This is a genomic window from Pseudomonas sp. JAI115, assembly GCF_014200835.1.
Lineage (GTDB): Bacteria > Pseudomonadota > Gammaproteobacteria > Pseudomonadales > Pseudomonadaceae > Aquipseudomonas > Aquipseudomonas putida_A.
This window is the reverse complement of sequence record NZ_JACHCY010000004.1, coordinates 443,006-558,348: the sequence shown is the minus strand read 5'-3', so window position 1 is coordinate 558,348 and position 115,343 is coordinate 443,006. Positions and strand designations below refer to the sequence as shown.

102 protein-coding genes and 3 pseudogenes (2 of these 105 running past the window's edge) are annotated in these 115,343 nt (G+C 58.7%); 62 read left to right on the top strand and 43 right to left on the bottom strand.

Annotated features, from left to right (window positions below; all coding sequences use genetic code 11):
- From HDC30_RS13305 to HDC30_RS13280, 7 genes and pseudogenes are all read left to right on the top strand, one after another.
- Window positions 1-1,014, top strand: the 3' portion of a protein-coding gene (locus tag HDC30_RS13305; protein ID WP_183783403.1) for a chemotaxis protein CheA. The gene continues 1,161 nt to the left of window position 1, outside the view; only the last 1,014 of its 2,175 coding nucleotides appear in the window; its start codon lies beyond the left edge, outside the window; it ends in the stop codon at window positions 1,012-1,014.
- 163 nt (window positions 1,015-1,177) lie between these two features.
- Window positions 1,178-1,702 carry a chemotaxis protein CheW gene (locus HDC30_RS13300; RefSeq protein WP_145318270.1) on the top strand — a complete coding sequence of 175 codons (525 nt, stop codon included), beginning with the start codon at window positions 1,178-1,180 and terminating at the stop codon, window positions 1,700-1,702.
- Entirely contained in the window at window positions 1,699-2,580 is an 882-nt protein-coding gene (locus HDC30_RS13295; RefSeq protein ID WP_183783401.1) for a chemotaxis protein CheW, read from the top strand. The genes HDC30_RS13300 and HDC30_RS13295 overlap by 4 nt, the downstream gene beginning before the upstream one ends.
- A 93-nt stretch (window positions 2,581-2,673) precedes the next feature.
- Window positions 2,674-3,822: pseudogene (locus HDC30_RS29495) on the top strand (nitrate- and nitrite sensing domain-containing protein); the annotation flags it as partial.
- Entirely contained in the window at window positions 3,817-4,680 is an 864-nt protein-coding gene (locus HDC30_RS29490; protein ID WP_371927874.1) for a methyl-accepting chemotaxis protein, read from the top strand. The pseudogene HDC30_RS29495 and the gene HDC30_RS29490, both read left to right, overlap by 6 nt.
- A 14-nt stretch (window positions 4,681-4,694) precedes the next feature.
- The gene (locus tag HDC30_RS13285) at window positions 4,695-4,970 is read left to right on the top strand and encodes a hypothetical protein (protein ID WP_145318279.1); all 276 of its coding nucleotides are present in this window, start codon (window positions 4,695-4,697) and stop codon (window positions 4,968-4,970) included.
- Entirely contained in the window at window positions 4,967-7,039 is a 2,073-nt protein-coding gene (locus tag HDC30_RS13280) for a bifunctional diguanylate cyclase/phosphodiesterase (RefSeq protein WP_183783397.1), read from the top strand. The genes HDC30_RS13285 and HDC30_RS13280 overlap by 4 nt, the downstream gene beginning before the upstream one ends.
- 505 nt (window positions 7,040-7,544) lie before the next feature.
- On the opposite strand, the pseudogene HDC30_RS13275 reads toward HDC30_RS13280, so the two are convergent.
- Together HDC30_RS13275 and HDC30_RS29485 are read right to left on the bottom strand one after the other, a co-directional pair.
- Window positions 7,545-8,265 (bottom strand): annotated as a pseudogene (locus tag HDC30_RS13275) (site-specific integrase); the annotation flags it as partial.
- Window positions 8,240-8,368, bottom strand: a complete 129-nt coding sequence (locus HDC30_RS29485; protein WP_409347908.1) for a hypothetical protein — start codon at window positions 8,366-8,368, stop codon at window positions 8,240-8,242. The pseudogene HDC30_RS13275 and the gene HDC30_RS29485, both read right to left, overlap by 26 nt.
- Between HDC30_RS29485 and HDC30_RS13265 the strand changes: the two genes are divergently transcribed.
- From HDC30_RS13265 to HDC30_RS13255, 4 genes and pseudogenes are all read left to right on the top strand, one after another.
- Entirely contained in the window at window positions 8,348-8,593 is a 246-nt protein-coding gene (locus tag HDC30_RS13265; RefSeq protein ID WP_183783547.1) for a hypothetical protein, read from the top strand. The genes HDC30_RS29485 and HDC30_RS13265 overlap by 21 nt on opposite strands.
- Before the next feature lie 293 nt (window positions 8,594-8,886).
- Window positions 8,887-9,174 (top strand): YciI family protein, encoded by a 288-nt coding sequence (locus HDC30_RS13260; RefSeq protein ID WP_183783395.1) that lies wholly within the window; start codon window positions 8,887-8,889, stop codon window positions 9,172-9,174.
- A gap of 286 nt (window positions 9,175-9,460) precedes the next feature.
- Window positions 9,461-9,682: a hypothetical protein gene (locus HDC30_RS29185; protein ID WP_260319916.1), complete on the top strand. Its 222-nt coding sequence runs from the start codon at window positions 9,461-9,463 to the stop codon at window positions 9,680-9,682.
- 258 nt (window positions 9,683-9,940) lie between these two features.
- Window positions 9,941-10,347, top strand: a pseudogene (locus HDC30_RS13255) (IS21 family transposase); the annotation flags it as partial.
- Between the two features lie 168 nt (window positions 10,348-10,515).
- Here HDC30_RS13255 and istB read toward each other — a convergent pair.
- The 12 genes from istB to dnaA form a co-directional block, all read right to left on the bottom strand.
- Entirely contained in the window at window positions 10,516-11,319 is an 804-nt protein-coding gene (gene istB / locus HDC30_RS13250) for an IS21-like element helper ATPase IstB (RefSeq protein ID WP_183783393.1), read from the bottom strand.
- Window positions 11,312-12,811 (bottom strand): IS21 family transposase, encoded by a 1,500-nt coding sequence (istA, locus tag HDC30_RS13245; protein WP_183783542.1) that lies wholly within the window; start codon window positions 12,809-12,811, stop codon window positions 11,312-11,314. Before istA ends, istB begins: the two co-directional genes overlap by 8 nt.
- A gap of 230 nt (window positions 12,812-13,041) precedes the next feature.
- Window positions 13,042-13,293, bottom strand: a complete 252-nt coding sequence (locus tag HDC30_RS29180) for a hypothetical protein (RefSeq protein WP_260319915.1) — start codon at window positions 13,291-13,293, stop codon at window positions 13,042-13,044.
- Between the two features lie 1,078 nt (window positions 13,294-14,371).
- The gene (locus HDC30_RS13235) at window positions 14,372-16,132 is read right to left on the bottom strand and encodes a TniQ family protein (protein ID WP_183783391.1); all 1,761 of its coding nucleotides are present in this window, start codon (window positions 16,130-16,132) and stop codon (window positions 14,372-14,374) included.
- Window positions 16,132-17,229, bottom strand: coding sequence for a TniQ family protein (locus tag HDC30_RS13230; protein WP_183783389.1), 1,098 nt, complete (start codon window positions 17,227-17,229; stop codon window positions 16,132-16,134). Before HDC30_RS13230 ends, HDC30_RS13235 begins: the two co-directional genes overlap by 1 nt.
- Before the next feature lie 36 nt (window positions 17,230-17,265).
- Entirely contained in the window at window positions 17,266-18,201 is a 936-nt protein-coding gene (locus tag HDC30_RS13225) for a TniB family NTP-binding protein (RefSeq protein ID WP_183783387.1), read from the bottom strand.
- Entirely contained in the window at window positions 18,198-20,159 is a 1,962-nt protein-coding gene (locus tag HDC30_RS13220) for a DDE-type integrase/transposase/recombinase (protein ID WP_183783385.1), read from the bottom strand. Before HDC30_RS13220 ends, HDC30_RS13225 begins: the two co-directional genes overlap by 4 nt.
- Window positions 20,140-20,778 carry a transposase gene (locus tag HDC30_RS13215; protein ID WP_183783383.1) on the bottom strand — a complete coding sequence of 213 codons (639 nt, stop codon included), beginning with the start codon at window positions 20,776-20,778 and terminating at the stop codon, window positions 20,140-20,142. Before HDC30_RS13215 ends, HDC30_RS13220 begins: the two co-directional genes overlap by 20 nt.
- Before the next feature lie 660 nt (window positions 20,779-21,438).
- Entirely contained in the window at window positions 21,439-23,856 is a 2,418-nt protein-coding gene (gyrB, locus tag HDC30_RS13210) for a DNA topoisomerase (ATP-hydrolyzing) subunit B (protein WP_007960764.1), read from the bottom strand.
- Window positions 23,857-23,861: 5 nt separating this feature from the next.
- Window positions 23,862-24,965: a DNA replication/repair protein RecF gene (gene recF, locus HDC30_RS13205; RefSeq protein ID WP_003220208.1), complete on the bottom strand. Its 1,104-nt coding sequence runs from the start codon at window positions 24,963-24,965 to the stop codon at window positions 23,862-23,864.
- A gap of 14 nt (window positions 24,966-24,979) precedes the next feature.
- Window positions 24,980-26,083, bottom strand: a complete 1,104-nt coding sequence (gene dnaN, locus HDC30_RS13200; RefSeq protein ID WP_003220202.1) for a DNA polymerase III subunit beta — start codon at window positions 26,081-26,083, stop codon at window positions 24,980-24,982.
- Window positions 26,084-26,122: 39 nt separating this feature from the next.
- Window positions 26,123-27,646: a chromosomal replication initiator protein DnaA gene (gene dnaA / locus HDC30_RS13195; protein WP_095139791.1), complete on the bottom strand. Its 1,524-nt coding sequence runs from the start codon at window positions 27,644-27,646 to the stop codon at window positions 26,123-26,125.
- 566 nt (window positions 27,647-28,212) lie between these two features.
- Here dnaA and rpmH point away from each other — a divergent pair.
- The 5 genes from rpmH to mnmE all read left to right on the top strand — a co-directional run bounded on the left by rpmH (window position 28,213) and on the right by mnmE (window position 32,139).
- Window positions 28,213-28,347 carry a 50S ribosomal protein L34 gene (gene rpmH, locus HDC30_RS13190; protein WP_003213577.1) on the top strand — a complete coding sequence of 45 codons (135 nt, stop codon included), beginning with the start codon at window positions 28,213-28,215 and terminating at the stop codon, window positions 28,345-28,347.
- Window positions 28,348-28,363: 16 nt separating this feature from the next.
- Complete coding sequence (rnpA, locus tag HDC30_RS13185) at window positions 28,364-28,765, top strand: ribonuclease P protein component (RefSeq protein WP_311660784.1); 402 nt, start codon at window positions 28,364-28,366, stop codon at window positions 28,763-28,765.
- Window positions 28,758-29,003 (top strand): membrane protein insertion efficiency factor YidD, encoded by a 246-nt coding sequence (gene yidD, locus HDC30_RS13180; protein ID WP_080761984.1) that lies wholly within the window; start codon window positions 28,758-28,760, stop codon window positions 29,001-29,003. The genes rnpA and yidD overlap by 8 nt, the downstream gene beginning before the upstream one ends.
- A gap of 2 nt (window positions 29,004-29,005) precedes the next feature.
- Window positions 29,006-30,688 carry a membrane protein insertase YidC gene (gene yidC, locus HDC30_RS13175; protein WP_183783381.1) on the top strand — a complete coding sequence of 561 codons (1,683 nt, stop codon included), beginning with the start codon at window positions 29,006-29,008 and terminating at the stop codon, window positions 30,686-30,688.
- A gap of 80 nt (window positions 30,689-30,768) precedes the next feature.
- Window positions 30,769-32,139 carry a tRNA uridine-5-carboxymethylaminomethyl(34) synthesis GTPase MnmE gene (gene mnmE / locus HDC30_RS13170; protein ID WP_183783379.1) on the top strand — a complete coding sequence of 457 codons (1,371 nt, stop codon included), beginning with the start codon at window positions 30,769-30,771 and terminating at the stop codon, window positions 32,137-32,139.
- Window positions 32,140-32,181: 42 nt separating this feature from the next.
- Here the strand turns inward: mnmE and HDC30_RS13165 are convergent, their stop codons facing one another.
- From HDC30_RS13165 to HDC30_RS13155, 3 genes are all read right to left on the bottom strand, one after another.
- Window positions 32,182-34,617 (bottom strand): TonB-dependent siderophore receptor, encoded by a 2,436-nt coding sequence (locus HDC30_RS13165; RefSeq protein ID WP_183783377.1) that lies wholly within the window; start codon window positions 34,615-34,617, stop codon window positions 32,182-32,184.
- Window positions 34,618-34,734: 117 nt separating this feature from the next.
- Window positions 34,735-35,682, bottom strand: coding sequence for a FecR domain-containing protein (locus tag HDC30_RS13160; protein ID WP_183783375.1), 948 nt, complete (start codon window positions 35,680-35,682; stop codon window positions 34,735-34,737).
- Window positions 35,682-36,188, bottom strand: a complete 507-nt coding sequence (locus HDC30_RS13155) for a sigma-70 family RNA polymerase sigma factor (protein ID WP_007960774.1) — start codon at window positions 36,186-36,188, stop codon at window positions 35,682-35,684. The genes HDC30_RS13160 and HDC30_RS13155 overlap by 1 nt, the downstream gene beginning before the upstream one ends.
- A 568-nt stretch (window positions 36,189-36,756) precedes the next feature.
- Between HDC30_RS13155 and mnmG the strand changes: the two genes are divergently transcribed.
- From mnmG to HDC30_RS13045, 22 genes are all read left to right on the top strand, one after another.
- Window positions 36,757-38,655 (top strand): tRNA uridine-5-carboxymethylaminomethyl(34) synthesis enzyme MnmG, encoded by a 1,899-nt coding sequence (gene mnmG, locus HDC30_RS13150; RefSeq protein WP_183783373.1) that lies wholly within the window; start codon window positions 36,757-36,759, stop codon window positions 38,653-38,655.
- Complete coding sequence (gene rsmG, locus HDC30_RS13145) at window positions 38,652-39,296, top strand: 16S rRNA (guanine(527)-N(7))-methyltransferase RsmG (protein ID WP_003229789.1); 645 nt, start codon at window positions 38,652-38,654, stop codon at window positions 39,294-39,296. Before mnmG ends, rsmG begins: the two co-directional genes overlap by 4 nt.
- 18 nt (window positions 39,297-39,314) lie before the next feature.
- A complete protein-coding gene (locus HDC30_RS13140; protein WP_003229787.1) occupies window positions 39,315-40,112 on the top strand; it encodes a ParA family protein in 798 nt (265 codons plus the stop codon).
- A gap of 9 nt (window positions 40,113-40,121) precedes the next feature.
- A complete protein-coding gene (locus HDC30_RS13135) occupies window positions 40,122-40,994 on the top strand; it encodes a ParB/RepB/Spo0J family partition protein (protein ID WP_007960777.1) in 873 nt (290 codons plus the stop codon).
- 148 nt (window positions 40,995-41,142) lie between these two features.
- Window positions 41,143-41,550 carry a F0F1 ATP synthase subunit I gene (locus HDC30_RS13130; protein ID WP_003229783.1) on the top strand — a complete coding sequence of 136 codons (408 nt, stop codon included), beginning with the start codon at window positions 41,143-41,145 and terminating at the stop codon, window positions 41,548-41,550.
- 16 nt (window positions 41,551-41,566) lie between these two features.
- Window positions 41,567-42,436 (top strand): F0F1 ATP synthase subunit A, encoded by an 870-nt coding sequence (gene atpB / locus HDC30_RS13125; protein ID WP_007960779.1) that lies wholly within the window; start codon window positions 41,567-41,569, stop codon window positions 42,434-42,436.
- A 133-nt stretch (window positions 42,437-42,569) separates the two neighbouring features.
- Window positions 42,570-42,827, top strand: coding sequence for a F0F1 ATP synthase subunit C (atpE, locus tag HDC30_RS13120; protein ID WP_003097235.1), 258 nt, complete (start codon window positions 42,570-42,572; stop codon window positions 42,825-42,827).
- A 59-nt stretch (window positions 42,828-42,886) separates the two neighbouring features.
- Window positions 42,887-43,357, top strand: a complete 471-nt coding sequence (locus HDC30_RS13115; RefSeq protein ID WP_011336718.1) for a F0F1 ATP synthase subunit B — start codon at window positions 42,887-42,889, stop codon at window positions 43,355-43,357.
- Window positions 43,358-43,369: 12 nt separating this feature from the next.
- Complete coding sequence (locus HDC30_RS13110; RefSeq protein ID WP_007911956.1) at window positions 43,370-43,906, top strand: F0F1 ATP synthase subunit delta; 537 nt, start codon at window positions 43,370-43,372, stop codon at window positions 43,904-43,906.
- A 21-nt stretch (window positions 43,907-43,927) separates the two neighbouring features.
- The gene (gene atpA, locus HDC30_RS13105; RefSeq protein ID WP_047596971.1) at window positions 43,928-45,472 is read left to right on the top strand and encodes a F0F1 ATP synthase subunit alpha; all 1,545 of its coding nucleotides are present in this window, start codon (window positions 43,928-43,930) and stop codon (window positions 45,470-45,472) included.
- 50 nt (window positions 45,473-45,522) lie between these two features.
- Window positions 45,523-46,383: a F0F1 ATP synthase subunit gamma gene (atpG, locus tag HDC30_RS13100; RefSeq protein ID WP_010565870.1), complete on the top strand. Its 861-nt coding sequence runs from the start codon at window positions 45,523-45,525 to the stop codon at window positions 46,381-46,383.
- 27 nt (window positions 46,384-46,410) lie between these two features.
- On the top strand, window positions 46,411-47,790 hold the full coding sequence (gene atpD, locus HDC30_RS13095) for a F0F1 ATP synthase subunit beta (RefSeq protein ID WP_027610292.1): 1,380 nt from the start codon (window positions 46,411-46,413) through the stop codon (window positions 47,788-47,790).
- Between the two features lie 45 nt (window positions 47,791-47,835).
- Entirely contained in the window at window positions 47,836-48,261 is a 426-nt protein-coding gene (locus HDC30_RS13090; RefSeq protein ID WP_007954164.1) for a F0F1 ATP synthase subunit epsilon, read from the top strand.
- A gap of 116 nt (window positions 48,262-48,377) precedes the next feature.
- Window positions 48,378-49,745: a bifunctional UDP-N-acetylglucosamine diphosphorylase/glucosamine-1-phosphate N-acetyltransferase GlmU gene (glmU, locus tag HDC30_RS13085; protein WP_183783371.1), complete on the top strand. Its 1,368-nt coding sequence runs from the start codon at window positions 48,378-48,380 to the stop codon at window positions 49,743-49,745.
- Between the two features lie 223 nt (window positions 49,746-49,968).
- On the top strand, window positions 49,969-50,748 hold the full coding sequence (locus tag HDC30_RS13080; protein ID WP_183783536.1) for a DeoR family transcriptional regulator: 780 nt from the start codon (window positions 49,969-49,971) through the stop codon (window positions 50,746-50,748).
- A 2-nt stretch (window positions 50,749-50,750) separates the two neighbouring features.
- Window positions 50,751-52,583, top strand: coding sequence for a glutamine--fructose-6-phosphate transaminase (isomerizing) (gene glmS, locus HDC30_RS13075; protein ID WP_183783369.1), 1,833 nt, complete (start codon window positions 50,751-50,753; stop codon window positions 52,581-52,583).
- 287 nt (window positions 52,584-52,870) lie between these two features.
- Entirely contained in the window at window positions 52,871-53,131 is a 261-nt protein-coding gene (locus tag HDC30_RS13070; protein ID WP_027610296.1) for a hypothetical protein, read from the top strand.
- A gap of 384 nt (window positions 53,132-53,515) precedes the next feature.
- Entirely contained in the window at window positions 53,516-53,743 is a 228-nt protein-coding gene (locus HDC30_RS13065) for a hypothetical protein (RefSeq protein WP_081730173.1), read from the top strand.
- A 15-nt stretch (window positions 53,744-53,758) separates the two neighbouring features.
- Window positions 53,759-54,745 carry a hypothetical protein gene (locus HDC30_RS13060; protein ID WP_183783367.1) on the top strand — a complete coding sequence of 329 codons (987 nt, stop codon included), beginning with the start codon at window positions 53,759-53,761 and terminating at the stop codon, window positions 54,743-54,745.
- A 683-nt stretch (window positions 54,746-55,428) separates the two neighbouring features.
- The gene (locus tag HDC30_RS13055) at window positions 55,429-56,355 is read left to right on the top strand and encodes a LysR family transcriptional regulator (protein ID WP_183783365.1); all 927 of its coding nucleotides are present in this window, start codon (window positions 55,429-55,431) and stop codon (window positions 56,353-56,355) included.
- 102 nt (window positions 56,356-56,457) lie between these two features.
- The gene (locus HDC30_RS13050; RefSeq protein WP_183783362.1) at window positions 56,458-57,084 is read left to right on the top strand and encodes a glutathione S-transferase family protein; all 627 of its coding nucleotides are present in this window, start codon (window positions 56,458-56,460) and stop codon (window positions 57,082-57,084) included.
- A gap of 60 nt (window positions 57,085-57,144) precedes the next feature.
- Window positions 57,145-59,175 carry a pyridoxamine 5'-phosphate oxidase family protein gene (locus HDC30_RS13045; protein ID WP_183783360.1) on the top strand — a complete coding sequence of 677 codons (2,031 nt, stop codon included), beginning with the start codon at window positions 57,145-57,147 and terminating at the stop codon, window positions 59,173-59,175.
- A gap of 130 nt (window positions 59,176-59,305) precedes the next feature.
- Here the strand turns inward: HDC30_RS13045 and HDC30_RS13040 are convergent, their stop codons facing one another.
- The 8 genes from HDC30_RS13040 to HDC30_RS13005 are packed head-to-tail and all read right to left on the bottom strand — an operon-like array spanning window position 59,306 to window position 68,290.
- On the bottom strand, window positions 59,306-60,436 hold the full coding sequence (locus HDC30_RS13040) for a glycosyltransferase family 4 protein (protein WP_027610301.1): 1,131 nt from the start codon (window positions 60,434-60,436) through the stop codon (window positions 59,306-59,308).
- Complete coding sequence (locus tag HDC30_RS13035) at window positions 60,437-61,567, bottom strand: glycosyltransferase family 1 protein (RefSeq protein WP_027610302.1); 1,131 nt, start codon at window positions 61,565-61,567, stop codon at window positions 60,437-60,439. It abuts the gene before it with no gap.
- Entirely contained in the window at window positions 61,551-62,918 is a 1,368-nt protein-coding gene (locus HDC30_RS13030; RefSeq protein ID WP_183783358.1) for a glycosyltransferase family 1 protein, read from the bottom strand. Before HDC30_RS13030 ends, HDC30_RS13035 begins: the two co-directional genes overlap by 17 nt.
- Window positions 62,915-64,168 (bottom strand): ABC transporter ATP-binding protein, encoded by a 1,254-nt coding sequence (locus HDC30_RS13025; RefSeq protein WP_139055047.1) that lies wholly within the window; start codon window positions 64,166-64,168, stop codon window positions 62,915-62,917. Before HDC30_RS13025 ends, HDC30_RS13030 begins: the two co-directional genes overlap by 4 nt.
- Window positions 64,168-64,965 (bottom strand): ABC transporter permease, encoded by a 798-nt coding sequence (locus tag HDC30_RS13020; RefSeq protein ID WP_027610305.1) that lies wholly within the window; start codon window positions 64,963-64,965, stop codon window positions 64,168-64,170. The genes HDC30_RS13025 and HDC30_RS13020 overlap by 1 nt, the downstream gene beginning before the upstream one ends.
- Entirely contained in the window at window positions 64,965-66,407 is a 1,443-nt protein-coding gene (locus tag HDC30_RS13015) for a mannose-1-phosphate guanylyltransferase/mannose-6-phosphate isomerase (RefSeq protein WP_183783356.1), read from the bottom strand. Before HDC30_RS13015 ends, HDC30_RS13020 begins: the two co-directional genes overlap by 1 nt.
- 3 nt (window positions 66,408-66,410) lie before the next feature.
- A complete protein-coding gene (gene gmd / locus HDC30_RS13010; RefSeq protein WP_027610307.1) occupies window positions 66,411-67,379 on the bottom strand; it encodes a GDP-mannose 4,6-dehydratase in 969 nt (322 codons plus the stop codon).
- The gene (locus tag HDC30_RS13005; RefSeq protein WP_183783354.1) at window positions 67,376-68,290 is read right to left on the bottom strand and encodes a GDP-mannose 4,6-dehydratase; all 915 of its coding nucleotides are present in this window, start codon (window positions 68,288-68,290) and stop codon (window positions 67,376-67,378) included. Before HDC30_RS13005 ends, gmd begins: the two co-directional genes overlap by 4 nt.
- 416 nt (window positions 68,291-68,706) lie before the next feature.
- On the opposite strand from HDC30_RS13005, the gene HDC30_RS13000 reads away from it, so the two are divergent.
- Genes HDC30_RS13000 through HDC30_RS12975 form a run of 6 tightly spaced genes read left to right on the top strand, consistent with a single transcriptional unit; the run spans window position 68,707 to window position 76,888 of the window.
- Window positions 68,707-70,266 (top strand): glycosyltransferase, encoded by a 1,560-nt coding sequence (locus HDC30_RS13000; protein WP_260319914.1) that lies wholly within the window; start codon window positions 68,707-68,709, stop codon window positions 70,264-70,266.
- Entirely contained in the window at window positions 70,260-71,564 is a 1,305-nt protein-coding gene (locus HDC30_RS12995; RefSeq protein ID WP_139055051.1) for a glycosyltransferase, read from the top strand. The genes HDC30_RS13000 and HDC30_RS12995 overlap by 7 nt, the downstream gene beginning before the upstream one ends.
- Complete coding sequence (locus tag HDC30_RS12990; protein WP_183783352.1) at window positions 71,561-72,715, top strand: acyltransferase; 1,155 nt, start codon at window positions 71,561-71,563, stop codon at window positions 72,713-72,715. The genes HDC30_RS12995 and HDC30_RS12990 overlap by 4 nt, the downstream gene beginning before the upstream one ends.
- A complete protein-coding gene (locus tag HDC30_RS12985) occupies window positions 72,709-73,527 on the top strand; it encodes a class I SAM-dependent methyltransferase (RefSeq protein ID WP_027610312.1) in 819 nt (272 codons plus the stop codon). The genes HDC30_RS12990 and HDC30_RS12985 overlap by 7 nt, the downstream gene beginning before the upstream one ends.
- A 48-nt stretch (window positions 73,528-73,575) precedes the next feature.
- Window positions 73,576-74,769 (top strand): DUF3142 domain-containing protein, encoded by a 1,194-nt coding sequence (locus HDC30_RS12980; protein ID WP_183783350.1) that lies wholly within the window; start codon window positions 73,576-73,578, stop codon window positions 74,767-74,769.
- The gene (locus HDC30_RS12975) at window positions 74,756-76,888 is read left to right on the top strand and encodes a hypothetical protein (RefSeq protein ID WP_183783348.1); all 2,133 of its coding nucleotides are present in this window, start codon (window positions 74,756-74,758) and stop codon (window positions 76,886-76,888) included. Before HDC30_RS12980 ends, HDC30_RS12975 begins: the two co-directional genes overlap by 14 nt.
- On the opposite strand, the gene HDC30_RS12970 is transcribed toward HDC30_RS12975, so the two are convergent.
- The gene (locus HDC30_RS12970) at window positions 76,885-77,514 is read right to left on the bottom strand and encodes a LysE family translocator (protein WP_041073815.1); all 630 of its coding nucleotides are present in this window, start codon (window positions 77,512-77,514) and stop codon (window positions 76,885-76,887) included. The two genes, HDC30_RS12975 and HDC30_RS12970, sit on opposite strands and share 4 nt — an antisense overlap.
- 144 nt (window positions 77,515-77,658) lie before the next feature.
- Between HDC30_RS12970 and HDC30_RS12965 the strand changes: the two genes are divergently transcribed.
- On the top strand, window positions 77,659-78,132 hold the full coding sequence (locus HDC30_RS12965) for an Lrp/AsnC family transcriptional regulator (protein WP_007960832.1): 474 nt from the start codon (window positions 77,659-77,661) through the stop codon (window positions 78,130-78,132).
- A 96-nt stretch (window positions 78,133-78,228) separates the two neighbouring features.
- Here the strand turns inward: HDC30_RS12965 and lpdA are convergent, their stop codons facing one another.
- On the bottom strand, window positions 78,229-79,629 hold the full coding sequence (gene lpdA / locus HDC30_RS12960) for a dihydrolipoyl dehydrogenase (RefSeq protein WP_183783346.1): 1,401 nt from the start codon (window positions 79,627-79,629) through the stop codon (window positions 78,229-78,231).
- A 210-nt stretch (window positions 79,630-79,839) separates the two neighbouring features.
- Between lpdA and hflK (HDC30_RS12955) the strand changes: the two genes are divergently transcribed.
- The 5 genes from hflK (HDC30_RS12955) (at window position 79,840) to cfaB (ending at window position 87,208) form a co-directional block, all read left to right on the top strand.
- Complete coding sequence (hflK, locus tag HDC30_RS12955) at window positions 79,840-81,804, top strand: protease modulator HflK (RefSeq protein WP_183783534.1); 1,965 nt, start codon at window positions 79,840-79,842, stop codon at window positions 81,802-81,804.
- Window positions 81,801-82,847, top strand: a complete 1,047-nt coding sequence (gene hflC / locus HDC30_RS12950) for a protease modulator HflC (RefSeq protein WP_027610319.1) — start codon at window positions 81,801-81,803, stop codon at window positions 82,845-82,847. The genes hflK (HDC30_RS12955) and hflC overlap by 4 nt, the downstream gene beginning before the upstream one ends.
- Entirely contained in the window at window positions 82,844-83,905 is a 1,062-nt protein-coding gene (gene hflK / locus HDC30_RS12945; RefSeq protein ID WP_027610320.1) for a protease modulator HflK, read from the top strand. The genes hflC and hflK (HDC30_RS12945) overlap by 4 nt, the downstream gene beginning before the upstream one ends.
- On the top strand, window positions 83,902-85,809 hold the full coding sequence (locus HDC30_RS12940) for a heavy metal translocating P-type ATPase (RefSeq protein WP_183783344.1): 1,908 nt from the start codon (window positions 83,902-83,904) through the stop codon (window positions 85,807-85,809). Before hflK (HDC30_RS12945) ends, HDC30_RS12940 begins: the two co-directional genes overlap by 4 nt.
- Window positions 85,810-86,020: 211 nt before the next feature.
- Window positions 86,021-87,208: a C17 cyclopropane fatty acid synthase CfaB gene (cfaB, locus tag HDC30_RS12935; RefSeq protein ID WP_183783342.1), complete on the top strand. Its 1,188-nt coding sequence runs from the start codon at window positions 86,021-86,023 to the stop codon at window positions 87,206-87,208.
- Between the two features lie 38 nt (window positions 87,209-87,246).
- Here the strand turns inward: cfaB and cls are convergent, their stop codons facing one another.
- Complete coding sequence (gene cls, locus HDC30_RS12930; RefSeq protein ID WP_183783340.1) at window positions 87,247-88,686, bottom strand: cardiolipin synthase; 1,440 nt, start codon at window positions 88,684-88,686, stop codon at window positions 87,247-87,249.
- A 131-nt stretch (window positions 88,687-88,817) separates the two neighbouring features.
- Here cls and HDC30_RS12925 point away from each other — a divergent pair, with 131 nt between their 5' ends.
- A complete protein-coding gene (locus HDC30_RS12925; protein WP_027610324.1) occupies window positions 88,818-89,336 on the top strand; it encodes a DUF3617 domain-containing protein in 519 nt (172 codons plus the stop codon).
- An 82-nt stretch (window positions 89,337-89,418) separates the two neighbouring features.
- Here HDC30_RS12925 and HDC30_RS12920 read toward each other — a convergent pair whose 3' ends face one another.
- The 6 genes from HDC30_RS12920 to folE2 are packed head-to-tail and all read right to left on the bottom strand — an operon-like array spanning window position 89,419 to window position 94,625.
- Window positions 89,419-90,750: a dihydroorotase gene (locus tag HDC30_RS12920; RefSeq protein ID WP_183783338.1), complete on the bottom strand. Its 1,332-nt coding sequence runs from the start codon at window positions 90,748-90,750 to the stop codon at window positions 89,419-89,421.
- Between the two features lie 3 nt (window positions 90,751-90,753).
- The gene (locus tag HDC30_RS12915; protein ID WP_183783336.1) at window positions 90,754-91,314 is read right to left on the bottom strand and encodes a DapH/DapD/GlmU-related protein; all 561 of its coding nucleotides are present in this window, start codon (window positions 91,312-91,314) and stop codon (window positions 90,754-90,756) included.
- Window positions 91,311-92,186 (bottom strand): metal ABC transporter substrate-binding protein, encoded by an 876-nt coding sequence (locus tag HDC30_RS12910; protein WP_183783334.1) that lies wholly within the window; start codon window positions 92,184-92,186, stop codon window positions 91,311-91,313. Before HDC30_RS12910 ends, HDC30_RS12915 begins: the two co-directional genes overlap by 4 nt.
- Before the next feature lie 11 nt (window positions 92,187-92,197).
- Entirely contained in the window at window positions 92,198-93,064 is an 867-nt protein-coding gene (locus HDC30_RS12905) for a metal ABC transporter permease (protein ID WP_183783332.1), read from the bottom strand.
- The gene (locus HDC30_RS12900) at window positions 93,064-93,732 is read right to left on the bottom strand and encodes a metal ABC transporter ATP-binding protein (protein WP_183783330.1); all 669 of its coding nucleotides are present in this window, start codon (window positions 93,730-93,732) and stop codon (window positions 93,064-93,066) included. The genes HDC30_RS12905 and HDC30_RS12900 overlap by 1 nt, the downstream gene beginning before the upstream one ends.
- Window positions 93,729-94,625 (bottom strand): GTP cyclohydrolase FolE2, encoded by an 897-nt coding sequence (gene folE2, locus HDC30_RS12895; RefSeq protein ID WP_183783321.1) that lies wholly within the window; start codon window positions 94,623-94,625, stop codon window positions 93,729-93,731. Before folE2 ends, HDC30_RS12900 begins: the two co-directional genes overlap by 4 nt.
- Window positions 94,626-94,709: 84 nt before the next feature.
- On the opposite strand from folE2, the gene HDC30_RS12890 reads away from it, so the two are divergent.
- Window positions 94,710-95,912, top strand: coding sequence for an N-acetylmuramoyl-L-alanine amidase (locus HDC30_RS12890; RefSeq protein ID WP_183783319.1), 1,203 nt, complete (start codon window positions 94,710-94,712; stop codon window positions 95,910-95,912).
- Here the strand turns inward: HDC30_RS12890 and HDC30_RS12885 are convergent.
- Window positions 95,909-96,286, bottom strand: a complete 378-nt coding sequence (locus HDC30_RS12885) for a hypothetical protein (protein WP_027610332.1) — start codon at window positions 96,284-96,286, stop codon at window positions 95,909-95,911. The genes HDC30_RS12890 and HDC30_RS12885 overlap by 4 nt on opposite strands.
- Before the next feature lie 244 nt (window positions 96,287-96,530).
- Here HDC30_RS12885 and zigA point away from each other — a divergent pair, with 244 nt between their 5' ends.
- Together zigA and HDC30_RS12875 are read left to right on the top strand one after the other, a co-directional pair.
- The gene (gene zigA / locus HDC30_RS12880) at window positions 96,531-97,736 is read left to right on the top strand and encodes a zinc metallochaperone GTPase ZigA (RefSeq protein ID WP_097090259.1); all 1,206 of its coding nucleotides are present in this window, start codon (window positions 96,531-96,533) and stop codon (window positions 97,734-97,736) included.
- Window positions 97,736-98,386 (top strand): DUF1826 domain-containing protein, encoded by a 651-nt coding sequence (locus tag HDC30_RS12875; protein WP_183783317.1) that lies wholly within the window; start codon window positions 97,736-97,738, stop codon window positions 98,384-98,386. Before zigA ends, HDC30_RS12875 begins: the two co-directional genes overlap by 1 nt.
- A gap of 4 nt (window positions 98,387-98,390) precedes the next feature.
- Here the strand turns inward: HDC30_RS12875 and HDC30_RS12870 are convergent, their stop codons facing one another.
- Window positions 98,391-98,747 (bottom strand): NADH:ubiquinone oxidoreductase, encoded by a 357-nt coding sequence (locus HDC30_RS12870; RefSeq protein WP_096795431.1) that lies wholly within the window; start codon window positions 98,745-98,747, stop codon window positions 98,391-98,393.
- A gap of 28 nt (window positions 98,748-98,775) precedes the next feature.
- On the opposite strand from HDC30_RS12870, the gene HDC30_RS12865 reads away from it, so the two are divergent.
- Window positions 98,776-99,747 (top strand): GTP-binding protein, encoded by a 972-nt coding sequence (locus tag HDC30_RS12865; protein WP_183783315.1) that lies wholly within the window; start codon window positions 98,776-98,778, stop codon window positions 99,745-99,747.
- 1 nt (window position 99,748) lies between these two features.
- On the opposite strand, the gene HDC30_RS12860 is transcribed toward HDC30_RS12865, so the two are convergent.
- Window positions 99,749-100,162, bottom strand: a complete 414-nt coding sequence (locus HDC30_RS12860) for a DUF3301 domain-containing protein (RefSeq protein WP_025112628.1) — start codon at window positions 100,160-100,162, stop codon at window positions 99,749-99,751.
- Window positions 100,163-100,279: 117 nt separating this feature from the next.
- On the opposite strand from HDC30_RS12860, the gene pdxY reads away from it, so the two are divergent.
- Entirely contained in the window at window positions 100,280-101,152 is an 873-nt protein-coding gene (gene pdxY, locus HDC30_RS12855; RefSeq protein WP_027610337.1) for a pyridoxal kinase PdxY, read from the top strand.
- A gap of 135 nt (window positions 101,153-101,287) precedes the next feature.
- On the opposite strand, the gene HDC30_RS12850 is transcribed toward pdxY, so the two are convergent.
- A complete protein-coding gene (locus HDC30_RS12850; RefSeq protein WP_003229693.1) occupies window positions 101,288-101,770 on the bottom strand; it encodes an acyl-CoA thioesterase in 483 nt (160 codons plus the stop codon).
- Window positions 101,771-102,052: 282 nt separating this feature from the next.
- Here HDC30_RS12850 and HDC30_RS12845 point away from each other — a divergent pair, with 282 nt between their 5' ends.
- Window positions 102,053-103,816 carry a cation:proton antiporter gene (locus tag HDC30_RS12845; protein WP_183783313.1) on the top strand — a complete coding sequence of 588 codons (1,764 nt, stop codon included), beginning with the start codon at window positions 102,053-102,055 and terminating at the stop codon, window positions 103,814-103,816.
- A 21-nt stretch (window positions 103,817-103,837) separates the two neighbouring features.
- Here HDC30_RS12845 and HDC30_RS12840 read toward each other — a convergent pair whose 3' ends face one another.
- The 4 genes from HDC30_RS12840 to uvrD all read right to left on the bottom strand — a co-directional run bounded on the left by HDC30_RS12840 (window position 103,838) and on the right by uvrD (window position 108,200).
- A complete protein-coding gene (locus tag HDC30_RS12840) occupies window positions 103,838-104,245 on the bottom strand; it encodes an SMI1/KNR4 family protein (RefSeq protein WP_024164487.1) in 408 nt (135 codons plus the stop codon).
- Window positions 104,246-104,382: 137 nt separating this feature from the next.
- Entirely contained in the window at window positions 104,383-105,258 is an 876-nt protein-coding gene (locus tag HDC30_RS12835) for a Tim44 domain-containing protein (protein ID WP_183783311.1), read from the bottom strand.
- Between the two features lie 176 nt (window positions 105,259-105,434).
- On the bottom strand, window positions 105,435-105,875 hold the full coding sequence (locus HDC30_RS12830; protein WP_027610340.1) for an EamA family transporter: 441 nt from the start codon (window positions 105,873-105,875) through the stop codon (window positions 105,435-105,437).
- Between the two features lie 141 nt (window positions 105,876-106,016).
- Window positions 106,017-108,200, bottom strand: a complete 2,184-nt coding sequence (uvrD, locus tag HDC30_RS12825) for a DNA helicase II (protein ID WP_095137765.1) — start codon at window positions 108,198-108,200, stop codon at window positions 106,017-106,019.
- Window positions 108,201-108,401: 201 nt separating this feature from the next.
- Here uvrD and HDC30_RS12820 point away from each other — a divergent pair, with 201 nt between their 5' ends.
- From HDC30_RS12820 to HDC30_RS12810, 3 genes are all read left to right on the top strand, one after another.
- The gene (locus tag HDC30_RS12820) at window positions 108,402-111,332 is read left to right on the top strand and encodes a GGDEF domain-containing phosphodiesterase (RefSeq protein ID WP_183783309.1); all 2,931 of its coding nucleotides are present in this window, start codon (window positions 108,402-108,404) and stop codon (window positions 111,330-111,332) included.
- A gap of 127 nt (window positions 111,333-111,459) precedes the next feature.
- The gene (gene hexR, locus HDC30_RS12815) at window positions 111,460-112,326 is read left to right on the top strand and encodes a transcriptional regulator HexR (protein WP_007962240.1); all 867 of its coding nucleotides are present in this window, start codon (window positions 111,460-111,462) and stop codon (window positions 112,324-112,326) included.
- Window positions 112,327-112,564: 238 nt separating this feature from the next.
- Window positions 112,565-112,777 (top strand): PA3496 family putative envelope integrity protein, encoded by a 213-nt coding sequence (locus HDC30_RS12810; RefSeq protein WP_027610343.1) that lies wholly within the window; start codon window positions 112,565-112,567, stop codon window positions 112,775-112,777.
- Here the strand turns inward: HDC30_RS12810 and HDC30_RS12805 are convergent.
- Window positions 112,719-113,681, bottom strand: a complete 963-nt coding sequence (locus HDC30_RS12805; RefSeq protein WP_027610344.1) for a LysR family transcriptional regulator — start codon at window positions 113,679-113,681, stop codon at window positions 112,719-112,721. The two genes, HDC30_RS12810 and HDC30_RS12805, sit on opposite strands and share 59 nt — an antisense overlap.
- Before the next feature lie 190 nt (window positions 113,682-113,871).
- Here HDC30_RS12805 and HDC30_RS12800 point away from each other — a divergent pair, with 190 nt between their 5' ends.
- Window positions 113,872-115,287: an acetyl-CoA carboxylase biotin carboxylase subunit gene (locus HDC30_RS12800; RefSeq protein WP_027610345.1), complete on the top strand. Its 1,416-nt coding sequence runs from the start codon at window positions 113,872-113,874 to the stop codon at window positions 115,285-115,287.
- Window positions 115,288-115,298: 11 nt separating this feature from the next.
- A protein-coding gene (gene oadA / locus HDC30_RS12795; RefSeq protein WP_097089427.1) for a sodium-extruding oxaloacetate decarboxylase subunit alpha crosses the window boundary here: on the top strand, window positions 115,299-115,343 show its 5' portion. 1,764 nt of this gene lie beyond the right edge of the window; only the first 45 of its 1,809 coding nucleotides appear in the window; it begins with the start codon at window positions 115,299-115,301; the stop codon falls past the right edge of the window.

Genomic DNA, 115,343 nt, shown 5'->3' with positions numbered 1-115,343 from the left:
CTGGTGGAAGAAGTACGCGATTCGGCACTGACACTGCGCATGGTGCAGATCGGCTCGACCTTCAACCGTTTCCAACGGGTGGTCCGCGATGTATCCAGAGAGATGGGCAAGGATATTCGCCTGGAAATCAGCGGCGGCGAGACTGAACTGGACAAGACCCTGGTGGAGCGAATCGGCGATCCCCTCACTCATCTGGTGCGCAATGCCATGGACCATGGCATCGAGCCTGCCGATGTGCGCTTGGCCCAGGGCAAGCTGGCCCATGGCACGTTGCGCCTCAACGCCTATCACGATGCCGGAAGTATCGTCATTGAGGTCGCCGACGACGGTGGTGGCTTGCACAAGGAAAAAATCCTACGCAAGGCCATCGAGCGCGGGCTGGTAGGCGAAGGGCAACATCTGGCGGAAAACGACATCTTCAACCTGATTTTCGAGCCGGGCTTTTCCACCGCCGAGCAGATCAGCAACCTCTCCGGGCGCGGCGTCGGCATGGACGTGGTCAAGCGCAACATCACCGCGTTGCGCGGTAGCCTCGAGCTTGACAGCGTCGAGGGACAGGGCACCACGCTGCGGATTCGCCTGCCACTGACGCTGGCGATCATCGACGGTTTCATGGTCGGCGTCGGCAGCGCCAGCTATGTGATCCCACAGGACATGGTTGTGGAGTGCATCGAGCTGCCGGCGAATGACGGGCTCCACTATCTCAATCTGCGCGGGGAGGTGTTGCCTTTCATCCGTCTACGCGAGCTTTTCGATGTCGAGGGCAAGCCCCCGCGCAGGGAAAACGTGGTGGTGGTGCAATTCGCCGGGCAGCGTGCGGGGTTCGTGGTGGATCGTCTATTGGGCGAGTTCCAGACCGTGATCAAACCGCTGGGCAAGCTCTTTGGCCAACTGGATGGCATGGGCGGCTTCACCATCCTGGGCAACGGCGAAGTGGCGTTGATTCTGGACGTTTCTGGGTTGATCAAGCGAATCGCGGGGACGAAACAACGCGCACAGGCCGCGCAGAGATGATAGCGACTCATCCTCCGTGCCCAAATCCATCTCAACCTGAAAGAAGAAAAATCCAATGATCGGTATTTTTTCAACATGGTGATGCCACTGGCGTTCAACGGGCAGACTCGCCCTCATGGCCAGGCCGTGCCCGCCGGCTTCGCGCGTTTTGAGGAATGATGGCATGGGCCAGTCGATAAAAATTCAAAACCCTGACGCCGCGCCGCAGGCCCGGCAGTACCTGACGTTCACCCTCGGCGATGAGCAGTTTGCCGTTGGCACCCTCAGCGTCATGGAAATCATCGAGCATGGCCGGCTCACCGGCGTTCCGATGATGCCACCCAGTATCCGCGGGGTCATCAATCTGCGAGGGGCGGTGGTGCCGGTCATCGACCTGGGCGCTCGCTTCGGTGGGCAGCAAACCGAGGTTGGCCGACGTACCTGCATCGTCATTCTCGAAGTGGTCCATGTCGGTGAACACCAAGTGATCGGTGTACTGGTCGACGCGGTGAATGAGGTGCTGGAAATCGCCTCGGCGGACATCGAACCGCCGCCGGCCTTCGGCGCGCATATTCGCTCCGACTTCATCCAGGGGATGGGCAACGTCGGTGGGCGGTTTGTCATTCTCCTGGACATTGGGCGAGTGCTGTCGGTGGAAGAACTCGCGGTGCTCCACGGTACGGACGATGATCGAGCGGTCAATACATGACTGGCCGTGACTTGATTCTCTGGCTGTGCCTGGCCATGGTCCCGGTGGGGCTGATGCTTGTCGCCCTGATTATTTACTACCGAGGCTACCCGCGCCCCGCCCCGCAGACTCATACGCCGATCGAACCGTTTGCCGGAAGTGGGCTCGATGAACTGGCGCGGCTCCCGGGGAACGCCGAACTACGGGGCGACCTCAGTACGCGGGGCAATGCCAGGCTGACGGTGATGGGCAAGGACCCGATCGGCGATCAAGCGAGTCGCGCCGTCACGCAGCAGACGCCGCCATTGGCGACGAGAGGGATGAGTGCTGCTCAACTCGCGGACAAATTGCTTTATCTGGCGGATTTGACCGAACACATGCTTGAAAAGCGAGAAACGCTCAGCCGATCGGCCGTTGCGCCCCGTCGGGTTGCCGATCAGGTTCCCCCCAACAGGCTTTATCTCTCTTTCATGCTCGGCGGCGCAGCGTTCGCGGTGTGCATGAGCAATGTCCATTCCGTGATCCAGGGCGCTCGTCTCATTGGCGGGGCTGGCATGTCGGGGCCGGTTCGCAGGGCAATCGTAATGGACGGTGCCCTGGTGCCGGTGGTCGACCTGGGTAGCCAGGTGCATGGACAGCCCACCATGATCGGGGAGTTTACGAAAATTGCCATCCTGGAAGTGCCCGTAGGCGATCAGTTGCAAAGAGTCGGGGTACTGGCCGATGGGGTCGGCGCAATACTGCAGATCCCTTCGATCCAGATCGACCCGACCACAAGCTTCGACAGCCGGGTTGGCGTTGACTTCGCCTTCGCCCCCGTCACGGTCAGTGACCAGAGGACGATGTTACTGGTCGTACGGCCTGGGGCCGCGACGAGCCAATCCAACGCCGTACGTTAGCTGAGCTGATCCGTAGTACAGGACTGCTTGCCGACATGATGTTACGCCCATGGACTGGGTTGCCGATTTTTCCTGACCCCCGAGAGCCCGTACATGAACATGCTTGATCGATTGTCCTTGCCGGGCAAGTTTTCATTCTTGGCAGTGCTGTGCCTGGCGCTGGTCGCCGCGCCTACCTCGCTATTCGTCCTTGGCGCCATGGGTCAGAGTCGCCAAGCTGTGCAAGAGTCTCTCGGCATGCAACCGGTGCAGGAACTGCTGCACCTGATTCAACTGACGCAACAACACAGCAGCCTTTCATCCGCGGTGCTGGGCGGCAGTCGGGCATTGGTTGAAACAAGGCAGAAAAAGCATGCCGAAGTTGAGCAGGCTTTTGCATTGACCGAACGTGAATTGAGTGAATCTCAGGTTCCTTCCGGCCTGCTGGATGCCCTGCGCAAGGCTCACCGGCAATGGAGTGAATTGGCCAGCCAGATATCCCAAGGTGCGATCAACGGTGCTCAAAGCCAGACCTTGCATGCCCAGTTGGTCGCGACCTGCCTCCAACTGGAGGACTCGCTGCTCGACCACTTCGAGCTATCACTGGATCCGATCTTCGAAACCTATTACCTGATCACCGGTGCTTTGGTCGAACTGCCACAGACCAGCGAACTGCTCGGACAACTGAGCACGACAGGGGCGGGGCTTCTCTCGCAAGGGCAAATCCAGCCCGAGCAACGTGCCACCCTCAGCAGCTTGACGACCCAGGCAGCGAACAGCTTCGACAAGCTGACAAGGGCATTCACCAAGGTCAATGGCGCCAGCCCGTCATTCAGCGCATTGCTCGGGGGGCCTTTGGCGGCACTGGGGCCGCAGGTCGAGCAGGCCCTCAAACTGACCGACACCCAACTGATTTCGGCCAATGAACCCAACTATCCGGTCGCCGACTACCTGGCGACCTACACACGGACCATCGACGCGTTGTTTGCCTTCAACCGGCCGGCGTTGGACGCTCTCGCGCAGGCGCTTGAAGCCCGAAGTGACAGCGCCCGAAACGACATCATGCTGATGTCCGGCGGTTTGTTGGTGATGTTGTTGGTCGGCGCTGCGCTGGCGACATCCATGGTACTTCGGCTTCTGCGGCAGCTGACCGTCGCCTTGACGGCCGCGGAGCGCATTACCGCAGGAGACCTGAGCCATCCGATCGATTCGCCCGGTGCGGATGAGCCGGCACGCTTGCTGGCTGCATTGAATCAGATGCAGCAAGGATTGCGCAGCACCGTCCAGCACATCGTGGGTTGCGCCGGACGTCTTGCTTCGACGGCCGGCGAACTGAATTCGGTATCCGATGAGGCCAGCCGGGGCCTGACGCGACAGAACAACGAGCTGGATCAAGCCGTGACGGCCGTCACTGAACTGACCGTGGCGATTGAGGAAGTAGCGCGCAATGCCGTCTCGGCTTCCGAGGTGGCCCAATCAGCTGACCAAAGTTCCCGCCAGGGCCAGGATAGTGTCGGTCGGGCAGTCGATGCCATGACATCGCTGACCGGTGACATTGAACACACCACCGACGCCCTCCAGGTGCTGGACGGACAGATAGGCGGCATCACCTCTGTACTGGATGTCATTCGAGGCATCGCCGAGCAAACCAACATGTTAGCCCTGAACGCGGCGATCGAAGCGGCGAGGGCCGGTGAAAGCGGCCGCGGCTTCGCCGTGGTCGCGGATGAAGTGCGGGCGTTGGCACAGCGGACCCAGGAGTCGACGCAGCAGATTGAAAGCATCATCGGCGCGGTGCGCAAGGGCAGCCAGGACGCCCTCGGCGCCATGCACGAAAGCAATGGCAGGACCCGGGACACGCTGGGAGTGACTCGCCAGGCGGGCGCCGCACTCGGCGCGATTGCAGTCGCCATCGCTCAAATCAACGAGCGCAATGTGAGCATCGCCAGCTCGACCCAGGAGCAGTCCCATGTAGCCCGCGAGGTGGACAGCAATCTGCTTGACATTCGGAATGTCTCGGCACAGACGTCAAGTGCGGCGAACCAGACCCACGCTTCCAGTCGGGAACTCGCGATGCTCGCCGACGAGCTCAACGCCGTGGTCAAAAATTTCATCGTTTGAAGGGACATCGCGTCATGGGACTGCTCGGTAAACGCTCCAGTGCAATGAAATATCTGCCGCTGTATGTCGGCCCCCGAAGCTATCGAGTTGAGGGCTTGGAGCCCTCTGCAGCTGATTTTCGTCCCGTTCAGTGGTCACGTTTCGCTCAAACACATAATCCCAGCGGACACACCCGCGGGCAGACGGGCATGAAGCCGTTCAAGGTGATGATCGTCGATCACCGGATGCCGAAGGTCATGAACCATGCAACAAACGATTTCTTCCACTCGTTCCAAGCCGTCCGCCGATGACTGACCATTCAGAATGGCAATTGCCAAGCGACGAGCAGACACTGCGAACTCTGGTCGAAAACACCCCGGATACCATTGCGCGGTACGACCACAATGGCCTACGAACCTACCTCAACCCGGCGTTCGCACGCATGGCCGGGGCACCTGCCGTGAAGCTGCTCGGCAAGAGCCCCAGCCATGGAAGGGAAACGCCCGAAATGCTCGCCTATGAGGCTAAATTATTCGGGGTTTTACACAGCGGCCAGCCAGACGAGTATGAGCTGACCTGGTTCGGCGCGGACGGCGCACAGATCGCCAGCCATATTCGTATCTTGCCGGAGAAAGATGCTTGCGCCGCCGTGGTCAGTGTCCTGGCCGTGGGCCGGGACATCTCAATTCTAAAAGCCGCCGAGCAGCGACTCGAACAGGCCGAGGCCCTGGCCCGCTTTGGTCATTGGCACCAGGATTTCCGGCGAGGTGGCTTGCAGCTGTCAGCGGAGCTCTGTCGCATGGTCGATAAACCGCGGCATTGGGCGCCGACCCAACAAGAACTCCTGGACATGCTCATACTTAAGGACCGTGCCCGTGTTCTGGAGAGCGTGTACCACGCCTTCTCAAAGCGCAGCGCATTTCTGGCGCTGGAATATTGCATAGCGGTGGGTGATCGAGAGCTGCACTTGCAGACCTGCCTGACAATCGAATATGGCTCCGATGGCGTGCCCTTGCGGATGTTCGGGACTGCTCAGGACATCAGCAAGCTGAAGAGCTATCAGCAACGGCTGCACATGCTCGCGTTCTATGACGCACTGACGGGGCTACCCAACCGCGAACGATTCAAAGAGTGTCTGCAGGAGGCCTTGCTGAAAGCCGAACGCAACGGGCGTCAGGTCGCGGTCGCGATTCTTGACCTCGACAATTTCAAGGTTGTCAACGATACCTTGGGTCATGGCGCGGGCGATGAGCTGCTGTGTGAAGCCGCCAGGCGTTTGCGGCGCTCGGTGTGCGGGCATGACAGCGTGGCACGTCTGGGCGGCGACGAGTTCGCCCTGATTCTGTCTTCCCAGCTCAATACCCCCTTCGAGCTTGAAAACATTGGGCGGGGGATTCTTAAGTCCATTACAGGTGTTTATCAGATTCAGGGCAGGGAAATCTTTGTATCCGGCAGCCTTGGCATTGCCTATGGTACGACGGGCGCCGACAATATCGATGAGCTGGTGCAGTTCGCCGACTCGGCTATGTACAGTGCCAAGTCCCATGGGCGTAACAACGTGCAACTGTATTCGCCGAACATGACCCAAAAAACCACGGAGCGGCTGGCCCTGGCGACCAGTTTGCGCCATGCGCAGAGCAATGGTGAGTTGGTATTGCATTACCAGCCGCAGATCAATCTGATCAGTGGCCGCGTGATCGGTGCCGAAGCCTTGCTGCGCTGGCAACATCCGCAACACGGGCTGATTGCTCCGGACACCTTTATTCCTATTGCCGAGGAAACCGGATTGATCGTCGGCATCGGCGAATGGGTATTGGAAAATGCCTGCCGCCGTGCTGTCGACTGGAACCGTGATAATCGTAGTCCACCGCTTAGAATCGCCGTCAATCTATCGCCGCGACAATTCCAGATGAACGACTTGCTTACCTCTATTTGCGCAATCCTACGGGACACCGGCTGCGAGCCGGGCTGGCTGGAGTTGGAGATTACCGAAGGTTTATTGCTGGATAACAATGTCGCCGTGCGCGAGACACTCGAGCAGCTCAACGCGTTGGGACTGACGATCGCCATCGACGATTTCGGTACCGGCTATTCGGCGCTCAGCTACCTGAGTCGCCTACCCATCGAAACGCTTAAAATCGACCGCTCTTTTATCAACGACATCGAACACAATCGCGATAGCGCCGAACTGGTCAAGGCCATCATCTCCATGGCGCACAGCCTGCGGTTGACGCTGGTTGCCGAAGGTGTCGAAGAAGCCTCTCAACAAGCGTTCCTGCGGCGTTATGGATGTCAGAGCGCACAGGGTTGGTTATATGGTAAGCCCATGCCGCAGGTGGCGTTTGAAAACTTGTTGAGGACCCAGGTCGACAGTCAATGATCCTTTGGTTCGGGCAAGGTACGCTCGCTGATGGAATAGCTCGGCTCGGAATCACGCCTTCTTGCCCTTGATACTTCCCCAAAAAAAAGTCCAGAATTAGGTCTTTTCCTGCTCCGGCAAGAAAAGAAACCCCTTAGATTTCAATGGGTCGGACGCTAGATACGAGTCTCGGTTCCCTCTCCAAATACACAAAAAACCGCTTACTAAGCGGCGTTTTTGTTTGTGTAATTTGTTGGGCTGCGTCGATGGGAATTCGCGATCCCTACATCCATTCCGGCGCTCTCTACGAGAACCACTTCGGAGCCCGTGTCTCAGGAGTGTAGGTACGGGCAATAGGCCTTCAAAAAACAAGCCACCGGTAGAAAAGCAAGACTTCATACAAGGTGTGGGCTGGAGTGTGGGCTGTGAGGTTTTTGCCAAAAGCCAGAAACGACAAAGCCCTGAAAAATGGGCTTTGTCGTATAAAGATGGCGGAGGCGATGATCTTCTATTGTGTCTCAAGTCCCTACAAACCATCCTGGTCGATCATGATCTCAGTGAGCTTCTCGCTCAGCAGGCGCCAGGCTTCTTTTTTCTCTTCGGGCATAATCATGGTGTAAGTAGTGACGACGGACCCGAGAACCTGCCAGCACGTGGTTCTGGCACCGGTCTATCACGTCAAGGCTTATGCCCCAGGCTTGCATCATGGTTGCTCCTGTTCGTCTCAAGTCATGGGGTGTCCATTCCCCATTCGCACCGCCGGACAGCACCAGGGTGTCATCATGTCGGCGACGGGAAAGCGGCTTGCGATTTTTGAAGCGTGATTGGCGGTCTCTCACCTGTTTGCTGACGACCTTGAGATCGACATGCCCATCATGATGCTTTGCGGGAAAGCAACATTGAGAGTGTTCTGTAAGCAGCCGAAGGTTGCTGAAATAATGGATCGCAAACGCTGATAGGAACACGTGGTGGTCCTGCTTCTTTCCCCTGCTGCTTTTGACGTTTGCCACGGGAATAAACCAGACGCCATTTTCCAGATCTACGTTTTTCCATTCGGCCTGAAGCAGTTCACTGATCCTGCATAACGTTCCCAAACAGATCCAAAGTGCAAGTTGGAACTCTGGTTTGAGTGGGCGAATCCCATCGTACTTTTCGCCAGCAGGTAGTGCTGCATAGTTCGCAGTCATTTTTTGAAAGCGTTGGTGTAGTTCTTGAAGTTCGCTAGAGGAGAGGATCCGGGTTCGCTCCTGGCTTGAGCGCGTTATCGGTGGTATAGCTCTTAGGAATATAGACTCTCGTGTCAACTAGGTCACGGATGCGCGGCGCGAAATGGAAACCCCGCAGGCCCATCCGCGAAAAAATGTGATCGGTAAAGCTTGGCACGTTGGTATTGAAGAGTTCTATACTCATTATTTAATGGGTAAAAAGGCAGACAGCCTGATCCAAGAGTACGGTATCGCTACCAGCTCCTCCAATCTGATCGGGTTGTACCCTCCCATAGCTCGAGAGGATGAGCTTTGTCCAATATTGCGCTATCGCCATGCTTCACAAACGCCGCTCAAAATTTGCTCGTGAAGTGAGTCCCATCAAATGCGCACAATGCGGTCATAGGATAGAAATCTACTTTGGAAGGACGTACTCACGCGTCTGCCGACGCAGCGCGTTATTGAAATTGCCGAGTTACTGCCGCATAAGTGGACGCCTGCTTTATGATGCAAGGTGTTATGGGCATAATGGGGCGGCATCTGCGGTTCCCGGCCGCAGGCGTTGGTCTATCCACTGTGCAAGGCTGCACTCAATGTGCTTAGTGCAACAGCTGAGTACGATCAAAGGTGACTTTCTAATTGCCCTAGAGGCCGTGATAAGCAATGTACATCGTAGACCTAACATATCTGAAAACCATTGATGTAATTGAAGTTTATCTTGAGTCACATCGTCAGTTTCTTGACGAGCAATACACTCAAGGGTTGTTTCTAGCGTCCGGCCCCAAAAATCCACGCAGCGGTGGAGTGATCATTGTAAGCGGCAGGGTCAGCCGCTCAGAATTGGACGCGATACTTGCAAGAGATCCGTTCCATCAGAACGGTATAGCCGCTTATGGCGTCACTGATTTCGTTCCGGTTAAATCTCATCCCGCATTGAGCGGGATTTTGTAGCAGCTTCGGCACCAATTCGCGACCCATTGACCTGGCAAGCCGCTAGAGTGATCGATCCTTGGTCGCCATCGTCGATAATTTCGATATTTCGTAGCGCGTGCGTTGGGTCGAATCTAACACGACTTCACAACCTGCTATATTTCGCGCACGTTCTCATCCCATCAGGGTGACAGTGAGAAAATAGAAACCTTGGCCGGCGGCGCACCGCCGAGGCTTTGCTGAAGGATACGACCATCACTCCCTCCAGCAGAGAGTTGAATTGTTCTTGGATTTGCAGGAATGCGTTATGGAGCTCAGCAAACCTAGGCAAGGTCTGAAGCGTGACCTTCAGGGCATGGCCTCGGACCTTAAATGGCCTGCAGTAGAACTGACGCGAATTGCCGAACGATTGAGCTCGGCCGGTAATGACTCTGATGCTCAGGCCATTTATCGCATGATTACAGTCTTTCAAAGTGATGAAGCCCGACTTCAATCTCATGCCGCTGAGATCGCAAGGGCTCCTACATAGATCCCTGTGCGAGGTCGTTAGGGGGCTCAACAAGCCGACGCAAGCCTTGCAACAAAACCTAAAAAATCTCACTCCGCTGCGGATTCCACGGCCATCCGGCCACTTACTCCATGAACATCCGGCCACTGATTCCACGGTGATCCGGCCACCCATTCCACAGCCATCCGGCCACCCTTAAGGCATGCAGCAGCGCAGAATTAATTCACTACCATCGACCTCTTTTATCGAAGCAGAGAGGTCGTCGTGGAGCGGTTATCCATGCGTAAGATTCGAGAAGTGCTACGTCTCAAATTCGAGGTCTATCTGCCCGCCAGGTCGCTATCAGCTTGCAAGTAGGTCGAGCTAGCGTCGGTGAGTACCTCAATCGCTTTGCTGCCAGCGGTCTTACCTGGCCCTCTACGTTGACTGACGCCGAGTTGCAACGGCATCTTTTTCCGCTGCCGCCCGCTGTCCCCAGTGATCAACGTCCGGTACCGGACTGGGTTCATGTCCACGCCGAGTTGCGCCGCCCCGGCGTAACGCTGGCTTTGCTTTGGCAGGAATATCGGCTCGCTCACCCGCAAGGCTTCCAATACAGCTGGTTCTGCGAGCACTACCGCCTCTGGGCGGCCAAGATCGACGTAGTCATGCGTCAAGGGCACCGCGTCGGCGAAAAGCTGTTCGTTGTCGGCGCTGATTGAAAACTGACCCACCCTGCCGATTGAAAATTGACCCAGGGCGGATTGCTGATTTTGGCATCAGCAATTGTGGATAAGCTTAGCAGTCGTGTCCCGATGGAAGGGGCATTTAGCCCCACCGCATGTGGGCATGCGGCAGGGTATTTTCGGTGCAGTTCAAAACAGCTCATCGTCCTCGGCACCATCATCGTCTTTGCGCTTTCGTTCACGTGATTTGATCTTGGTCTGGGCGACCAGGCTGCTGTGTTGCAGACGGTAGGACTCGTTGCCCGTTTCGACGATGTGGCAGTGATGTGTCAGCCGATCCAGCAACGCCGTGGTCATCTTGGCGTCGCCAAACACACTCGACCATTCCGAGAAGCTGAGGTTGGTGGTGATCACCACGCTGGTGTGTTCGTACAGCTTGGATAGCAGGTGAAATAACAGGGCGCCACCGCTCTGGCTGAAGGGCAAATACCCCAGCTCATCGAGTATCACCAGGTCTGTTCGTAGCAGACCTTGAGCGATTCGGCCTGTCTTGCCGTCGTACTTTTCGCGCTCCAGTAAATTGACCAGATCCACCGTGGAGTAGAAGCGCACGCGTTTGTGATGCGTCGTGATCCCGGACACAGCCAAGGCGGTGGCGAGATGTGTTTTTCCTGTGCCAGGCCCGCTGATGAACACGACATTTTGTGCGGTATCGGTGAACTCGAGGTTGGACAGATCCTTGATCAGGCGGGCGTCTGCGCTGGAAGCGCTGAAGTCGAAGCCGGCCAAATCACGATGCATGGGCAGTTTGGCCATGTTCATCTGGTGGTTCACTGAGCGCACCGCGCGATCCGCATGTTCTTGTTGGAGCAGATGCTCAAGCAGCCATTTCGACGAGGTCGTTGAGGACTCGCCTTGCGAGGCCAATTCTTCCCAGGCGCTGGCCATGCCATGCAGACGCAGTTCTTTGAGTTCCGCCATAAGATCACGCATTGCGAGTCTCCTCATCGGTGGTACGAAGCCGGTCGTAGCGCGCCGTATTGGCGACAGGCGCTATCTTGAGTTGCAGGCTGGTTTCGGCGGACGGAGGGGCTGCTGTCGATGTCAGTCGAGCCAGGACATTCAGGATGTGATCAGCACTCAAGCTGCCTGATTCAAGTACCAACTCCACCGCCAGCAATACGGCGTCGAGCCCGGCGATGGGAACCGCCGCCAGTACCTGCGTCATGACTCGATCACCATTGGTGTGACGCCTTAGACCGCGTTTTAGTAGTTGCAACGGCTTCGGCAGATCGGCAAACGGAGCGCCATTGCGCAGCGCACCGGGCTTGCGTTCGATGAGCGGGATGTAATGCTGCCAGTCAAAACCGACCTGATCTCGATCAAACAGGCGCTCGTGACAGGCAATCATCGTTTCTTCGGCGATCACCACCACCCGCGTGGGATACAAGCGGCTGCTGACCCACTGACCGACCCGCTCACACGGCACCGAGTAGCGATTTCGCGCCACGCTGATCAGGCAGGTGCTGGAGACCCGTACGGTGCGCTCAACGTAGCCATCAAAGGCGGTGGGCATCGGCATCAATTCGGCGCGTTCCAGCTCCAGGACGTCCGCCACTGTCAGCCCGTTGTACTGCGGGTGCACCAGTTCGTCCCAGAGCGCACGGCAGCGTTGGCCGAGCCAGGCATTCAGTTCCTCGAAGGTATGGAACATGCAGTTTTGAGCATCGAGCCAGATGCGCCGTCGGCTGTCTTGGACGTTCTTTTCAACGATGCCTTTTTCCCAGCCGGAGGCCACGTTGCAGAAGTCCGGATCAAATAAATAGTGCGCGCACATCACGGAAAACCGGGCATTGACCGTGCGGCCTTTGCCCTTGTTGACCTTGTCGACAGCGGTCTTCATGTTGTCGTAGATGCCGCGACGCGGCACCCCACCTAACGCGCCAAACGAGCGGGTATGGGCATCGAACAACATCTCGTGGCCTTGGCTGGGATACGCAACCAACCAAAATGCGCGACTGGCGCACAGCTTCGTATGGGAGACCTGGATGCGTCGGAATAGGCCGCCGATCAGCAGACCTTCTTCGCTCCAGTCGAATTGAAAGGCCTCCCCGAGTGCAAAGGTCAGCGGCACAAAGGCCCGTAAAGACTTGCCTTGCTCGCCGCGCCACGAGCGTATGAAGGCGGTGAGCTGACTGTAGCCGCCGTCGTAGCCCTCGGCCTTGATCTGTTCGAAGAGTGCTTTGGCACTTCTGCGGTTGTGCTTTGCCCGAAACGAATCGGCCTTGAGCGCCTGCTCCAGCGTCTCGTGAAATGGACTGAGTTTGTTGAAGGTTGCGCACCGTTGGTACGCTGGCTGGGTGGCTTCGGGTGCTCTGACCCATTTTCGAATGGTATTTCTCGACAGTCCGGTACGCTTGGCTATCTGATGCAGCGAGAGCTTGTCGCGGAAGTACATCCGCCGGATTTTTCCCAACATTTCCATGCTGATCACCCTGTGTTCTCCTGCTCGAAAAGTGAGCAGAAGCAGTTGAACACCTGGGTCAGTTTTCAGTCGGCAGAACAGCCTTTACTGGGTCAGTTTTCGCTCAGCGGCAACACCCCAAAAGCCTGAGCTGCCAAAGAGCTGCGACGGAAAGCGTTCATGCCCGAGGAGGCTGACAGAGACAGTCTTGAACGCTTTACCGGTGCAACTTTGAAGAAGGCTAAATCGCCTTAATCCTGTTGGCAGACGCTCCGGTCTGGGAGGATTTCACCAGGAGCCAGTTTTTGGGCGCACAAAGCCACTTCCACACCGTAATGAAGCGGCACACCTACAACCTTTCCATAAGCCAACTCGATATGCTTCGAGATGACCTGGCTGTCCTGCAATGCCTTAACGTCTGGTGAGAGCTCATGCTTTAACTGCTGGCCGTTCGCGCTGAATGAGTAGCTGCGCCCCACTTGGTACTTGAGGTTGAGCGCCACAACCGCGCCTGTTTCGCTCGTGGAGACGACCTCAGCAGTGCCATTGATAGCCCCATACCCGAGTGCACACGCGGTGTTGGAAGAGTTACACTCTCGGAGATCCATCGGAGGGTAGGCCAGCGGTGTCTCACCTCCGCCTTCACGGACATCGAACCGTGCCCCGACCCCATGCTTATGTTGGCCAGAATTATCAGGCCCAAATGCCGACACACTCACTAACACAGAGTCCTTCGGTGCAGTGTGTTGACTTGCACAACCAGCTACTGCGGCGAAAGCCAAGACCGCAGCGAAACGAAAAGCCTTCTGCATATTTGCAATATCCCTATTTGATTGATCACGCCTACCGTTGTGGAGGGCGATCCAATTACGATACAGAGCCGCATTTACGAATGCACTCGAACTGCATGCATTTTCAAACATTTTCGGTGCAGCGGCTGCCATGCTGGGAGGGACGTCGCCGTCGTGATAACCGTTATTTAGTGCAAGCAGCGGAATTTGTGATCTAAGAAAAAGATTTTCACAGTGCCCAGCGTAGTCCGGGCCCCGTGAGTCATTACGAAGCTGGCTCCATAAAAAATAAAGATTGTCACAAAACTCAAGATCTCCAAAAAAAAAGGTACCCCTGCAAACAATAAAGATCGCAAGACCTTTTATTGGGGGCCTGTGAAGCGACCTTCGAGATCACTGGCTTGCGAGGTGACGATTGAAGCTGGATCATTAAGCTATCCGGACTATCTAGATTGGCAGCGTCTCCCGCCCCCCGAAAAGCATTGGTGATAAGGGAAGGGAGATCCCACGCTCAGCAGCCGCAGCACTGGTTCGCTTCCCCGACGCAGGGAAGAGATAGCAGGTTGACGACGTATATCTGGCTGTGAAAACGTTTTTCCACTGCGGACAAACGCCGTACGCGTGATTCCCGGTTTGCTGTAAGCCACTTTTTCTCTCTGTTAACTTCGTTAACTTACAGATCAAAAAAGCAGTTTACATTCCCTTCTAAATCTTGCTTCCAAATGCCAGCCCTGCAATGCGCTGCTTGACAATCTGGCCGCTGGGACGACGTTGGCCCATTTGCATCAGCTTACCTACGCCAAACATATTGCCGGCAGTTGCCTCCCACAACTCCCGGACCAGCAACGGGCAGAACTCCTTGCTCACGCATAAGGGAGGGGATCAATTTCAAGGATGTCTTATTGATTTTCGCCAACTCAGGACTGAGAACAAACGATTGGTTGAACGCCTTAATCGCTTCTTGAGGAACACAATGTGCTGTTCTACGACCAGTCCGAATCGGGCAACTCGTAAGTAGCCCGCTGCGAATAAGGGCGTAGGCGACCTCCTGTTTGACCCCGAGTAAAAAAGCAGCCTCCACGACGCTGAGGTTCGGGCCACTGCGATGTATCGAGGTAATGCGGCACCGAGGAACAAGCCATTTTCCAAGCGCAATATCGTCATCAGGATTTACTATGTATGCAGGAATCTCACCTCTCTGAATAGAAGCGATAAGTTCGACGAAACTTCCTTTGGTCGGCAGTTCAAGCTTAGCAAGCTGCGTGATTGAGATCAGCCCATCTTTTATGGGAGGGCAAGGAATGGCCGTTCCCAAGTGACTCAGCGACGAGCCGTCTATCCACCATCGCTCCCCCGGCGATGGTTTTCCGCCTAAAGGTCGCAGCAAGCCCGCACCTAGCAACTGACGGACACGTGGCTTGGTGATACTTAAACAACTAGCAGCTTCCTCTAGGCTTACCGCATGTTTGAGCTGTTCCACACGCACCGTAAGTTCTAAATAATCCACCACCAAGCCGGTGCGACCGGATGGATACTTCATTTCACGATGAGGTAGTTCACCATTGGCAACCATGCGATGTAGTAAAGCGGATGGGACATTTACCTTTTTGGCAGCCGCCTGACTTGAAACCCAGCGATGACTCGTGATGGTGTCCAAGCAAAGATAGCGATTTCGCCGCGCCAACGGGCCCTCCCACCGACGTTCGACGTAGCGTCCAAACGCATCTCGGACGAATTGAAAAGCGGCCCCCTTCAAGCCGCCGTGAATATCTTTATACGTTTGCCCAAATACACTTCCAAGCTTCCAGGCTGGCACTGCTTGCCGGGTGATAGCGAGCTTATCCAGAAAAGCCCAGAAACCATGTGGCCAGTCTTTTAGAATCTGGCCGGCAGCGGTCGCCAGGGGAATGGCAACCGCCAAAGCGCCGGCTCCAGCCAGTTTCAATGGTTTATCTAATACCGAATGAGATTCACGAACCCCAAAACGCTTAGCAAGCTCGTGAAATTCGGTAATCGTCAGATGTGACAGAGGATCTGAATTTGTCGGCGCGTGTCTTAAGCGGCGTTCAAATTCGCAAGTTACCCACAAGGCCATGGGATCTGCTCTGATGGATCTGGCACCAAACGAAAGCGATGTGCCGCACTCGGTACACTCGAACGTCGCCATGACCCCGGGCTTGAATTGCGCTCCACACACGGAGCAATGATCATGAAGGCTGTTTTTATGGACCGGGCAACACGTCACCAAGGTGAGGTCCCATAAATCACGCCAATGCTGCGACTCCTCCAAGCATTGTGAGCAGCATTTCCTGTGCTGCGTGGACCATGCTTTGATGGCTTCGGTAGCTGGATGCAAAAGCTCCCCAACGGATAAAAGCCAGCTCAAAGAAGAATGGATTTTTACCCATTCTTTCTGGTCCGCCGCCATGCAAGATCGATGCATGGCGACTACCTCCAGGCCGGCCAAACCATTGGCATGAGCTAAGCGATACAGATAACCGTAAAAACTTTCATCCATTAACGGCTTGGGGGTGACCAGCAGTCCAAACATTATCGCTGCGGCTCCTCAAACTCATCTTCGCGCCATGCCTGGGGAGTACTGAGGAATGAGCTGAATCCCTCAGAGATCAGTTTGAATGAGCAATGGTCCAGCTTGTCCATAGCTAGGTCGTGCACGTGAACCAAACTGCCGTAGACCGAATTATGCGTCTCTTGCCATGAGGTAAAAACCCTGGCCCGTCGCAGAATTGCGAACATTCCGTTTGGCCAGTCAGATAATGCAGTAGCTGCCCGCTCAAATTGTTGACGCACCAGTCCCATCGAAACGACACGGCGATTCAAACTCAGACTCATGCCCTTTCGATCACTGGAAATCGCCCCCAGAAACATAATCAACTTCAGCAGGTCATTGAGCCCGAGAGAGGCTAAGCGATCAATATCAAGCCCACCGTCAGATCGCACTGAAAGGGTCTCGTGGCGCTTATACAAGCTGGCAATAAGGGAAGCAAGGGCGGTAGCCAGGGCACTCGCAGCCATAGATGGAAAATCGTCAAATCGAGTACCACAGCGACACCTGCCCAACTCGGGTCTGTTGTCGCCAAGCGAGGCATAGCATGTTGGACACTGATCCCACAAATAGCAGCCATGCTCTTCACACACCGCTAGCGGAGCAAATGCCCAATAAACACGTGCGTATCCATACGCCCTTATACACAAGGGGCAAATACGTTGAGTTTTGAGCGATACGGTGCGTGCTGTGAATTCATGGCCTCCGAGTCTCACCATGCCAGCATCATCTTGAACCGGCATCGACTCAAGAAGAGCTTCGGCAGTGCTGCCAGTGCACTTTTGTAGCTGGCTATTTCTGTTTTCTATCTGCCCATAGAACGAACCATTAGGCATATCCAATGCGATTTTAAGCTGCGATATACCTAGTAAGTGATTGAGCTTCGCGACGCGGAACAAAAGGCTATCTAGCCCCTCCCAAGGCTGAAGATTGCTCTTCAATAGTAAATCCACCTGCGGCACAGCCAGATGATCAAACGCACGCTGCATCCGTGACTTAGCTTTGATCCGCGACTCAGCTGCACGAGCCTCCATTACAGATGCTTCCAAGGCTAAAAGATCGGCGTAAATATCGTTTTGCATATTTTTATCAATGCCGGGGTTACCCCCGGCAGCCTCTCAAGCAGAAGGATGGTCAAAGTTCTCGAAAGGCTCGCGACCGCCTATTAGCGGCCGGAAATCGAAAGACGTACTGAATGGATTCCTCTCACTTGGGACCTGACTCCACACCTCATCCTTGAACGCTTGGGAAAGTACATCAAGATCGATACCTTCAGTGCCGTTGTGCTGAACCAGCCACACGGCGCGATCCAAAACTTTAATCAAATAATCAATCAGTCCAAAGGACGCCAAATGGAAACGCTGCAGCATGTCTTTGGAAAGGAAGTTAATGCTCTGAACAGGCAACAAGCCTTGAATGGCCTTCAACAAAGATGCGAATTGCTTCCATTTTTCCTCAGTGAGCTCATACCTTCCATAATCGATGCTGGCTGAGAACCTTCGGCGAAGCTGTTCATTAGCCCAAAGCAGCCCCTCTGTTCGTTTCAGCCCGACCAGCACTACAGTGATGTCGGTTTCGTTCATCAAACTTTTGATCCAATCTGCTGCCTCGTAAGCACCAACCTTTTTGTAATCCACAAGATGTTGTGCTTCATCCAGGATGATCATTGCGGTCCCCTGATTCTTCAGCAACGTAATTATCCGAGTGAATTTATGCTCGGCAGAATGGCCGCGAGCTGTGGCAAACGGGTCCTTCATTGCGACCAACACAGCCGTCGCGAGGTTCTTTTTTGATGGGGAGGAAGGCATTTCCACAACCAGAACCGACCGAATCCGATCCGAATTTCCAGCTGTTTCATTGCGTATGTACTCCCTAACCAGCGAGCTCTTGCCGACACCACTCGGCCCCTGGATAACAAGGCCTTTGCTGTTTTGAGTTCTGACAGTGTCCTGGTGGACCTCTTCCAAGCGCATGATCGCGTGATCACTTTGCGGGCTGCGAATGAAATGGTGACGTAGCGAAAATGCACTCTCTTGTCGTGTATTGGCGTTCATTTTTTCCCCCTCATGTAAGGAGCGCGCAAGACAACTGGGTATGCAGAGATGGACTCCAGGACTACCTCGGCGTCAAGAAAGTCCACAGAGTCTCCCATGCCTAGTGGGGGTTGAGCCTGTTGAACACCGCTGCGATCAAGTTTCACTTTTGCCGCTTCACGGCGTTTACGAGCCTTCTGAGATCGTTTCAGATCTGCAATATCAGCCATGATGGCTCGGTACGCTTGATGAATCGCGTCAAAGGTAGGTGACGACTTTCCTGAGTGACGCAACTGCGCACGTGCAAGATCAAAGGTTTCCCGACTCATACCTATGAGCCGTTTGTCTTTAGCTGGAACCAGGATAAACAGGTTCCTGAAACGGTCATGAACCCATACATGTCCGAGCTCGTCGCGGTATCGGACTTGTATTTTCTCACCCTCCGCGAGCTTCATTTTTAACTCTGCAAGCTCTGGCGAGTGATAGACATGCGTCCCGACTTCAACCCCATAATGATGAACGGGGCTGTCCTTACGTTTGGCCAGTACCGACTCCAACGCATCCAGATCAGTTGGCAGGCAGATGTGACGCTCTGCCTCTCCAGCAAGCCAAGCCTGTGCAGGAGTCATCTGAGAAGGGAGGCCGCGGTGTGGCCGTTGGTGATAAACATCCACGATCCACTTGACCAGTTTGGTTTCCAGCTCAGCAAGGTTTATGCATGCGAGTTCTTCAGCCGGATAATTGCCGCGCTCTCTGGTGTTGGAGAACGTAGTACCTGGAAGTCGATGAATCAGACCGTCGTTTAAAGTACGAAAAAAACGTTCCACTGCACCTTTCTTTTGAGGTGCACGGGCGGCGGGATACATAATTTCAATGCCTAGCTCGTTAAATGCGCTAACTAGGTCACCTGCGTGAAATTCCGCCGCGTTGTCAGGAACAATACGTGAAGGAAGCCCATGGGCTCTCCATTCGTTAAGCACTGCAGAAAATCGAGACAACCAATCCCCTTTCGGCCTAATCGCGCGCTCAATTACCCGAAGCACGCTTTCGGTATTTGGAGCTGAAAAATGGATAAGGTATGCCATGACCATTCGAGAATGGCGATCAAGCACTATCGTCAGAAATGGTCTGCCGATGTGCTTCCCTGTTTCATCGTCCACCACCAAAATGTCTAGCGGCGTGTGATCAATTTCCCAGCGATCGAGAATTTTCCTGACAACCAGTTTGCCTATCGCAGTCCGATGGAGTTGGTTTGCCGCATGTTTGCCCAAACGACCTTTGTCGACCTCATACGGGTCCAGACTGTCAACGTATCGCCTAAAAGTCATTTCAGACGGGACCACAAGCATTTGAGAGGGCAGCCGTCCCGCATTTATGTTGTCGATACGTGCCTTCAGCTCCGCATACACGGTAGATAGCAGCGGTCGCTCCAAAGTCAGATAGTCCGTATCGACTAGATCCGACACCACCTCCTCTAACTCCCCGACAATGATTCGCGATCGGCCTTTATCTCTGTGACGGGGGACCAATTTAACGACACTGCCAGTTCCGAATAGAAGGATCCATCGCCTAACAGTCGACACTGACGGCGGTGTAATCGGATCACCCAACTCAATGGCTGTTTTTTGAATCAGTCCTTTCAGATCGTTGTTAGGAGGCAGCTTATGACTAATGCAATCAATGAGACGTGTTAGATAGGATCGCCGCCGGTATGCCGCGGCAGAGTGCTTCTCGGGGAAGCACGTGATGTCAGGTGCTGCGTTTCGAACTATAGGAATCACGCCGAGATATGGTTGCTCCTCATCTACGAACAACTCTCTGGTGTCATAAAGTCTATAAAACTCTGCCTCCGTCATTTTAACGGGCTCGCCAAGCTCATCTACCCAAAGCAACTGACGATTCTTGAGTCGTTTTACAAGTGTTAACTTGGCACCGTTAAATATCACCACTAATTTCAGCTTAAGCGAAAAAGTTTCCATGACGGTGACCTCCTTGGAGATAGATTGGAGCACAAGGTGCTATAGGCATTTCGAGGTTCACCCCTACGTAACCTAGTCCAAGCAGTTGCCATGCTTTTTTACAACCTAACAACTCACAGAGTTCCTTAATCGTGTCGGGTTGATAGGTCTTTAAAAGCTCAACAGACGTTTCCGGATCGCAATCAATGAGCATCATGCTCCGCCGGTAATACATCAAATCACGGAGATTATTGGAGAACGGCTCAGCCAAGAGGTGTTCGTCGCTAACAACCGTGAACACCCGATTGGTCCGCCTGAAGTGGTCTTCAATAGCCTCCATGCGCGAACTGGTATGCCGGGTTAGGAGCCTTGCAGCGGGCTTAACTTCGAACCATCGCTCTGTTCCGTCGTGCAGCACCGCACGGACGTCAGGGTAGTAGATGGTGGTGTGCCTATCCATTTCGAAGGTTTCTTTGCTCGGCTGAACGTCGTATCGAAGCACCTGAGGCGACAACTCGAGAAAACTCAGAAAATATCCCTCAAGCTGGGATTCCCAAGGAATGGATTTGCCATTTTTCAGTGAGGGAAAAAAACCCCGGAAGTGGCTGGATCTGCGAGTTACAACATTTCTTGCGGTCATGACATTTCTCCAGGTCGAACGAGTCCTTGACGCAGAAAAATGCTTACGTCAGCGGACTCATGGAGGCGATTCAACAGGCAACGCTGTGCCCTCGAGACGTCTCGATAAGATCGAAAAATTGGGGGAGAGTTGACATGCGCCGAAAAAAGGCAGAAATTACAAGCACCACACGAGTAATTTCTGCTTCATCCCGGCGCGGTCATCCTCCCAAGGTTGATCGCGTTTTTACATTTTGGCTTCCTCTTTCTGCATTTAGAATTCTCATACGCCAGCTCTGGCGCACATTACGTCAAACACTGAATTAGCCTCACATCATGCATTCATAGCTAATTTGGGACTAACGATATTAAGCCACACTTTGACTACTGACAATTCCTTTATAGCTACATGAGCAAATAAAGTTAAATCTTATAGTTACGTGTTATATGTGAAAAACTTCTATAAATTTTCATTCATATCGAGTTAACGAATAACATTTTCAATGACGCTGCTTATCTATTTTTCTTATAAAAATCTTAATCACTTATAAGCTGAAACGCTTATGTAAAACTCATCAAATAAGAGACAAAAAAGCCAACGCTATATAGCGTTGGCTTTTTTGTATTGCACGGTTCAACTATTTGTGAGAATTCTCATTTAATTTGAGAACCTACAAATGGATCAGAAATCCAGGTTCGAAACCGCCAGCGCATTGCTCTCGATGAAGTCACGGCGAGGTTCGACCGCATCACCCATCAGGGTGTTGAAGATCTGGTCTGCGCCAATGGCGTCTTCGATGGTGACTTTCAGCATGCGGCGCACGCTTGGGTCCATGGTGGTTTCCCACAGCTGATCCGGGTTCATTTCACCCAGACCTTTGTAGCGCTGGATGGTGTGGCGCTTGGTGCTTTCGGCCATCAGCCAGTCGAGGGCTTCCTTGAACTCGGTGACCGCTTTCTTGCGCTCGCCACGCTGGATGTACGCGCCTTCGTCGAGCAGAGTGCTCAGTTGAGCGCCGAGGGTGACGACGGTCTTGTAGTCGTTGCTGCCGAAGAAGTCGCGGTTGAAGGTGACGTAGTTCGACAGGCCGTGGGAGATCAGCTCGACCTCTGGCAACCAAACGCCACGTTCACGATCTTCACGCAGGCTGGCCTTGTAGACCAGGCCCGACTTCTCGACGGTGCGCAGACGCACTTCGTACTGAGCCAGCCAGTCCTGCATCTTGGCGTGGTCGCCGAGCATTTCCAGGCTCACGGCCGGCAGGTAGATGAAGTGTTCGGTCAGCTCCTGCGGGTACAGGCGCGACAGACGCTTGAGGGTCTTCATCACCATGCGGAAGTCGTTCACCAGACGCTCGAGTGCTTCACCGGAAATGCCCGGGGCCTCTTCGTTCAGGTGCAGGCTCGCATCTTCCAGAGCCGACTGCGTCATGTACTCTTCCATGGCGTCGTCGTCTTTGATGTATTGCTCTTGCTTGCCTTTCTTGACCTTGTACAGCGGCGGCTGGGCGATGTAGATGTAGCCGCGCTCGATCAGCTCCGGCAACTGACGGAAGAAGAAGGTCAGCAGCAGGGTACGGATGTGCGAACCGTCGACGTCAGCATCGGTCATGATGATGATGTTGTGATAGCGCAGCTTGTCGATGTTGTACTCTTCGCGACCGATACCGCAGCCGAGTGCAGTGATCAGCGTGCCCACTTCCTGGGACGAGATCATCTTGTCGAAGCGTGCTTTCTCGACGTTGAGGATCTTGCCCTTCAGCGGCAGGATCGCCTGGGTCTTGCGGTTACGTCCCTGCTTGGCAGAGCCGCCCGCGGAGTCACCTTCCACGAGATACAGTTCGGACAGCGCCGGGTCTTTTTCCTGGCAGTCAGCGAGCTTGCCCGGCAGGCCGGCGATGTCCAGCGCGCCTTTGCGGCGGGTCATCTCACGGGCCTTGCGCGCCGCTTCACGGGCACGCGCCGCGTCGATCATCTTGCCGACGACCAGCTTGGCTTCGTTCGGGTTTTCCAGCAGGAAGTCGGAGAAGTACTTGCCCATCTCCTGCTCGACCGCGGTCTTCACTTCGGAAGACACCAGCTTGTCTTTGGTCTGCGAGCTGAACTTCGGATCCGGCACTTTCACCGAGATGATCGCGGTCAGACCTTCGCGGGCATCGTCACCGGTGGTCGCGACTTTGTGCTTCTTCGCCAGACCTTCCTGCTCGATATAGTTGTTCAGGTTACGCGTCAGTGCGGAACGGAAACCCACCAGGTGGGTACCGCCGTCGCGCTGCGGAATGTTGTTGGTGAAGCACAACAGGTTCTCGTTGAAGCTGTCGTTCCATTGCAGGGCGATTTCCACGCCGATGCCGTCTTCACGCTGGATGTTGAAGTGGAACACCTGGTTGACCGCAGTCTTGTTGGTGTTCAGATATTCAACGAACGCACGCAGGCCGCCTTCGTACTTGAACAGCTCTTCCTTGCCGCTGCGCTCATCCTTGAGGACGATGCCGACACCGGAGTTGAGGAAGGACAGTTCACGAATGCGTTTGGCCAGGATGTCCCAGCTGAAGTGAATGTTCTTGAAGGTTTCGCTGGAAGCCTTGAAATGGATCTGGGTGCCAGTGGTTTCGCTGTCGCCAACGATCGCCATCGGTGCCTGAGGTACACCGTGGACGTAGGTCTGTTCCCAGATCTTGCCGCTGCGGCGTACGGTCAGTACCAGCTCTTCGGACAGGGCGTTCACGACCGACACACCTACACCGTGCAGACCGCCGGATACCTTGTAGGAGTTATCGTCGAACTTACCGCCAGCGTGGAGGACGGTCATGATGACCTCGGCGGCGGAAACGCCTTCCTCTTTGTGCACGTCTACCGGGATGCCACGGCCGTTGTCTTTGACGGTGATGGACTCATCCGGGTGGATGATGATGCTGATGTCGTCGCAGTGGCCGGCGAGGGCTTCGTCGATCGAGTTGTCGACCACCTCGAACACCATGTGGTGCAGACCGCTACCATCGTCGGTGTCACCAATGTACATACCGGGACGTTTGCGTACGGCATCCAGGCCTTTCAGCACTTTAATGCTCGTTGAGTCGTACGTATTTTCTTCGCTCAATGCCTTCACTCCCGATGGTCGTGGGTCTGGGTGATACGGCCCTGTTCCACGTGGAACAGAGCGACTGGCGTTTCCGTCTGCCAGCCTTCCCTCAATAATTCGTGATCTACACAGGTGATGAAAACCTGGCAGCGTAAGTCTTCCAGCAAGCGGCACAGCGCGCGACGGTGGCTCTCGTCCAGTTCGGACGGCAAGTCATCCACCAGATAAATACACTGGCCGCGTCGGGCCTGGCTCACCAGATGCCCCTGGGCAATTCGCAAGGCACAAACCACCAGCTTCTGCTGACCCCGGGACAAGATGTCCGCGGCGTTGTGTGCGCCCAATCTAAGGCGCAAGTCAGCGCGTTGCGGTCCGGCCTGGGTATGACCCATTTGCTGGTCCCGTTGCACGGAGCCAGCCAGTACGGCACTCAATTCCCGGTCCTTGTCCCAGCCTCGGTAATAGCTGAGCGTCAAACCTTCAAGCTCAACCAGTTCGCTCAAGGTTTGTTCAAAGACTGGTTTCAAGGCTTTGATGTAAGCGCGGCGGTATTCATCGATTTCAGCGCTGGCCTGGCACAGCTCCCTGTCCCAAACCGCTTGCGAAACGGCGTCAAGTGTACCATGCCGCAGCCAGGAGTTTCTCTGGCGCAAGGCCTTCTGCAAACGCTGCCAGGTCGCCATGAAACGCGGTTCGACGTGGAACACGCCCCAATCGAGAAACTGCCGGCGAATCTTCGGCGCACCTTCGAGCAGGCGGAAGCTGTCAGGGTTGATCAGTTGCAATGGCAGGATCTCGGCCAGTTGCGCGGCACTGCGAGCGTTCTGCCCGTCGATGCGGATCTGGAACTCGCCCTGACGGTCGCGAGATATCCCCAACGCACTGTGGCCACCCTCGGCCAGTTCGACCTGACCGAACACCGTGCAGGCGAGTTGCTCGTACTGGATGACCGGTAACAGCCGCGTGCTACGAAACGAACGGGCAAGCCCCAGCAGATGAATGGCTTCCAGAACACTGGTTTTGCCGCTGCCGTTGGCGCCGTAAAGAATGTTGATGCGGGGGGAGGGGGAGAAGGTCACCGGGTGCAGATTGCGCACCGCGGTGACCGAAACACGACTTAAGGACATCCAGGATCAGCTGATTACAGACGCATCGGCATGACAACATAAGCCGAGTCGTCATTGTCGGACTCTTGCACCAGCGCACTGCTGTTGGAGTCGGACAGGATCAGGCGAACCTGTTCGGTGGTCATCACGCCCAGCACGTCGAGCAGGTAGCTCACGTTGAAGCCGATTTCCAGCGAACCGCCGTTGTATTCAACGCCCACTTCTTCTTCCGCTTCTTCCTGCTCCGGGTTGTTGGCCTGGATCTTCAACTGACCATTGGCCAGTTGCAGACGGATGCCGCGGTACTTCTCGTTGGACAGAATTGCGGTACGGCTGAACGCTTCACGCAGGGCCTGACGATCGCCCAGTACCAGCTTGTCGCCGCCCTTCGGAAGAACGCGCTCGTAATCCGGGAACTTGCCGTCGACCAACTTCGAAGTGAAGGTGAATTCGCCGGTGGTGGCGCGGATGTGGTGCTGACCCAGAACGATGCTGACGTTGCCGTCCGGCTCGGTGAGCAGACGCGCCAGTTCGAGGATACCTTTACGCGGCACGATCACCTGGTGGCGATCCGGCTGACCGATATCGGCCTGCATCGAGCACATCGCCAGACGGTGACCGTCGGTGGCCACGGCGCGGATCACACCGGCCGAGACTTCCAGCAGCATGCCGTTGAGGTAGTAGCGCACGTCTTGCTGGGCCATGGCGAAGCTGGTGCGTTCGATCAGTCGACGCAGTTTGCTCTGCTCCAGACTGCAGGTCAGCGAACCCGGGCCTTCTTCAACCGTCGGGAAATCGTTGGCCGGCAGGGTCGACAGGGTGAAACGGCTACGACCGGCCTTCACGACCAGCTTCTGCTCGTCGACCTTGATGTCGATCAGCGCGTCGTTGGGCAGGCTCTTGCAGATGTCCATCAGCTTGCGCGCAGGCACGGTGATGGAGCCGGTTTCAGCCGGCTCTTCGAGTTGCACGCGACCGACCAGCTCGACCTCCAGATCGGTACCGGTCAGCGACAGTTGCTGGCCATCGACGACCAACAGCACGTTGGACAGTACCGGCAAGGTCTGTCGGCGCTCGACGACGCCTGCGACCAGTTGCAGGGGTTTCAACAGGGCTTCGCGTTGAATGGTGAAATGCATGGTCTAGTCCCTTGCCTTAATAAGCTGCGCTGGAGTTCATCAAGTGGTCAGTGTACGCAGCAGGTTCTTGTAGTCCTCGCGGATGTCCGCGTCGGATTCCTTAAGTTCGTTGATCTTGCGGCAGGCGTGCAACACCGTCGTGTGGTCGCGACCACCAAACACATCGCCGATTTCCGGCAGGCTGTGGTTGGTCAGCTCCTTGGACAGCGCCATGGCCACCTGACGCGGACGTGCCACCGAGCGCGAACGGCGCTTGGACAGCAGGTCGGAAATCTTGATCTTGTAGTACTCGGCGACAGTGCGCTGAATGTTATCCACAGAGACCAGTTTGTCCTGCAGTGCCAACAAGTCTTTCAGGGATTCGCGGATCAACTCGATGGTGATGTCGCGGCCCATGAAGTGCGAGTGGGCGATCACGCGTTTCAGCGCGCCTTCCAGCTCACGGACGTTGGAACGAATTCGTTGGGCGATGAAGAAAGCCGCATCGTGAGGCAACTCGACTTTGGCCTGGTCGGCCTTCTTCATCAAGATCGCCACGCGGGTTTCCAGCTCCGGCGGCTCGACGGCAACCGTCAGGCCCCAACCGAAGCGGGATTTGAGGCGCTCTTCAAGGCCTTCGATTTCTTTCGGGTAGCGGTCACTGGTGAGAATGACCTGCTGGCCACCTTCAAGCAGGGCGTTGAAGGTGTGGAAAAACTCTTCCTGGGACCGCTCTTTACGGGCGAAGAACTGAATATCGTCGATCAGCAGAGCGTCCACCGAACGGTAGAAACGCTTGAACTCGTTGATCGCGTTCAGTTGCAGCGCCTTGACCATGTCGGCCACGAAGCGCTCGGAATGCAGGTACACGACCTTGGCATTCGGGTTCTTCTTTAATAGATGGTTACCCACTGCGTGCATCAAGTGGGTTTTACCCAGGCCGACGCCGCCATAAAGGAACAGCGGGTTGTAACCGTGTTTGGGATTGTCCGCCACCTGCCAGGCCGCCGCGCGGGCGAGCTGGTTGGACTTGCCTTCGACGAAGTTCTCGAAGGTGAAGGTGCGGTTCAGGTAACTGGTGTGCTTGAGCGCGCCTTCGACCTGAACGGTGCGCTGTTCGGCGCGAACCGGGGCCTGTTGCGAGGCCGCACCGGCCATCGGGTCAAAGCTGTCGCGGGACGGCTCTTCACTGACTTCCTCGGTTTTCTGCGTCGAGCGCTTGGCCGGAGCTGCACTTGGAGCGGGTGCTGGCGCACTGGCCGGCACGGTATTGGCCTGAGCCTGAGACACCTGCGCAGCGGCCAACGGCGCGTTCGGCGCGGCACGCGGTGCCGAGCTGCGTTTGCTGCCTATTAATAAGGAAAGCGCTGGCGCCATGCCGTTGCCGTGCTCATCCAGCAGTTCAAGGACGCGACCGAGGTACTTTTCATTGACCCAGTCCAGCACAAAACGGTTCGGTGCGTAGACGCGCAACTCGTCGCCTTCGGCTTCGACCTGTAGTGGACGGATCCAGGTGTTGAATTGTTGGGCAGGCAGCTCCTCGCGCAAAAGCTCCACGCACTGCTGCCAAAGTTCCACTGACACGGATATCCCCTAAGTTGAAAGCCGGTGAGGCAAAAACAAGCGGCCATTGTAGCGGCGAGCCGTCCACTTATCCACATGCAGGTTGTGTGGTGACCATGATTAATCAATGCGTTAACCGGTAAAAAGGCGACCAACGGTGTGTGCATAAGCTCTGTGGATAACCGCCTCTGAGGGCACTGGACAACTGGGGGTGGAACTCGGTGGATAACCAGCCTGTGGATAACAGGCCATTCCACACACAGGTTATCCGACAGCGCAGCACAGGCTGAACACGGTTTTCCACTGTAGTTGTCATTCTCTGTACATCACGCTCTACAAGGGCTGAAGATGGTTATCCACAGAAGACGGCTGCCCTAGCTTTTACAAGCTTTACAGAAAAGCTTTAAATAATTCCCTTCTTTATTTTTATGTCTGGCAAACAGGATTTCGCTTCCGGAAGGTCCAGAGATCTATTTATAAGGAAACGCTGGTTGGAAATTGACCTGAGGGCTTGCTTTCTCTAGAATCCCCGGTCTCTTAAAACGGGGGCCATTCCGGCCCGTTGTGGACGAACCAGGTAACACGACATGAAACGTACTTTCCAACCAAGCACTATCAAACGCGCTCGTACCCACGGTTTCCGTGCTCGCATGGCTACCAAGAACGGTCGCGCTGTCCTGTCGCGTCGTCGCGCCAAAGGTCGTGCGCGTCTGGCAGTTTGATAATCCGGTACTGGAGGTGAGTCAGGACTTCAGTCGGGAAAAGCGTCTGCTTACCCCCCGGCATTTCAAGGCAGTCTTTGACTCCCCTACCGGCAAGGTTCCGGGGAAAAATCTCCTGCTCCTTGCGCGCAACAACGATCTTGATCACCCCCGTCTCGGGCTGGTTATCGGGAAAAAGAGCGTAAAGCTCTCCGTTGAGCGCAATCGCCTCAAACGTCTGATGCGCGAATCGTTCCGTCTGCACCAGGATTGTCTGGTCGGCTGGGATATCGTTATCGTCGCGCGCAAAGGTTTGGGCGACGTAGAAAACCCCGAATTGATTCAGCATTTCGGCAAACTCTGGAAGCGTCTGGCCCGTAACAAGCCAGTTCCAGCGGTCAAAACCGAAACTGTAGGGGTAGACAGTCCAGATGCGTAAACTGGCACTCGTTCCGATCCAGTTTTATCGCTACGCCATTAGTCCTTTGATGGCCAGTCACTGTCGTTTCTACCCCAGTTGTTCTTGCTACGCGTATGAAGCCATCGAAAATCATGGCCTTCTGCGCGGTGGCTGGCTGGCCTTTCGTCGTTTAGGTCGCTGTCATCCGTGGAATCCCGGTGGTTATGACCCGGTTCCACCTATCCCTACCTCCCGTTCTTCTTCGATGGCCGAGTAATCATGGATATCAAACGCACGATCCTGATCGTCGCCCTGGCAATCGTGTCCTACGTTATGGTTCTTAAATGGAACCAGGACTATGGCCAGGCTGCCCTGCCGACTCAGAATGTTGCTTCCAGTACGACTGCATCCGGTTTGCCGGACACCGTTCCTGGCAATAACGCTTCCGCCAGTGACGATATTCCGCGCGCCGCAAGCGATACCAGCGCACCTGTGGAAACCCCGGTCGCTGCCAGCAAGGATCTGATCCAGGTCAAAACCGACGTGCTCGATCTGGCGATCGATCCACAGGGCGGTGACGTTGCCCAACTGACTTTGCCACTGTATCCACGTCGTCAGGATCGTCCTGATGTGCCGTTTCAGCTGTTCGACAACGGCGGCGAGCGTACTTATCTGGCACAAAGCGGCCTGATCGGCACCAACGGTCCGGACGCAAGCCCGGCCGGTCGTCCGGTTTACGCCTCGGAGAAGAAAAGTTATCAACTGGCTGACGGTCAGGACCCGTTGGTCGTCGACCTGAAGTTCAGCAAGGATGGCGTCAACTACATCAAGCGTTTCACCCTGAAACGCGGCCTGTATGACGTAACCGTGACCTACCTTGTGGATAACCAGAGCGCGCAGCCTTGGTCGGGTTCGATGTTCGCCCAGCTGAAGCGTGACGCCAGTGCCGACCCCTCGTCGACCACTGCCACCGGCACCGCGACTTACCTGGGCGCTGCCCTGTGGACAAGTTCCGAGCCGTACAAGAAAGTGTCCATGAAAGACATGGACAAAGGTCAGCTCAAGGAAACCGTCACCGGTGGCTGGGTAGCCTGGCTGCAACACTACTTCGTGACTGCATGGGTTGCGACGAAGGGCGAAAACAACATCGTTCAGACGCGTAAAGACAGCAAAGGCAACTACATCATCGGTTACACCGGTCCTTCGTTGACCGCTGCACCGGGTGCGAAAGTTGAAACCAGCGCCATTCTGTACGCCGGGCCGAAAAGCCAGGCCGTGCTGAAACAGTTGTCCCCAGGTCTGGAACTGACAGTCGACTACGGCATTCTGTGGTTCATCGCTCAGCCGATCTTCTGGTTGCTGCAACACATCCACGCCATCGTGGGTAACTGGGGCTGGTCGATCATCTTCCTGACCATGCTGATCAAAGGGATCTTCTTCCCGCTGTCGGCTGCCAGCTACAAATCCATGGCGCGCATGCGTGCCGTAGCACCGAAACTGGCTGCACTGAAAGAGCAACATGGCGATGACCGGCAGAAAATGTCGCAAGCCATGATGGAGCTGTACAAGAAAGAGAAGATCAATCCGCTGGGCGGCTGCTTGCCGATCCTCGTGCAGATGCCGGTTTTCCTTTCGCTGTACTGGGTTCTGCTGGAAAGCGTGGAAATGCGCCAGGCGCCGTTCATGCTGTGGATCACCGACCTGTCGATCAAGGATCCGTTCTTCATCCTGCCGATCATAATGGGCGCGACCATGTTCATCCAGCAGCGTCTGAACCCGACTCCGCCGGATCCGATGCAGGCGAAGGTCATGAAAATGATGCCAATCATTTTCACCTTCTTCTTCCTGTGGTTCCCTGCTGGTCTGGTGCTGTACTGGGTTGTGAACAACTGCCTGTCGATTGCCCAACAGTGGTACATCACGCGTAAGATCGAAGCGGCGACGAAAAAAGCCGAGGCGTAACTTACTCTGTGGATAACACCACTCAAAACGCCCCCTAGTGGGGCGTTTTGCTATCTGCCACTTTGTCTGGATTCCGGTTTATGAGCGCACCTCGTGAAACCATCGCTGCTGTCGCCACCGCTCAAGGTCGCGGCGGTGTCGGCATCGTCCGCATTTCCGGGCCGTTGGCCAGTGTTGCGGCCAAAGCCATCAGCGGCCGCGAACTGAAACCGCGTTACGCGCATTACGGGCCGTTTTTCAGTGATGACCGGCAGGTGCTGGACGAAGGTCTGGCGCTGTATTTCCCGGGACCGAACTCGTTCACCGGCGAAGACGTGCTGGAGTTGCAGGGTCACGGTGGCCCGATCGTTCTCGACATGTTGCTCAAGCGTTGTCTGGAACTGGGTTGCCGTCTGGCTCGCCCGGGCGAATTCAGTGAGCGCGCGTTCCTCAACGACAAACTCGACCTGGCTCAGGCCGAGGCCATCGCTGACCTGATCGAAGCCAGTTCTGCACAGGCTGCACGCAATGCCTTGCGCTCCCTGCAGGGGGCGTTTTCTCAGCGTGTGCATAACCTCACCGAACAACTGATCGGCCTGCGCATCTACGTCGAAGCCGCCATCGACTTCCCGGAAGAGGAAATCGACTTCCTGGCCGACGGTCACGTGCTGAGCATGCTCGACAAGGTACGTGAAGAGTTATCCACCGTGCTGCGTGAAGCCGGGCAGGGTGCCTTGTTGCGTGATGGCATGACGGTGGTGATCGCCGGTCGTCCGAATGCCGGAAAGTCCAGCCTGTTGAATGCCCTGGCTGGACGCGAAGCCGCGATCGTGACCGAAATTGCCGGTACCACCCGGGATATCCTGCGCGAACATATCCACATCGACGGCATGCCGTTGCACGTGGTGGACACTGCAGGTCTGCGCGACACCGACGATCAGGTGGAAAAGATCGGCGTCGAGCGTGCGTTGAAAGCGATTACTGAAGCGGATCGGGTGCTGCTGGTAGTCGATGCCACCGCGCCGGAAGCTGCAGATCCGTTTGCCCTATGGCCGGAATTCCTCGAAACCCGGCCGGATCCAGCCAAAGTCACCTTGATCCGCAACAAGGCTGACCTGACAGGTGAAGCGATTGCCCTGGAAGTCAGCGACGACGGCCACGTAACCATCAGCCTCAGCGCCAAATCCGCTGGCGAAGGTCTGGAGTTGCTGCGCGAACACCTCAAGGCCTGCATGGGCTATGAGCAAACCTCGGAAAGCAGCTTCAGTGCCCGTCGCCGTCATCTGGAGGCTCTGCGCCATGCCAGTGCAGCGCTGGAACATGGTCGCGCACAGCTGACGTTGGCCGGTGCCGGTGAACTGCTTGCCGAGGATTTACGTCAGGCCCAGCAATCTCTGGGAGAAATCACAGGGGCATTCAGTTCCGATGACCTGCTTGGCCGGATCTTCTCCAGCTTCTGCATCGGCAAATAACCAAAGGGGCTGTGGACAATTTATCCACAGCCCCTTTTCGTTTCACCAGTTGTAAGACACCGTACCGAGCAAAGTGCGATCTTCGCCCCAGTAGCAACGCCCAGCATCGTTGCATCCCGACACATATTCCTTGTCGAACAGGTTCTTGGCATTCAGGTCGACGCTCCAGTGCGTGTCGATCTGATAGCCGATGGCCGCATCCACCAACGTGACGTCGCCGGCATCCAGCTTCCCGTACAGCGAAGGCGAGGTGTAGGCGAAGGCACTGTCGAAGTAACGCACGCCACCACCCACGTACAAACCTTTCAAATCGCCATCGAGGAAACGGTACTTGGCCCAGACCGACGCCTGATTACGAGGCACGCCGGTCATCTGGTGGCCTTTGACCAACGAGGTCGCCGCGTCCTTGGTAATCCGCGCGTCGGTGTAGGTGTACGCCGCTGTCACATTTAGGTTCTGGGTCAGATTGCTGTTGAGTTCCAGCTCAACACCTTTGGAACGGCTTTCGCCGACCTGGCGATAGGTCGACGTGGTCGAGTCGAAGTAGGTGTCGTCCTTTTTGCGCAGGTCATATACCGACGCGGTGAACGCGGTATCCCAGCCGATCGGTTCGTACTTGAGGCCCACTTCGTATTGGCTGCTGGTGATCGGATCGAGCGGCGTGCCGGCATTGGATATCTGCTGCACCGGCACGAACGATGTGGAATAGCTGACATACGGCGTCATGCCGTTGTCGAACTGGTACATCACGCCGCCCTGGTAGGTGAACTTCTTGTCCTCGGAACTGATGTTGCTGCCCTTGGCCACCTTGTCGCGGAAGTCACTGTCGACCCAGTCCTGACGACCGCCAAGCAGGAACAGCCAGTGGTCATACTTGCTCTGGAGCTGTGCATAAACACCTTTCATGCGCTGCTCAAGCAAGGTGTTCTGCACCGCAATCGGTGTAGTCGGATCGCGCAAGTAAACCGGGTTGTAGATATCGATCGGCCCGACGATGCCGGCATTCCAGTCCTGATTGAACGAAGTGCGGTCGTAGCTGGCGCCGAACAGCACGGTGTTTTCCAGCTCGCCGACCTGGAATTTGCCTTCCAGCTGGTTATCCAGCGAATACACCATGGATTTGTTGAAGCGATCGTACGCGGTCATGTTCAGGCGCGTGCCGAAGCCTGCGTTATTGAGGTTGCCCGGCCACGTTTCATGGCGGGTGATCCGCGACTGCATGTAGCGCGAGTTCTGGCGGAACTGCCAGTCATCGTTGAAGGAATGGCTGAACTCATAACCGGTGCTCCAGGTTTCCCGTTCGAAGGTGTTCCAGTCCGGATCGCCAAGCATGGTGCCTTTGGATAGCTTGCCGTTGGGATTGCTCAGCAATGTGCCGGCCGCCGGCAGACCCAGTTCCATATTGGTGTGATCTTTCTGGTAGTTGGCCAGCAGGGTCAGGGTGTTGAAGTCGTCGAAATTCAGCGTCAGCGACGGGGCGATGTAAATGCGGTCATCCGGTACGTGATCGGTCTGGGTGTCGGACTTGCGTCCGAGCATCACCACTCGTCCCAACACATTGCCGCTGTCGTTGAGTGGCCCGGACACATCGATGCCAATCTGCCGGCGATTATTCGAGCCATAACCCAGTTGCACTTCGCCTCGTGGAGCTGCGGTCGGCCGCTTGCTCACCAGATTCACCAGGCCGCCCGGGGCGTTTTCCCCATAGAGCAAGGACGATGGTCCACGGAAAATTTCCACGCGCTCCAAACCGTAAGGTTCGGTGCTGGTGTCATAACGGTTGCCTTGCACGCGAAGTCCATCGCGCAACAGGCCGTAGCCGTAATCGGTGGCGTTGAAACCACGAATGAAAAACAGATCGCCGGCCAGGCTGTCGCCCGCTGCAAACGGTGGGGCGAAGATGCCGGGAACGTAGCCGAGTACCTCGGTGAGCGTCTGAGATTTCTGATCTTTCATGCGCTGGGCGGTCACCACCGATACCGAACGCGGCGTTTCCGACAACGGCGTGCTGGTTTTCGTACCGATCCGGCTGTTCTGCGCCCTATAGCCGACGTCGGCGGCGTAATCCAGATCCATCGGATTGGCCAATTGCCCGTTGATGTTGGTCGGGGCCAGCTCCAGCAAATCACCATTGGGCAGCGCCTGCAGAATGTAGCTACCCGGCGCTTGGGGTACGGCTTGCAAACCTGAGCCTTGCAGCAGTTGGGCGAATCCCTGTTCGACGGTGAAGTTGCCGTTCAGTCCGGTACTGCGTAAACGGTTGGTCTGCTGCGGCGAGAACGACAGAATCACGTTTGCAGTGGAGGCGAATTGGCTCAAAGCATTGTCCAGCGGGCCGGCAGCAATGGTGTAGCGCTGCGCGACCGTTGCCGCGAAGGCGTTATTGGTCATTGCCAGGCAGGACGCGGCACTGGTCATCAGTAGGCTGTAGGCAATGCAGTGGTGGGAAAAACGCTGACGGAACGTGGGAAGACGCATGTGTGGATAAGCCCTGAAGGTGTCGAAGAGCCGCGTTTATCGCGATTACCTGTAGGGCCGGGTCAGCACAAAAAAAGATAACCCTGCTTTCGATTTTTTTCCCCAGGAGATTTTCAATCAGACGCTATGGCTGATCGAGACCCAGTAACGGGTGAAGTAGCGGACGTTGATCGGTAACGAGGCCTGAAGATTGGCCAGCACGGCATCGGTGGAATCGAGCCGAAAGGTGCCGGATACGCGTAGATCCCGGGCACGACTATCGCAGTGCATAACACCGCTGTGATAACGCCCCAGCTCTTCGATTACCGCGCCCAGCCGCGCATCGAGCACAATCAGCTGGCCGTTGGTCCAGGCCACTGCCGAGGATTTAAAGGGGTAAAGGACCCCGATATGCCGACTATCGAAATCGGCACCTTCGCCTGCTTTCAAGATCATCGCGCGCGTTGATTGATCAGCGGGTTGCACGCTGATCCGATCTTCCAGCACGCCAACCCGCGTTGAGCCCGACAACTTATGCACAGAAAAACGGGTACCCAACGCTTGAATTCGGCCATCCCCGGTTTCGACCAAAAACGGCCGCTGATCGCCGAGCTTGCCGGTCTGAATGAGGATTTCACCCGAGCGCAAACGAATCAGCCGTTGTGTTGCGTCGAAAGATACATCGATGGCCGTATCGGTATTGAGCTGAATCTGGCTGCCATCCGCCAATGAGATGTTGCGACGCTGACCAACGCCGGTTTTGTAATCAGCCCAGGCATTTCCAAGGGAGGTATGTTGTTGGGCGTTCCAGCCAAGGATCCCCGTCCCTGTCGCGAGCAGTAATAATTTCAGGATCTGGCGCCTTTGTTGGCCGGTATTCAGTGCGCGACGTTTCAAATCCAGCGGCAAAGTGCCGAGCTGACGCTGCAGTTGTTCCATCTGGTTCCAGGCCGCCAGATGCGCTGGATCGCTATCTATCCACAGCTGCCAGGCTTTTTGATCGGCGAGGGTCGGCGGATCGGCCTGAAACTGCACGTACCAACTGGCAGCCGCTTCGAAAACCTTGCGGTTCGGTGCAGTGGGCATCAACGCTGCGCCATGATCAGGGCACATTCCGTCAGGGCGCGGATCATGTGCTTCTTTACTGTGGTCAGGGAAACCTGCAACTGCACAGCGATCTGTTGATAAGTCAAACCGTCGATCTGCGAAAGCATGAAGATCTTCTGGGTTCGCGCGCCCAGACCAGCCAAGGCTTTATCCACAGCGATCAGGGTTTCGATGATCAGCGCCTTGTCTTCTTCGCTGATGGCGGTGGCTTCTGGTCGAGCAGCCAAGGTCTGCAAGTAGGCAACTTCGATGGCCTGTCTTCTATAGCGATCAATGACGAGGCCGCGTGCAATGGTCGCCAGATAATCCCGCGGTTCGCGAATCTGCGACGCATTACGTGCCGCGAGGATCCGCACGAAAGTGTCATGCGCGACATCGGCAGCATCGCAGGCGTCGTGCAGTTTGCCCTTGAGCCATCCATACAGCCACGAATGGTGTTGCTCGTAGATTTGCTCGATCGCAGCATGATGGGCGGGTAGGGACATGGGAGAAACTGACGAGTTAATGATAATGGCTATTATTAGCCTCTGTTACGTTCTCTCACAATAGCCCTGTCACATCCCACTATCGACTTCATGCTCGTCTCCGATCTCTCGGTGGCGTTTTACTGCGTCCTGAAAAAACCGTCTGGTTGAATTTCTGTGGATTAAGCCCTGTGAATAACTGCCAATGAGGTCAGTTGATAACAGGGCGTGAAAACTGGATATAACTGCCTCTGTGGATAACCACCCCATTCATCCACAGGCTTAAACCGGTTATCCAAGGGCCTCCCGGCGACCTGATAACAGGGTTTTGAAACTCTGTACACATTGAATAATAAGGCCTGTAGCAATCTATCCACAGAAAGGGCGGTCAGTAAGAATAAGCATTAAAACAAAGGTTTTATAAATTTCTCTCTTTTTTATTCTTTTAACCTCGAGTTCTCCACAGCTGGTTAAATTTTGTGCAAAGGGTTCTTTAGGAAGGGCGAAGTCCCTATACTTGTCGACCAGGTTCAGAAACCTGATCTCAAACTATTCCTGAATACCTACTTAAGCAGGCACGAGGTGCGTGGTGGATTTCCCTTCCCGTTTTGAAGTGATCGTCATCGGCGGCGGTCATGCCGGTACCGAGGCAGCACTGGCCTCAGCACGTATGGGGGCAAAAACCCTGTTGCTGACGCATAACGTGGAAACCCTCGGTGCCATGAGCTGCAACCCGGCCATCGGTGGCATTGGCAAAAGCCATTTGGTCAAGGAAATTGACGCCCTCGGCGGCGCGATGGCCATGGCTACCGATCTGGGCGGCATCCAGTTTCGCGTATTGAACAGCCGCAAAGGTCCGGCCGTACGAGCGACTCGTGCGCAAGCCGACCGTATTCTGTACAAGGCCGCTGTCCGCGAAATTCTGGAAAACCAACCGAACCTGTGGATATTTCAACAGGCCGCTGACGACCTGATCGTCGAGCAGGACCAGGTACGTGGTGTTGTCTCGCAAATGGGTCTGCGGTTCTTCGCCGATTCCGTAGTGCTGACCACTGGTACGTTCCTCGGTGGACTTATCCACATCGGTTTGCAGAATTTCTCCGGCGGTCGTGCCGGTGACCCGCCGTCGATTGCCCTGGCACATCGTCTGCGTGAACTGCCGCTGCGTGTCGGTCGCCTGAAAACCGGTACGCCACCGCGCATCGATGGCAAATCTGTGGATTTCTCGGTCATGACCGAGCAACCGGGCGATACGCCGATCCCGGTCATGTCGTTCATGGGCAAAAAAGAACAGCATCCGCGCCAGGTCAGTTGCTGGATTACCCATACCAACGCCCGCACTCACGAAATCATCGCGGCGAACCTCGACCGTTCGCCGATGTATTCCGCTGCCGGCGAAATCGAGGGCATCGGTCCGCGCTACTGCCCGTCGATCGAAGACAAGATTCATCGCTTTGCCGACAAGGAAAGCCATCAGGTGTTCATCGAGCCGGAAGGCCTGACCACCCATGAGCTGTACCCGAACGGGATATCCACAAGCTTGCCGTTCGACGTGCAATTGCAGATCGTGCAATCGATCCGCGGTATGGAAAACGCGCACATCGTGCGTCCGGGTTATGCGATCGAGTACGACTACTTCGACCCGCGTGACCTGAAATACAGCCTGGAAACCAAAGTCATCGGCGGTCTGTTCTTCGCTGGTCAGATCAACGGCACCACCGGTTACGAAGAAGCCGGTGCGCAAGGTTTGCTCGCCGGGGCCAACGCCGCGCTGCGTGCCAAGGGCAAAGAAGCCTGGTGCCCGCGTCGCGATGAAGCGTACATCGGCGTGCTGGTCGACGACCTGATCACCCTCGGTACCCAAGAGCCGTACCGCATGTTCACTTCCCGTGCCGAGTACCGCCTGATTCTGCGCGAGGACAACGCCGACCTGCGTCTGACCGAAAAAGGTCGCGAGCTGGGTCTGGTCGATGACGCGCGTTGGGCGGCCTTCTGCAAGAAACGCGAAAGCATCGAACTGGAAGAGCAGCGTCTGAAAAGCACTTGGGTTCGCCCAGGCACTCAGCAGGGCGATGCGATTGCGGAAAAATTCGGCACGCCGCTGACTCACGAATACAACTTGCTCAACCTCCTGAGCCGTCCGGAAATCGACTACGCTGGTCTGGTCGAAGTGACCGGGCAGGGCGCCGAAGATCCACAGGTCGCCGAACAAGTTGAAATCAAGACCAAATACGCCGGTTACATCGACCGTCAACAGGACGAAATCGCCCGTCTGCGCGCCAGTGAAGACACGAAATTGCCTGTGGATATCGATTACACCAACATTTCCGGTCTCTCCAAGGAGATTCAGAGCAAGCTCGGTGCGACGCGTCCGGAGACGCTCGGCCAGGCTTCGCGGATCCCGGGCGTGACCCCGGCAGCGATTTCGCTGTTGATGATTCATTTGAAAAAACGCGGCGCGGGCCGTCAGTTGGAGCAAAGCGCTTGAGTTCTAAGGTCACTTCGCAACACGCCGAAGAGTTATCCACAGGAGCCCGCGAGCTCGGTGTCAATCTCAGCGCAGCCCAGCACGAATTGCTGCTGGGCTACTTGGCTCTGTTGATCAAATGGAACCAGGCCTACAACCTGACTGCAGTGCGCGATCCTGATGAAATGGTTTCGCGGCATCTGCTCGATAGCTTGAGCGTGATGTCGTTCATCGAAAACGGCCGTTGGCTCGATGTTGGCAGTGGCGGCGGCATGCCCGGCATTCCGCTGGCGATCCTGTATCCGGACTCGCAAGTGACCTGTCTGGACAGCAACGGCAAGAAAACCCGCTTCCTGACTCAGGTCAAACTCGAACTCAAACTGGATAACCTGCAAGTTATCCACAGTCGCGTTGAAGCGTTCCAGCCTGCCCAGCCATTCAACGGGATCATTTCCCGGGCGTTCAGCAGCATGGAGAACTTCACCAACTGGACTCGCCACCTCGGCGATGCCGACACGCGCTGGCTGGCAATGAAGGGCGTTCATCCGGCCGATGAGCTGGTAGCATTGCCGGCAGACTTCAAACTCGATAGCGAACACGCCCTGGCCGTACCCGGTTGCCAAGGCCAACGCCATCTGCTGATACTGCGCCGCACGGCATGATTGGGAACACAAGCAAGAATGGCTAAGGTATTCGCGATAGCGAACCAGAAGGGTGGTGTGGGCAAGACCACCACCTGCATCAACCTCGCAGCATCCCTGGTCGCGACCAAGCGCCGGGTGCTGTTGATCGATCTCGATCCACAGGGCAACGCCACCATGGGTAGCGGTGTGGATAAACATGGCCTGGAAAACTCGGTCTACGACCTGCTGATCGGCGAATGCGATCTGGCCCAGGCCATGCACTACTCCGAGCACGGCGGTTATCAACTGCTGCCGGCCAACCGCGACCTGACCGCGGCAGAAGTGGTTCTGCTGGAAATGCAGATGAAGGAAAGCCGTCTGCGCAGCGCGCTGGCGCCGATCCGTGAAAACTACGATTACATTTTGATCGACTGCCCGCCGTCGCTGTCGATGCTCACATTGAACGCACTGGTCGCCGCTGACGGGGTGATTATCCCCATGCAGTGCGAATACTTTGCGCTCGAAGGCTTGAGCGACCTTGTGGATAACATCAAGCGCATCGCCGAACTGCTGAACCCCAACCTCAAGGTCGAAGGTCTGCTGCGCACCATGTACGACCCGCGGCTGAGCCTGATGAACGATGTTTCGGCGCAGCTGAAGGAACACTTTGGCGAGCAGCTGTACGACACGGTGATCCCGCGCAACATCCGCCTGGCCGAAGCACCGAGCTACGGTATGCCGGCACTGGCCTACGACAAGCAATCGCGCGGCGCGCTGGCCTATTTGGCACTGGCGGGCGAGATGGTTCGCCGTCAGCGCAAAAATTCACGCATCGCCGCTGCCCAGCCAACTTAAGGAATCCCCATGGCCGTCAAGAAACGAGGTCTCGGACGTGGACTGGATGCACTGCTGAGTGGTCCGACCGTCAGCGCGCTGGAAGAACAGGCGGCGCAGGCCGATACCCGTGAACTGCAACACCTGCCACTGGACCTGCTGCAGCGTGGCAAATACCAGCCACGCCGCGACATGGATCCGCAGGCGCTGGAAGAGCTGGCGCAGTCGATCAAGGCGCAAGGCGTGATGCAGCCGATCGTGGTGCGCCCGATTGGCGGTGGCCGCTTCGAAATCATCGCCGGTGAACGGCGCTGGCGCGCCAGCCAGCAGGCCGGCCAGGAAACCATCCCGGCGATGGTCCGGGATGTGCCGGATGAGACGGCGATCGCCATTGCGCTGATCGAGAACATCCAGCGTGAAGACCTGAACCCGATCGAAGAAGCCGTCGCCTTGCAGCGTCTGCAGCAGGAATTCCAGCTCACTCAGCAACAGGTTGCCGAGGCTGTGGGTAAGTCCCGCGTGACTGTGGCTAACCTGTTGCGACTTATTGCACTGCCGGAAGTCATCAAGACCATGCTGTCCCACGGTGACCTGGAAATGGGTCATGCCCGTGCTTTGCTCGGTCTGCCGGACAATCAGCAGGTGGAAGGGGCGCGACATGTTGTCGCACGCGGCCTGACTGTGCGCCAAACCGAGGCACTGGTTCGTCAGTGGTTGAGTGGCAAACCGGAGCCTGTGGAAGCAGCCAAACCCGACCCGGATATCGCCCGGCTCGAACAGCGTCTGGCCGAGCGCCTAGGCTCTGCGGTGCAGATTCGCCACGGCAAGAAGGGAAAAGGTCAGCTGGTGATCGGTTACAACTCACTCGATGAGCTTCAAGGTGTGCTCGCACACATCCGCTGAAACATTTCCTCATGTAGCGCGCAGTCGGAAATCACTACCTGACAGTTGAATAGGGGCAGAACCGCCCCTATACTCTGCGCGCATTTTGTCGGCACAAATTATGCCAAGTTATTGAATTCTGGCAGCCGACCATTGGAGAGCAAATGTGATGGAAACCCGCAAGCCAAACCGCCTGCCGTTCCATCGCCTGGCGGTTTTTCCGGTGTTGATGGCTCAATTTGTCATTTTGCTCATTGCCGCTTTGGCGCTCTGGCAATGGCATGGAGTCGTTGCCGGATACTCGGGACTTTGCGGAGGCCTGATAGCCTTGCTGCCCAATGTTTATTTCGCTCACAAGGCATTTCGGTTTTCCGGCGCCCGAGCAGCCCAGTCCATCGTCCGGTCATTTTATGCCGGCGAGGCAGGCAAACTGATTTTGACGGCAGTGCTGTTTGCACTGGTGTTTGCAGGTGTGAAGCCATTGGCGCCGATCGCAGTATTCGGCGCTTTCGTGCTGACTCAGTCGGTCAGCTGGTTCGCTCCCCTGCTGATGAGAACAAGACTTTCGAGACCTTAGGGCGTTTGAGGCAACCATGGCAGAAACAACCGCTTCGGGCTATATCCAGCACCACTTGCAGAACCTGACTTTCGGTCAGCTACCTAACGGCGGCTGGGGCTTTGCCCATACCGCAGCAGAAGCCAAGGAAATGGGCTTCTGGGCTTTCCACGTCGATACCCTCGGCTGGTCGGTCGCGCTGGGTCTGATCTTCGTTTTCCTTTTCCGCATGGCGGCAAAGAAAGCAACATCGGGTCAGCCAGGTGCTTTGCAGAACTTCGTTGAAGTATTGGTCGAATTCGTCGATGGCAGCGTGAAAGACAGCTTCCATGGCCGTAGCCCGGTGATCGCACCGCTGGCACTGACCATCTTCGTCTGGGTGTTCCTGATGAACGCCGTCGACCTGGTACCGGTCGACTGGATTCCTCAGCTGGCCATCCTGATCACCGGCGACCACCACATCCCGTTCCGTGCCGTGTCGACCACCGACCCGAACGCGACCCTGGGCATGGCGTTCTCGGTTTTCGCACTGATCATTTTCTATAGCATCAAGGTCAAGGGCATCGGCGGCTTCATCGGCGAACTGACCCTGCACCCGTTCGGCAGCAAGAACATCTTCGTTCAGGCCCTGCTGATCCCGGTGAACTTCCTGCTGGAATTCGTGACCCTGATCGCCAAGCCGATCTCTCTGGCCCTGCGTCTGTTCGGCAACATGTATGCCGGCGAGCTGGTGTTCATTCTGATCGCTGTGATGTTCGGCAGCGGCCTGCTCTGGCTGAGTGGCCTGGGCGTTGTTCTGCAGTGGGCGTGGGCTGTGTTCCACATCCTGATCATCACCCTGCAGGCGTTCATCTTCATGATGCTGACCATCGTCTACCTGTCGATGGCGCACGAAGAAAACCATTAAGAGCAGCCTCGGCTGATCTGATGTCCCTCCCGGTCAAACGGGAGGGGGCTCTTAACCGGGCCTCTGAAACGATTTTTTTTACCGCTTTAATCTAAAAAACCTAAACCATACGACGTAAAAGTCGGGAGGAAAGATGGAAACTGTAGTTGGTCTAACCGCTATCGCTGTTGCACTGTTGATCGGCCTGGGCGCACTGGGTACCGCAATTGGTTTCGGCCTGCTGGGCGGCAAGTTCCTGGAAGGCGCAGCGCGTCAGCCAGAAATGGTTCCAATGCTGCAAGTTAAAATGTTCATCGTTGCCGGTCTGCTCGACGCCGTAACCATGATCGGTGTTGGTATCGCTCTGTTCTTCACCTTTGCGAACCCGTTCGTTGGTCAGATCGCTGGCTAATTACCCGGATTCTTCCGAGTAATTTGGTGTGATGGACAACGTAACTGCGAGGTGTTGGCGTGAACATTAATGCGACCCTGATTGGCCAGTCCGTTGCGTTCCTGATTTTTGTATTGTTCTGCATGAAGTTCGTATGGCCTCCGGTCATCGCGGCACTGCACGAACGTCAAAAGAAGATCGCTGATGGTCTGGACGCTGCCAGCCGTGCAGCTCGCGACCTGGAGTTGGCCCAAGAGAAAGCGGGTCAGCAACTGCGCGAAGCGAAAGCTCAGGCAGCTGAAATCATCGAGCAAGCCAAGAAACGCGGTAACCAGATCGTTGAAGAGGCTGTTGAAAAAGCCCGTATCGACGCTGACCGTGTGAAGGTTCAGGCTCAAGCCGAGATCGAACAGGAACTGAACAGTGTCAAAGACAAGCTGCGCGCCCAAGTGGGCTTGCTGGCTGTCGGCGGCGCCGAGAAGATCCTGGGTGCCACAATCGATCAAAACGCGCACGCAGAGCTGGTTAACCAACTGGCTGCTGAAATCTAAGCGAGGGCGATCATGGCAGAACTGACCACGTTGGCCCGACCTTACGCTAAGGCGGCCTTCGAGCACGCTCAGGCCCACCAGCAACTGGCCAATTGGTCAGCCATGCTCGGCCTGGCTGCAGCGGTGTCGCAAGACGACACCATGCAGCGCGTGCTCAAGGCCCCGCGACTGACGAGCGCAGAAAAGGCCGCCACGTTCATTGACGTGTGCGGCGACAAGTTTGATGCCAAGGCACAGAACTTCATCAATGTCGTTGCCGAAAACGACCGTCTCCCGCTTCTGCCGGAGATCGCCGCTCTGTTCGACCTGTACAAGGCCGAACAAGAGAAGTCGGTAGACGTTGAAGTGACCAGTGCTTTCGCATTGAACCAAGAACAGCAAGACAAACTCGCCAAGGTTCTCAGTGCACGACTCAACCGGGAAGTGCGCCTGCAAGTTGCGGAGGATGCTGCCCTTATAGGTGGTGTCGTTATCCGCGCCGGCGACCTGGTTATCGATGGCTCGATTCGCGGCAAAATCGCGAAACTTGCCGAAGCATTGAAATCTTGAGTTTGAAGGGGCAGCAGAGCAATGCAGCAACTCAATCCTTCCGAAATAAGTGAAATTATCAAGGGCCGCATCGACAAGCTCGATGTGACCTCCCAAGCCCGTAACGAAGGCACTGTCGTCAGCGTATCTGACGGCATCGTGCGGATTCACGGTCTGGCCGACGTCATGTACGGCGAGATGATCGAGTTTCCGGGCGGCGTCTACGGTATGGCCCTCAACCTGGAGCAAGACTCCGTAGGTGCCGTTGTACTGGGCGCATACACCAGTCTGGCTGAAGGCATGAGCGCCAAGTGCACCGGCCGCATCCTCGAAGTTCCGGTTGGTAAGGAACTGCTGGGTCGCGTAGTCGATGCACTGGGTAACCCTGTTGACGGCAAAGGTCCACTGGGCAACACCTTGACCGACGCGGTCGAGAAAGTTGCACCGGGCGTGATCTGGCGTAAGTCGGTAGACCAGCCTGTACAGACTGGCTACAAGGCTGTCGATGCCATGATCCCTGTCGGCCGTGGCCAGCGTGAGCTGATCATCGGTGACCGTCAGATCGGTAAAACCGCTCTAGCGATCGACGCGATCATCAACCAGAAAGACAGCGGCATTTTCTGCGTCTACGTAGCGATCGGTCAGAAGCAATCGACCATCGCCAACGTGGTTCGCAAGCTGGAAGAAAACGGTGCCCTGGCCAACACGATCATCGTGGCTGCCAGTGCTTCGGAATCTCCTGCGCTGCAATTCCTGGCACCGTACTCCGGTTGCACCATGGGTGAATTCTTCCGCGACCGCGGTGAAGACGCGCTGATCGTTTATGACGATCTGTCCAAGCAAGCAGTGGCTTACCGCCAGATTTCCCTGCTGCTGCGCCGTCCACCAGGCCGTGAAGCTTACCCAGGCGACGTGTTCTATCTCCACTCCCGTCTGCTGGAGCGCGCATCCCGCGTTTCGGAAGAATACGTAGAGAAGTTCACCAACGGCGCAGTGACCGGCAAAACCGGTTCCCTGACCGCACTGCCGATCATCGAAACCCAGGCTGGCGACGTTTCCGCGTTCGTTCCGACCAACGTGATTTCCATCACCGACGGTCAGATCTTCCTGGAATCGGCCATGTTCAACTCGGGCATCCGCCCTGCAGTGAACGCCGGTGTTTCGGTATCCCGTGTGGGTGGTGCCGCTCAGACCAAGATCATCAAGAAGCTGTCCGGTGGTATCCGTACCGCTCTGGCTCAGTACCGTGAACTGGCGGCATTCGCCCAGTTCGCTTCTGACCTGGACGAAGCGACCCGTAAGCAACTTGAGCATGGTCAGCGCGTTACCGAGCTGATGAAGCAGAAGCAATACGCACCAATGTCGATCGCTGACATGGCGCTGTCGCTGTATGCCGCTGAGCGTGGGTTCCTGACTGACATTGAAATCGCCAAGATCGGCAGCTTCGAACAAGCACTGATTGCTTTCTTCAACCGCGATCACGCCGATTTGATGGCCAAGATCAACGTTAAAGGTGACTTCAATGACGAAATCGACGCTGGCATGAAAGCCGGTATCGAGAAGTTCAAGGCCACCCAAACCTGGTAAGCCGCAGCGGGAGCCGCAAGGCTCCCGCTTGCTAACCTGATAGGTGTTACATGGCAGGCGCAAAAGAGATTCGCAGTAAGATTGCGAGCATCAAAAGCACGCAAAAAATTACCAGCGCCATGGAAAAAGTGGCGGTGAGCAAAATGCGCAAGGCACAAATGCGCATGGCAGCCAGCCGTCCTTATGCGGAGCGTATCCGCCAGGTAATTGGGCATCTGGCCAACGCCAACCCGGAATACCGCCACCCGTTCATGATCGACCGTGAAGTAAAGCGTGTTGGTTATGTCGTCGTGAGCAGTGACCGTGGTTTGTGCGGCGGCTTGAACACCAACCTGTTCAAGGCCCTGGTCAAGGACATGGCGGTAAACCGCGAAAACGGCGTCGAGATTGATCTGTGTGTAGTCGGTAGCAAGGGTGCGGCCTTTTTCCGCAACTTCGGCGGTAACGTCGTTGCAGCTATCAGCCACCTGGGTGAAGAGCCGTCGATCAATGATTTGATCGGCAGCGTCAAGGTGATGCTGGATGCCTACCTGGAGGGCCGTATCGATCGCCTGTCCGTGGTATCCAACAAGTTCATCAACACCATGACACAACAGCCTACCGTGGAGCAGTTGATTCCACTGGTGGCAACCCCGGATCAAGAACTCAAGCACCACTGGGACTACCTCTACGAACCAGACGCCAAAGAGCTGCTTGACGGCTTGATGGTGCGCTACGTGGAGTCGCAGGTGTACCAGGCGGTGGTCGAGAACAACGCGGCTGAACAAGCTGCGCGGATGATCGCGATGAAGAACGCTACCGACAACGCCGGTGATTTGATCAGCGATTTGCAGCTGATCTACAACAAGGCGCGTCAGGCTGCGATCACCCAAGAGATCTCGGAAATCGTCGGCGGCGCTGCCGCGGTTTAACGGTTCAAATATTCAGAGGATCCAGCTATGAGTAGCGGACGTATCGTTCAAATCATCGGCGCCGTTATCGACGTGGAATTTCCACGCGACAGCGTACCGAGCATCTACAACGCGCTGAAAGTAGTCAGCGCGGCCGAAACCACTCTGGAAGTTCAGCAACAGCTGGGCGACGGCGTGGTTCGTACCATTGCGATGGGTTCCACCGAGGGCTTGAAGCGCGGTCTGGAGGTTACCGATTCCGGCGCAGCCATCTCCGTACCGGTCGGTAAAGCGACTCTGGGCCGGATCATGGACGTTCTGGGTAACCCGATCGACGAAGCTGGTCCAATCGACACCGAAGAGCGCTGGGGCATTCACCGCGCAGCACCTTCGTTCGCTGAGCAAGCAGGCGGCAACGACCTGCTGGAAACCGGCATCAAGGTTATCGACCTGGTTTGCCCGTTCGCCAAAGGCGGTAAAGTCGGTCTGTTCGGTGGTGCCGGTGTAGGCAAAACCGTAAACATGATGGAACTGATCCGTAACATCGCCATCGAGCACAGCGGTTATTCCGTGTTCGCCGGTGTGGGTGAGCGTACTCGTGAGGGTAACGACTTCTACCACGAGATGAAGGACTCCAACGTTCTGGACAAAGTGGCACTGGTTTACGGTCAGATGAACGAGCCGCCGGGAAACCGTCTGCGCGTGGCCCTGACCGGCCTGACCATGGCCGAGAAGTTCCGTGACGAAGGTAACGACGTTCTGCTGTTCGTCGACAACATCTACCGTTACACCCTGGCCGGTACTGAAGTATCCGCACTGCTGGGCCGTATGCCTTCGGCAGTAGGTTACCAGCCGACCCTGGCTGAAGAGATGGGCGTTCTGCAAGAACGTATCACTTCGACCAAAGAAGGTTCGATCACCTCGATCCAGGCGGTATACGTACCTGCGGATGACTTGACCGACCCGTCGCCAGCGACCACCTTCGCCCACTTGGACGCCACCGTCGTTCTGTCCCGTGACATCGCTTCCCTGGGTATCTACCCAGCGGTAGATCCACTGGATTCGACTTCGCGCCAGCTGGATCCGAACGTAATCGGTCAGGACCACTACGACACCGCTCGCGGCGTTCAGTACGTTCTGCAACGTTACAAAGAGCTGAAAGACATCATCGCGATCCTGGGTATGGACGAGCTGTCGGAAGCCGACAAACAGTTGGTTAACCGTGCTCGTAAGATCCAACGCTTCTTGTCGCAGCCGTTCTTCGTGGCTGAAGTCTTCACCGGTGCTTCGGGTAAATACGTTTCCCTGAAAGACACCATTGCTGGCTTCAAAGGCATCCTCAACGGTGACTACGACCACCTGCCAGAACAAGCGTTCTACATGGTTGGCGGCATCGAAGAAGCGATCGAGAAAGCCAAGAAACTGTAATCCCGGCGCCCGGCAACGGGCGCTAATTTAGGTTGAGGCAATCAGATGGCTATGACAGTCCATTGCGATATCGTCAGCGCGGAAGGGGAAATCTTTTCCGGCCTGGTCGAGATGGTGATTGCGCACGGTGCACTGGGTGATCTTGGTATCGCTCTGGGTCACGCGCCGCTGATCACTAATCTGAAGCCAGGTCCGATCCGCCTGATCAAGCAAGGCGGGGAAGCCGAGGTGTTCTACATCTCCGGTGGTTTCCTCGAGGTTCAGCCGAACATGGTCAAGGTGCTTGCCGATACCGTGCAACGTGCCGCCGACCTGGATGAAGCTCAGGCTCAAGCAGCTCTCAAGGCTGCCGAAGCTGCTCTGCACGAGAAGAGCGCAGATTTCGACTACGGAGCTGCGTCCGCACGTCTGGCCGAGGCTGCAGCTCAGCTGCGCACCGTCCAGCAGATCCGCAAGAAGTTTGGCGGTTAATCCGTCAGCCACTTGTTGTGCGATTGATAAAAAAGGGTAGCCTCGGCTACCCTTTTTTCTTTCCGATTTTTACAACCCGGTCGCAGTTGCTGACCACCCAGGATTGGTAGCCAGTCATGTCTCTCGAAATCGTTATCCTCGCGGCCGGTCAAGGCACCCGTATGCGTTCGGCGTTGCCGAAAGTGCTGCACCCGGTAGCCGGCAATTCCATGCTTGGGCATGTTATCCACAGCGCACGGCAGCTCGATCCACAGCGCATTCATGTGGTGATCGGCCACGGTGCCGATGTGGTGCGTGAGCGTCTGGCGGCTGACGATTTGAATTTCGTGCTGCAGGACAAGCAATTGGGCACTGGTCATGCAACGGCTCAGGCTGTGCCGTTCATCAGCGCCGACACGGTGTTGATCCTCTACGGTGACGTGCCATTGATCGAAGTTGAAACCCTGCAGCGCCTGCTTAAACATGTCGTACCGGGCCAGATGGGACTGCTGACCGTCGAGCTGGGAGACCCGACCGGTTACGGTCGCATCGTGCGCAACGCTGACGGCAAGGTCGCTGCCATCGTTGAGCATAAAGATGCCAGCGAAGCCCAGCGCGCAATCACCGAAGGCAATACCGGCATTCTCGCCGTCCCGGCCAATCGCCTGGCCGACTGGATGAGCCGCCTGTCGAACAACAATGCCCAGGGCGAGTACTACTTGACCGACGTGATCGAAATGGCGGTCAGCGATGGTTTGGTGGTGGCCACTGAACAACCGCACGACCCGATGGAAGTGCAGGGCGCCAATGATCGTAAGCAACTGGCGGAACTGGAGCGGCATTACCAGCTGCGCGCCGGCCGCCGGCTGATGGCGCAAGGCGTGACCCTGCGTGATCCGGCGCGTTTCGATGTGCGTGGCGAAGTCACCGTCGGTCGCGATGTGCTGATCGACATCAACGTGATTCTCGAAGGTAATGTTGTCATCGAGGACGACGTGGTGATCGGCCCGAACTGCGTGATCAAGGACAGCACCCTGCGCAAAGGCGTGGTGATCAAAGCCAACAGCCACATCGAAGGTGCGGTGCTGGGTGAAGGCAGCGATGCCGGTCCGTTCGCCCGTCTGCGTCCGGGCACGGTGCTCGAAGCACGCGCGCATGTGGGTAACTTTGTCGAACTGAAAAACGCGCGCATGGGTGAGGGCGCCAAGGCCGGGCATCTGACCTATCTGGGCGACGCGGAAATCGGCGCCCGCACCAACATTGGCGCGGGCACCATTACCTGCAACTACGATGGCGCCAACAAGTGGAAAACCGTGTTGGGCGAAGATGTGTTCATCGGCTCCAACAACTCGTTGGTCGCACCTGTGGATATCTCGTCCGGGGCAACTACCGCGGCTGGTTCGACCATCACCCAGAATGTGGATAACGCCCAGTTGGCAGTTGGTCGGGCGCGGCAAAAGAATATCGATGGCTGGAAGCGGCCGGAGAAGATCAAGAAAAGCTGAGTTATCCACAGCTGCACTTAATGCTTGAATCCAAATGTGGGAGCGGGCTTGCTCGCGAATGCGGTGTTTCAGTTTCACATTTCAGTGACTGACCCTTCGCATTCGCGAGCAAGGGCTCCCATATTCGTCTGTGTCGTTTCTAAAATTTTCGATCTGTCGCTTGACGATTTATGGCTGATAGGTTTTGATTGCTTCCGTTATCTTTCGAATCGAAACTTAGACCATCATGTCGAAACGCAATACACCCCAGCGCCGGCACAACATCCTCGCCTTGCTCAATGAGCAGGGCGAAGTCAGTGTGGATGAACTGGCCAAGCGCTTCGAAACTTCTGAAGTTACGATCCGCAAGGATCTGGCTGCGCTGGAAAGCCATGGTCTGTTGCTGCGCCGTTACGGCGGGGCGATCACCATGCCGCAGGAATTGGTCGCTGAACCGGGCCAAAGCGTTTCAAAGTACAAACAGGCGATTGCCCGCGCCGCCGTCAAACGTATCCGCGAGCACGCCCGCATCATCATCGACAGTGGCAGCACCACTGCGGCGATGATTCCCGAGCTTGGCCAGCAGCCGGGTCTGGTGGTGATGACCAACTCCCTGCACGTGGCCAACGCCTTGAGCGAACTCGAACACGAGCCGGTGCTGCTGATGACCGGCGGCACCTGGGATCCGCATTCAGAGTCCTTCCAGGGCCAAGTGGCGGAGCAGGTACTACGCTCTTACGACTTCGACCAGTTGTTCATCGGCGCCGATGGTATCGATCTGGTGCGCGGTACCACCACGTTCAACGAGTTGCTCGGTCTGAGCCGGGTGATGGCCGACGTGGCGCGTGAAGTCATCGTGATGGTCGAGGCCGACAAGATCGGCCGCAAGATTCCCAACCTGGAGCTGCCGTGGAGCAGCGTCCATACCCTCATTACCGATGATCGCCTGCCTGAAGAGGCCCGCGATCAGATACAGGCCCGCGGTATCAGCGTGATTTGCGCGGCTGTCAGTCAGGAGAAATAAGCATGTGTGGAATTGTCGGCGCAGTTGCTGAACGTAATATCACCGCCATCCTGCTCGAAGGCCTCAAGCGCCTTGAATACCGCGGCTATGACAGCGCCGGTGTGGCGGTTTTCACCAACGATGAAAAGCTCGAGCGCATGCGCCGTCCGGGCAAGGTCAGCGAGCTGGAAGCGGCGCTGGCCGCACAGCCGCTAGTTGGCCGTCTCGGTATCGCCCACACCCGTTGGGCGACCCACGGTGCACCGTGCGAGCGTAACGCGCACCCGCATTTCTCCGGTGATATCGCGGTGGTGCACAACGGCATCATCGAGAATCACGAAGCCCTGCGTGAGCAACTGAAAGCGCTGGGTTACGTGTTTACTTCGGACACCGACACCGAAGTCATCGCGCACCTGCTGAGCCACAAACTCAAGGATCAGCCTGACCTGACCGTCGCGCTCAAAGCCACCGTCAAGGAACTGCACGGCGCCTACGGTCTGGCCGTGATCAACGCACAACAGCCGGATCGTCTGGTTGCCGCACGCAGTGGCAGCCCGTTGGTGATCGGTCTGGGCCTGGGTGAGAACTTCCTCGCGTCCGACCAATTGGCCCTGCGTCAGGTCACTGACCGCTTCATGTACCTGGAAGAAGGCGATATCGCCGAAATTCGCCGCGATAACGTGCAGATCTGGGACGTCAACGGCAACGCCGTCGAGCGCCAGACCGTGCAGTACAGCGATGGTGCCGAAGCTGCCGACAAGGGCGAGTTCCGCCACTACATGCTCAAGGAAATCCATGAGCAACCATCCGTTGTCCAACGCACCCTCGAAGGCCGTCTGAGTCCGAATCAGGTGCTGGTGCAGGCCTTCGGTCCACAGGCTGCCGAACTGTTCGCCAAAGTGCGCAACGTGCAGATTGTCGCCTGCGGTACCAGCTACCACGCCGGTATGGTCGCGCGTTACTGGCTCGAAGAACTGGCCGGTATCCCGTGCCAGGTCGAAGTCGCCAGCGAATTCCGCTACCGCAAGGTGGTGGTGCAGCCGGATACCCTGTTCGTCACCATCTCGCAGTCCGGCGAAACCGCCGACACCCTGGCCGCGCTGCGCAACGCCAAAGAGCTGGGCTTCCTCGCCAGCCTGGCGATCTGCAACGTCGGCATCAGCTCGCTGGTGCGTGAATCCGACCTGACGCTGCTGACCCAGGCCGGTCGCGAAATCGGCGTAGCCTCGACCAAGGCGTTCACCACGCAACTGGTCGGCCTGTTGCTGCTGACCCTGTCGCTGGGTCAGGTACGCGGCACGCTCGGCAAAGGCGTTGAAGCCACGCTGGTGGAAGAGTTGCGTCGCCTGCCGACCCGTCTCGGCGAAGCGCTGGCGATGGACAGCACCGTGGAAAAAATCGCCGAGCTGTTCGCCGAGAAGAACCACACCCTGTTCCTCGGCCGTGGCGCGCAGTTCCCGGTCGCAATGGAGGGCGCCTTGAAGCTCAAGGAAATCTCCTACATCCACGCCGAAGCCTATCCGGCTGGGGAACTGAAGCACGGCCCGCTGGCGCTTGTGGATAACGACATGCCGGTGGTTACCGTGGCGCCAAACAACGAACTGCTGGAGAAGCTCAAGTCCAACCTACAGGAAGTCCGCGCCCGTGGTGGTGAACTGATCGTATTCGCTGACGAGAAAGCTGGGATGACCAACGGCGAAGGCACCCATGTGGTGCAGATGCCGCACATCCACGACATTCTTTCGCCGATCCTCTACACCATCCCTCTGCAGTTGCTGTCGTACTACGTCGCCGTGCTCAAGGGCACCGACGTCGACCAGCCGCGCAACCTGGCGAAGTCGGTGACGGTGGAATAAGTTATCCACAGCTGACATTGACCTGGTTTTAGACAATAAAAACTGTCGCTGAACAATAAAGACTGTCGCAGAGGAGGATTTCCTCCTCTGCCGATCTTGAACGCTAGGTCTCTCGTAGCGCAGCTGCATATTCTATGGTCTTGCGAATCCAACCTGGCACTGGATTCAGGGTTGGGCCTCGGTGCATGCTGGTCGGAGCTTAATGCTGGCAGCCGCTAATCATCGGCATTAGACGTTGCCAGAGCTAGCCGCTAACATTATGCGACATCAATACAAATGAGGCGCCTATGATTGGCCGATCCATTCACGAATGTGTTGATCTTGTTTTGCTTGGAGATGCAGCCAATACAATTCTGGAGAGTACCAAGGAACGTCTAGCTCGCGCTGGCGGAGATCTCAAAATCGAGGAAGCCGCCAGCAAATGCCTTGAAAGCCTTGATCTTGCGAGCTCAGCCGGAGACTGTTCGCTGGATGATGTCAGGACTGTCAAGCGGGAGCTCAAGATTGCAGTGCGCGATCGGCGCTTCGAGCTGAATCCTTTCGACTAATGTGCAGTCATTGTCGTTTGCTTTACTTGTTCCTTAGCTTAAGAAGCACGACAGGCGATCAATCAGCCTTCCCTGGCCTTCATGCCCATCCCGCTGACGCCCAGCGCGCCCACCATTCGACCACTTTGCTGCAGACCTCTCTCACTGGCCTCATGCTCCTCCGGCTAAGAAAGGCTCCGCATCCGTATACACCCTGGAGGCTATGCACTTTTTCCACCAAGTCTGCTTTTGTGGTTGACCTTTCTGTGCTTTTTAGCTAAGTTTTCGATACGGCTTTATTCGTGGCCGGCGAAAGCAAGTTACGGATTCTCTTTTTCACTAATTTTAAATAGTGAGAGGTGGATCTTTGCATTCGCGAAACTGCCTCTTACTCTGGAGGCAATTATGTCAGAAATCTTACCTTCTCCTCTCCCTGTTCCCGAATTTCGCAAGAAGAAGGGACGTGCACTTGCACGCCTTGATCGCGAGCAAAAAATGCTGGAGTCCGGTCCGCTTGGCGCGGAGCGCTTACTTCTCAATATTGCAGTGGACTATATGGAACGTCACCCAAATATGTCTTGGGACCAGGCTCTCTTCGCGGCTCGAGCTTATCTTGATCGAGCACATGATTAAGCAAGGACAGCCATGATGAAGAAAATGACAGCTATCTCACATAACAATGTAACGTATGAAATCAGGTTCGGAAGCTGGTTTCAGCACCTTCACGGAAAGGCCTCGGAAGCACTTCGTGAGGTACATACAGATGACATTATACTTCCTACTGAAAAAACAGTAGCGATCTACAAGGCAGAAAAGAGGGCTGAGTACAATGCCCAACCACGCAGTCCTCGTTCATCAGCGAAACAATACCTCAACGACTGCTCGCTGAGTGATTTTGGGCTAAACTGGGATAAATTAATTGAGTTGCTCAAGAAAAGAATAAATGACGCCTGTATACCCTTACTTTTGAAGTATCAGCACTCTGATAACGAAAGCTATGAGTTAGCTAAAGCGGCGTCCAACGGGCATATCAGCGCCATGTACCGGATCGGAGCCTCGCTTGGGGGGGGGCGGAGTGATGATTGTCTACTCTGGTTATCGATGGCTCATAACAGAGGTCATCTCGGGGCGTGCTACGAAATGGCAATGCACCTTGCAGCCAAGGGAAATCACATCGACTCTCTACGTTGCTTGATAATATCTGCCGATGGAGGTTCCGATATTGCCTATATGTCTATCTTTCAGATAACCAATCTGAAAAATATGTTAAAAATCCAAGCTGAACCACTTGAAAGCATGTTAAATGAGCTCGCAGAGGCAACACATGCATCAAGCGCTAATTACTTTAAAGGCATACTAAAACTTTTTTCAAATAACCCCGCCGCCGGAATGGCCATTTTAAAAAACTTCCTGAAGGAGCCGAAGAAAAAGCCTTCTGAAAATGATACTGGTGAAGTTTATTACAATCAGGTCAATATTGTTAGTAGCTTCATTGAGGGTGTATTGGCGGACATCCAATCAGGAGTACCTCCACTGATATCCATCTCGACTCGTGGCGAACAGGCTGGTTTCTGCAGCTTCTCGGATTACACTGAGTTTTTCGAAATAGTTCAAAACTTACAGAAAGCCGAGTAAACGGCTATCGATTAACGCAGAAAAACGACAGAGCAGCGACCAAGTAACCAAAAACAGGCGAAGAATCTCAGATTAGTCAATCTAAGTGAGTGTTCCGAGCCTGTCTTCATCAATCACGATTCAATTGCTCGGAAGCTAAATCTCACAGCGTTTCTCGCAACTCGTTATTTCTCACGGTGCAAGGTATGGGCATCCGACGATGGTGGCGAAAACCGCCTATGCCGCAAAAAATTGGACAATGCAGCACGAGACACATTCAAGGATTTCTCGGGCTGGTTTACAGGGAAGGGAGCGACGGTGCTGCCAGGTTGGCCTAATATATTTGCGACACGATGTGGAACGTGCTTTTCTAAATAGATGCATGTCCTGAGCGTCAGACTGCATAGGGTTGGCAGGTTCTTGTTGCTGGTGCGACTTTGATCCAGTCGTAAAGAGGCCAGAGAGTAAGCGTAGCCGTCAGCTATCCGCGGAGCAGCAGCTCTGATTGGCTGGGGCAGTTTTAATTCTCTAGCGCTTGAGTCCGTATCAGCATCTGGGCCTTCTGCGACAGTTTTGCGATTTCTTCGCAGCCAGCTGGAAGCCCCGAAATCCGCCTCATACTGCGACAGCTTTAATTCTCAAAATCCAGACCCGCAAAAATCGCAGCCTCGGCTGCGATTTTTGTATCTGAATCGAGGACCTCCATGGACCGCTTCCAGGAAATGCAGATCTTCGCCACCGTGGCCCAGGAGCAGGGCTTCTCGGCAGCGGCGCGGCGTCTTGGCTTGTCCGCCGCCAGTGTCACTCGCGCGGTTGCAGCGCTGGAGCAGCGTATCGGCACGCAGTTGCTGATCCGTACCACACGCAGTGTGCATCTGAGCGAAGCGGGTCAGCGTTATCTGGAAGACTGTCGGAGAATTCTCGCCGAGGTGCAGGAAGCCGAGGATTCGGCGGCCGGCAGTCACGCCCAGCCGCGTGGGCAATTGACGGTGACCGCGCCGGTGTTGTTCGGTGAGTTGTTTGTCACGCCCCTGATGACCAGTTATCTGACGCAGTATCCAGATGTTTCGATCAATGCGCTGTTGGTCGATCGGGTGGTGAGCATGGTCGAGGAGGGCATCGATGTCGCGGTGCGCATCGGTGAGTTGCCGGACAGCAATCAGCACGCGATCCGTGTCGGCGAGGTGCGGCGGGTGATCTGTGGTTCGCCGGACTATCTGGCTCGACACGGCCGTCCCGCGCATCCGCAGGCACTGGCCGGTGCGCCGGTGGTGACGACGTCGGCCATCGGCCAGTTGCGCAACTGGCCGTTTGTGGATCAGGGCGAAGCGCTCAGCGTGCGACCCGAGCCTCGGCTGGTGGTCACCGCCAACCAGGCGGCGATTGCTGCGGCCTGCCTGGGGTTGGGGCTGACCCGGGTGTTGTCCTATCAGGTCGCCGGCAAGGTGGCTTCCGGTGAACTGGAAATTGTCCTCGCCGATTTCGAACTGCCGCCGCTGCCGATTCATGTGGTGTATCAGGGCGGACGCAAGGCGCCGGCGCGGGTGCGCAGTTTTGTCGACCACGCGGTGAAGGTGCTGCGAGAACATCCGGCGCTGCAGAACGCGGCGTTATTTCATCCAGTGAAATAATTGATTGCGATTGCTGGTGATTCTGTTGATTTGAAGATGGGTGGAAGATGGCCTCCATCGGCGCTGCCATCCCGAACGGCGCCCTCTCCAGCGGAGTCGACCATGCAAGCGATCAAACTCTACAACTTCCCGCGTTCCGGCCACGCCCATCGGGTAGAGCTGATGCTGTCCCTGCTGCAGTTGCCGACCGAATTGATCCTGGTCGATCTGGCCAAGGGCGAGCACAAGCAGGCGCCGTATCTGGCAATCAACAGTTTTGGCCAGGTGCCGGCGATTGACGACAGCGGTGTGGTGCTGGCCGACTCCAACGCGATTCTGGTGTATCTGGCGCTCAAGTACGGCAATGGCCGCTGGCTGCCGACCGATCCGGTCGGCGCGGCGCAGGTGCAGCGCTGGTTGTCGGCCGCTGCAGGGCCGATTGCTTTCGGACCTGCTGCTGCACGATTGGTGACGGTGTTTGGCGCACAGTTGAATGCTGAAGAAGCGATTACCCGTGCGCACAACCTGCTCAAAGTGATGGAGGTGGAACTGGGCAAGACCCCGTATCTGGCCGGCAGCGAGCCGACCATCGCCGACGTGTCCGCCTATAGCTACATCGCACATGCGCCGGAAGGCAACGTGTCGCTGGACGACTACACCAACGTGCGTGCCTGGCTGGCGCGTATCGAAGCCTTGCCCGGTTTTGTCGGCATGCCGCGCACGGTCGCCGGTCTGCAAAAGACTGCCTGAGAGGTCGGCCCGATCTGATCGAGTTATCCACAATGCGCCGGCGGCGCGGGGAGATGCGTGATGGAACGTTCACCGTGGCACGCTGGCGAGCAACAACTGCAGGCCCATGTCGGCGTTGCCGAGCGTATGGAGGCCTTCGGCCGAAAAGTGATTCGTGACTGGATGCCGGATCAGCACCGCGCCTTTTATGAGCAGTTACCGTTCATGCTGTACGGCGCGGTCGATACCGACGGGCGTCCTTGGGCCAGTGTGCTCGAAGGCGCGCCAGGGTTTGCGCATTCGCCTGATCCCGAGCATCTGCATTTCGCCTGCCAACCCGCTGCCGATGATCCGGCGCAATTGCGCAATGGCGAGCCGATCGGGTTGCTCGGCATTGAATTGCATACCCGCCGCCGCAATCGCCTCAACGGTCATGTCGACAATCTGACCGTGCAGGGTTTCGAGGTGAGCGTGGATCAGGCTTTCGGCAACTGTCCGCAATACATTCAACTGCGCCAGTTTCAGCGCGTGCCGCTGAGCGATCCGCAGACGCGGCCAGCGCAGCACGACGACGGTCTTGATGACGCAGCCAGAGCCATGATCGAAAGCGCCGATACCTTCTTCGTCGCCAGTTACGTCGATGCGGACGGACAACGTGCGGTGGATGTTTCCCATCGTGGCGGGCAGACCGGGTTTGTCCGGGTCGAGGGTAATCGTCTGACCATTCCGGATTTTGCCGGCAACCTGCACTTCAACACGCTCGGCAACCTGCTGCTCAATCCCAAGGCTGGCCTGTTGTTCATCGACTTTTCCACAGGCGATGTGCTGCAACTGAGCGGGCGGACCGAAATCATCCTCGACGGGCCGCAGATCGAAGCGTTCCAGGGCGCCGAGCGCTTGTGGACATTCGAGGTCGAGAGACTGGTGCGGCGCCCGGCGGCACTGGCCCTGCGCTGGCGCTTCGACGGCATGTCGCCCACCAGTCTGCTGACCGGCACCTGGGCCCAGGCCGATGCACGCTTGCAGGCCAAAGCGCTGGGTGACCGCTGGCGGCCGCTGCGGGTGACCCGCATCGAAAGGGAGAGCCAGCACATCCGCTCGATCTATCTGCAACCGGACGATGGCGCAGGGATGCCGGTGTTTCAGGCCGGCCAGCATCTGCCGCTGCGTTTCACTCTGGACGGTGAAACGCATATTCGCACTTACAGCCTGTCGAGTGCGCCATCGGATGATTTCCTGCGCATCAGTGTGAAACGCGAGGGCCTGGTTTCAGGCCACTTGCACCAGCAGGTCCGGGTCGGCGATGTCCTTGAGGCACGGGCGCCACAAGGGCACTTCACGGTGGCGCCGCTGGAACACCGGCCGCTGGTGCTGTTGGCGGCGGGGGTTGGTATCACGCCGTTGCTGTCGATGCTGCGTGAGGTGGTGTACCAAGGTCTGCGCACCCGGCGGATTCGGCCGACGTGGTTGCTGCAGAGTTCGCGTAGCCTGGCCGATCAGCCGTTTCGCGAGGAAATCGATCGCGTGCTGGAAAGTGCTGGCGATGCGGTACGGGTGATTCGCCTGCTCAGTCAGCCGGAAGCCGATGCGCACGAGGGCGAGGATTTCGACCGCCATGGGCGCATTGATCGGGCATTGCTGCGCGATCTGCTGGAGGTCGAGGATTACGACCAGATCGATTTTGCTGTCTGTGGCCCCGGCGCTTTTACCCAAAGTGTCTACGACAGTCTGCGCGAGCTGGACATTCGCGACGCGCGGATCCATGCCGAGACCTTCGGCCCGTCGACGCTCAAGCGACAGCCGGACCCGGATGCGCTGGTCATTGAGCAACCACCGGCGGCCATCACGTCTGTGCCGGTGATGTTTGAGCGTTCGGCCAAAGAGGCGCGCTGGCAGCCGGACGGCGGCAGTCTGCTGGAGCTCGCAGAAAGCCGTGGCCTGCGCCCCGAGTTCAGTTGCCGGGGAGGTTCGTGCGGCACCTGCAAGACACGTCTGGTCAGTGGCGCGGTGAATTATCCACAGCCCCCGGCAGACCTGCCGGAAGCGGGGCAGGTGCTGATTTGCTGCGCAGTGCCGGCGCAGAGCGAGCAATTGCTGGTGCTGGATCTTTAACCCTATCCTCCCTTCGCCACGAAAACTTGTGGGAGCGAGCCTGCTCGCGAAAGCAATCTGTCAGTCGCCGCTGGTGTGACTGAGAGGACGCTTTCGCGAGCAAGCTCGCTCCCACAGGGGTCAGTCGAGATCAGGCGTAAGACAGGTCTTTCTCCTCCAGCAGCTCCTGATACAGCTCGGTCCACTTGCGGCCCATCTCGTCGGCGGTAAACAACTGCCGGTAACGCGCCTCGGCCTTTATGCCCATGGCTGCTGCGCGTTCGGGGTTTTCCCAGAGGCTGCGCATTGCCTCGCGAAACGCCTGAGGGTTGCTCGGTGGCACCACCAGCCCGGTTTCGTTGTGGATGTTGATGTAGCTGGTGCCGGTACCGATTTCGCTGGAGATCATTGGTTTGCCGTACATCGCGCCTTCGAGCAGCGAAATGCCGAACGCTTCGGAACGCAGATGCGACGGGAACACGATGGCGTAGCTCAGTTGAAGCAGGGCGACCTTGTCTTCATCGCCCAGGCGCCCGAGGAAGTGGATGTTACGCAGCCCCAGCGCAGCAGCCTGGGCGTGCAACTCCAGTTCCAGCGGCCCGGCACCGACGATCACCACCGGATAGTCCACGTCCTTCAAGGCGTCGAGCAGGATGTGCAGACCTTTGTAATAACGCATGACCCCGACGAACAGGAAAAACTTATCCCCAAGCTGCTGGCGCCAGCGATTCATCCGTTCGCTGTCGGCCTGTGGATAACCGGCCTTGTTCAAACCGTATGGAATCACCCGGGTCTTGTTCTGAAACTGCTGCAGCACGTCGCTGGTGTGCAGGTAGTTCGGCGAGGCCGCGACAATCCGGTCGGCGCTGGCGAGGAAGCGGTTCATCAGCGGTCGGTAGAGTTTGAGCAGATGCTTCTGACGAATAATGTCCGAGTGGTAGGTCACCACGCTCGGTTTGTTCATGCCGCTGGCAAAGTGCACCAGGTCCATGAACGGCCACGGAAAGTGATAGTTGACCACATCGGCTTCGGCGGCCAGCTCGCGAAACTGTTTGAACACGCTCCAGGAAAACCCGGTGGAGGCGAACTGGATGTCGAGTCTGGCGCGATGCACTTCGTGTTGACCCAGTTGCACCACCGGCGGGGTCGGGTCGGCGCTGAGTGTCAGCACCTGGCCGTCGATACCGTGATGCGCACCGCTTTCGCACAGCTGAAATATCACCTGCTCGATACCGCCGACCGAGTCAGGCAAGTAGGTTTTGAAAAAATGAAGAACTCGCATTCAACCTCCCATGGCCTGGCGGTAGGCACCGGCTGTGGCCTGTGCGCAGCGCTGCCAGGAAAAAAGCCGCGCCCGCTGCAATCCGGCTTCTCGGCATGCTTGCCAATGCACCTGATCGTCGAGCAGACGGATCAGCGCGTCGCGCAAGCCGTCTGCATTGTCAGGTTCAATATAGTTGCCCGCGTCGCCCGCGACTTCCGGCATGGCCGAAGCGCGGGTGAGTACCACCGGCGTGCCGCTGGCCATCGCCTCCAACACCGGCAGGCCAAAGCCTTCGTATAACGAAGGAAAAATCAACGCCCGGGCACCGGCCAACAGCTGGGCCAGGTGTTCATCGGGCAAGTAGCCGAGCAGGCACACATGCCCGCTTGCCAATGCCTGACGCAGTTCGGCGCTGAACTGTTCGCGCTGCCAGCCAGCCATGCCGACGATCAGCAGCGGAAAGCGTTGGCGCACGGCCTCCGGCAGCAAGGCATGGGCGCGCAGGGCCAGCCGCAGATTCTTGCGTGGCTCCAGCGTCCCGACACAGAGGAAATACTCCCGCGCCGTAACGGCATGGGCCTTGAGTACCGGGTCGATGGTGTGTGCGTCACGCGGATGAAAGCGCTCGGCCACGCCCAAAGGAGCGACCACGAAACGTTCAGCGGGCAGGCCGAAACAGCTTTGAGCTTCGTCGGCGATCGCTTGTGAATCGGTGAGGATCACTTGTGCCTGCCGCACGCCGGTAGCCAGTCGGCGCTCGATCTCTTGCAAACGTGCCGGCGGCTGAGTTTCGGGGTAATGCAGGTGCGTCAGGTCGTGCAGGGTGATCACGGTCGGGCCGTCGAAGGCCAGTGGCCACAGACTCGGTTCGTGATACAGATCGATGCCATGCGCGCGCGCCTGATCGAAACGCTTTTGTTCCAGCCAGCGCCGCGCCTGATAAGCCCCGGGGATCTGCCGCAGCAGTGGCGTCAGGCGCGAATAACCGGGCATCGCCGCCTCCGGCAAGGCCGAACTCCAGCCCCAGCCGTGGAACAACTCAATTTCGATATCGGTATCGCTGCGCAACGCATTCACCAACTCGGCGACGTAATGGCCGATGCCGGTGCGCGGTGCCTGCAGGATCCGGGCATTAAGGGCAATGCGCATGCGGCCTCGCTGGCGCCAATGGCGCTTGCACTGCATTGCGTACGGTGCGCTCGGCCAGTTGCGCACTCGCCTCGTGCCAGTCGATCCAGCGCCAGTCCGCCACATCGCGAGCAGCGGGGAATTGGCCACTCTGCAGGAACCGCATGATCAAGTCAGCGAGGCTTTGCGGATCCTGCAAATCGAAATAGGCCATGAATTCGCCGCCGATTTCGCGGAACACCGCAATGTCGCTGCCCATCGCCGGCAAGCCACGCTGCATGGCTTCCACCAGCGGCAGGCCAAAGCCTTCGACAAACGAAGGAAATACCAGCGCACTGGCGTGGGCGTAGGCATGTTCGAGGCTGGTGTCGCTCAAGTCGTTGAACATGAACAGGCGGCGATTCAGTTCGGGATGACTGCGCACCCGGGCGAGCAGGGCGTCGCACTTCCAGCCGATGCGCCCGGCGATGCACAGACGCGCCGGGGAGCCGGCGGTCCAGGCCCGTTCGAAGGCATCGAGCAGGTATGCGTGGTTCTTGCGCGGCTCAATGGTACTGACCATCAGGAACAGCGGCACCGGTGTATTGAACAGCTGTTGCAGGCGCGGTTCGACGGTTTCCCCGGCACTGTGCAGATCCAGTTCGGAACCGAGGTGGAAATAATCGAACCAGCGTTTTTCGGCCTGTACCGTGCCGATCCGTTGCTGCAGTTCGGCGCGCACCTGATCGCGTACCGTGGCGGAAATGGCCAGATAGCCGTCGGCCGTGCGGGTGATCCAGTCGAACCATTCACTGAAGACCTGCACCAGCCGCGTGTCGTAGAACTGCGGGTGGGTCAGCGGTATCAAGTCGTAGATGACCGCGACGATACCGACACCCTCGCGCTTGAGCTGTTCGGCGTGGGAGAAAAAGTCCGAGTGCCAGGACGAATCCAGCAGCACCAGTTGGTCTCCGGGCTGATGCTGCAAGGGGGCACAGCGTTTTGGCAGTTGCTGGCGGTTGATCCGCTCGATCAGCCGCAGGGGTACGCCAAATGCCACGAAAGCGCTCAGCCGATAGCCGACGTACAACAGGCGTCGTGGGGTTTTTGCCTGCAGGCGGCTGTCGAGGCGCTGATGCCATTGCCAGAAACGGTGCGCAAGGCGTTCCAGTCGTTCGCCGAATGTCGCAATGGCGTTGAACAGCGGCGCGTCCAGCGGGGCCAGGCGCGTGACCCGATACAGCCGGCCCCTCAGCGAAATGACCGGCAGGCACTCGACATCACCCACCCGCTCCGGCAATTGCTTGATGACGTTGCGCACCACGCGTTGAATACCGGAGTTGATCTTCGGGTGTTTGAAGACGTGGGTGCACTCGACCAAGAGGCGGGTCATGGCGCACGCTCGGTCAGCGCTGCCTCGGTGTGAGGGGTGATCGTCGTCTTGGCATTGAGCCAGGAACAGCCGACGAAATCTTCCTGGCGGTTGTTGATCACGTGAAACACCAGACCGTAATCGCGCCATTCGAAGTTGCGGTCCAGATGCGAGTCCAGGCGCGACAGGCTCAACGATACCGAATAGTTGCCCTTGCCCAGCCCCATGACGAAGGCGAAGCGGTAAGTGAAGCGTTCGCCGGCGCGCAGATCGGTCAGGGCCTTGTTCAGGCGATGGGTGTTGATGCCATACATCATCTGGCCCAGACGATCCTTGAGGATGAAGCCGAGCACCAGCCGTTCAATGTCGCGCCGAACCTCCACCTGAACTTCCAGTACCACTGGCTGGCCGACCTCGGCAGCGTCGATGGCGCGGTCCTGTTCGTCCAGCAGGCGCACACTCAGAATGCCGGCCTCGCCGGTGCCGGACACGGTTTGTACTTCGCCGCCGGCGAGCATTTCCTGACGCACGATCTGCCCTTCGCGTTCGGCCATCAGGGCGTTGTAATAGTCGAGCACCACTTCCGGCTTGTCGTACATGGCCATGTGGCCATCCTTGAGCAGGATCGCCGAATCGCAGATCGACTGGATGGCCGAGCGGTCGTGGGAGACGATCAGCAGGGTCGTGCCGGCCTTGCGGAAGCTGCGAATGCGTTCAAAGCTCTTGTGCTGAAAGTAGGCGTCGCCCACCGACAGGGCCTCGTCGACGATCAGAATGTCCGGACGCCGCGCGGTGGCGACGCTGAAGGCCAGGCGCATCTGCATGCCGCTGGAGTAGGTGCGCACGGGGTGGTCGATGGCTTCGCCGATTTCTGCGAAGTGTTCGATGTCAGGCATCAGCGCTTCGATTTCGCCAACCTGCAGGCCCAGCAACTGTCCGGCCATGATCGCGTTCTGGCGCCCGGTAAAGTCCGGGTGAAAACCCATGCCCAGCTCCAGCAATGCCGCTACGCGCCCTTCAATCTCGATTTTGCCGCAGGTGGGTTGAGTGGTACCGGTGATCATCTTCAGCAAAGTGCTTTTGCCCGCACCGTTGGCGCCGACGATACCCACGGCCTCGCCGGGGGCAATCTCGAAAGCGACATCCTGCAGCACCCAATGCTCGCGGTGGCGCACCGGGGAAAACGGGATCAGCCATTCCGCCAGACGGCTCCAGCGTGTCGGATACTGTTTATAAGCCTTGCCCAGGCCCGTTACGCGTATAAGTCCCATCAGAGTTCATCCACCATTTCACCGACGCGCTGGCGGAACAACCGCAGGGCGATCAGACACATCACCACCGCGACGATGAACACCGGTAAAAGCGAGTTCCAGACCGGCCATTGCCCATACAGGAACAGGTTCTGATAGCTGCCGATCAGGCTGGTCATCGGGTTGAGTTGCAGCAGCCGCTGGACCCACTCCGGGAGGATGGTGATCGGATACACGATCGGCGTCAGCCAGAACCAGAACTGCAGGCAAATGGCGAAGAGCTGGCCGACATCGCGAAAGAATACATTCAACACGCCGAGGATCATGCCCAGACCAGCGCAGAACAGCATCTGCAGCGCAATCAGGGGAATCAGCGCCAGGAGCGCCATACCGGGCCAACGCCCGCTGATCAATAGAAATCCAAGGAACAGGCCGATGATGATGGCGAAATTGATCGCCGCATTGCACAGCACGATCACCGGCAGGCAGATGCGGGGGAAGCTGATTTTCTTCAGCAGGTTGGCGTTATCCAGAAACATGGTCTGGCTGCGCAGGGTGATTTCCGAAAACATTCCCCAGGCGAGCAGCCCGGCGCAGAGATAGACACTGTACGCCATGCTGTCATCCACGCCCGGCAGTCGGGCGCGCATGATGTGAGAAAAGATCACGGTGTAGACGATGATCATCGACAGTGGATTGAACACGGGCCACAAGGCGCCGAGCAGCGAATTGCGATAACGCGCTTGAAACTCTCGCTGTACGCTGCCGAGGATGAATCCTCGATAGCTGTAAAGCGAGCGGTACAGGGAAAGCAGCATCAAACCGTCCTGCCGTATTGGTCTTCGAAGCGCACGATATCGTCTTCACCCAGGTATTCGCCGCTTTGCACTTCGATGATCACCAGGTCGATCACGCCGGGGTTTTCCAGGCGATGGCGATGGCCGGCGGCAATGAACGTCGATTCGTTCTTGGCCACCAGGTGAGTGCCGGTACCGTTGTTGGTGACCTTGGCCATGCCTTCGACCACCACCCAGTGTTCGTTGCGGTGATGGTGCATTTGCAGCGACAGCTTGCCGCCGGGCTTGACCACGATGCGCTTGATCTTGAAACGCGGGCCTTCTTCGAGCACGGTGTAGGTGCCCCACGGACGACTGACCGTGCGATGCAGGCGATAGGCTTCGTGGGATTTTTCCTTGAGCTGCTTGGCGACGCGCCGCACATCCTGGGCGCGATCGGCGTGGGCCACCAGCACGGCGTCGGCGGTGTCGACGATGATCAGGTTATCCACACCCACGGCAGCCACCAGCCGGCCCTCGCTCTGCACGAAGTTGTTGTGACTGTCGATGAACACCGCTTCGCCGCTGGCGCGATTGTTGTCGGCATCGGCCGGTACCAGCGCTGCCACGGCACCCCACGAACCGATGTCGCTCCAGTCGAAACCGGCGGGCACCACCACGACTTTCTCCGAACGCTCCATCAAGGCGTAATCGATGGAGATGTCGGTGATCTCAGCGAACAGTGTCGGCGACAGTTCCTGTTGCAGACAGCCGACGGTTTCCACCGGGGCGCTGGCCTGCATGCAGGCGCGGGTCTGTTCCAGCAACTCTGGCGCGTGCAATTGCAGTTCGTTGATCAGGGTCGCGGTGGTGAAGCAGAACATACCCGAGTTCCACAGGAAGTTGCCGCTTTCCAGGTAATGGGTGGCGGTTTGCAGGTCGGGCTTTTCCACGAAACGCTGCACTTTCGCTGCGCCTTTGGCGTCCAGCGGTGCGCCGGTTTCGATGTAGCCGAAGCCGGTTTCCGGGGCGGTCGGCACAACACCGAAGGTCACCAGATAACCGTCCTTCGCCAGGTTGACCGCGTGTTCGACGGCGCTCTTGAGCGCTTCCTGATTAACGATCAAATGGTCGGCGGGCATAACCACCATGATTGCATCGTCGCCGTGCAGCGCCTGCAGCGACAGGGCCGCAGCGGCAATCGCCGGGGCGGTGTTGCGCCCGGTCGGCTCCAGCAGGAAGTGCCCGCGATGGCGCGACACATGGGCGGCGCAATAGTGATCCTTGCTCTGGAAGTAGTACTCGCGGTTGGTCACCGTGACGATGTCGCCCCAGCCGTCGAGCAGTGCTGCCGCCCGCTGGTAGGTCTTGCCGAGCAGCGACTGGCCGTCGGGCAGGGTCATGAACGGCTTGGGATGGCCCTCGCGGGACACCGGCCACAAACGAGTACCGGCACCGCCGGACAAAATCACGGGGATCAGCATGACCTACTCCTTGGCGACGCGTTTCATGTCCGCATCCATCATCATGCGGATCAGGGTGTCCAGGTCGGTTTTCGGTTTCCAGCCCAGCACACGCTGCGCCTTGGCCGGGTTGCCGAGCAGCACTTCGACTTCGGCCGGGCGGAAGAACGCCGGGTCGATCTTCACGTAGTCGCGGTAGTTCAGGCCGACGTGATCGAAGGCGATGCGGCACATCTCGCGCACGGTGGTGGTGACGCCGGTGGCGACCACGAAATCGTCAGGCTTGTCCTGTTGCAGCATCAGCCACATGGCTTCGACGTAGTCACCGGCAAAACCCCAGTCGCGTTTGGCGTCGATGTTGCCCAGGGCCAGTTCCTGCTGCTTGCCCTGCTTGATGCGGGCCGCGGCGTCGGTGACCTTGCGGGTGACGAACTCGATGCCGCGCAGCGGCGACTCGTGGTTGAAGAGGATGCCGCTGCTGGCGTGCAGGTCGAAACTTTCGCGGTAGTTGACGGTGATCCAGTGACCGTAGAGTTTGGCCACGCCGTAGGGGCTGCGCGGATAGAACGGGGTGTTCTCGTCCTGTTGTTCGGCCTGGATCAGACCGAACATTTCGCTGGTGGAGGCCTGATAGAAACGTGTGTGCGGGCTGAACTGGCGGATCGCTTCGAGCAAGTGGGTGACGCCCAGGCCATCGACGATGCCGGTGGTCACCGGCTGATTCCAGGAAGCGGCAACGAAGCTTTGTGCAGCGAGGTTGTAGACCTCGTCCGGCGCCGACTGAATGACTGCACGTTGTACCGAGCAGGCATCGGCCATGTCACCGTCCAGGTAGACGATGTCGCCTTCGACACCCATCTCGCGCAAGCGCCAGCGCGAATCGCTGCTACGGCGTGCTACCAGGCCGTGAACCTTGTAACCCTTGTCGAGCAGCAACCTGGCCAGATATGCGCCGTCCTGGCCGGTGATCCCCGTGATCAGTGCACTTTTCATTGTTGTTTTACTCGCTGCTCCCAGTCGGACAGGATCGCCCGCAGGGATTGTTGTGTGGTGATTGCCGGTGCCCAGCCCGTGGTCTGGACCAGCTTTGCGTGACTGCCGCAAACGCGACGCTGATCGGCGCGCCGCATGCGTGCCGGATCCTGCACCAGTTGCACTTCGACCTGCGCCAGATCGCCCAACTGCTCGATCAGACTGCGGATGCTTTGTTCGCGGCCCGAGCAGATGTTGTAGACCTGCCCGGGTGTGCCTTTTTCCAGAAGGGCGAAATAGGCCGCGATCACATCGCCGACATCGAGGAAGTCGCGCGTGACGTCAATGTCGCCGACTTCCAGTCGTGCTGCCTGCAAGCCTTGCTTGATGCAGTTGATCTGGCGTGCGGCGCTGGCGATGACGAAGCTGTCTTTCTGTCCGGCGCCGATATGGTTGAACGGCCGCGCCACCAGCACCGGCCAGCCCTCATTCAGGCCCCATTGCAGGCTGAGAAACTCGGCCGAGAGCTTGCTCACCGCATAGGGGTTGCGCGGGCAGGGCGGTTGCAGTTCGGTGATGGGCAGGGCGCTCTCGTCGACTTGCCCATAGACGTCGCCGGAGCTGACATACAGGAACGTCCCCCGAAATCCGCGGGCCTTGAGGGCCTGCAACAGATTGAGGGTACCCAGCAGATTGATCTCGAGCGTACGGGCCGGGTCACGGAAGGCTTCGGGAACGAAGGTCTGACCAGCGAGGTGAATCACCGCGTCGGGCAATTGTGGCCACAGGTCGACGAGGCTCGCCGCTGACGTGAGATCGTAGGGTGCGATGGCAGGCAGCAGTTCCCACGTCGAGTCAGACTGGGCCAGACGCGACTGGATATGTTGTCCCACGAACCCACTGAGGCCCGTGACGAACAGACGCTTTTTCAAACAGCGACCCCTTGGTCTTTAACATTCGCCACTTTCCCACAGGCTTTGAGGGGAAGTCTGTCAGGCCGCATGAAAAAGGCCGACAGGACGACAGGCGAAGTCGTTGTTGTAGTTGTTTGTTACCAATCTGTGCCAAATGCTTGGCAATTTCAACAGTGCAAACCGTGACTGGTCAGTTCTCGTCAGAGTAGACGGATTTATTCTCGCCGGGCGGTTCACGAATCCGCGACGGATGTGTTTAGAATGCCCCTCGTCGCGTTCAACAGGGGTTGTTCAGCCCCAGTCAGACCGACCACTAAAACAAGAACAAAGACGGGCTGGAAGATGCAGGACGAGTGTCGGCATGCCGACCACGATTCAGCGCTTCGCCGTCATGGATTGAAGCAGCCGGGATGGCGGCTTCATCGTGGGATGCCATGAACTTCATTCTTTACTCGGACGTCAACGACCGTTCCATCAGCCAGAGTCTCGGGCGTCCCGAATACAGTTACTACTTCGTGCTCAAGGCCTATCGCCCGGTGCTGGAAAGCCTTGGGCGGGTGCATGTGGTGTCCGCCATCACCGAGGTTGATCCGCTCTTTCGCCAATTGAGCGAGGTGGGCGAAGACAGCCTGTTTCTCTCCTTCACCCCGCCGCAAAATACGCCGACCGATCTTGAGTGTCCGACCCTGTGTGTGGTTGCCTGGGAGTTCGATTCGATCCCGGACGAGATCTGGGACAACGATCCGCGCCACGACTGGACGCAGATGCTGGCCCGACAAGGGCGGGTGATTACTCTGTCCAGCCATACTGCCCGGGCGATTCGCCGGGCGCTGGGCGAGGACTTTCCGGTACTGGTTTTGCCGACACCGTTGTGGGAGAACTTTGCGGCGATTCGTCAGCAGCAAGTTCCGGCGCCGGTCAATCCAGGCACGCCGCTGGCGATCAAGGGCTGCATTTTCGACAGCCGTACGCTGGCGCTCTCAGCCGATGACCTGCTGCCCAAACCACTGACCGCCGAGCAACTGGCCGCGATCGAGGCACAGCGACCTCCTCCGCTGACCGTCAAACGGCGCCTGGTCATCGCCCGGCACTACCTGCGCCAGTGGCGCCTGGATGCAGGCCGCGAACAGCAACAGCCGCGGGTGAAGTTTCTGCATCACTGGTATTGGGAGGGACTGCGTGATCTTTTCTCACGCAGGGCGCATGCCTGGCTGGAGCGACAGCTGCCGAGTATCGCCGGTCCACAGGCGGTGGCAGTGGTCGAACCGCCGCCGCTGGATCTGCCGGACACCACGTCGGTGGTCGACACCACGGTCGACGGTGTGGTCTACGTCACCGTATTCAACCCCAAAGATGGCCGCAAGAACTGGCATCAACTGATCACCGCGTTTTGCTGGGCGTTTCGGGAAACGGCCGATGCGACGCTGGTATTGAAAATCACCCAGAACGACCTGGCGTCTTACTACAGCGAATTAATGACCCTGTTGGCGCAGCTCTCACCCTTTGCCTGCAGGGTGGTGGTGATGCACGGTTATCTGGATGACGCCCAGTACACCCGGCTTTACGCCGCTGCCAGTTACTACGTCAACGCCTCGCGCTGTGAGGGCCTGTGTCTGCCGTTGATGGAGTTCATGTCCAGTGGCAAACCGGTAATCGCCCCGGACCACACGGCCATGGAAGACTACATCGACGACAGCGTCGCCTTCGTGATCAAGTCCAGCGAAGAACCCGCCATCTGGCCGCAGGACTCGCGGCTGATTTACCGCACCCTGCGCCACCGCCCGGATTGGGCTTCGCTGAAACAAGCCTACGAGGACAGCTACCGCATGGCCAAAGACCAGCCGGAGCGGTACCGGCAGATGTCGGCGGCAGCGGTCGAGCGCATGCATGACTACTGCGCTTTTGCCCCCGTGCAAACGCGCATGGCGGAATTTTTCGGGCTTGCACCGCATCCCGCCAATGCTGCGTCAGTGACGGAAAACGCCTCATGCTGATCATCATTCATTCGGAAACCAACCAGCACACCATTGCACAGAATCTGGGGCGCTCGGAGTACAGCTATTACTTCGTGCTCAAGGAGTATCGCCCGGTACTCGAGCGTCTCGGACGCGTGGTGGAAGTGGCCGATCCGCTGACCGAAGTCGACGCGCTTTACGAGGAATGCCGCGCCAGTGGCGAGCCGTGCGTCTTCCTGTCGTTCTCGCCGCCCCATCGCACGCCGGTACACCTGATGTGTCCGACTTTGCCGGTGTTTGCGTGGGAGTTCAGCACCATCCCCAATGAGCCGTTTGCCGGTGAGCCGCGCAACGACTGGCGCACGGTGCTGCAGGCTTGCGGAGCGGCGATCACCCATTCCAGCTACACCGTCAACGCGGTGCGCGAGGCAATGGACAGCGATTACCCGATCGTCGCGGTGCCTGCGCCGGTATGGGATCGCTTTGCCGCCCGCGGTGCGCCGTTGCAGGGCCAGCCACCGAATGGACCGGTACGGTTGAAGATCAAGGGATTGGTGGCCGACAGTCGCAAACTTGACTTGAACGCATTCGCCCCCCGGCCTTTGCGCACGGGCAAGGGACTCGATTTTCATGCGCCGGTCAGGGAGCAGGAGTTGCTGCTCGACGGCGTGGTCTACACCTCAGTGTTCAATCCCGGCGATGGGCGCAAGAACTGGGAGGACATGCTCAGTGCATTCTGCGTGACGTTCCGCGAGGTCGAGGACGCAACGCTCGTGCTGAAACTGACGCACCACGATGCCGAAGAAGCGCTGAGCGACATCCTCCACCACCTGTACAAGAATCAGTCCTACCGCTGCCGGATCGTGCTGATCTACGGCTACCTCGCGGACGCCGATTATGAGCGCCTGGTGCAGGCGACCCGCTATGTGGTCAACACGTCCTACGGCGAGGGCCAGTGCCTGCCGTTGATGGAATTCATGTCCTGCGGCAAACCGGCGGTGGCGCCGCGTACGACGGCAATGATCGATTACCTGAGTGCCGACAACGCCTTTCTGATCGACTCCACCGACGAGCTCACGGCCTGGCCGCATGACCCGCGCAAGGCCTTCCGCACCCTGCGTTATGTGACTAACTGGACGTCGTTGTGCACGGCCTATCGCGCCAGCTATGCGGTCGCCAAAGACGATCCGCAACGTTATGCACAGATGGCCGCTCAGGCGGTGAGCAGCCTGCAGGATTTCTGCAGTCAGGCAGTGGCCGAGCAGCGGTTGCAGGTGTTTCTGGGGCAGTTGTTCGAACGCCGGTTCGCCTCAGACCCCGAGATGCGCGGGGCATGAACAGCAAGCGGATCATGGACATCGAGGTACTGCGCGCGATCGCGGTGCTCGGTGTGCTGTTTCATCACCTGCAGGGCAGCCTGTTCACCGACACCGTGCCGCTGCTGCAAACAGTCCACCATTGGGCGCAGTCCTGGTGGGGCGTTGACCTGTTTTTTGCGATTTCCGGATTTGTCATCGCCCGCAGCCTGATCCCCGTGCTGCAAGGCTGCACGAGCCGTCGGCAGTGCTGGGAGCAGACACGCAATTTCTGGCTGCGCCGGGCCTTTCGTTTGTTGCCCTCGGCCTGGCTGTGGCTGGCGCTGATGTTGCTGGCCTGTGTCTTGCTCAATCGCTCAGGTGCGTTCGGCACGCTGCACGCCAACCTGCAGGCGACACTGGCCGGGGTGTTGCAGTACGCCAATTTCCGTTTTGCCGACAGTTTCTTTCAGTACGAATACGGCAGCAGTTTCGTCTACTGGAGCCTGGCGCTGGAGGAGCAGTTCTACTTGCTGTTCCCGCTGCTGATTGTCGTGTGTCGCCGACATCTGGGCTGGGTATTGCTGGCGCTGGTCGCGGTGCAACTGTTCACGTTGCGCACCCCCTTGCTGATGGTGGTGCGCACCGATGCCCTGGCCCTCGGCGTATTGCTGGCGATGTGGAGCGCGCAGCCGGGTTATTCCCATTGGGAACCGAGGTTCCTGCGGCGGCCGTGGGCCGGCGTTTCGGTACTGACTGTGCTGGCGTTGCTGCTGAGTTACATGGCCACCGACCGCTTCACGTTCGCCTCTTACCGCATCGGCTCGATCGCCATGCTCAGCGCGCTGCTGGTGTGGATTGCCTCGTACAACCGCGATTACCTGCTGCCGCGCGGAAGGCTGCAACGGCTGATGGCGTGGATCGGCAGCCGTTCCTACGGCATCTACCTGATCCATATTCCGGCCTATCTGCTGGTCCGTGAATTGATCTTCCGCTTGCAGGACGCGGGGCTGCCCAGTCCGGCCGGGCACCCGATTCTCACGGTGCTGATCGCCGGCGGTCTGATCGCGCTGCTCAGCGAATTGAATTACCGATTCATCGAAATGCCGATGCGCAATCGCGGCGCCGCGCTGGTGCGCCGCCTCGGTACGTCGCGAACCGCCGTCCCATCCTCTGGAGCTACCTCATGCTGAGCCTTTTGAAGAAACTCACGGCAACGTCTCCCGCACCGGTTGCTGTGCCATCTGCCGCCGACAAGGTTGATCCGTACATGCTCGGCCTGTACGACGCAAAGCTCAGTGGCTGGTTCAATCAGGAGACCGACGAGCTGTTCACAGGCTTTCGGGTGAGCGCCGATGACACGTTGCTCGATGTCGGCTGTGGCGACGGCGGTAATGTGCATTTCTGCGGCATGCGCGGGGCGAAGATCATCATTGCCGACATCGACGCGGCCAAAGTCGAGGCCACCCGCCAGCGTCTGAGCGATACCCCGGCACGCAGCGTCGAATGCCACGTGACCGACTGCAACCCGCTGCCGATTGCCGATGCCACCGCCACCCGCGTGGTCTCCACCGAAGTCATCGAGCATGTCGACGATCCGGCGCAATTTCTCGCCGAACTGGTGCGGGTCGGCAAGCCGGGAGCGCTGTACCTGCTGAGCGTGCCGCATCCCAGCTCGGAAGATTTGCAGAAAGACATTGCCTCGCCGGATTATTTCCAGAAACCCAACCACATTCGCATCATCAGCGAAGAGCAGTTCAAGGCGATGGTCAGTGACGCCGGGCTGGAGATCATCAGCCACAGTCAATACGGCTTTTACTGGTCGATGTGGATGCTGTTGTTCTGGGAAGCCAAGGTCGAATTCAGTAACCCCGATCACCCGTTGCTCGAGCATTGGGCCAATACCTGGCAAGCGGTGCTCGATTCGCCCCGTGGTGCACAGATCAAGCAGGCGCTGGACGCGGTGGTGGCGAAGAGTCAGGTGATCATTGCCCGCAAGCCCTGAGTGCTTTTGTGTAACCTTGCAGCCTGATGTCTCAGGGATCTGCAAGGTATGCGCGTTATCGTCGGGTTGTCGGCCATGCTGGCGGTGTTGTTGCTCTGTGCTTGTGAACGACAGGACGCAGCGCCACTCGATCAGCAACTCTACGTCTGGCAACGCCAATGGACGTCCGCCCATGAGCTCGCGCTGAAAGACAGCCGCAGCGACTTTTCGACCCTGCGCGTGTTGGCCTTGCAGGCATTCCCCAGTGACGGCTGGCATCGGGCGCGGATCGATGCGCCGTTGCTCAAGCACGATGGCCGGCCTCTGATCGCGGTGATTCGTCTCGACGGTCAGCTCAAAAGTCTGGATCAGTCGCAGGTCACGGCGCAGATTCTTCAGGTTGTCGCCGACTGGCAGGCGCAGGGACTGACCCTGAGTGGCGTCGAGATCGATCATGACGCGGGTAATGCGCGTCTGCCGGAATACACCGAGTTCCTCACACATCTGCATTCCGCGTTGCCCGCATCGTTGCCGCTGAGCATCACCGCGCTGCCGGCGTGGCTCGGCAGTTCACAGCTGCCGGCGTTGTTGGCCACAGTCGACAGCAGCGTGCTGCAGGTGCACGCCGTCAGCGATCCGCGACGCGGCTTGTTCGACCCCGAGCAGGCTCGGCGCTGGGCCAGCGCCTGGGGCAAAATCAGCAGCAAACCGTTCTATCTGGCGTTGCCGGCCTATGGCGTGGCGCTGCTGCCGGATGCCGACGGTGCCCCGGTGGTGGAAAGCGAAGTACCGGTCGAACGTGATGGGCAACGCCGGGAACTGCTCGCCGATCCGTTGCAACTGAGCCGACTTGCAAAAGCGCTGCGCGAGGACCCGCCGGAACATCTGGCCGGGCTGATCTGGTTTCGCCTGCCGCTGGCCAATGATCGCCGCGCCTGGAGCCTGACCACGTTGCGCGCCGTGGCCCGCGGCGATGCGTTGAGCAGCCAACTCGGTCTGGCGTTCAGCGACCACGCTGGCCTGCAGGACATCGCCCTGCGCAATGTCGGAAACCTCGACAGTGCCTGGCCCACGCGCATCATCGTCAAGGCCAGCGCTTGCGAAGGCGCCGATGCGCTCGCCGGTTACTCGTTGCAACAGAGCGCGGATCTGCTTACCTTCACCCGCCTGCGCGACGGTCGTTTGCCGGCGGGTGGACAACGCGCCATCGGTTGGGCGCGCTGTGCATTTATTGATCAAGGAGGTTCGCATGTTGACCCGTAACTGGCCCCGCCATCTGCTCTGCCTGAGCCTCAGCCTGCCGCTGGGTTCGGCGTTGGCCTGCGGCCCGGACTTCCCGATGCGCCTGCTCGACAATCGCGGGCAAACCCTGGCCGATTTGCCGGAGGGCAACTTCAACTTCGAGATCAGCCGCCTCGGCAAGACCATTGCCGGGCTGAAGAACGTCACCGCTGCGACGCACAATCCCGACGATATGTACGGCGACGCAAGCGAGCCTGCTGCGCTGCGCGAAAAAGCCGAGCAGGTCGGTCTGAGCGCCGAACAACAGGCGCTGGTCAAGCAACTGCGTGGCCTGACCGATGCGCGTCAGGTCGAGGCGCAGGGCGCCAGTCTGCCGGCGGAAATCCGTTTGTACGTGGCCGGCGCGGTGGCGTTTGCCACTGGCGATCATCCGCTGGCGATCGAATACTTCAACAAAGTGCTGGCACTGCCGGCCGATCAGCGCTCGCTGCGCAGCACCTGGGCGGCTTATTCCCTGGGCCGTGCCTGGTTTGCCACGAGTGCCGAGGCGGGCGATGGCATCGAAGTGCTGGAGGACGCACGTGGGGCCTTCCGTCAGGCTCGACAACTGAGCATCGATGGCTTCAGTGATCCGCTGGAACTCGGTGTGGCCAGCCTCGGTGAAGAGGCGCGGGTGCTGCGCAACGCCGGCGACTGGAACGGCGCTATCGAACTGTACGAAGCGCAGAACCTGCACGGTTCGGCCGTGGGTTACACCTCGCTGAAACAACTGATGAATGAGCTGGCCGAACTGCCCGAGCCGCAACTGGCCAAGTTGCTGGAGCGCAAAGCCGTGCAGCAACTGGTTACCGCTTCGTTGATCAGCCGCATGGGTTGGTCATTCGACGAACAACCGCCGAACGAGAAGAAACTGATCAAGCTGCTGCAGAACAGCACCCGTGGCAACCTGGAAAACGCCGATCGACTGGCAGCGATGAATTATCAACAGGGTGATTACGCCAGCGCCAAGGCCTTCCTTGAAAACGCCGGTGACGGCGGACTGGCGTGGTGGCTGCGGGCCAAACTGGCGGTGCGTGACGGCGATAAAAATGCCGCAGCTGCCGCCTATGCCAAAGCCGCGCAGGCGTTCCCGCAGAGCGAAGATTGGGGCTACCGGCGCACCCCTGACTGGGACTTCGAAACCGTCCAGCCGAAATGCCGGGTCGAGGGCGAAAGCGCGATTCTCGCGCTGCAACGTGGCGAATACCTGCAAGCGTTTGTGCAGTTGTATCGCAGCAACAGCATTTACTGGTTCGACGCGGCGACGGTGGCCGAGCGCGTGCTGACGGTCGATGAACTCAAGCGCTATGTCGATGACAACGTGCCGGCACCCCCGGCGCTGACCCAGCAGCAGCGCGACAACTACGTGCCGCTGCCGGTCGCCGCCAGCCTGCGCAATCTGCTGGGGCGACGCTTGCTGCGTGAAGGGCATTACGAGGAAGCGGTCGGCTATTTCGACAATCCCGATCTGCAGCACAAGGCCCGTCTGTACGGCGAGCAAAGGATGAAGGCTGACGCTGCGTGGTGGCCGACCAAACGCGCCAGTGCCTTGTACAACGCGGCGTGGACCGCGCGTGAATGGGGCATGGACATTCTCGGCTACGAGATGGCGCCGGACTACGCCACGTTTGGCGGCAACTACAGCCTGGAAAACACCGAGCTGAAAGTCGGGCCGCTGGTGGCCGAGGCTGAAGTCCAGCGCCAGAAGGCCAGTGAAGCGCAGCCGGATGAGCGTTATCACTACCGTTTTGTCGCCACCGCGCTGGCCAGCCGGGCCGCCGATAATTTGCCGCACACCAGTCAGGCTTTCGCTGCAGTGTTGTGTAACGCCGCCGGTTTCAACAGCAGCCTGGAGGAGCAGAGCGCGCTGTATCGGCGTTATGTCAATGAAGGCGCGTACGTGCCGTGGGCGGTGGACTTCGGTAATCAGTGCCCCTATCCGGATTTCGAAAACGCCGACAAGCGTTACGTCACCCAAGTGACCGACGCTGTGCGCAAATCGTTGCGTCCGTACAAGTGGCCGGTGGTCGGTGTCCTGCTGTTAATCAGTGCTGGCGTGCTGGTGTTGTTCAGTCGTCGGCGCAAGTCCCGCAAACCCTAGGCCTGCTGGATAAACGTCAGGCGTACGGCGAAGCCGATCAGCAGGCTGCCGAACAGCCATTGCTGAACGCGTTGGGCGGTTGGACTGTGTTGCAGCCAACGGCCCAGCGCCGCGCCGGTCAGGGCATAGGCACTGTCGAACAGCAGCCCGATGCCCACCAGCAACCCGCCGAGGGTGGCAAACTGTGTCAGCACCGCTGCGCCGTCATTGACGATGAATTGCGGCAACAGCACCGAGCAGAACAGCAAGGCCTTGGGGTTGAGCAGATTGGTCAGCAGGCCACGGCGAATCGCCTCGCGCCATTGTCCTTGGGTGTCAGTCACGGCAGCCGTATTCAGGTTCGGCAGCAAGCTGCTGCGCAAGCATTGAATGCCGATCCACAGCAAGTACGCCGCACCGGCCAGGCGCACCAGATCAAACGTCCACGGCGCCGCCTTGAACAGCGCCGCCAGACCCAATGCCGCCAATGCCACGTGACAGCCCCGGGCGATCGCCAGGCCAACGGCGGTTGCCAGCGCCGCACCGCGACCCTGGCGGGCACCGGTTTGCAGCAACAGAATCATGTCCGGGCCGGGCAACAGGAAGACCACCGCCAATGCCAGAAAAAACAGCCAGAAACTCGTCATGTCGCAGCCCTTTCGTTATCGATTCGGTGAGCAAAGTCTATGGCGCAGGGGCGGGGCAGGTGCTTGCGAAGTCAGCTTCAAAAACCCTTGCGATTGGCATAACCTGCTTTCTTTTTGTGCCTTGACCAGCAGGATCTGCCAAAGATGAAACTCGACGCTTTTGATCGCAAGATTCTCGCTGCCTTGCAGCGCAACGGACGGCTGAGCAATGTCGAGCTGGCGGACGAGATCGGCCTGTCGGCGTCACCTTGCTTGCGCCGGGTGCGGATGCTGGAGGAGGCCGGGGTGATTCGTGGCTACCAGGCCAACCTCGATCGCGATGAAGTGGGACTGGGGCTGACGGTGTTTGTCGGGGTCAAGGTCGAGCGCCACAACGATGAGCAGGCCGAAGCCTTCTACGCGGCAGTCACCGCCCTGCCGGAGGTGATCTCGGCGTTTCTGGTGTCGGGCGAATCGGACTTTCTGTTGCAGGTGGTGGTGCCGGACCTGCGCGCATACGACCGCTTTCTCAGCGGCTGCCTGCTGAAGCTGCCGGGGGTGAGTGACATTCGCAGCAACTTTGCGATTCACACGGTGAAGACGCCGGGGGCGTTGCCGTTGGGGCATCTTCCGCTGTAGAGCGGGTTGCTCCTTTCGCGAGCAGGCTCGCTCCCACATTGGAATGTGATCGAATGTGGGAGCGAGCCCGCTCGCGAAGAGGTTGGCGGTCGACGGTTACATCTGCGTCGCCATCCCCTCGACATTCATCGCCGCCTGACGCAGCGCCTCCGAGCGGGTCGGGTGCGGATGGCAAGTCAGCGCGATATCTTCGGCAGACGCACTGAACTCCATGGCCACGCAGTATTCACCGATCATTTCACTGACGCTCGGTCCGACCAGGTGCACGCCGAGGATCTCGTCCGTGCGTTCGTCGGCGAGGACTTTGGCGAAGCCTTCGGTCTCATGGTTGATCTTGGCCCGGCTGTTGGCGGTGAACGGGAATTTACCGACTTTATAGGTGCGCCCTTCAGCTTTGAGCTGCTCCTCGGTCTTGCCGACGCTGGCCAGCTCGGGCCGGGTGTAGATGACGTTGGGAATCAAGTCGTAATTGACCTCGCCGGCCTTGCCGACGATCTGTTCGACACAGGCCATCGCTTCGTCTTCAGCTTTGTGCGCGAGCATCGGCCCGGACGTTACGTCGCCGATTACCCAGACGCCATTGGCTTCGGTGCGGTGCTGGCGATTGGCGAGCAGGCCGCGTTTGTCGGTGCTCAGGCCGACGTTCTCCAGGCCCAGGCCTTGGGTGTACGGGCGCCGGCCGATCGCGACCAGCACGTAGTCGGCTTCCAGTAACTCGGCGCTGCCACCGGCGGCGGGTTCGACGCTGAGCTGCACACCGTTGACCGAGGGGGTGGCGCTGGTGACCTTCGAGCTCAATTTGAAGCTGATGCCTTGCTTGCTCAGCGCACGCTGCAGGGTTTTGCCGGCCTCGCCATCAACACCCGGGCAGATGCGGTCGAGGTATTCGACCACGGTCACCTGGGCGCCGAGACGCCGCCAGACCGAGCCCAGTTCCAGGCCGATCACCCCCGCGCCAATCACCACCAGATGCTTGGGCACTTCTCTCAGCGACAGCGCGCCGGTGGAGTCGAGGATGTGTTGATTGTCGATCTCGACGCCGGGCAGGGGCGTGGGTTCGGAGCCGGTGGCGATGATGATGTCCTTGGCGCTCAGCTCGGTTTTTTTGCCTTGATCGTCGGTCACGCTGACTTTGCCCGGGCCATCGATGTGGCCCCAGCCCTTGATCCAGTCGACCTTGTTCTTGCGAAACAGAAACTCGATGCCTTTGGTCAGGCCGCTCACGCTTTCGTCTTTCTGTTTCATCATTTGCGCGAGGTTGAGCGTGGGTTTGACCTCGATGCCGAGGTTGGCGAATTCCGCACCCATGGCCGCGTCGTACAGCTCCGAAGCATGCAGCAAGGCCTTCGACGGCATGCAACCGACGTTCAGGCAGGTGCCGCCGAGGGTGGCGCGGCCTTCCACGCAGGCTGCCTTCAGGCCCAGCTGGCCGGCGCGGATCGCCGCGTTATAACCACCGGGGCCGCCGCCCAGAATGACCACGTCGTAGTTGCTCATGCTGTTGCTCCTCGTTGGGGATGCGGATCGCTAAAAGTAGTCGGTCGATAAAATTACGAACGTAATATGTGCGTTTCCGGACATTTCGGTCAAGGCTTCAGGCAAGCGACAGGTTGCGCATCTTTAGATAAGCGAATTTGTGTACGAATATTTCACGTTTTTCGTTATATCGTAACGATAAGACCGGTGAATCAATGGCTTTGGGGTGATATGCAAGTCGATCTGAATGTCGATGGCACGCAAGTGACCGGGTTGCCGCGCTTTCAACAAGCGTCCACGCAGGGGCGACGTTTGCGTCGTCTGGCCATCGGTCTCGGCGCATTGGCCGGGGCAGGGTGGCTGCTGGCGATGTTTGTCGGGTTGTTTGCCGCGCAATCGATATGGCCGGCATTGCTGGTGAATCTGGGCGCGGCGTTGCTGGTGCTGGTCGCCGGCCTGCAGTCGGCGTGGTGGTTGACGCAATGGCGTGCAGGGGTGATTGACCCGCCGATATCGGTGGCGCTGACCGAGGAGCTGAAGCCAGTAGCGCCGGATGGCTGGTACGAACGGCTGCTGGAGCGGTTGAGTCAGTGCGGCCTGCACCTGCTCGGTCAGATTGGCGCGACCACGTTGTGGCTGGGCGGCTGGTCAGTACTGGTGGTGCTCGCCGTCGGGCAGGTGTGGAATCTGGCATTGCCTGCCGCTGCGGTCGGGTTATCGGCCACGGTGGGCGCGGCGCTGATGTTGCTGCTGGGTTTCGGCCTGCTGGTGCTGGAGCGGCAACTGGCTCAGGAGAGTCCGGCGCAATGGCCGGAAGCCGGGTCCCTCGCGCAACTGGCGCGAGTGGCGATCATCAGCCTGGTGCTGGGCGCGTTGTGCCTGCTGTTCGCCAGCGAGGCGTCGGTGTGGCCAGTACGGCTTGCGGTGTTGATCGGGATCTTGCCGGCATTCGTCGCGATCGAGTTGCTATTGCGCGCATTTCTATCGGTGTTCAGCCCTCGACGCGAGCAGCTCGAACCGACCCTGCTGGCGCGCAGTTTTGTTGCCGATATGCTACGCTGGCCACCGCAGCCGTTGCTCGCCTTGCAGCATGAATTGCACAACCGTTTCGGCATCGATCTGCGCCAGATCTGGGCGTTCAGCTATATGCGCCGGGCCTTCCTGCCGTTACTGGCGCTGGTCGCTGCGGTCGGCTGGTTGCTGACCGGTATCCACGAAATCCCGCTGCAAGGGCGCGGTATCTACGAGCGCTTCGGCAAGCCGGTGCAAGTGTTCGGTCCGGGATTGCACGCCGGTCTGCCGTGGCCGTTGGGCCGTGTATTAAGCGTCGAGAACGGCGTGGTGCACGAGTTGGCAACCAGCGTCGGCGATGCTCCGGCGCCGACACAGGCTGACCCCGCCGAAGGCCCGGCGCCGATGACCGCCAACCGCTTGTGGGATGCCAGCCACGTCAACGACAAATCCCAGGTGATCGCCAGCAGCCGTGGCGATCAGCAGAGCTTTCAGATCGTCAACATGGACGTGCGCTTCGTTTATCGCATTGGTCTGCGTGATCAGGATGCCTTGGCCGCCACTTACAACAACGCTGATGTGCCGACGCTGATTCGCAGCACCGCGAGCCGGATTCTGGTGCACGATTTTGCCTCGCGCACCCTCGACGGTTTGCTCGGCGCTGACCGGGTAGGGCTGGGCGAAGAAATCGGCCGCGCAGTGCAAGGTGATCTACAGAAACTCGACAGCGGTGTGGAGATTCTCGCCACCGTGGTCGAAGCGATTCACCCGCCAGCCGGTGCGGCTAATGCTTATCACAGCGTGCAAGCAGCACAGATCGGCGCGCAGGCGTTGATCTCCCGTGAACGCGGCGCTGCGGCAGAAGCCAGTAATCAGGCGCAGTTGCAGGCCAGCCTGGCCCGCGATCAGGCGAGTGCCAGCGCCCGTGAAATCAACGCCACCGCGCAGGCGGCGGATCTGAAATTCAAGGCTGAGCAGAAAGCCTATTCCAGCGCTGGCCAGGCGTTCGTGCTTGAGCAATATCTGAATCAGCTCAGCATGGGTCTGAACAAGGCCAAATTGTTGGTACTCGACCACCGTTTAGGCGGCAGCAGCAATGCGCCGACCATCGATCTGCGTACGTTTACGCTGCCGGCTGATCCGACGCCTGCGCGCACCACCGCTCAACCAGGAGTTGCCCCTTGAGCCAGTCGCACTCTCACGATTCCCATGACCACAGCGGCCACGATCATGGCCACGCCGGGCATCACCATCATCATGGGCATCATCACCATCACCACGGAGCGCCGGAAGAGGCGGGGCCGCTCCCGTGGCGGCGCATGGGCTGGGCGCTGTTGCTGGTGGGGTTTGCCATCGCGGCGGCAAGCCTGGTTCAGGTGCGCTCGGGCGAGGCCACCGTCATCACCCGTTTCGGTAATCCGTCGCGGGTGCTGCTTGAGCCGGGTTTGAGCTGGCGCTGGCCGGCGCCGTTCGAAGCGGCGATCCCGGTGGATCTGCGCCTGCGTACCACCTCGAGTGGTTTGCAGGATGTCGGCACCCGCGACGGTTTGCGCATCATCGTTCAGGCCTACGTGGCGTGGCAGGTGCAGGGCGACCCGGACAATGTGCAGCGTTTCATGCGCGCGGTGCAGAACCAGCCGGACGAAGCGGCGCGGCAGATTCGCACCTTTGTTGGTTCGGCGCTGGAAACCACCGCCAGCAGTTTCGACCTGGCGGATCTGGTGAATACCGATGCCAGCAAAGTGCGTATCGCCGATTTCGAAGCGCAACTGCGTCAGCAGATCGACCAGCAGTTGCTGGCCACCTACGGCGTGCGTGTGGTTCAGGTGGGCATCGAACGCCTGACCTTGCCTTCGGTCACGCTCACGGCCACGGTTGATCGGATGCGCGCCGAGCGTGAAACAATCGCCACCGAACGCACCGCCATCGGCAAGCGAGAAGCCGCGCAGATCCGTTCTGCGGCCGAGCGCGATGCGCGAATTGTCCAGGCCGATGCCACGGTGAAGGCCGCAGAAATCGAAGCACAGTCGCGGGTCGAAGCCGCGCAAATCTACGGCCGTGCCTATGCTGGCTCGCCGCAGCTGTACAACCTGCTGCGCTCACTCGATACCCTTGGCACCATCGTTACGCCGGACACCAAGCTGATCCTGCGCACCGACGCCGCGCCATTCCGCGTGCTGGTGGACGGCCCGCCGACTGTTGAAAACAAATCCGGATCGCAGCCATGAGTGATGAAGTTCCACGTGGAACACATTCGTTGAGCAGTCCGTGGATTCAGGCCGGACGCCTGGCGTTTTTCGCCTTATATGCGGTAACGGTATTGGCTGCGTTGGCGTGGGCGTTTTCCAATGTGCGGCAGATTGATCCGCAAAATCGCGCGGTGGTCTTGCACTTTGGCGCACTGCACCGCGTCCAGAATGCCGGGCTGTTGCTGGCTTGGCCGCAGCCGTTCGAGCAGGTGGTTTTGCTGCCGGCAGCGGATCGGGTCATCGAGCGCCGAGTGGAAAACCTGCTGCGCAGCAGTGAGGCGATCAAGGCTGATCGTGTAGCAACCTTCGCCACGCCACTGAGCGATGCACTGGCCGGTTCCGGCTATTTACTGACCGGCGACGCCGGCGTGGTGCAACTGGATGTGCGGGTGTTTTACAAAGTCAGCGATCCCTATGACTTCGTGCTGCAGGGTGATCATGTGCTGCCAGCACTGGATCGGCTGGTCACCCGCAGCGCTGTGGCCCTGACCGCTGCTCGGGATCTGGATACGATTCTGGTCGCTCGGCCGGAGTTGATCGGTGCCGATAATCAGGCCGCCGAACGACGCGAGCGTCTGCGCGGTGATCTGGTGCAAGGCATCAACCAGCGTCTGGCTGAGTTGAAGGCGAGTGGGCAGGGCATCGGCATCGAAGTGGCGCGGGTCGACGTGCAGTCGAGTCTGCCGGATCCGGCCGTCAGCGCCTTCAATGCGGTATTGACCGCCAGTCAGCAAGCCGACAAAGCCGTCGCCAATGCACGCACCGAGGCGGAAAAACTCACCCAGACTGCGAACGAGCAAGCCGACCGCACGCTGCAAGTGGCCCATGCACAGGCAGGCGAACGCTTGGCCAAAGCCTCTGCCGACACTGCCACGGTCATGAGCCTGGCCAAGGCGCAACAACAAGGCACCGACCCGCAGATGCTCCTGCGGCTGTACCGCGAACGCATGCCGAAAATTCTTGGTCAGGCCGGTTCGGTGACCACGGTCGATCCGAAAGACGATTCCCGCCTGATCATTCAGGGAGCCAGTAAATGACTGCGACCACCGCTGCACCGAGCCTGTTGTCCTCGGCCGAACAGCGCCGCGCCGCGCGGCTATTGACCCTGGCGATGCTCGCCCTTGGCTTGCTCGGCCTCGGTCTGCTCTGGCGCTGGCTGTTACCGGAGCAAACCGGTGTCAGTCAGTTGCTGCTGGGTTTCGCTTCTCTATTGGTGGCGGTGCCGGTGATGCGCTCGGCGTGGTACAGCTTGCGTTATCCGAGCCTGCATGGCATCACCGATCAACTGATTGCCCTGGCGATGCTCGGTGCTTGGGCGACCGGCGATCTGCTGACCGCCGCGTTGCTGCCGATCATCATGATCTTTGGCCACGTGCTGGAAGAGCGCAGCGTGATCGGTTCGCAGGAAGCGATCCACGCCCTCGGCCAATTGACCCGCAGCCACGCCCGCAAGATTCAAGCGGACGGCTCGATCATTGAAGTCGACAACGGCACCCTCCAACCCGGTGACACGGTCGAGGTGCGCGCCGGGGATCGTGTGCCCGCGGATGGTCGGGTGTTGTTCGGCCAAGCCAGCCTCGACACGGCGTCGATTACCGGCGAGTCGGTGCCAGTGGAAACGGCAGTGGGCATGACCGTGTTTGGCGGCGCGATCAACCTCGATGGCTTGCTGCGCATTGAGGTGACCCGCACCGGTGATCAATCGACGCTGGGCAAAGTCATCGCGCTGATGCAGAACGCCGAACGCTCGAAACCGCCGATCACCCGTCTGCTTGAACGTTATGCCGGCAGCTATATGGTGCTGGTGTTGCTGTTGGCGGCAGTGACCTGGTTTGTCACCCATGACGCGCAAGCGATGCTCGCGGTGCTGGTAGCCGCATGTCCTTGCGCTTTGGTGCTGTCGGCACCGGCCACGGCAATTGCCGGAGTGGCGGTGGCGGCGCGCCACGGCATTCTGATTCGCAGTTCGGCGTTTCTTGAGGAGTTGGCAGATCTCACTTCACTGGTGGTCGACAAGACCGGCACGCTGACTTACGGCACCTTGCGTTTGCAATCGATCAGCAGCCCGCGTCTGGATCAGGCCTCGGTGATGGCGCTGGCCGCCAGTCTCGGTGCGGCCAGCAGTCATCCTGTCAGCCGGGCGTTGGCGGGGCTGGTGAGTCAAGAGCAGAGCCTGTCGCTAACAGATATTCACGAGCGTCAGGGTCTTGGGGTGGTCGCCATGACCACGCAGGGCGAGGCGGCGCTGGGGCGTCCCGAACTGTTCGCGCAACTGGGCATCGTCACTACCATCGTTCCCGAGCACGACGGGCCGATTGCCGGATTGGCACTGAACGGCGAATTTGTCGCCTGGCTGTTGCTGGCCGACAGCGTCAAACCAGAAGCGCGCTTTGCCCTCGCTGAATTGCGCGAACTGGGGCTGGGTCGCCAGTTGCTGTTGACCGGCGACCGCCAGAGTGTTGCGCAGACCCTGGCCCGCGAGGTCGGCCTGCAAGAGGTGGAAGCGCAGGCGCTGCCTGAGGACAAGCTCAACCGCGTGCTCAAGGAAATCGACAACGGTTTCCGGCCGATGGTGGTGGGTGACGGCATCAATGATTCGCTGGCGCTCAAGGCCGGGGTGGTGGGTGTGGCGATGGGCGCCGGCGGTGCCGACATCGCGCTGGCCTCGGCGGATATCGTGTTGATCGGCAGCGATCTGCGCCGTCTGGGCACCTGTGTGCGGCTGAGTCGTCAGTGCCGTCGAACCTTGCAGGTCAACGTGATCATCGGTCTGGGCTGGACCCTGGCGATCGTGGTGTTTGCGGCGTTCGGCTGGCTCGGCGCGGCCGGGGCGATGATCGCCGCGCTGCTGCACAACCTCAGCACGCTGCTGGTGTTGGGCAATGCCGGACGGCTGCTGCGGTTTCAGGAGCCATTGCTCAAGCTCAAGGATGATCACTGAAGTGAGTTTCAGCGAACTGTGCGCCGAATAGGCAGTCATCTATGGAGAGGGCGCACACTTCACGCCGTTACCTGGGCTAAAGCAGTAGTGGGTGCATGACGGCATGCAGGAGCGCCTGGAACGATAGTCTCGGCTAATTAAATCGATAGCCTGCTATTTTTCAAGGATGGTCTACCCTCAGATCTGACGTCTGAAACAAGGGGGATTTTCCATGCTCGCGCAACTTCCACCGGCCTTACAGAATCTGCAGCTTCCGCTTCGCTTGCGACTCTGGGATGGCCATGAGTTCAACCTGGGGCCGACGCCCAGCGTCACCATTGTGGTCAAGGACCCGACGATGGTCACCCAGTTCACCCATCCGAGTCTCGACGCGCTGGGGGCGGCGTTTGTCGAAGGCAGGCTGGAACTGGAGGGCTCGATCAGCGAGGTCATCCGGGTCTGCGACGAATTGAGCAGTGCCTTGCTCGATGAAGACGAAGGCGCTCAGCCGGTGCGTGCAGTGCACGACAAGGAAACCGACGCCAAAGCCATTTCCTATCACTACGACCTGTCCAACGCGTTCTATCAGCTGTGGCTGGACAGCGACATGGCGTATTCCTGCGCGTATTTCGAAACCGGCAGCGAAACTCTGGAACAGGCACAGCAGGCCAAGTTCCGACATCTGTGTCGCAAACTGCGTTTGCAGCCCGGTGATTATCTGCTGGATGTCGGTTGCGGCTGGGGTGGTCTGGCGCGTTACGCGGCACGTGAATTCGGCGCCAAAGTGTTCGGCATCACCTTGAGCAAGGAACAGCTGGAACTGGCCCGGGAGCGGGTCAAGGCCGAGGGCCTGGAAGATCAGGTTGAGCTGCAATTGCTCGACTACCGCGATCTGCCGCAGGACGGGCGTTTCGACAAGGTAGTCAGCGTCGGCATGTTCGAACACGTCGGTCACGCCAACCTCGCCGAGTACTGCAAGGTCCTGTTCGGTGCAGTGAAGGAGGGCGGTCTGGTGATGAATCACGGCATCACCGCCAAACACACCGATGGTCGTCCGGTAGGACGCGGCGCTGGCGACTTCATCGAGAAATACGTGTTCCCCAACGGCGAGCTGCCGCACCTGGCGATGATCTCGGCCGAGATCAGCGAAGCCGGACTGGAGATCGTCGACGTCGAAAGCCTGCGCCTGCATTACGCACGTACGCTGGATCACTGGAGCGAGCGTCTTGAGGACAACCTCGAAGCGGCCGGGAAACTGGTACCGGATCAGGCGTTGCGTATCTGGCGGCTGTATCTGGCTGGATGTGCCTACGCGTTCGCGCGTGGCTGGATCAACCTGCACCAGATTCTTGCGGTGAAGGCGCATCCGGATGGCAGCCATGAACTGCCCTGGACCCGCGACGACATTTATCACCCCTGAGGCCTGACGACCGTTCGCTCGTTCGAGCGAGCGGCCGGTTAAAGAATCGGTGAAATAAGCCGGGCGATCCGCATGCCGAGCTGTTGCAGGCGGTGGATCTCCCGGCTTTCTTCTTTGGCGACTTCATAAGCCTGCTCGAAGTCTTCGTTGAGCATCTGTTCCACGTGGGCGGCGAACTCGCTGTCGACGGTAAGCAGCATCACTTCGAAATTCAGCCGGAACGAGCGGTTGTCCAGATTGGCGCTGCCGATGGCGCTGATTTCGCTGTCGATCAGCACCACTTTCTGATGCAGGAACCCCGGTTCGTAGCGGAACACCCGCACGCCAGCGCGCACCGCTTCGAACGCATACAGGCTGGACGCGGCGTAGACGATGCGGTGATCGGGACGCGAGGGTAGCAGCAGGCGCACGTCGACGCCGCGCAGCACCGCCAGGCGCAACGCGGCGAATACTGCCTCATCGGGAATGAAATACGGGCTGGTGATCCACACTCGTTCCGTCGCCGCGTGGATGGCTTCGACGAAGAACAGTGAACAGGTTTCGTAGGCATCCGCCGGGCCGCTCGCCAGCAATTGGCAGAGCACGCCATCTTCCGGGTAGACATCCGGCAGGATCAGCGGTGGCAACGTCCGTGCTGCCCAGAACCAGTCCTCGGCAAACGACTCCTGCATGCAGGCCACCACCGGCCCGCGCACCTGAACATGGGTATCGCGCCACGGCGCCAGGGGCGGTTTCTCGCCCATGTATTCATCGCCGACGTTATGCCCGCCGACGAAGCCGAGTACGCCATCGACCACGACTATTTTGCGGTGGTTGCGGAAATTCACCTGGAAGCGATTGAGCCAGCCGCTGCGTGTGGCGAAGGCTTTGACCTCGACACCGCCATCGCGCAGCGCCTGCACATAACTGTGGGGCAAGGCGTGGCTGCCGATCCGGTCGTAGAGCAGATGAATTGCCACACCTTCCGCGGCCTTCTTCAGTAACAGGTCGCGCAGGCGCTGCCCTAGGCGGTCGTCATGGATGATGAAAAACTGCACCAGTACGGTTTCGCGCGCTTGATCGATAGCCTGGAAAATCGCCTCAAAGGTCGCGTGGCCATTCACCAGCAGTTGCACCTGGTTGTTCGCCAGGCACGGCATGCGTCCCAGTTTGGGCATGGCGCGCAGCGAGGCGTAGGCCTTCGAGGCGCGGGCGGTGAGGGCTTCTTCAACCCACGGGCGCCAGTTCAACTCGGAGATCGCCTGACGCATCTGTTCGTTGGCTTGACGCCGCGCCTTGATATAGCCGTCGAAGGTGCTGCGGCCGAAAACCAGATAAGGGATGAGGGTCAGGTAGGGAATGAAAATAAGCGACAATGCCCAGGCGATCGAGCCTTGGGCGGTGCGTACAGTCAGCACCGCATGGATCGCGGCGATCAAGCCGAGGCTATGTATCAGGGCGATCAGATAACCGAAAATGTGCGGTCCAAAATAATCCATGGGGCAGCCTTGCTCCTGAAGACTCAATGCGTAACAGACCATGTTCCGAGGCGAATGTCGCTATTTAATTGGTGCATGAACCGAAGCAATCGGCCGACGTCTAACGGCCACTACTGATCAGGAGTTTTTCGATGAACGTTCGTCTGCTGGGTTTGGCGCTGGGCCTGGGTTTGGCAATGCCGGTGGTTGCGCAGGCGCAAATGCTGCAGCCGGGGCTATGGGAAATGACCTCGAGCAACGTCAAGGTCGATGACCAGCCCATGGATGTGCAATCGATCCTTGGCCAGTTGCAAGGCCAGATGACCCCGCAGCAGCGTGCGGCGCTGGAGAAAAACGGGATCAACATCGGCGGTAAAGGCATTCGTGCCTGCCTGACGCCGCAGCAGGTGGCGACCAATGATATTCCGCTGGCCGATCCGCAGTCGGGCTGCAAACAGCAGATCACCGAGCGCACCGGCAACCAGTGGAAATTCCGCTTCAGCTGCCCGAAAGCGCAAGGCACCGGGGTTGCCACGTTCCTCAGTGATCGTGAGTTCACCACGGTGGCCAACGGCACGTTCAATGCGATCGGGATCAACCAGAAGGGCAGTCTGGAAACCCGCGCGGTGTGGCTGGGTCAGGATTGCGGCACTGTGAAGCCAAGAGCTTAAAAGCTTCGCGAGCAAGCCCGCTCCCACAGGGGACAGCACAATCCTTGTGGGAGCGGGCTTGCTCGCGAAGGCGTCTTGGTTGTCACCGCATGAATCGCAGCGCCAGCCCCTGACATCCTTCGTTGATACGCTGCTCTCGCCAGGCAATCTGCCCCGACACCAACGTGGTATTCACCCGATAGCGAAAAGTCTTGTCAGCAAACGGCGTCCACCCGCATTGCGACAGAATCGGTTGCCGCGACACTTCAAGAGCGACAGGCTCAACCAGCACCAGATCCGCCCAATACCCCTCGCGCAAATAACCCCGATCCGGAATCGCAAACAGATCCGCCACGCGATGGCTGGTCTTCGCCACTAACGTGGTGATCGGCAGCACGCCATCGGCCACCAGCTCCAGCAGTGCCGGCAAGGCGTGTTGTACCAACGGTAAACCGGACGGTGCATCGGCATACGGGCGCTGTTTTTCTGCCCAGGTATGTGGCGCGTGATCGCTGCCGATCACATCCAGTCGATTGCTCAACAAGGCCTGACGGAGCGCGTCTCGGTCGGCTTGTGTCTTGATCGCCGGGTTGCATTTGATCAGGTTGCCGAGGGCCGGATAGTCGCGGTCATCGAATAGCAGATGATGCAGGCAGACTTCGGCCGTGATGTGTTTCTGGGCGAGCGGCTTGTCCTCGAACAACTCGAGTTCGCGAGCGGTGGTCAGATGCAAAACGTGCAGGCGGGTGCCGTGACGTCTGGCCAGTTCCACTGCCAACGAAGAGGAACGGTAGCAAGCCTCGGCATCGCGAATCAGTGCATGGATATTCGCGGGCAGGTGTTCGCCAAGACGTTCGCGCAGACGTGTTGCATTGGCCTCGATGCTCGGCGTGTGTTCGCAATGCGCCAGCAGTATCGTCGGCACTTCGGCGAATAAACGCTCAAGCGTTCTCGGATCGTCCACCAACATATTGCCGGTGGAGGCACCCATGAACACTTTGACCCCGGCCACTTCGCAGGGGTTGAGCGCGGCGACGGTGTCGAGGTTGTCCTGGCTCACGCCAAAGTGAAAGCCGTAGTTGGCCACGGAGTTAATTGCCGCCCGACGCTTTTTATCCGCCATCGCTTCGAGGGTGAGGGTGGGCGGCTGGGTGTTGGGCATGTCCATGAAACTGGTGATGCCGCCCGCCACCGCTGCGCGCGACTCGGTGTGGATGCAGCCCTTGGCCGGCGCCCCCGGCTCGCGAAAATGCACCTGGTCATCAATCATCCCCGGCAACAGCCATTGGCCATTGGCGTCGATTTCCACACGGGCATTTTCACCGTCGATGCTGCGCGCGATCTTGACGATGCGGCCATGGCTGACCAGCAGATCACCGTCGAACTCGCGTCCTTCATTGACCAGTCTGGCGTTGCGAATCAGCACGCTGCTCATGATTCAGAACTCGTTCTGCAAGGCTTTGTAGCCGCGTACCAGATCGACATTGGTGCGTGCCACGTCTTCGGAAAACTCCGAAGCGCTGACACTCACCGGCGGGAACTGCGAGAGGTCGGTATTGGGGCCGATGCGGGTGGTGGAGGGTACGTAGAACGCACCCGGCAAATCGCGGCCATCGACCACCGAGTTGTGCCGCACCACACAGCCGTCACCGACCACGCAATTGAACAGCACGCTGTTGAAGCCGATGAACACCCGGTCGCCGACTACGCACGGGCCGTGCACGATCGAGCGGTGAGCGATCGAGGTGAATTCGCCGATGGTCACCGCGGCGCCGGATTTGGAATGGATCACCACGCCGTCCTGGATGTTCGAATTGGCGCCGATGGTGATCGGCTCCATCGCACCGGAGGCGTCCACCTCATCCGCGCGAATCACGGCGTAGGGACCGACGAACACGTTCTCGCCAACGACCACCTTGCCGCAGATGATCGCGGTTTTGTCGACGTAGGCCGACTCGGCAATTTGCGGAAGATCGCCGGAAGGATTTTTACGGATCATGGCTGGCTCAGTGCGTCGTAAAGGGTGTTGAGGTTGTATTCGAACAGTCCGGTAAAGGTGCTGGCCGGGCCACTGGCGGCGAGGGCATCGGAGTAAAGGGTGCCGCCGATGTGTGCGCCGCTTTCGTCGGCGATCTGCTTGAGCAGGCGCGCGTCCTTGATGTTTTCCATGAACACCGCTTTGACCTTGGCCTGACGGATTTGGGTAATCAGTGCGGCGACTTCGGCGGCTGACGGTTCACGCTCTGTGGACAGACCTTGCGGCGCCATGAAGTCGATGCCGTAGGCCTGCCCGAGATAACCGAAGGCATCGTGGCTGGTGACGATCTTGCGATTGCCCGGTGGCAGCGAGCCGAGCTTGGCCTTGGCTTCGGCGAGCAGGGCGTAGATCTGTTTCAGGTAGGTCTGGCTGTTGCGTTGGTAGTCGGCCTTGTTCGCCGGATCAGCGGCGATCAGCGCCTTGGTGATGTTGGCGATGTACAGTTCGGTATTGGCCAGGTTGTGCCAGGCGTGCGGGTCGGGAATGGTCTCGCCGTCTTCCACCAGCGAGCGTGGAATTACGCCATGACTGGCATTGATGACGGGGGCTTTGGTCTCGGTGCTGGTCACCAGGCGATCGAGCCATGGCTCGAAACCCAGGCCATTCTTGATAATCAGTTTGGCTTTGAGCAGCGCTTTGGCATCATCAGGCGTCGGTTCATAGGTGTGTGCGTCGGCGTCCGGGCCGACCATGTTGGTGATCTGGATATGCTCGCCACCCACCTGGTGAACCATGTCGGCGAGGATGCTGAAGCTGGTGACCACCGGCAATTTTTCCGCCGCCGATAACGACATCGACAGCAGCAAGCTGAACAACACGAGTAGAGCGCGCATCGGGAAACACCTCATTGGGATGTGAGCAAAGGCGGGCGGCGCAACAAGCCGTGCACCGGCCCGAACACCACGGACAGCAGATAACCGATACCCGCGACCAGCACGATCGCCGGACCGCTGGGCAGCGAGTAATAGAACGAGATCAACAATCCGCATCCCACCGAGAGGCAGCCGATAAGCGCCGAGATGGCAATCAGGCTCGGCAGGCGACGACTCCAGAACCGTGAAGCGGCGGCGGGCAGCATCATCAGGCCGACGACCATCAAGGCGCCGATGGCCTGGAAACCGATTACCAGATTGAGCACCACCAAGGTCAGGAACACGCCGTGGGCGAGAGGGCCGAGGCGGCTGACGGTTTGCAGGAATAGCGGATCGAGGGTATCGAGCAGCAGTGGTTTGTAGATCAAGGCCATGGCGACCAGACTCAGTCCCGACACCCACAACATTCCGTTAAGGGTCGGACCGTCGACGGCGAGTGCCGAGCCGAACAGCAAGTGCAGCAGGTCCAGGCGCTTGCCGGCGATGCCAAGAATCAGCACGCCACTGGCGAGCGAGATCGGGTAGATCGCGGCGAGGCTGGCGTCTTCGCGCAGGCCGGTGCGACGGGTGATCCAGGCGGCGAGACCGGCCATGCCCAGGCCGGCGCCCAGACCACCGAAGGTCAACGCGGGCAGACTCAGACCGGCGAACCAGAAGCCCAATGCTGCGCCGGGAAGGATGCCGTGGGCGACGGCGTCACCGATCAGGCTCATGCGCCGCAGGATCAGAAAAACGCCGAGCGGCGCTGTGCTACAGGCCAATACCAGTCCGCCGAGCAGCGCTCGGCGCATGAACACGAACTCGCTGAACGGTTGCCAGAGGTGGGCTACGGTGAGCATCAGGCCACCTGCATATCGGGTGTTTGCTGGATCAGGTCGGTACTGGGGCCGAACAGGCATTCGCGGTTTTTGATCAGCAGTGTCCGCGGGATGTGTTGACGGACGGCGGCGAGGTCGTGGCAGACCATCAGCAGTGTTCGTCCTTCGGAGTGCCAGGCATGGATGTGTTGCCAGAGTAACTGCTGGCCCAGTTCATCGAGTGCTGCGTGGGGTTCGTCGAGCAGCAGCAATTGGGCGTCGGTCAGACTCAAGCGGGCGAGCAGAGCGCGCTGCAACTCGCCACCGGAAAGGGCCATCAGCGGACGTTTTTCCAATCCGCTCAAGTGCCAGTTTTCCAGTGCGTTACCGAGTCGTTGCGCTCGCAGTTGCGTCGACAATCGACGGCCCCAGAAACCCGCAGCCACCAGTTCTTCGAGACTGATGGGGAACTGCCGGTCAAGGTGTTGCTGTTGCGGCAGAAATGCCAGGCCGCCCTGGCGTGGAACACCCAGTGCGACCTTTCCCGATAACGGCTTCTGCAATCCGGCTATGACTTTCAGCAGGCAGCTTTTACCGCAGCCGTTGGCGCCGATGATGGCGCTGAGGCTGCCGTGTTCCAGCGAGAGGGTCAGTGGCGAAGTCAGTGGTTGGCCGGGTGCGCCCCAACTCAGGGTGTGGCAACGGATCATGCGAGCTCCCGTTGCCAACGGCTTTCAGCGACAGCGTCGTGGGCGTGCAGGCTTTCGGCGTGGATCACTCGCAGGTGGAAGCCACTGACGCCGGGAGATCGACGCAGGGCCAGATTGAGTCGTCGCGCGGCGTCTTCGCAGAACATCAGATTCTGCCCATTGGCCAACGCGAAGGCTTGTTCGTCGGCGCGTTTCACGGCGGTTTGCACGGCGGTGCCGAGCGCCGCTTCGGCGTCATTGATGATCACACTCAGGGGAAGCTCGTCGATAAACTCGTCGAGGTGCATATGCAGATGCGCGGTGCTTCGTTGGCTGTGCGGGGTGGCGACAATGCCTTGACTTGATCCAAGCCAGGTCAAAACTTCGGCATGTTGCAGTGGCTTGTTGGCGAAATCATCGATGAATTGCTGCTGAATCAACTGCCGCGCCAACGCTGCTGAGCAGGGGCAAGTTGAGGAGTAGGGCAGATCAATTTTCAGTTCCACGTGGAACACTTGGTTTTTCAGACTCGCTGAAATGCTCACTGGGTAGCTCTTCCAACCCGCTAGAGGGCTGACTAACGCAGGCCTTTTCAGCAGCACTTCGCAGTGGATTTTCAGGTAGGCGCTGTTGGATAAACCATCGTGGCTGACCAGAAATTCCTCGAGAACCTGCCGTAATAAGGAGGGTGATAGGTCCTGCCGCTCAAGTGCCGCCAGTGCGAGGTATAGCCGCGACATGTGAATGCCGCGCGCTTCGCCATCATCGAGACTCACGCCTGCATCTACTTTTGCGCTCAGACGTTGGCCTTGCAATACAACTGGCAGAGCAATGCCGCACATTCCCACCCAATCAAGCGGTAACGCCTGCCGAGCGGCTTGAGTCGCAATATCCGGAAGTGTTAGCGAATTCATGTTCGGAACCATCGTGTTGATTGAATTAGATGTTACATTATAACAATTCAAATCACGATGCCTTTTTCATGAACAGACTTTCATATGCACCGACGTCATCTGCTCAACCTGCTTGTGGCCAGCACGGCTTTGGCTTTTCCCTTCACCGTTTCGGCTACGCAAATTCGCAATGCACGCCTCTGGCGTTCGGATGACAAGCTCAGATTGGTGTTCGATCTGAGCGGTCCGGTGCGCTACAAAACCTTTTTGCTGAGCGCTCCAGAACGCTTGATCATCGACCTTTCCGGGGCGAGTTTGAGTGGAGATTTCAGTCAATTGACGCTTGCCGATACAGCTATTCATTCGATTCGATCAGGGCGTTTTGGTCAGGGTGATACACGGATCGTTCTCGATCTGAACCATCCGGTGCTATTGAACAGCTTCCTTTTGGCGCCTCAAGATGGCCAAGGGCACCGCTTGGTGCTTGATCTGGTAAACGCCAAACAGGCATCAAGTCCGGCAATGGTTCCACGTGAAACACCCTCGAATCAGGCTCACCCCAAGCGCGACATCATCGTTGTCGTTGATCCCGGGCACGGCGGGAAAGACCCAGGTGCGGTTGGCGCCAAGGGTGAGCGAGAAAAAGATGTGGTTCTTGCCATCGCTCAATTGCTCGCCAAACGCCTGAAAAGGGAGAAAGGCTTCGACGTAAAACTGGTGCGCAATGATGATTTCTTCGTGCCACTTCGCAAACGTGTGGATATAGCGCGCCAGCACAAGGCCGACATGTTTATCTCAGTGCATGCCGATGCGGCGCCACGTCTAACGGCGTCGGGAGCGTCTGTGTATTGCCTGTCCGAGGGTGGCGCGACGTCTGCGACTGCGCGCTTCATGGCACAGCGAGAGAACGGCGCGGATCTGCTGGGCGCGACCAGTCTGCTCAACCTTAAGGACAAGGATCCGATGCTCGCCGGCGTGATTCTCGACATGTCGATGAACGCCACCATTGCCGCCAGTTTGCAACTCGGCAGCACCGTTCTCGGCAGTCTGGCGGGCATTACCACGCTGCATCAGAAGCGCGTGGAACAGGCAGGGTTTGCCGTGCTGAAGTCGCCGGACGTGCCGTCGATTCTGGTGGAAACCGGCTTCATTTCCAACGCCCGTGACAGCCAGCGCCTGGTCACGCCTCGACATCAGCAGGCCGTGGCGGATGGTTTATTCGAAGGGCTGCAGCGTTACTTCCAGAAAAATCCGCCAGTAGATAGCTACATCGCCTGGCAGCAGGAGCAGGGAAAAGCGCAGGTTTAGCAGCCGGTGATCCGGCTGCAGGTGAACTTCGCGCTGTTGCCGCCAGAGCTGGAAAAGCGATTGATCGTCGTCCAGCCGACGCGATGGGTGTAGCCAACCCAGGCTTCGCCGTCAGAGGCGATTCCGGTGAAGAACGTCAGTTGTCCGAAGCGACTGTTGGTCTGCGCCCAGTAGCGATTGCCGTCCTTTTCAAAGCCACGCAGGTAAATCGTGCTGCCCACCGTGTTTACGCTGTAGGTATTGCCCTGCGCATCGATGCAGGCCAGCAGATTGGCGCTGCGTGTGCAGTTGGCGGGCGGGGGAGTTTTCCCCCAGGCATTGGCCATCGACAGCAATACGAGACTCAGCAGCGAGCATTTCAGGGCAATTTTCATCTCGGTATCCGATGGGCAGTTTGCGTGCAGCTTCCAGCGCTTTATCGGTTCGGGCAAGAGCGGGGCTGGCTTATTTATATTGTTATACTATAACATAAATTTGAATTGAGCCTGAGCTCGCCGATTGCAAGCGTCTGCTTCTGCCAAAGCGCTGTTTTGAAGCCCAAGAACGCGGTGCGCTACGCCAAAACACGCCAAAACACGCCAAAACGCACATCGGCCACAACCTGATGAGGATTATCCAATGTCATCTCCACTTCCCGTGACCGTTCTATCGGGCTTTCTCGGCGCCGGAAAAAGTACACTTTTGAATTACGTACTACGTAATCGAGAAGGTTTGCGCGTTGCGGTCATCGTTAACGATATGAGCGAAATCAACATTGATGGCAGCGAAGTCCAGCGCGATGTCAGCCTTAACCGTGCGGAAGAAAAACTGGTGGAGATGAGCAACGGTTGTATCTGCTGTACGTTACGCGAGGACCTGCTCGAAGAAGTCAGCAAACTCGCCCGCGAAGGAAGATTCGATTACTTGCTCATCGAATCTACCGGTATTTCCGAGCCGCTACCGGTCGCCGAAACGTTCACCTTTCGTGACGAGCAGGGCCAGAGTCTCGGCGATGTCGCGCGGCTCGACACCATGGTGACGGTAGTCGACGGCGTGAATTTTCTCCTCGACTACCAAGCCGCCGAAAGTCTGGCTTCCCGAGGCGAGACCCTGGGTGATGAAGATGAACGCTCAATCACTGATCTGCTGATCGAACAAATCGAGTTCGCCGATGTACTGCTGATCAGCAAGATCGACCTCATCAGCCGACAGGAGCGCGAAGAGCTGATGGCCATCCTCAAACGCCTCAACGCCCAGGCGGAAATCATCCCGATGGTGATGGGGGAGGTGCAGCTGGAGAAGATCCTCAACACCGGGCGTTTCGATTTCGAGAAAGCCGCTCAGGCCCCGGGCTGGTTGCAGGAATTGCGCGGTGAGCACGTGCCGGAAACCACGGAATATGGCATCGCCTCGACAGCCTACCGCGCACGCCGTCCGTTCCATCCGCAGCGCTTTTTCGACTTCATCGATCGCCCATGGCCGAACGGCAAACTGCTGCGCTCCAAAGGCTTCTTCTGGCTCGCCAGCAAACCCAGCGACGCGGGCAGTTGGTCGCAGGCCGGTGGTTTGATGCGCCATGGTTTCGCCGGTCGCTGGTGGCGTTTCGTGCCGAAAAACCAATGGCCGCAGGATCAGGAAAGTACCGCAGCGATCATGGAGAACTGGACACCGAGCGTTGGAGATTGTCGTCAGGAGCTGGTATTCATCGGCCAGAACATCGACTTCGTACAGCTCAAGTCGGAGCTCGACGCCTGCCTGCTGACTGATGAAGAAATGGCCATTGGCGCAGATGGTTGGCGCAGGCTGCCGGACCCGTTCGGCCCTTGGCACGAAGAGGCCGCCTGATGCTTGCGCTCAAACTGCAGCAAAACCGGGCGCGCCATCAGCATCAGGGGGTGACGCCGAAAACGCTGACGCGAATCCTCGAAGACGACGTCAATCTCGCGGTCTGGCAGCGCCAACTGCCGCTGCACATCGCCGATTTCGCAGAGTTGCTGCTGTCGCTCAACGAGCCTTTGGCGGAATCACTGTGCATCGAATTGCCGAATGAAGACGCCGACCCTGATCTGCAAGGACTGGCCGCCGGGTTCCGTGATCTGCAAGGCTACGAGGGCTTCATCGCGGACCTGCAATGGCTGGTGAGTGCCTTCGCCTGTCTGCTGGGCGCTCGCCGCATCGGTTTGCGCCTGCGGGTGTTGGACAAAGCCATGTGCCCACGCTTCCATGTCGATCATGTGCCGGTGCGCTTGATTACAACCTACGGCGGGATCGGCAGTCAGTGGCTCAAGGACGGCGTGATGGATCGCGAGCAATTGGGCCAGGCAAACGCCGAACCACGGGACATCGCGAACATCCAGCAACTGCAGAGCGGTGACGTGGCGTTATTGAAAGGCGAGAAGTGGCACGGCAATGAAGGCTATGGCTTGATTCATCGCTCCCCGCAACCGGCGCCGGGTGAGCGACGTCTGCTGCTCACCCTCGATTGGCTCGGCTGACGGCTCAAGGCTTGAGCCACTTGCCCTGGCTCTGGCCTTCGCAGTACGGCTGCAAATACGCCGCGTCGGAGGCGACGCCGTAATAGTGGATATCCTGGCGATAGGGCATATTGGCGACTTGCGCGTTGCTGCACACGCCGAACGCGCCGCTCGGGCATTGATCGACGTACTGCACCTCGACTTTCTGCCCGGCCAGGGTCGGTTGGCAGAAGCCGTCGCTGAACAGCTTCTCGGGAATATTACGGTTCTGCTGGCAGACTTTGACGTCGAGTCGCTCGCCCTGGCTGTGTACCACGCAAGCCTGGGCCCATGCTTCGCTCGACAGCAGCATCAACAGCAACGACCATCCCATCCAACGCATGTCCAATCCCCTCAGAAAACGCCCAGTCATGTTGCAGAACATTCCTACCCATGTCATCGCCGGCCCTTTGGGCGCCGGCAAGACCAGCCTGATTCGCCAGCTCATGGCCCAACGGCCGGACGGCGAGCGCTGGGCGGTGCTGATCAACGAGTTCGGTCAGATCGGCCTCGATGCCGCGTTGCTGACCCGCGACGCCGATGGTATCGCACTGGGCGAAGTCGCCGGAGGGTGCCTTTGTTGCGTGAACGGTGCGCCGTTTCAAATCGGCCTCGGCCGTTTGCTGCGCAAAGCCAGGCCGGATCGGCTGTTCATCGAGCCGTCCGGGCTGGGCCATCCGGCGCAGTTGCTCAAGCAGTTAAGCGAAGCGCCGTGGTTGGGTTTACTGGCGCTGCAGCCCTGTGTGTTAGTGCTGGATGCCCAGGCGCTGGCCGCCGGGAAAGCCTTGCCGACCGCTCAGCAGGAGGCTTTGGCCAGCGCCGGCCTGCTGTTGCTGAACAAGGCAGAAAGTCTGGATGAGGCTGCACGGCAGACCATCGTCGAGCGTTTGCCGGCAGTCAAAATGATCTGGACGCAGCAGGCGCAACTGCCGTTGAGCGAGTTGCCGGGTGTGGCTGCGCAAGCGGGGGCTGCGGTGGATAACCTTGTTGTGCCCGAGGGATCGGGACCGATTCCGGCGATCTGGAGCGACCCGGCATCGCCGATCTGCCTGAGTCAGGCACAGGAGGGCGGTTGGAGCATCGGCTGGCGTTGGCACCCTGGACAGACGTTCGATACGCAACGTCTGAGCCAATGGCTGCAGAGCCTGGACTGGCGGCGGGCCAAACTGGTTATCCACAGCGCCGGGGGTTGGGTGTCGGCCAATGCCGTGGATAACGCCGAACTGGATTGGCAACCGAGTGAGTGGCGACGGGATTCACGTATAGAGCTGATCTTTACCGATGCACAACGTATCGATGCTTTGCAGTCAGGCCTGACGCAATGCCGGGTGCAGGCGGGTTAGCTCAAGGCTTCCACTTGTTGTGTTCCTGCCGCCACTGGCTCAGTTCGATCACTTCGGCCCGTGGGCGGGTAACTTCGACCACCGGCGGCGTATCGTCGAACGGCGCCGGGTAGGGCGCCAGTTCGATCTGTGCGCTGTGCGCGCCAAACTGGGTAATGGTGCCGTTGTGCCGGGTTTCACCGGTCACGGTGAACTCGAAGTTATAAACCCGGGCCAGGCGTCGCCGCCCGCTGGCATCCTTGATCAAACCGATTTTTTTCAACGCGACGTTACCGTCCAGCAGTTCGACGCCGACGTTGATGCAATGCTGCTTGACCCGCTCCAGCGCCCGCTCGCGCAAGCCGTGGTTGTGCCATAGCCATGCGCCGGCAGCGGCGAACAGCATCAGCACGAAGATGTTTTCGAGGGTCAGCATCAGCAGGAAACTCCAAAAGATAAGCTCAGCTTAACTGCGTCGCCGGTCTGTCGTACAGGCTGTGTTTCGTCGCATACTGCGCGGCTTGAATTTCAATCGTTTTACGGAATAACCCGAATGAAACGTACGCCTCATCTGCTCGCCATTCAGTCCCATGTGGTCTTCGGCCACGCCGGCAACAGCGCCGCCGTGTTTCCGATGCAGCGGGTCGGGGTGAATGTCTGGCCGCTCAACACCGTGCAGTTTTCCAATCACACCCAGTACGGGCAGTGGGCCGGTGAAGTGCTGGCGCCGCACCAGATCCCCGAACTGGTCGAAGGCATTGCCGCCATTGGCGAGCTGGGCAACTGCGACGCCGTGCTTTCCGGTTATCTGGGCAGCGCGGCGCAGGGCCGGGCGATTCTCAGTGGCGTCGAGCGCATCAAATCGGTCAATCCGAAGGCGTTGTACCTGTGCGACCCGGTGATGGGCCATCCGGAGAAGGGCTGCAGTGTGCCGGCCGAAGTCAGCGATTTCCTGCTGGAAGAAGCAGCAGCCGTGGCGGACATCATGTGCCCGAACCAACTGGAGCTGGACAGCTTCTCCGGGCGCAAGCCGCAGTCGCTGTTCGATTGCCTGGCGATGGCTCGGGCGTTGCTGGCACGTGGGCCGAAAGCGGTGCTGGTCAAGCATCTGGATTATCCGGGCAAGCCGGCGGACGGTTTCGAGATGTTGTTGGTGACCGCTGATGAAAGCTGGCACCTGCGTCGTCCGCTGCTGGCGTTTCCGCGTCAGCCGGTGGGTGTTGGCGATCTGACGTCTGGGCTGTTCCTCGCGCGGGTACTGCTCGGCGACAGTCTGGTGGCGGCGTTTGAGTTCACCGCAGCGGCGGTGCATGAGGTGCTGCTGGAAACCCAGGCGTGTGCCAGTTACGAGCTGCAACTGGTGCGAGCGCAGGACCGGATTGCGCATCCGCGGGTGAAGTTCGAGGCGACGGCGATCAGCCTGTAAGACCGCATTACGTCCATTCGCGAGCAAGCCCGCTCCCACGTTCGACTGCATTCCCATGGGAGGACTGCGATTCAATGTGGGAGCGGGCTTGCTCGCGAAGGCGATCTGTAAAGCGACATCATTCCAAAGGGCTGATCAGGCGTCGCCCTTGATCTCCTGATAACGCTTTTCCAGCTCCTGCCGAATCTGCCGACGCTGCTGCGCCTGCATGTAGCGGCGCTTGTCTTCGCTGTTCTGCGGTTGCAGAGGCGGCACGGCGGCCGGTTTGCGCTGGTCATCCACCGCGACCATGGTGAAGAAGCAGCTGTTGGTGTGGCGCACCGAGCGCTCGCGGATGTTTTCGGTCACCACTTTGATGCCGACTTCCATCGAGGTGTTGCCGGTGTAGTTGACCGACGCGAGGAAGGTCACCAGTTCGCCGACATGGATCGGCTCGCGGAAAATCACCTGATCCACCGACAGCGTCACCACGTAGCGGCCGGCATAGCGGCTCGCACAGGCGTAGGCCACTTCGTCGAGGTATTTGAGCAGGGTACCGCCGTGGACATTGCCAGAGAAGTTGGCCATGTCGGGGGTCATCAATACCGTCATCGACAGTTGGGCGTTTCCGGGTTCCATAACGTTCTCACGGATCAAGGCTGGATGGCTGGACGCACCTCTGCGGGTGCCTGGTGGCTTTTTCAAAAGCACCGTTATCGGGACGCCAGACGACTGGCTGCCGTCACGCCGCGACCGATCTGTTTCCTTATATTGCACCGCCTTCCAGCCGGAAGTCGCGGTGTTAACCTGCAAAAGGCCCTGCCCAAGGGCAATTCCTACACGAAAAGCGGATTTTTACCCAACTCGCTCAGACCTTTCTGATGTCTGACGGCGGGTCACGTCATACAAGGAGCCCACACCATGCATGCCATCAGCTTTATTCAGGACCTGGCAGTGATCATGTTGGTCGCAGGTGTGGTCACCGTGCTGTTTCACCGCCTCAAGCAGCCGGTGGTGCTCGGTTACATCGTCGCCGGTTTCATCATCGGCCCGCACACACCGCCGTTCGGCCTGATCCACGACGAAGAAACCATCAAGACCCTCGCCGAGCTGGGGGTGATCTTCCTGATGTTCTGCCTCGGGCTGGAATTCAGCCTGCGCAAGTTGTTCAAGGTTGGCGCCACGGCGTTTATCGCGGCATTCCTCGAAATCGTCCTGATGATCTGGATCGGCTACGAGATCGGTCGCTGGTTCGACTGGAACACCATGGACTCGCTGTTCCTCGGCGCAATCCTCGCCATCTCCTCAACCACCATCATCGTCAAGGCGCTCAACGACCTGAAGATGAAGAACGAGCGCTTTGCGCAACTGATCTTCGGCGTACTGATCGTCGAGGACATCCTCGGCATCGGCATCATCGCCTTACTGTCGAGTATCGCCGTCAGCGGCACGGTCAGCTCCGGCGAAGTGTTCTCCACGGTCGGCAAGCTGTCGCTGTTCATGATCGTTGCGCTGGTGGTCGGCATTTTGCTGGTGCCGCGTCTGTTGGCTTATGTCGCCAAATTCGAAAGCAACGAGATGCTGCTGATCACCGTGCTTGGCCTGTGTTTCGGTTTCTGCCTGCTGGTGGTCAAGCTTGAATACAGCATGGTGCTCGGCGCCTTCCTGATCGGCGCGATCATGGCCGAGTCGCGGCAGCTGCTGAAGATCGAACGGCTGATCGAGCCGGTTCGCGACCTGTTCAGTGCAATCTTCTTCGTCGCCATCGGCCTGATGCTCGATCCTATGATCCTGCTGCAATACGCGTGGCCGATTGCAGTCATTACCGTGGCGGTGGTGCTCGGCAAGATGTTGTCCTGCGGCCTCGGGGCGTTTATCGCCGGCAATGACGGACGCACCTCACTGCGTGTGGGGATGGGGCTGTCACAGATTGGCGAATTTTCCTTCATCATCGCCGCGCTCGGGATGACGCTGCAGGTCACCAGCAACTTCCTTTATCCCGTTGCGGTGGCGGTGTCGGTGATCACCACGCTGCTGACGCCGTATCTGATCCGTGCGGCCGATCCGCTGTCGATCAAGCTCTCGGCAGCGGTGCCCAAGCGTCTGGGCCGGGTGTTCGGCATGTATGGCGAATGGCTGCGCAGCATTCAACCGCAAGGCGAGGGCGCGATGCTGGCGGCGATGATCCGGCGGATCCTGTTGCAGGTCGGGGTCAATCTGGCGCTGGTGATCGCGATCTTCTTCAGCGGTGCGTTCTTTGCCGGGCGGCTGTCAGTGTGGATGCAGGACTGGATCGCTGATCCGAGCTGGCAGAAGGCATTGATCTGGGGCGGGGCAACGCTGCTGTCGCTGCCGTTCCTGATCGCCGCGTATCGCAAGCTCAAGGCGCTGTCGATGCTGCTGGCGGAGATGGGCGTGAAGCCGGAGATGGCCGGGCGGCACACGCAGCGAGTGCGGCGGGTGATCTCCGAAGTGATCCCGATTCTCTCGCTGCTGGTGATTTTCCTGCTGCTGGCAGCCTTGTCGGCCAGTATTCTGCCGACCAACAAGTTGCTGGTGCTGGTCGCCGTGGTCGCGGCCGCCGTGGCGGCGCTGCTCTGGCGCTGGTTCATCCGCGTGCACACGCGGATGCAGGTGGCCCTGCTGGAAACCCTCGACAACCACAAGGAGTCGTCGGGGCACTGACCGACCCGGGCGTCTGGCGAATCAGCTCTCCAGCCAGACATCCCGCGCCCAATGCCACACCGATTCCCAGGACTCTTCGGTGATCAGCTCTTCTTCGCCGGACCACAGCACCACGGTGCCGTCTTCTTCGACGCAGTAGTAGTTGTCGCCGTCCTGGCAGATCGGGATCAGGTCGCGCGGTACGCCAGCGTCCCAGGCGTTGGCCGCGACATCCGGCAGGTAGGTGTGTGATTGCGGGTCGGTGACGGTCACCGGCTCGAGGCTGCCGTACACCACGTCGCTGACGGTCAGCAGAAACTCTTTGAAGACGAACGGGATGTTGATGAAGAGTTCTTCTTCGATCTCCACCAATTGGTCTTCGTCGGGCAACTCCAGGGGAACCGGTACGGGTTCGTTGGCTTCGCGCAGTTGTTCGATGATTTCTTCCACGTCCGGGATCCTCTTGCTTGAATGGCGCGGTTTATATGGGCCGGTTTATACAGTAGCTCGCTATAGATGCAACCGTGAAATAGAAAACCCCGGCCGAGGCCGGGGTTTTTATTACCACATGCGTAACGCGATGGGGATCAGCCGTTCTGGCGGATACCGGCCACCAGCCAAGGCTGGTTTTCGCCCTGTGGACGTTCCATGTTCCAGCTTTCGCTGAACACTTCGCCCTGGTCGAAACGCGAGGTCTTCGACACACCGCTGAAGGTCAGGGTGGCGATGGTCTTGTCGGCACGATCATCCACGCCGTCCAGCTGTACCTGCAGGTTGTCGATGTAGGTCGACTGGAAGCCGTCGCCCAGGTCCGCACGCTCACGCTTGAGGAAGTCGAGCATTTGCGGGGTCACGAACTCAGCAATCTTGTCCATTTCGTTGGCGTCCCAGTGCTGCTGCAGCGACTGGAAGTGGCTGCGCGCGGCAGCAAGGAAGTTCTGCTCGTTGAACCACGCCGGCGCATTGATCACCGGACGAGCGGCAACCGGCGCGGCCGAACCACCGAAGATCGAACCCATGGCGGCAGGCTTCTGCTCGAACACTTCACGCTGCATCGGCGCGCCGGCCGGAGCCAGGTGCTCCTGCTGCTTGCGTCGACGCGCGGCGATGAAGCGGAAGATCGCGAACGCGATCACGGCCATGATCAGGATGTCGAAGATCTGCATGCCCTGGAAGCCGCCGCCCATGAACATGGACGCCAGCAGGCCACCGGCGGCGATACCGGCCAGAGGGCCGAGCCATTTCGAAGCGCCACCGGCCTTGGCCGCGGCACCGGCAGCGCCGGCTGCACCAGCGGTCGCTGCTGCGCCGCCCATGCCTGGGGAAGAAGGAGCCATCTGGCTGGTCTGGTGCGTCGGCGCAGCGCCGGCGCTTTTGCCACCACCAAAGCGCTTGGCGTTGGCGTCGAGGCTCATCGTCAGGCCGATGCACAACGCCATGGCGATGCTAAGAAAACGTTTCATAAAGGGAATTCCCGTTTGTGGAGACACGCGCGCCATGTTGCACAGCTGAAGTGTTACTGGCTAGCGAGAGAGTGTTTCGGGCTTTTGCCTGACAGCTTAGGTTCAGCTCCATCGAAGCAATAAGGCCATGTACTTTTGTCTGTAGGAAAATGGGATAGGTTCAGCGGGAAACCTGCTTATCGACGCAACGCCAGCATTACCACACCGGCGGTGATCAGGCCGATGCCGCCCCATTGGCGCAGGTCGAGTTTCTCGCCCAGCAGGATCACGCCGAGCACCGCCACCAGTACCACGCTGAGCTTGTCGACTGGCGCGACCAGCGAAGCCGGGCCGACTTTCAGCGCGCGGAAGTAACACAGCCACGATGCGCCGGTACCCAGGCCAGATAACAGCAGGAACAAGTAGCTCTTGGCGGAAATTGATCCCAATGACTGATATTGGCCCGTCGCGTACAAAATCAAGGCCAGGCTGACCAGGACCACGATGGTGCGCAGCAGGGTAGCGAAGTCGGAATTGACGTTTTCGATGCCGATCTTGGCGAAGATCGCCGTCAGCGCGGCGAAAGTCGCCGAGAGCAGGGCCCAGAATGTCCAGGAAGAGAAGAAGCCTGAGCCCATGGAAATATCCTTGTTAGATCATCCAACGCCGACCCCTGTGGGAGCGAGCCTGCTCGCGAAAGCCACACTGCGGTTTATCAGATCAACCACGGTGATGTCATTCGCGAGCAGGCTCGCTCCCACAGAAAAGCGAAACCGGCGTCAGATCGCTTCCAGCTTGGCGTATCCCAGCATCAGCCACTTGCTGCCTTCGCTGAAGTTCACCTGCACCCGCGCCTGCGCGCCGGAACCTTCGAAGTTGAGGATCACGCCGTCGCCGAAGATCGAATGTCGTACCGCCTGACCGAGGCTGAAGCCGGTTTCCGGGATCTCGCTACCGCTGAACAGGTTGCTGCCGCTCATCGACTGGTTGCCGCCGAACGGTCGGCTGACACTGTTCGACAGGCGCACTTCCTGAATCAGCCCCTTCGGCACTTCACGGACGAAACGCGAGACCTTGTTGTAGGTTTCGCTGCCGTACAGGCGCCGGGTTTCAGCATAGGTCATCACCAGATTCTGCATGGCACGGGTGATGCCCACATAGGCCAGGCGGCGTTCTTCTTCAAGGCGCCCCGGTTCTTCCAGGCTCATCTTGTGCGGGAACAGGCCTTCTTCCATGCCCACCAGGAACACGTAAGGGAATTCCAGGCCCTTGGCGCTGTGCAGGGTCATCAGCTGAATGCTGTCTTCGTGCTCGTCGGCTTGAGTGTCGCCGGCTTCCAGCGACGCGTGGCCGAGGAATGCCGCCAGTGGCGTCAGCTCTTCGTCTTCTTCGGTGGTTTCGAAGTTGCGCGCGGCGCTGACCAGTTCCTCAAGGTTTTCCACCCGGGCCTGGCCTTTCTCGCCTTTTTCCGCTTCGTGATAGGCGATCAGCCCCGATTGCTCGATGACGGTCTGCGTCATCAAGTGCAGTGGCATCTCCATGCACTTGGCGGCAAGGTTTTCGATCAGCTCGATAAACGCACCCAAGGCACCCGCTGCACGACCGGTCAGGCCTTTATTGGCGACCAGTTGGCGCATCGCTTCCCACATCGACACATCGCTGTGACGTGCATGGTCGCGGATCGCTTCGACGGTTTTCTCGCCAATGCCACGGGCCGGGACGTTGATCACCCGCTCCAGCGCGGCGTCGTTGCCACGGCCTTCAAGTAAACGCAGGTAGGCCATGGCGTTCTTGATTTCCGCGCGTTCGAAGAAGCGCTGGCCGCCATAGATGCGGTACGGAATGCGTTCGCGCAGCAAGGCTTCTTCGAGAACGCGCGATTGGGCGTTGGAGCGGTAGAGAATCGCGATATCGCTCCGAGCCAGGCCGGTTTTCAGCGCGCTTTCGATGGTTTCGACAACGTAGCGTGCTTCGTCGTGTTCGTTGAACGCGGCGTACAGGTTGATCGCTTCACCATCGCCACCGTCGGTCCACAGCTCTTTGCCGAGACGTCCGGTGTTGTTGGCGATCAGGGCGTTGGCCGCCTTGAGGATGCCGGCGGTGGAGCGGTAGTTCTGCTCCAGACGAATGGTCACCGAATCCGGGAAGTCGGACGAGTACTGATGAATGTTCTCGATTTTCGCCCCGCGCCAGCCGTAGATCGACTGGTCGTCGTCGCCGACCACCATCAGGCTGTCGCCGCCCTTGCCGAGCAGGCGCAACCAGGCGTACTGCACGGCGTTGGTGTCCTGGAATTCGTCGACGAGGATGTGGCGGAAGCGCTTCTGATAGTGCGCCAGCAGACCCGGGTGATCGCGCCACAGGTCGAGGGCGCGCAGCAGCAGTTCGGAGAAGTCGATGACGCCGGCGCGCTGGCAGGCCGCCTCGTAAGCTTCGTAAATGCCGCGCATGGTCGCCAGGTACAAGTCGCCGCTGGCCTGAATGTGTTGCGGACGCAGACCTTCGTCTTTCTGCCCGTTGATGAACCACTGGGCCTGCCGGGCCGGCCAGCGTTGCTCGTCGAGCCCCAGCTCGCGGATCACCCGCTTGACCAGCCGCTGCTGGTCGTCGCTGTCGAGAATCTGGAAAGTCTGGCTCAAACCGGCTTCCTGCCAGTGCGCCCGCAGCAAACGGTGCGCCAGGCCGTGGAAGGTGCCGACCCACATGCCGGCCGGGTTGATACCCAGCAACTGCTCGATGCGATGACGCATCTCGGCAGCGGCCTTGTTGGTGAAGGTCACCGACAGAATGGAGTGGGGCGAGGCGTTTTCGACCTGGATCAACCAGGCGATACGGTGCACCAGCACTCGGGTTTTACCGGAACCGGCACCGGCCAGGACCAACTGACGGCCAACGGGGGCTGCTACGGCCTGGCGTTGGGCATCGTTGAGGGAGTTCAGCAGAAGGGAGAGATCATCGCGCATCGGGGCATTCTAGGGTGCGCCGCAGGCCCGGGCAAACCGAGCTTTGCATTAGCCGATGAAAGTGCCGCCAATGACGACCGGTCGGTCACTGGCTACAGGCTTCGGCCCGCCTCACTCTGCGGGTTTTGCCAGTGATCGGACGGCGGAAAGTTTCCGGCAAATTATGATCTGGAGCAGTTTGGCAACGGGGTTGGCTTGTGTATGCTCCGTCCACGTTTCGGGCCCATGCTCACTCTTATAAGAACAACAACATTGCACAAGACCCTCAGCTCAGACCTGTCGGGCCCCTCTGTGGAACCCCGGGTCATCCGCAAGCATTACGCCGTCGAAATGGCGGTCGAACGCACGCGCCTGCTGTATCAGGGCTCGCTGCTGCCGACGATGTTCATGTTACTCAATGGTCTGGTCTGCGCCGCTTTGCTCTGGAGCCCGCAGCGCTATTTCGTGGTCAGCATCTGGCTGGTCTGGTTGTTGTCGCTGGTGGCGCTGCGGGTGATTCAGGTCGCGGCGTTCGATTCGGCGATCCCTGACCGCCAGGCCCAGCCGATCTGGTTCCGCATGTTCCTGCTCGGCTCGACCATGACCGGTCTGACCCTGGCCGGTGCCGGCATCGCCCTGGTGCCCGCCGACAACTTCATGCAGCAAGCCTGGGTGTTCGGCCTGATCGGTGCCGCGACGTTATCGGCCAGCGTTGCCTACGCCGTCAGCCTGCCGGCGTTTCTGTCTTTTACCTTGCCGTGCCTGTTGCCGGCGATCGGCTACCTGTTCTGGGGCGGAGATGAGCAGGCGCGCGGTTGGGGCTGGCTCGGGCTGATTCTGCTCGGTTCGCTGAGCGTGGTCGCCTGGCAGGTCAATCGGCTGATTGATCGTGGCTTGCTGCGACGGTTTCAGAATCAGCACCTGATCGAACACCTGCAGCAAGCGCAGAACCGCAGCGAGCAGCTCAATCAGGCGCTGGCCAAGGAGATCGAACAGCGGCGCTGTGCCGAGGGCCAATTGCGTGAAGCGCAGATCGAGCTGGAAGATCGCGTGGCCCAGCGCAGCCGTGAACTGGACGTGGCCAATCAGGCGTTGAGCAAAAGCGAAGCCCGTCTGGCCCTGGCGTTGAAGGCCAGTGAACTGGGGCTGTGGGACTGGAACCTGCAAACCGACGAAGTCCACCACACGCAGATTCAGGAGCTGTTCGGCCTCGCGCCTGAATACGTCACGGCGATCCTGCGTGACCTCAAGCCACGCCTGCACCCGGAGGATGTGCCAGGGCTCAAGCAGGCGCTGATCGAACACCTGAAGGGCCGCACCGAGGACTATCAGATCGAATATCGCGTGCGTCACGGCGACGGCCATTGGGTGTGGATCGAGGATCGCGGCCGCGCCGTGGAGCGTAGTGACAGTGGGCGGGTGATCCGCATGGTCGGCACCCGGCGCGACATCAGCGCGAGCAAAAGCCTCGAAGAACAGCAGCGACTGGCGGCCACGGTATTCGAAGCGGCCAGCGAAGGCATCGTCATTCTTGATCCGAACTACGCCTTGATCGCGATCAATCAGGCGTTCAGCCGCGTCACCGGTTATGACATTGAAGACATGCTCGGGCGCAATGTCGTCGAGCTGCCGTGCAGTCGTGATGCCCGTCGTCATTACGTTGCAATCCGCCACGCGCTGGAGCAGCACGGCAGTTGGCAGGGTGAATTGGTGGAAACCCGCAAGAACGGCGAGCTGTACCCGCAGTGGCTGCAACTCAACGCGGTGCGCGACAGTCGGGGAAATGTCAGCCATATCGTCGGCTTCTTCGCCGATCTGTCGGCGCGGCGCGAATCCGAGGAGCGCATGCGCTTCCTGACGCACTACGATGAACTGACCGGGCTGGCCAACCGCTCGCTGTTCCGCGAGCGCCTGCACGAAGCCCATCAGCGCGTGCGTCAGGGCGGGCGCCGCAGTCTGGCGCTGCTGCACATCAATCTGGATCGCTTCAAATTGCTCAACGACAGCCTCGGCCATGAGGTGGCGGATCAGTTGCTGCAGAAAATGGCCCGTCGCTTAGTCAATGCGTTGCCGGAGGCCGACACCATCGCCCGACTGTCCGGTGACGAGTTTGCCGTACTGTTCGATGCCTACGGCAACCTGTCGAGCCTGGCGCGGGTCGCTACGCGGCTGTCGAGCAAGCTGCGCCTGCCGTTGACGGTCGAAGGGCATGAACTGGTGGTCAGCGCCTCGATGGGCATCAGCATGCTGCCGGACAACGCCCGGGAAATCTCCGCGCTGGTCAGTCAGTCGAACATGGCCATGCAACACGCCAAGCATCTGGGCGGCAACAATTTCCAGTTCTACACCGACAGCCTGCAGGCCAGCACCCTTGAGCGCCTGCAACTGGAAAACCAGCTGCGCAAAGCCATCGAAGACAAGCAGCTCAAGGTGTTCTACCAGCCGAAGCTGTGCCTGCAAACCGGGCGCCTGAATGCGGCGGAAGCGCTGGTGCGCTGGGATCATCCAGGCATGGGCCGGGTGCCGCCGGGGGACTTCATTGGTTTGGCCGAGGAAACCGGACTGATCGGCCCGATCGGCGAATTTGTGCTGCGCCAGGCCTGCTGGCAGGCGTGCGAATGGCAGCGCCAGGGGCTGGAGCCGATTAGGGTTTCGGTGAACTTGTCGGTGCATCAACTACGTCAGGGCAAACTGGTCAGTCTGGTGCGCCAGGTGCTGGAGGAAACCGGGCTGGCGCCGCACTACCTCGAACTCGAACTCACCGAGAGTCAACTGCTCGACAGCGTCGAACACATCATCGCGACGTTCCAGCAACTGCGCGATCTGGGGGTGAAGCTGGCGATCGATGACTTCGGCACCGGCTATTCGTCGCTGAGTTACCTCAAACGGATTCCGGTGGATTACGTGAAGATCGATCAGGCATTCATTCGCGGGCTGGGGCAGGGCAGTGAGGATGCGGCGATTACCCGGGCGATCATCGCCATGGCTCACGGACTGTCGTTGAAAGTGGTGGCCGAAGGAGTCGAGCGGCAAGAGCAGCTGGAATTTTTACGTGCTGAGCGCTGCGATGAAGTGCAGGGGTATCTGATCAGTCGCCCGGTGGAGGCTGAGCGTCTGGCCGGGCTTTTGCGCGAACAGGGAAATCCGCTTTAAGGGCTACATTCACTCCATCGCGCCTGATATGGGGACATGGAGTTACGCATTGAGCAGGCAAAAAGCCAATTCATGTAGTATAACTACAAGCGTGCTACATCCTTGCCCATAAGAAGAGTCCAACCCCTTGAATCTGCTGCAACACATCGCCCAGTCACGTCACCTGTTACGCAAGTCGGAGCTCAAGGTCGCCGACCACGTGCTGCTTGACCCTGCGGCCGTGATGCACAGTTCCATGGCCGACCTGGCCCACAGCGTCGGTATCAGCGAGCCGACCATCGTGCGTTTTTGCCGGGCCATCGGCTGCTCCGGGTTTCAGGATCTCAAGCTGAAACTGGCGCAAAGCCTGGCCGCCGGTGCCAGCTTCGGCCAGTTCGCGATCCATGAGGACGACTCGGTCGCCGACTACAGCCTGAAAATTTTCGACACCACCCTGCACACCCTGATGGAGGTTCGCGAGAAGCTCGATCCGGTGGAATTGCAGCGCGCGGTGACGCTGATGTCCCAGGCCCAGCGTGTCGAGTTCTATGGCTTTGGTGCGTCAGGCGCGGTGGCGGCGGATGCGCAGCACAAGTTCTTCCGTCTGCTGCTGACGGCGGCGGCGTATTCCGACCCGCACATGCAGGCGATGTCGGCGGTGACGTTGAAGCCGACCGACGTGGCGATCTGCATTTCCCAGTCCGGGCGCTCCAAGGATCTGCTGATCACCGCCAACCTCGTTCGCGAGAGCGGTGCTTCGCTGATCACCTTGTGCCCGAGCCAGACACCGCTGGCTGAGCTGTCGACCGTCAACCTGGCGATCGATGTGCATGAAGACACCGAAATCTATACGCCGCTGACCTCGCGCATCGCCCATCTGGTGGTGATCGACGTGCTGGCCATGGGCGTGGCCATGGCGCGCGGGCCGAGTCTGGTCAACCACCTGAAGAGCGTGAAGCGCAGTCTGCGCAGCTTGCGGCTATCCCCCAAGGCCGTGAAAGCCCTGGATGACTGAAGTCATCTAAGGTCGTTCCGACCTTAATCGCGAGCAGGCTCGCTCCCACATTTGATCTCGGTGTGACACAAAATTTGTGCTCACAGAAGATCCACTGTGGGAGCGAGCCTGCTCGCGAAGGCGTCCTCAATAGCACCGCACTTTTCAAAAGTTTCATCGCACTGTCATCCCCGCGCAGCCAAACCGTCATCCGTCCCGCCTATCGTGAAACTCCCGTACTCGCCTTGGGAGACTCGAAATGGCTCAGCCCTACGAAGAACGCAACAGCGCCGCGAAAACCCGTCGTCAGCAGGAAGACCAGCGCCGCATGGAGTTCCGTCGCGCGATCGAAGATCGCTTCGAACTTCGTCAGCTTCAAAGCGAAATCAGCGATTTTCCCGAGGACATCGAACTCAACTACTGGCAGGCAGCGCCCGCAGCTTCCCGTCGAAGCGTTCAACCAGCGCGCTGATCTGCACCCGTTCGCTGCGGATAAACGCCAGGAAGGCGTGCGCCACCGGTGACAGGCGTTTGGCCTTGGCTTGCACCAGGCACCAGCTGCGAAACAGCGGCAACTCTTCGACCGGCAGCTCGACCAGGCCGCCGGTCGCCAGCTCCAGGTTCAGGGCGTGGCGCGTCAACAGCGCCAGGCCCAGACCCGCCACTACGCATTCGCGCTGGGCTTCAGCCGAGGCCACTTCCTGGGTTTGGGTGAAGTGCACGCGTTTCTCCTTGAAATACTCTTCACAGGCCAGTCGCGTGCCCGAACCCGGTTCGCGGATCAGCAGTGTGTAAGGCTCAAGATCCTGCAGGCGCAGCGGCCCCATGTGTGCCAACGGATGGTCCGGACGCGCGACAGCGACAATCGGATTATTGAGAAACGGCAGGAACTCCAGGCCCATGTCCTGTGGCACCATCGACATGATCACCAGATCATCGCGGTTGTCGGAGAGGCGGCGGATCACTTGGCCACGGTTAACCACCGTCAGTTGCAGATTCACTTCCGGATGCTGGCGCTTGAACGCGGCGAACAGATGCGGCACGAAGTATTTAGCGCTGGATTCCACCGCCAGTTTCAGTTGCCCCTGCAGCGAGCCCTGCATGTCCGACAGCTGCATGTCGAGGTTTTCCAGGCGCCCGAAGATGTCCCGGCTGGCACGCTGCAGGGCTTCGGCGGCCTCGGTCATGTAGAGTTTTTTGCCGACATAATCGAATAATGGTTGCCCGATCAGCTCTTCCAGCTGACGAATCTGTAGGCTGACGGCCGGTTGTGTGAGCGACATTTCATCGGCTGCGCGGCTGTAGGAACGTAAATCACACACTTCGTTGAAAATCTGCAATTGGCGTAATGTCATACGCATCAAGGACTTACGCATTTTTTATGGGCTCTGACGGCAGGCTGATGGTTTAACTATAAGTCTTTGCTTATGCCTGACCCAATTTTTATTCATTTTTGTTAATCCCTTGTGAGGGCTAGTGTGGGGCTGCGACTAAATTGAAACATTTAGTCACGCGTCGACCTGGGTCTAGCAGGTCGTGGTGCCACCGGCTCAAGGGAATTTCCAAGTGATAAAAAAGATCCTGATCGCCAACCGTGGTGAGATTGCCGTACGAATCGTGCGGGCCTGCGCCGAGATGGGCATTCGCTCGGTAGCGATTTTTTCCGACGCCGACCGGCATGCCTTGCATGTGAAGCGTGCGGACGAAGCCCACAGCATCGGTGCCGAGCCACTGGCCGGCTACCTCAACCCGCGCAAGCTGGTGAACCTGGCGGTGGAAACCGGTTGCGATGCATTGCACCCCGGTTACGGCTTTCTCTCGGAAAATGCCGAGTTGGCAGACATCTGCGCCGAACGCGGGATCAAATTCATCGGCCCGTCGGCAGAAGTCATTCGCCGCATGGGCGACAAGACCGAAGCCCGGCGCAGCATGATCAAGGCCGGTGTGCCGGTCACCCCGGGCACCGAAGGCAACGTGTCGGGTATCGAAGAAGCCCTGACCGAGGGCGACCGCATCGGTTACCCGGTGATGCTCAAGGCCACCTCCGGTGGTGGCGGGCGCGGCATTCGTCGCTGCAACAGCCGCGAAGAACTCGAACAGAACTTCCCTCGGGTGATCTCCGAAGCGACCAAGGCTTTCGGTTCGGCGGAAGTGTTCCTGGAAAAATGCATCGTTAACCCGAAACACATCGAAGCGCAGATCCTCGGCGACAGCTTCGGCAATGTCGTGCACCTGTTCGAGCGTGACTGCTCGATCCAGCGCCGCAACCAGAAGCTCATCGAAATCGCCCCGAGCCCGCAACTGACCCCGGAACAGCGCGCCTACATCGGCGACCTGTCGGTGCGTGCGGCCAAGGCTGTGGGCTACGAGAACGCCGGCACCGTGGAGTTCTTGCTCGCCGAGGGCGAGGTGTACTTCATGGAGATGAACACCCGGGTGCAGGTGGAACACACCATCACCGAAGAAATCACCGGGATCGATATCGTCCGCGAACAGATCCGCATCGCCTCCGGCCTGCCGCTGTCGGTGAAGCAGGAAGACATTCAGCATCGTGGTTTCGCGTTGCAGTTCCGCATCAACGCCGAAGACCCGAAAAACAACTTCCTGCCGAGCTTCGGCAAGATCACTCGTTACTACGCCCCTGGCGGCCCGGGCGTGCGCACCGACACGGCGATCTACACCGGCTACACCATTCCGCCGTTCTACGACTCGATGTGCCTGAAACTGGTGGTCTGGGCGCTGACCTGGGAAGAGGCAATGGACCGTGGCTTGCGGGCGCTGGACGACATGCGTCTGCAAGGCGTGAAGACCACCGCCGCGTACTACCAGGAAATCCTGCGCAATCCGGAATTCCGTAGCGGCCAGTTCAATACCAGCTTCGTTGAAAGCCACCCTGAACTGACCAACTACTCGATCAAGCGCAAACCCGAAGAGCTGGCCCTGGCCATCGCCGCCGCCATCGCCGCCCACGCAGGCCTGTGAGGAATACAACAATGTCCAAGAAAATTTTCGTAACCGACACCATCCTGCGCGACGCT

Coding starts and splice junctions, on each gene's coding strand:
- HDC30_RS13300 (WP_145318270.1), top strand. CDS start 1,178: ATGGGCCAGTCGATAAAAATTCAAAACCCTGACGCCGCGCCGCAGGCC.
- HDC30_RS13295 (WP_183783401.1), top strand. CDS start 1,699: ATGACTGGCCGTGACTTGATTCTCTGGCTGTGCCTGGCCATGGTCCCG.
- HDC30_RS29490 (WP_371927874.1), top strand. CDS start 3,817: ATGCAGCAAGGATTGCGCAGCACCGTCCAGCACATCGTGGGTTGCGCC.
- HDC30_RS13285 (WP_145318279.1), top strand. CDS start 4,695: ATGGGACTGCTCGGTAAACGCTCCAGTGCAATGAAATATCTGCCGCTG.
- HDC30_RS13280 (WP_183783397.1), top strand. CDS start 4,967: ATGACTGACCATTCAGAATGGCAATTGCCAAGCGACGAGCAGACACTG.
- HDC30_RS13265 (WP_183783547.1), top strand. CDS start 8,348: ATGGAAACCCCGCAGGCCCATCCGCGAAAAAATGTGATCGGTAAAGCT.
- HDC30_RS29485 (WP_409347908.1), bottom strand. CDS start 8,368: ATGGGCCTGCGGGGTTTCCATTTCGCGCCGCGCATCCGTGACCTAGTT.
- HDC30_RS13260 (WP_183783395.1), top strand. CDS start 8,887: ATGTACATCGTAGACCTAACATATCTGAAAACCATTGATGTAATTGAA.
- HDC30_RS29185 (WP_260319916.1), top strand. CDS start 9,461: ATGGAGCTCAGCAAACCTAGGCAAGGTCTGAAGCGTGACCTTCAGGGC.
- istB (WP_183783393.1), bottom strand. CDS start 11,319: ATGCGTGATCTTATGGCGGAACTCAAAGAACTGCGTCTGCATGGCATG.
- istA (WP_183783542.1), bottom strand. CDS start 12,811: ATGGAAATGTTGGGAAAAATCCGGCGGATGTACTTCCGCGACAAGCTC.
- HDC30_RS13235 (WP_183783391.1), bottom strand. CDS start 16,132: ATGTTTGGACTGCTGGTCACCCCCAAGCCGTTAATGGATGAAAGTTTT.
- HDC30_RS13230 (WP_183783389.1), bottom strand. CDS start 17,229: ATGCAAAACGATATTTACGCCGATCTTTTAGCCTTGGAAGCATCTGTA.
- HDC30_RS13225 (WP_183783387.1), bottom strand. CDS start 18,201: ATGAACGCCAATACACGACAAGAGAGTGCATTTTCGCTACGTCACCAT.
- HDC30_RS13220 (WP_183783385.1), bottom strand. CDS start 20,159: ATGGAAACTTTTTCGCTTAAGCTGAAATTAGTGGTGATATTTAACGGT.
- HDC30_RS13215 (WP_183783383.1), bottom strand. CDS start 20,778: ATGACCGCAAGAAATGTTGTAACTCGCAGATCCAGCCACTTCCGGGGT.
- recF (WP_003220208.1), bottom strand. CDS start 24,965: ATGTCCTTAAGTCGTGTTTCGGTCACCGCGGTGCGCAATCTGCACCCG.
- dnaN (WP_003220202.1), bottom strand. CDS start 26,083: ATGCATTTCACCATTCAACGCGAAGCCCTGTTGAAACCCCTGCAACTG.
- rpmH (WP_003213577.1), top strand. CDS start 28,213: ATGAAACGTACTTTCCAACCAAGCACTATCAAACGCGCTCGTACCCAC.
- yidD (WP_080761984.1), top strand. CDS start 28,758: ATGCGTAAACTGGCACTCGTTCCGATCCAGTTTTATCGCTACGCCATT.
- yidC (WP_183783381.1), top strand. CDS start 29,006: ATGGATATCAAACGCACGATCCTGATCGTCGCCCTGGCAATCGTGTCC.
- mnmE (WP_183783379.1), top strand. CDS start 30,769: ATGAGCGCACCTCGTGAAACCATCGCTGCTGTCGCCACCGCTCAAGGT.
- HDC30_RS13165 (WP_183783377.1), bottom strand. CDS start 34,617: ATGCGTCTTCCCACGTTCCGTCAGCGTTTTTCCCACCACTGCATTGCC.
- HDC30_RS13160 (WP_183783375.1), bottom strand. CDS start 35,682: ATGCCCACTGCACCGAACCGCAAGGTTTTCGAAGCGGCTGCCAGTTGG.
- HDC30_RS13155 (WP_007960774.1), bottom strand. CDS start 36,188: ATGTCCCTACCCGCCCATCATGCTGCGATCGAGCAAATCTACGAGCAA.
- HDC30_RS13140 (WP_003229787.1), top strand. CDS start 39,315: ATGGCTAAGGTATTCGCGATAGCGAACCAGAAGGGTGGTGTGGGCAAG.
- HDC30_RS13135 (WP_007960777.1), top strand. CDS start 40,122: ATGGCCGTCAAGAAACGAGGTCTCGGACGTGGACTGGATGCACTGCTG.
- HDC30_RS13130 (WP_003229783.1), top strand. CDS start 41,143: ATGGAAACCCGCAAGCCAAACCGCCTGCCGTTCCATCGCCTGGCGGTT.
- atpB (WP_007960779.1), top strand. CDS start 41,567: ATGGCAGAAACAACCGCTTCGGGCTATATCCAGCACCACTTGCAGAAC.
- atpE (WP_003097235.1), top strand. CDS start 42,570: ATGGAAACTGTAGTTGGTCTAACCGCTATCGCTGTTGCACTGTTGATC.
- HDC30_RS13110 (WP_007911956.1), top strand. CDS start 43,370: ATGGCAGAACTGACCACGTTGGCCCGACCTTACGCTAAGGCGGCCTTC.
- atpA (WP_047596971.1), top strand. CDS start 43,928: ATGCAGCAACTCAATCCTTCCGAAATAAGTGAAATTATCAAGGGCCGC.
- atpG (WP_010565870.1), top strand. CDS start 45,523: ATGGCAGGCGCAAAAGAGATTCGCAGTAAGATTGCGAGCATCAAAAGC.
- atpD (WP_027610292.1), top strand. CDS start 46,411: ATGAGTAGCGGACGTATCGTTCAAATCATCGGCGCCGTTATCGACGTG.
- HDC30_RS13090 (WP_007954164.1), top strand. CDS start 47,836: ATGGCTATGACAGTCCATTGCGATATCGTCAGCGCGGAAGGGGAAATC.
- glmU (WP_183783371.1), top strand. CDS start 48,378: ATGTCTCTCGAAATCGTTATCCTCGCGGCCGGTCAAGGCACCCGTATG.
- glmS (WP_183783369.1), top strand. CDS start 50,751: ATGTGTGGAATTGTCGGCGCAGTTGCTGAACGTAATATCACCGCCATC.
- HDC30_RS13070 (WP_027610296.1), top strand. CDS start 52,871: ATGATTGGCCGATCCATTCACGAATGTGTTGATCTTGTTTTGCTTGGA.
- HDC30_RS13065 (WP_081730173.1), top strand. CDS start 53,516: ATGTCAGAAATCTTACCTTCTCCTCTCCCTGTTCCCGAATTTCGCAAG.
- HDC30_RS13060 (WP_183783367.1), top strand. CDS start 53,759: ATGAAGAAAATGACAGCTATCTCACATAACAATGTAACGTATGAAATC.
- HDC30_RS13055 (WP_183783365.1), top strand. CDS start 55,429: ATGGACCGCTTCCAGGAAATGCAGATCTTCGCCACCGTGGCCCAGGAG.
- HDC30_RS13050 (WP_183783362.1), top strand. CDS start 56,458: ATGCAAGCGATCAAACTCTACAACTTCCCGCGTTCCGGCCACGCCCAT.
- HDC30_RS13045 (WP_183783360.1), top strand. CDS start 57,145: ATGGAACGTTCACCGTGGCACGCTGGCGAGCAACAACTGCAGGCCCAT.
- HDC30_RS13040 (WP_027610301.1), bottom strand. CDS start 60,436: ATGCGAGTTCTTCATTTTTTCAAAACCTACTTGCCTGACTCGGTCGGC.
- HDC30_RS13035 (WP_027610302.1), bottom strand. CDS start 61,567: ATGCGCATTGCCCTTAATGCCCGGATCCTGCAGGCACCGCGCACCGGC.
- HDC30_RS13030 (WP_183783358.1), bottom strand. CDS start 62,918: ATGACCCGCCTCTTGGTCGAGTGCACCCACGTCTTCAAACACCCGAAG.
- HDC30_RS13025 (WP_139055047.1), bottom strand. CDS start 64,168: ATGGGACTTATACGCGTAACGGGCCTGGGCAAGGCTTATAAACAGTAT.
- HDC30_RS13020 (WP_027610305.1), bottom strand. CDS start 64,965: ATGCTGCTTTCCCTGTACCGCTCGCTTTACAGCTATCGAGGATTCATC.
- HDC30_RS13015 (WP_183783356.1), bottom strand. CDS start 66,407: ATGCTGATCCCCGTGATTTTGTCCGGCGGTGCCGGTACTCGTTTGTGG.
- gmd (WP_027610307.1), bottom strand. CDS start 67,379: ATGAAAAGTGCACTGATCACGGGGATCACCGGCCAGGACGGCGCATAT.
- HDC30_RS13000 (WP_260319914.1), top strand. CDS start 68,707: ATGAACTTCATTCTTTACTCGGACGTCAACGACCGTTCCATCAGCCAG.
- HDC30_RS12995 (WP_139055051.1), top strand. CDS start 70,260: ATGCTGATCATCATTCATTCGGAAACCAACCAGCACACCATTGCACAG.
- HDC30_RS12990 (WP_183783352.1), top strand. CDS start 71,561: ATGAACAGCAAGCGGATCATGGACATCGAGGTACTGCGCGCGATCGCG.
- HDC30_RS12985 (WP_027610312.1), top strand. CDS start 72,709: ATGCTGAGCCTTTTGAAGAAACTCACGGCAACGTCTCCCGCACCGGTT.
- HDC30_RS12980 (WP_183783350.1), top strand. CDS start 73,576: ATGCGCGTTATCGTCGGGTTGTCGGCCATGCTGGCGGTGTTGTTGCTC.
- HDC30_RS12975 (WP_183783348.1), top strand. CDS start 74,756: ATGTTGACCCGTAACTGGCCCCGCCATCTGCTCTGCCTGAGCCTCAGC.
- HDC30_RS12970 (WP_041073815.1), bottom strand. CDS start 77,514: ATGACGAGTTTCTGGCTGTTTTTTCTGGCATTGGCGGTGGTCTTCCTG.
- HDC30_RS12965 (WP_007960832.1), top strand. CDS start 77,659: ATGAAACTCGACGCTTTTGATCGCAAGATTCTCGCTGCCTTGCAGCGC.
- lpdA (WP_183783346.1), bottom strand. CDS start 79,629: ATGAGCAACTACGACGTGGTCATTCTGGGCGGCGGCCCCGGTGGTTAT.
- hflK (WP_183783534.1), top strand. CDS start 79,840: ATGCAAGTCGATCTGAATGTCGATGGCACGCAAGTGACCGGGTTGCCG.
- hflK (WP_027610320.1), top strand. CDS start 82,844: ATGAGTGATGAAGTTCCACGTGGAACACATTCGTTGAGCAGTCCGTGG.
- HDC30_RS12940 (WP_183783344.1), top strand. CDS start 83,902: ATGACTGCGACCACCGCTGCACCGAGCCTGTTGTCCTCGGCCGAACAG.
- cfaB (WP_183783342.1), top strand. CDS start 86,021: ATGCTCGCGCAACTTCCACCGGCCTTACAGAATCTGCAGCTTCCGCTT.
- cls (WP_183783340.1), bottom strand. CDS start 88,686: ATGGATTATTTTGGACCGCACATTTTCGGTTATCTGATCGCCCTGATA.
- HDC30_RS12925 (WP_027610324.1), top strand. CDS start 88,818: ATGAACGTTCGTCTGCTGGGTTTGGCGCTGGGCCTGGGTTTGGCAATG.
- HDC30_RS12920 (WP_183783338.1), bottom strand. CDS start 90,750: ATGAGCAGCGTGCTGATTCGCAACGCCAGACTGGTCAATGAAGGACGC.
- HDC30_RS12915 (WP_183783336.1), bottom strand. CDS start 91,314: ATGATCCGTAAAAATCCTTCCGGCGATCTTCCGCAAATTGCCGAGTCG.
- HDC30_RS12910 (WP_183783334.1), bottom strand. CDS start 92,186: ATGCGCGCTCTACTCGTGTTGTTCAGCTTGCTGCTGTCGATGTCGTTA.
- HDC30_RS12905 (WP_183783332.1), bottom strand. CDS start 93,064: ATGCTCACCGTAGCCCACCTCTGGCAACCGTTCAGCGAGTTCGTGTTC.
- HDC30_RS12900 (WP_183783330.1), bottom strand. CDS start 93,732: ATGATCCGTTGCCACACCCTGAGTTGGGGCGCACCCGGCCAACCACTG.
- folE2 (WP_183783321.1), bottom strand. CDS start 94,625: ATGAATTCGCTAACACTTCCGGATATTGCGACTCAAGCCGCTCGGCAG.
- HDC30_RS12890 (WP_183783319.1), top strand. CDS start 94,710: ATGCACCGACGTCATCTGCTCAACCTGCTTGTGGCCAGCACGGCTTTG.
- HDC30_RS12885 (WP_027610332.1), bottom strand. CDS start 96,286: ATGAAAATTGCCCTGAAATGCTCGCTGCTGAGTCTCGTATTGCTGTCG.
- zigA (WP_097090259.1), top strand. CDS start 96,531: ATGTCATCTCCACTTCCCGTGACCGTTCTATCGGGCTTTCTCGGCGCC.
- HDC30_RS12875 (WP_183783317.1), top strand. CDS start 97,736: ATGCTTGCGCTCAAACTGCAGCAAAACCGGGCGCGCCATCAGCATCAG.
- HDC30_RS12870 (WP_096795431.1), bottom strand. CDS start 98,747: ATGCGTTGGATGGGATGGTCGTTGCTGTTGATGCTGCTGTCGAGCGAA.
- HDC30_RS12865 (WP_183783315.1), top strand. CDS start 98,776: ATGTTGCAGAACATTCCTACCCATGTCATCGCCGGCCCTTTGGGCGCC.
- HDC30_RS12860 (WP_025112628.1), bottom strand. CDS start 100,162: ATGCTGACCCTCGAAAACATCTTCGTGCTGATGCTGTTCGCCGCTGCC.
- pdxY (WP_027610337.1), top strand. CDS start 100,280: ATGAAACGTACGCCTCATCTGCTCGCCATTCAGTCCCATGTGGTCTTC.
- HDC30_RS12850 (WP_003229693.1), bottom strand. CDS start 101,770: ATGGAACCCGGAAACGCCCAACTGTCGATGACGGTATTGATGACCCCC.
- HDC30_RS12845 (WP_183783313.1), top strand. CDS start 102,053: ATGCATGCCATCAGCTTTATTCAGGACCTGGCAGTGATCATGTTGGTC.
- HDC30_RS12835 (WP_183783311.1), bottom strand. CDS start 105,258: ATGAAACGTTTTCTTAGCATCGCCATGGCGTTGTGCATCGGCCTGACG.
- HDC30_RS12830 (WP_027610340.1), bottom strand. CDS start 105,875: ATGGGCTCAGGCTTCTTCTCTTCCTGGACATTCTGGGCCCTGCTCTCG.
- uvrD (WP_095137765.1), bottom strand. CDS start 108,200: ATGCGCGATGATCTCTCCCTTCTGCTGAACTCCCTCAACGATGCCCAA.
- HDC30_RS12820 (WP_183783309.1), top strand. CDS start 108,402: ATGCTCCGTCCACGTTTCGGGCCCATGCTCACTCTTATAAGAACAACA.
- HDC30_RS12810 (WP_027610343.1), top strand. CDS start 112,565: ATGGCTCAGCCCTACGAAGAACGCAACAGCGCCGCGAAAACCCGTCGT.
- HDC30_RS12805 (WP_027610344.1), bottom strand. CDS start 113,681: ATGCGTAAGTCCTTGATGCGTATGACATTACGCCAATTGCAGATTTTC.